General features: G+C 71.4%; 103 protein-coding genes and 2 pseudogenes (1 of these 105 cut by a window edge). 56 read left to right on the top strand and 49 right to left on the bottom strand.

Annotation, left to right across the window (positions count from 1 at the left end; translation table 11 throughout):
• Together ACFPIH_RS00525 and ACFPIH_RS00520 are read right to left on the bottom strand one after the other, a co-directional pair.
• A protein-coding gene (locus tag ACFPIH_RS00525; RefSeq protein WP_381166028.1) for a sugar ABC transporter ATP-binding protein crosses the window boundary here: on the bottom strand, positions 1–1229 show its 5' portion. Its footprint begins 319 nt before the window's first position; the window shows 1229 of its 1548 coding nt (coding positions 1–1229); the start codon lies at positions 1227–1229; its stop codon lies beyond the left edge, outside the window.
• 28 nt (positions 1230–1257) lie between these two features.
• Positions 1258–2307 (bottom strand): sugar ABC transporter substrate-binding protein, encoded by a 1050-nt coding sequence (locus ACFPIH_RS00520; protein ID WP_381166026.1) that lies wholly within the window; start codon positions 2305–2307, stop codon positions 1258–1260.
• A 244-nt stretch (positions 2308–2551) separates the two neighbouring features.
• Here ACFPIH_RS00520 and ACFPIH_RS00515 point away from each other — a divergent pair, with 244 nt between their 5' ends.
• Genes ACFPIH_RS00515 through ACFPIH_RS00495 form a run of 5 tightly spaced genes read left to right on the top strand, consistent with a single transcriptional unit; the run spans position 2552 to position 6861 of the window.
• Positions 2552–3883 (top strand): L-fuconate dehydratase, encoded by a 1332-nt coding sequence (locus ACFPIH_RS00515; protein ID WP_381166024.1) that lies wholly within the window; start codon positions 2552–2554, stop codon positions 3881–3883.
• 23 nt (positions 3884–3906) lie between these two features.
• Positions 3907–4665 carry an SDR family NAD(P)-dependent oxidoreductase gene (locus tag ACFPIH_RS00510; protein ID WP_381166022.1) on the top strand — a complete coding sequence of 253 codons (759 nt, stop codon included), beginning with the start codon at positions 3907–3909 and terminating at the stop codon, positions 4663–4665.
• Positions 4662–5660, top strand: a complete 999-nt coding sequence (locus tag ACFPIH_RS00505) for an aldo/keto reductase (protein ID WP_381166020.1) — start codon at positions 4662–4664, stop codon at positions 5658–5660. Before ACFPIH_RS00510 ends, ACFPIH_RS00505 begins: the two co-directional genes overlap by 4 nt.
• Complete coding sequence (locus ACFPIH_RS00500) at positions 5657–5968, top strand: L-rhamnose mutarotase (protein WP_381166018.1); 312 nt, start codon at positions 5657–5659, stop codon at positions 5966–5968. The genes ACFPIH_RS00505 and ACFPIH_RS00500 overlap by 4 nt, the downstream gene beginning before the upstream one ends.
• Positions 5965–6861 (top strand): amidohydrolase family protein, encoded by an 897-nt coding sequence (locus ACFPIH_RS00495; protein ID WP_381166016.1) that lies wholly within the window; start codon positions 5965–5967, stop codon positions 6859–6861. The genes ACFPIH_RS00500 and ACFPIH_RS00495 overlap by 4 nt, the downstream gene beginning before the upstream one ends.
• Here ACFPIH_RS00495 and ACFPIH_RS00490 read toward each other — a convergent pair.
• On the bottom strand, positions 6849–7235 hold the full coding sequence (locus tag ACFPIH_RS00490; RefSeq protein ID WP_381166014.1) for a guanyl-specific ribonuclease: 387 nt from the start codon (positions 7233–7235) through the stop codon (positions 6849–6851). The genes ACFPIH_RS00495 and ACFPIH_RS00490 overlap by 13 nt on opposite strands.
• A 230-nt stretch (positions 7236–7465) precedes the next feature.
• On the opposite strand from ACFPIH_RS00490, the gene ACFPIH_RS00485 reads away from it, so the two are divergent.
• Positions 7466–8137: a response regulator gene (locus ACFPIH_RS00485; protein ID WP_381166012.1), complete on the top strand. Its 672-nt coding sequence runs from the start codon at positions 7466–7468 to the stop codon at positions 8135–8137.
• Positions 8138–8180: 43 nt separating this feature from the next.
• A complete protein-coding gene (locus ACFPIH_RS00480) occupies positions 8181–9392 on the top strand; it encodes a cytochrome P450 family protein (RefSeq protein WP_381166010.1) in 1212 nt (403 codons plus the stop codon).
• Positions 9393–9410: 18 nt separating this feature from the next.
• Here ACFPIH_RS00480 and ACFPIH_RS00475 read toward each other — a convergent pair whose 3' ends face one another.
• Complete coding sequence (locus ACFPIH_RS00475) at positions 9411–10415, bottom strand: Gfo/Idh/MocA family protein (RefSeq protein WP_381166008.1); 1005 nt, start codon at positions 10413–10415, stop codon at positions 9411–9413.
• A gap of 102 nt (positions 10416–10517) precedes the next feature.
• On the opposite strand from ACFPIH_RS00475, the gene ACFPIH_RS00470 reads away from it, so the two are divergent.
• The 15 genes from ACFPIH_RS00470 (at position 10518) to ACFPIH_RS00400 (ending at position 26575) form a co-directional block, all read left to right on the top strand.
• The gene (locus ACFPIH_RS00470; protein WP_381166006.1) at positions 10518–11282 is read left to right on the top strand and encodes a GntR family transcriptional regulator; all 765 of its coding nucleotides are present in this window, start codon (positions 10518–10520) and stop codon (positions 11280–11282) included.
• Positions 11283–11453: 171 nt separating this feature from the next.
• Positions 11454–12602: an ROK family glucokinase gene (locus tag ACFPIH_RS00465; protein WP_381166004.1), complete on the top strand. Its 1149-nt coding sequence runs from the start codon at positions 11454–11456 to the stop codon at positions 12600–12602.
• 37 nt (positions 12603–12639) lie between these two features.
• Entirely contained in the window at positions 12640–12927 is a 288-nt protein-coding gene (locus ACFPIH_RS00460) for a hypothetical protein (RefSeq protein WP_381166002.1), read from the top strand.
• Positions 12924–13517 (top strand): sugar kinase, encoded by a 594-nt coding sequence (locus ACFPIH_RS00455; RefSeq protein WP_381166000.1) that lies wholly within the window; start codon positions 12924–12926, stop codon positions 13515–13517. The genes ACFPIH_RS00460 and ACFPIH_RS00455 overlap by 4 nt, the downstream gene beginning before the upstream one ends.
• 97 nt (positions 13518–13614) lie before the next feature.
• The gene (locus ACFPIH_RS00450; protein WP_381165998.1) at positions 13615–16470 is read left to right on the top strand and encodes a DEAD/DEAH box helicase; all 2856 of its coding nucleotides are present in this window, start codon (positions 13615–13617) and stop codon (positions 16468–16470) included.
• On the top strand, positions 16467–18863 hold the full coding sequence (locus ACFPIH_RS00445; RefSeq protein ID WP_381165996.1) for an SWIM zinc finger family protein: 2397 nt from the start codon (positions 16467–16469) through the stop codon (positions 18861–18863). Before ACFPIH_RS00450 ends, ACFPIH_RS00445 begins: the two co-directional genes overlap by 4 nt.
• Positions 18864–19120: 257 nt before the next feature.
• Entirely contained in the window at positions 19121–20044 is a 924-nt protein-coding gene (locus tag ACFPIH_RS00440; protein WP_381165994.1) for an amidohydrolase family protein, read from the top strand.
• Positions 20045–20059: 15 nt separating this feature from the next.
• The gene (locus tag ACFPIH_RS00435) at positions 20060–20521 is read left to right on the top strand and encodes a cupin domain-containing protein (RefSeq protein ID WP_381165992.1); all 462 of its coding nucleotides are present in this window, start codon (positions 20060–20062) and stop codon (positions 20519–20521) included.
• 46 nt (positions 20522–20567) lie between these two features.
• Positions 20568–21545: an aldo/keto reductase gene (locus ACFPIH_RS00430; protein WP_381165990.1), complete on the top strand. Its 978-nt coding sequence runs from the start codon at positions 20568–20570 to the stop codon at positions 21543–21545.
• Between the two features lie 91 nt (positions 21546–21636).
• Positions 21637–22587, top strand: a complete 951-nt coding sequence (locus ACFPIH_RS00425; protein ID WP_381165988.1) for an SRPBCC family protein — start codon at positions 21637–21639, stop codon at positions 22585–22587.
• Between the two features lie 70 nt (positions 22588–22657).
• A complete protein-coding gene (locus ACFPIH_RS00420; RefSeq protein ID WP_381165986.1) occupies positions 22658–22954 on the top strand; it encodes an antibiotic biosynthesis monooxygenase family protein in 297 nt (98 codons plus the stop codon).
• The gene (locus ACFPIH_RS00415) at positions 22951–23709 is read left to right on the top strand and encodes an SDR family NAD(P)-dependent oxidoreductase (protein WP_381165985.1); all 759 of its coding nucleotides are present in this window, start codon (positions 22951–22953) and stop codon (positions 23707–23709) included. Before ACFPIH_RS00420 ends, ACFPIH_RS00415 begins: the two co-directional genes overlap by 4 nt.
• Positions 23706–24491, top strand: coding sequence for an SDR family NAD(P)-dependent oxidoreductase (locus ACFPIH_RS00410; protein ID WP_381165983.1), 786 nt, complete (start codon positions 23706–23708; stop codon positions 24489–24491). Before ACFPIH_RS00415 ends, ACFPIH_RS00410 begins: the two co-directional genes overlap by 4 nt.
• A gap of 66 nt (positions 24492–24557) precedes the next feature.
• Positions 24558–25799, top strand: a complete 1242-nt coding sequence (locus ACFPIH_RS00405; protein ID WP_381165981.1) for an FAD-dependent monooxygenase — start codon at positions 24558–24560, stop codon at positions 25797–25799.
• The gene (locus ACFPIH_RS00400) at positions 25796–26575 is read left to right on the top strand and encodes a cyclase family protein (RefSeq protein ID WP_381165979.1); all 780 of its coding nucleotides are present in this window, start codon (positions 25796–25798) and stop codon (positions 26573–26575) included. The genes ACFPIH_RS00405 and ACFPIH_RS00400 overlap by 4 nt, the downstream gene beginning before the upstream one ends.
• Before the next feature lie 68 nt (positions 26576–26643).
• On the opposite strand, the gene ACFPIH_RS00395 is transcribed toward ACFPIH_RS00400, so the two are convergent.
• From ACFPIH_RS00395 to ACFPIH_RS00385, 3 genes are read right to left on the bottom strand one after another with little or no spacing between them, the layout of a single operon-like run.
• Positions 26644–28266 carry a class I adenylate-forming enzyme family protein gene (locus ACFPIH_RS00395; protein WP_381165977.1) on the bottom strand — a complete coding sequence of 541 codons (1623 nt, stop codon included), beginning with the start codon at positions 28264–28266 and terminating at the stop codon, positions 26644–26646.
• Positions 28259–29239 (bottom strand): aromatase/cyclase, encoded by a 981-nt coding sequence (locus tag ACFPIH_RS00390; RefSeq protein ID WP_381165975.1) that lies wholly within the window; start codon positions 29237–29239, stop codon positions 28259–28261. Before ACFPIH_RS00390 ends, ACFPIH_RS00395 begins: the two co-directional genes overlap by 8 nt.
• Positions 29240–29297: 58 nt before the next feature.
• A complete protein-coding gene (locus tag ACFPIH_RS00385; RefSeq protein WP_381165973.1) occupies positions 29298–30080 on the bottom strand; it encodes an SDR family NAD(P)-dependent oxidoreductase in 783 nt (260 codons plus the stop codon).
• A 221-nt stretch (positions 30081–30301) separates the two neighbouring features.
• On the opposite strand from ACFPIH_RS00385, the gene ACFPIH_RS00380 reads away from it, so the two are divergent.
• Positions 30302–30760 (top strand): nuclear transport factor 2 family protein, encoded by a 459-nt coding sequence (locus ACFPIH_RS00380; RefSeq protein ID WP_381165971.1) that lies wholly within the window; start codon positions 30302–30304, stop codon positions 30758–30760.
• Between the two features lie 93 nt (positions 30761–30853).
• Here the strand turns inward: ACFPIH_RS00380 and ACFPIH_RS00375 are convergent, their stop codons facing one another.
• From ACFPIH_RS00375 to ACFPIH_RS00340, 8 genes are all read right to left on the bottom strand, one after another.
• Positions 30854–31114, bottom strand: coding sequence for an acyl carrier protein (locus ACFPIH_RS00375; RefSeq protein ID WP_381165969.1), 261 nt, complete (start codon positions 31112–31114; stop codon positions 30854–30856).
• Positions 31115–31143: 29 nt separating this feature from the next.
• Entirely contained in the window at positions 31144–32397 is a 1254-nt protein-coding gene (locus ACFPIH_RS00370) for a ketosynthase chain-length factor (protein ID WP_381165967.1), read from the bottom strand.
• Positions 32397–33683 (bottom strand): beta-ketoacyl-[acyl-carrier-protein] synthase family protein, encoded by a 1287-nt coding sequence (locus ACFPIH_RS00365; protein ID WP_381165965.1) that lies wholly within the window; start codon positions 33681–33683, stop codon positions 32397–32399. The genes ACFPIH_RS00370 and ACFPIH_RS00365 overlap by 1 nt, the downstream gene beginning before the upstream one ends.
• A 135-nt stretch (positions 33684–33818) precedes the next feature.
• Positions 33819–34658 carry an AfsR/SARP family transcriptional regulator gene (locus tag ACFPIH_RS00360; protein ID WP_381165963.1) on the bottom strand — a complete coding sequence of 280 codons (840 nt, stop codon included), beginning with the start codon at positions 34656–34658 and terminating at the stop codon, positions 33819–33821.
• On the bottom strand, positions 34655–35437 hold the full coding sequence (locus ACFPIH_RS00355) for a thioesterase II family protein (RefSeq protein WP_381165961.1): 783 nt from the start codon (positions 35435–35437) through the stop codon (positions 34655–34657). The genes ACFPIH_RS00360 and ACFPIH_RS00355 overlap by 4 nt, the downstream gene beginning before the upstream one ends.
• A gap of 155 nt (positions 35438–35592) precedes the next feature.
• Positions 35593–36351 carry an AfsR/SARP family transcriptional regulator gene (locus tag ACFPIH_RS00350; RefSeq protein WP_381165959.1) on the bottom strand — a complete coding sequence of 253 codons (759 nt, stop codon included), beginning with the start codon at positions 36349–36351 and terminating at the stop codon, positions 35593–35595.
• 180 nt (positions 36352–36531) lie between these two features.
• On the bottom strand, positions 36532–38244 hold the full coding sequence (locus tag ACFPIH_RS00345; RefSeq protein ID WP_385875904.1) for a fatty acyl-AMP ligase: 1713 nt from the start codon (positions 38242–38244) through the stop codon (positions 36532–36534).
• A gap of 181 nt (positions 38245–38425) precedes the next feature.
• On the bottom strand, positions 38426–39343 hold the full coding sequence (locus ACFPIH_RS00340) for an SDR family oxidoreductase (protein ID WP_381165955.1): 918 nt from the start codon (positions 39341–39343) through the stop codon (positions 38426–38428).
• Between the two features lie 293 nt (positions 39344–39636).
• Here ACFPIH_RS00340 and ACFPIH_RS00335 point away from each other — a divergent pair, with 293 nt between their 5' ends.
• Positions 39637–40734, top strand: coding sequence for a right-handed parallel beta-helix repeat-containing protein (locus ACFPIH_RS00335; protein WP_381165953.1), 1098 nt, complete (start codon positions 39637–39639; stop codon positions 40732–40734).
• A 60-nt stretch (positions 40735–40794) separates the two neighbouring features.
• Here ACFPIH_RS00335 and ACFPIH_RS00330 read toward each other — a convergent pair whose 3' ends face one another.
• From ACFPIH_RS00330 to ACFPIH_RS00310, 5 genes are all read right to left on the bottom strand, one after another.
• A complete protein-coding gene (locus tag ACFPIH_RS00330) occupies positions 40795–42099 on the bottom strand; it encodes a glycosyltransferase (protein ID WP_381165951.1) in 1305 nt (434 codons plus the stop codon).
• An 86-nt stretch (positions 42100–42185) separates the two neighbouring features.
• A complete protein-coding gene (locus tag ACFPIH_RS00325) occupies positions 42186–43112 on the bottom strand; it encodes an LLM class flavin-dependent oxidoreductase (protein ID WP_381165949.1) in 927 nt (308 codons plus the stop codon).
• 89 nt (positions 43113–43201) lie between these two features.
• A complete protein-coding gene (locus ACFPIH_RS00320) occupies positions 43202–44431 on the bottom strand; it encodes a class I SAM-dependent methyltransferase (protein ID WP_381165947.1) in 1230 nt (409 codons plus the stop codon).
• 155 nt (positions 44432–44586) lie between these two features.
• Entirely contained in the window at positions 44587–45570 is a 984-nt protein-coding gene (gene rfbB, locus ACFPIH_RS00315; protein ID WP_381165945.1) for a dTDP-glucose 4,6-dehydratase, read from the bottom strand.
• Positions 45567–46628, bottom strand: coding sequence for a glucose-1-phosphate thymidylyltransferase (locus ACFPIH_RS00310; RefSeq protein WP_381165943.1), 1062 nt, complete (start codon positions 46626–46628; stop codon positions 45567–45569). Before ACFPIH_RS00310 ends, rfbB begins: the two co-directional genes overlap by 4 nt.
• Positions 46629–46836: 208 nt before the next feature.
• On the opposite strand from ACFPIH_RS00310, the gene ACFPIH_RS00305 reads away from it, so the two are divergent.
• Positions 46837–47931, top strand: coding sequence for an alkene reductase (locus tag ACFPIH_RS00305; RefSeq protein WP_381165941.1), 1095 nt, complete (start codon positions 46837–46839; stop codon positions 47929–47931).
• Between the two features lie 25 nt (positions 47932–47956).
• Here the strand turns inward: ACFPIH_RS00305 and ACFPIH_RS00300 are convergent, their stop codons facing one another.
• Together ACFPIH_RS00300 and ACFPIH_RS00295 are read right to left on the bottom strand one after the other, a co-directional pair.
• A complete protein-coding gene (locus tag ACFPIH_RS00300) occupies positions 47957–48727 on the bottom strand; it encodes an AfsR/SARP family transcriptional regulator (RefSeq protein WP_381165939.1) in 771 nt (256 codons plus the stop codon).
• 28 nt (positions 48728–48755) lie between these two features.
• On the bottom strand, positions 48756–49553 hold the full coding sequence (locus ACFPIH_RS00295; protein WP_381165937.1) for a TylF/MycF family methyltransferase: 798 nt from the start codon (positions 49551–49553) through the stop codon (positions 48756–48758).
• A 180-nt stretch (positions 49554–49733) separates the two neighbouring features.
• Here ACFPIH_RS00295 and ACFPIH_RS00290 point away from each other — a divergent pair, with 180 nt between their 5' ends.
• From ACFPIH_RS00290 to ACFPIH_RS00280, 3 genes are all read left to right on the top strand, one after another.
• The gene (locus ACFPIH_RS00290) at positions 49734–50360 is read left to right on the top strand and encodes a dTDP-4-dehydrorhamnose 3,5-epimerase family protein (RefSeq protein WP_381165935.1); all 627 of its coding nucleotides are present in this window, start codon (positions 49734–49736) and stop codon (positions 50358–50360) included.
• A 196-nt stretch (positions 50361–50556) separates the two neighbouring features.
• Positions 50557–51459 carry a helix-turn-helix transcriptional regulator gene (locus tag ACFPIH_RS00285; RefSeq protein ID WP_381165933.1) on the top strand — a complete coding sequence of 301 codons (903 nt, stop codon included), beginning with the start codon at positions 50557–50559 and terminating at the stop codon, positions 51457–51459.
• Between the two features lie 96 nt (positions 51460–51555).
• Complete coding sequence (locus tag ACFPIH_RS00280; protein WP_381165931.1) at positions 51556–51744, top strand: hypothetical protein; 189 nt, start codon at positions 51556–51558, stop codon at positions 51742–51744.
• On the opposite strand, the gene ACFPIH_RS00275 is transcribed toward ACFPIH_RS00280, so the two are convergent.
• The 4 genes from ACFPIH_RS00275 to ACFPIH_RS00260 form a co-directional block, all read right to left on the bottom strand.
• Entirely contained in the window at positions 51741–52352 is a 612-nt protein-coding gene (locus ACFPIH_RS00275; RefSeq protein WP_381165929.1) for a response regulator transcription factor, read from the bottom strand. The genes ACFPIH_RS00280 and ACFPIH_RS00275 overlap by 4 nt on opposite strands.
• Before the next feature lie 91 nt (positions 52353–52443).
• On the bottom strand, positions 52444–53694 hold the full coding sequence (locus tag ACFPIH_RS00270; protein ID WP_381165927.1) for a sensor histidine kinase: 1251 nt from the start codon (positions 53692–53694) through the stop codon (positions 52444–52446).
• A 307-nt stretch (positions 53695–54001) separates the two neighbouring features.
• A complete protein-coding gene (locus tag ACFPIH_RS00265) occupies positions 54002–56293 on the bottom strand; it encodes a TOMM precursor leader peptide-binding protein (RefSeq protein ID WP_381165925.1) in 2292 nt (763 codons plus the stop codon).
• A complete protein-coding gene (locus ACFPIH_RS00260; protein ID WP_381165923.1) occupies positions 56290–56466 on the bottom strand; it encodes a hypothetical protein in 177 nt (58 codons plus the stop codon). The genes ACFPIH_RS00265 and ACFPIH_RS00260 overlap by 4 nt, the downstream gene beginning before the upstream one ends.
• 226 nt (positions 56467–56692) lie before the next feature.
• Here ACFPIH_RS00260 and ACFPIH_RS00255 point away from each other — a divergent pair, with 226 nt between their 5' ends.
• The 5 genes and pseudogenes from ACFPIH_RS00255 to ACFPIH_RS00235 all read left to right on the top strand — a co-directional run.
• The gene (locus ACFPIH_RS00255; RefSeq protein ID WP_381165921.1) at positions 56693–57571 is read left to right on the top strand and encodes an AfsR/SARP family transcriptional regulator; all 879 of its coding nucleotides are present in this window, start codon (positions 56693–56695) and stop codon (positions 57569–57571) included.
• Positions 57572–57682: 111 nt separating this feature from the next.
• Positions 57683–58174, top strand: a complete 492-nt coding sequence (locus ACFPIH_RS00250) for an NEW3 domain-containing protein (protein WP_381165919.1) — start codon at positions 57683–57685, stop codon at positions 58172–58174.
• Between the two features lie 258 nt (positions 58175–58432).
• Positions 58433–58636, top strand: a complete 204-nt coding sequence (locus ACFPIH_RS00245; protein ID WP_023586116.1) for a cold-shock protein — start codon at positions 58433–58435, stop codon at positions 58634–58636.
• A 275-nt stretch (positions 58637–58911) separates the two neighbouring features.
• Positions 58912–60405, top strand: a complete 1494-nt coding sequence (locus ACFPIH_RS00240) for a DEAD/DEAH box helicase (RefSeq protein ID WP_381165917.1) — start codon at positions 58912–58914, stop codon at positions 60403–60405.
• Between the two features lie 53 nt (positions 60406–60458).
• Positions 60459–60536, top strand: a pseudogene (locus ACFPIH_RS00235) (CBS domain-containing protein); the annotation flags it as partial.
• 279 nt (positions 60537–60815) lie between these two features.
• Here the strand turns inward: ACFPIH_RS00235 and ACFPIH_RS00230 are convergent.
• A complete protein-coding gene (locus ACFPIH_RS00230; protein WP_381165915.1) occupies positions 60816–61172 on the bottom strand; it encodes a hypothetical protein in 357 nt (118 codons plus the stop codon).
• Positions 61173–61781: 609 nt separating this feature from the next.
• Between ACFPIH_RS00230 and ACFPIH_RS00225 the strand changes: the two genes are divergently transcribed.
• Together ACFPIH_RS00225 and ACFPIH_RS00220 are read left to right on the top strand one after the other, a co-directional pair.
• Positions 61782–62120 carry a helix-turn-helix domain-containing protein gene (locus tag ACFPIH_RS00225; protein ID WP_381165913.1) on the top strand — a complete coding sequence of 113 codons (339 nt, stop codon included), beginning with the start codon at positions 61782–61784 and terminating at the stop codon, positions 62118–62120.
• A 242-nt stretch (positions 62121–62362) separates the two neighbouring features.
• A complete protein-coding gene (locus tag ACFPIH_RS00220) occupies positions 62363–62566 on the top strand; it encodes a cold-shock protein (RefSeq protein WP_048475199.1) in 204 nt (67 codons plus the stop codon).
• A gap of 602 nt (positions 62567–63168) precedes the next feature.
• Here ACFPIH_RS00220 and ACFPIH_RS00215 read toward each other — a convergent pair.
• The 3 genes from ACFPIH_RS00215 to ACFPIH_RS00205 form a co-directional block, all read right to left on the bottom strand.
• Complete coding sequence (locus tag ACFPIH_RS00215; RefSeq protein WP_381165911.1) at positions 63169–64185, bottom strand: DNA-directed RNA polymerase subunit alpha; 1017 nt, start codon at positions 64183–64185, stop codon at positions 63169–63171.
• A gap of 189 nt (positions 64186–64374) precedes the next feature.
• Positions 64375–65103 (bottom strand): spermidine synthase family protein, encoded by a 729-nt coding sequence (locus ACFPIH_RS00210; protein ID WP_381165909.1) that lies wholly within the window; start codon positions 65101–65103, stop codon positions 64375–64377.
• A gap of 53 nt (positions 65104–65156) precedes the next feature.
• Positions 65157–66842: a ribonuclease J gene (locus ACFPIH_RS00205; protein ID WP_381165907.1), complete on the bottom strand. Its 1686-nt coding sequence runs from the start codon at positions 66840–66842 to the stop codon at positions 65157–65159.
• Between the two features lie 285 nt (positions 66843–67127).
• Between ACFPIH_RS00205 and ACFPIH_RS00200 the strand changes: the two genes are divergently transcribed.
• From ACFPIH_RS00200 to ACFPIH_RS00185, 4 genes are all read left to right on the top strand, one after another.
• Positions 67128–69047 carry an ABC transporter ATP-binding protein gene (locus ACFPIH_RS00200; RefSeq protein ID WP_381165905.1) on the top strand — a complete coding sequence of 640 codons (1920 nt, stop codon included), beginning with the start codon at positions 67128–67130 and terminating at the stop codon, positions 69045–69047.
• Between the two features lie 242 nt (positions 69048–69289).
• The gene (pcaDC, locus tag ACFPIH_RS00195) at positions 69290–70612 is read left to right on the top strand and encodes a bifunctional 3-oxoadipate enol-lactonase/4-carboxymuconolactone decarboxylase PcaDC (RefSeq protein WP_381165903.1); all 1323 of its coding nucleotides are present in this window, start codon (positions 69290–69292) and stop codon (positions 70610–70612) included.
• A 35-nt stretch (positions 70613–70647) separates the two neighbouring features.
• Positions 70648–71301 (top strand): MBL fold metallo-hydrolase, encoded by a 654-nt coding sequence (locus tag ACFPIH_RS00190; RefSeq protein ID WP_381165901.1) that lies wholly within the window; start codon positions 70648–70650, stop codon positions 71299–71301.
• A 30-nt stretch (positions 71302–71331) separates the two neighbouring features.
• On the top strand, positions 71332–72111 hold the full coding sequence (locus ACFPIH_RS00185; protein WP_381165899.1) for an exodeoxyribonuclease III: 780 nt from the start codon (positions 71332–71334) through the stop codon (positions 72109–72111).
• A gap of 3 nt (positions 72112–72114) precedes the next feature.
• Here the strand turns inward: ACFPIH_RS00185 and ACFPIH_RS00180 are convergent, their stop codons facing one another.
• Complete coding sequence (locus ACFPIH_RS00180) at positions 72115–73845, bottom strand: SGNH/GDSL hydrolase family protein (protein WP_381165897.1); 1731 nt, start codon at positions 73843–73845, stop codon at positions 72115–72117.
• A 232-nt stretch (positions 73846–74077) separates the two neighbouring features.
• Between ACFPIH_RS00180 and ACFPIH_RS00175 the strand changes: the two genes are divergently transcribed.
• Positions 74078–74497 (top strand): DUF6278 family protein, encoded by a 420-nt coding sequence (locus ACFPIH_RS00175; protein WP_381165895.1) that lies wholly within the window; start codon positions 74078–74080, stop codon positions 74495–74497.
• 331 nt (positions 74498–74828) lie between these two features.
• On the opposite strand, the pseudogene ACFPIH_RS00170 reads toward ACFPIH_RS00175, so the two are convergent.
• A pseudogene (locus ACFPIH_RS00170) lies at positions 74829–75011 on the bottom strand (acyl esterase); the annotation flags it as partial.
• Positions 75012–75038: 27 nt separating this feature from the next.
• A complete protein-coding gene (locus ACFPIH_RS00165; protein ID WP_381165893.1) occupies positions 75039–75785 on the bottom strand; it encodes a hypothetical protein in 747 nt (248 codons plus the stop codon).
• A gap of 143 nt (positions 75786–75928) precedes the next feature.
• Here ACFPIH_RS00165 and ggt point away from each other — a divergent pair, with 143 nt between their 5' ends.
• Positions 75929–77728, top strand: a complete 1800-nt coding sequence (gene ggt / locus ACFPIH_RS00160; RefSeq protein ID WP_381165891.1) for a gamma-glutamyltransferase — start codon at positions 75929–75931, stop codon at positions 77726–77728.
• Between the two features lie 19 nt (positions 77729–77747).
• Here the strand turns inward: ggt and ACFPIH_RS00155 are convergent, their stop codons facing one another.
• Positions 77748–80291 carry an ATP-dependent Clp protease ATP-binding subunit gene (locus ACFPIH_RS00155; protein WP_381165889.1) on the bottom strand — a complete coding sequence of 848 codons (2544 nt, stop codon included), beginning with the start codon at positions 80289–80291 and terminating at the stop codon, positions 77748–77750.
• Positions 80292–80433: 142 nt separating this feature from the next.
• Complete coding sequence (map, locus tag ACFPIH_RS00150) at positions 80434–81201, bottom strand: type I methionyl aminopeptidase (protein WP_381165887.1); 768 nt, start codon at positions 81199–81201, stop codon at positions 80434–80436.
• A 58-nt stretch (positions 81202–81259) separates the two neighbouring features.
• Here map and ACFPIH_RS00145 point away from each other — a divergent pair, with 58 nt between their 5' ends.
• From ACFPIH_RS00145 to ACFPIH_RS00105, 9 genes are all read left to right on the top strand, one after another.
• Positions 81260–81511: a helix-turn-helix domain-containing protein gene (locus tag ACFPIH_RS00145; protein WP_381165885.1), complete on the top strand. Its 252-nt coding sequence runs from the start codon at positions 81260–81262 to the stop codon at positions 81509–81511.
• A 128-nt stretch (positions 81512–81639) separates the two neighbouring features.
• A complete protein-coding gene (locus ACFPIH_RS00140) occupies positions 81640–83082 on the top strand; it encodes a hypothetical protein (RefSeq protein ID WP_381165883.1) in 1443 nt (480 codons plus the stop codon).
• 181 nt (positions 83083–83263) lie between these two features.
• Positions 83264–84106 carry a nitrilase-related carbon-nitrogen hydrolase gene (locus ACFPIH_RS00135; RefSeq protein WP_381165881.1) on the top strand — a complete coding sequence of 281 codons (843 nt, stop codon included), beginning with the start codon at positions 83264–83266 and terminating at the stop codon, positions 84104–84106.
• Positions 84103–85386 carry an aspartate aminotransferase family protein gene (locus ACFPIH_RS00130; protein ID WP_381165879.1) on the top strand — a complete coding sequence of 428 codons (1284 nt, stop codon included), beginning with the start codon at positions 84103–84105 and terminating at the stop codon, positions 85384–85386. The genes ACFPIH_RS00135 and ACFPIH_RS00130 overlap by 4 nt, the downstream gene beginning before the upstream one ends.
• 43 nt (positions 85387–85429) lie before the next feature.
• A complete protein-coding gene (locus ACFPIH_RS00125; RefSeq protein WP_381165877.1) occupies positions 85430–87016 on the top strand; it encodes a PucR family transcriptional regulator in 1587 nt (528 codons plus the stop codon).
• Positions 87017–87171: 155 nt separating this feature from the next.
• Entirely contained in the window at positions 87172–88014 is an 843-nt protein-coding gene (locus tag ACFPIH_RS00120) for a nitrilase-related carbon-nitrogen hydrolase (protein ID WP_381165875.1), read from the top strand.
• Between the two features lie 130 nt (positions 88015–88144).
• Positions 88145–89548 carry a dihydropyrimidinase gene (hydA, locus tag ACFPIH_RS00115; protein WP_381165873.1) on the top strand — a complete coding sequence of 468 codons (1404 nt, stop codon included), beginning with the start codon at positions 88145–88147 and terminating at the stop codon, positions 89546–89548.
• 11 nt (positions 89549–89559) lie between these two features.
• Complete coding sequence (locus ACFPIH_RS00110; RefSeq protein WP_381165871.1) at positions 89560–90579, top strand: TIGR03842 family LLM class F420-dependent oxidoreductase; 1020 nt, start codon at positions 89560–89562, stop codon at positions 90577–90579.
• Positions 90580–90703: 124 nt separating this feature from the next.
• Positions 90704–92233, top strand: coding sequence for an NCS1 family nucleobase:cation symporter-1 (locus ACFPIH_RS00105; RefSeq protein WP_381165869.1), 1530 nt, complete (start codon positions 90704–90706; stop codon positions 92231–92233).
• Positions 92234–92291: 58 nt separating this feature from the next.
• Here the strand turns inward: ACFPIH_RS00105 and ACFPIH_RS00100 are convergent, their stop codons facing one another.
• Together ACFPIH_RS00100 and ACFPIH_RS00095 are read right to left on the bottom strand one after the other, a co-directional pair.
• On the bottom strand, positions 92292–92975 hold the full coding sequence (locus tag ACFPIH_RS00100; RefSeq protein WP_381165867.1) for a hypothetical protein: 684 nt from the start codon (positions 92973–92975) through the stop codon (positions 92292–92294).
• Positions 92976–93200: 225 nt separating this feature from the next.
• Positions 93201–93767, bottom strand: coding sequence for a histidine phosphatase family protein (locus ACFPIH_RS00095; RefSeq protein WP_381165865.1), 567 nt, complete (start codon positions 93765–93767; stop codon positions 93201–93203).
• A 166-nt stretch (positions 93768–93933) separates the two neighbouring features.
• On the opposite strand from ACFPIH_RS00095, the gene ACFPIH_RS00090 reads away from it, so the two are divergent.
• From ACFPIH_RS00090 to ACFPIH_RS00070, 5 genes are all read left to right on the top strand, one after another.
• Positions 93934–95787, top strand: coding sequence for a gamma-glutamyltransferase family protein (locus tag ACFPIH_RS00090; RefSeq protein ID WP_381165863.1), 1854 nt, complete (start codon positions 93934–93936; stop codon positions 95785–95787).
• A gap of 87 nt (positions 95788–95874) precedes the next feature.
• Positions 95875–96777 (top strand): inositol monophosphatase family protein, encoded by a 903-nt coding sequence (locus ACFPIH_RS00085; RefSeq protein ID WP_381165861.1) that lies wholly within the window; start codon positions 95875–95877, stop codon positions 96775–96777.
• A gap of 161 nt (positions 96778–96938) precedes the next feature.
• On the top strand, positions 96939–98354 hold the full coding sequence (locus ACFPIH_RS00080) for a phytoene desaturase family protein (RefSeq protein ID WP_381165859.1): 1416 nt from the start codon (positions 96939–96941) through the stop codon (positions 98352–98354).
• Between the two features lie 175 nt (positions 98355–98529).
• On the top strand, positions 98530–99111 hold the full coding sequence (locus ACFPIH_RS00075) for an EboA domain-containing protein (protein WP_381165857.1): 582 nt from the start codon (positions 98530–98532) through the stop codon (positions 99109–99111).
• 90 nt (positions 99112–99201) lie between these two features.
• On the top strand, positions 99202–99717 hold the full coding sequence (locus tag ACFPIH_RS00070; RefSeq protein ID WP_381165855.1) for an O-acetyl-ADP-ribose deacetylase: 516 nt from the start codon (positions 99202–99204) through the stop codon (positions 99715–99717).
• Between the two features lie 97 nt (positions 99718–99814).
• Here ACFPIH_RS00070 and ACFPIH_RS00065 read toward each other — a convergent pair whose 3' ends face one another.
• The 8 genes from ACFPIH_RS00065 to ACFPIH_RS00030 form a co-directional block, all read right to left on the bottom strand.
• A complete protein-coding gene (locus ACFPIH_RS00065) occupies positions 99815–100612 on the bottom strand; it encodes an SDR family NAD(P)-dependent oxidoreductase (RefSeq protein ID WP_381165853.1) in 798 nt (265 codons plus the stop codon).
• Positions 100609–101511, bottom strand: a complete 903-nt coding sequence (locus tag ACFPIH_RS00060) for a helix-turn-helix transcriptional regulator (RefSeq protein ID WP_381165851.1) — start codon at positions 101509–101511, stop codon at positions 100609–100611. The genes ACFPIH_RS00065 and ACFPIH_RS00060 overlap by 4 nt, the downstream gene beginning before the upstream one ends.
• 445 nt (positions 101512–101956) lie before the next feature.
• A complete protein-coding gene (locus ACFPIH_RS00055) occupies positions 101957–102748 on the bottom strand; it encodes an SDR family NAD(P)-dependent oxidoreductase (protein ID WP_381165849.1) in 792 nt (263 codons plus the stop codon).
• A gap of 24 nt (positions 102749–102772) precedes the next feature.
• A complete protein-coding gene (locus ACFPIH_RS00050) occupies positions 102773–103771 on the bottom strand; it encodes a helix-turn-helix transcriptional regulator (protein WP_381165847.1) in 999 nt (332 codons plus the stop codon).
• A gap of 379 nt (positions 103772–104150) precedes the next feature.
• The gene (locus ACFPIH_RS00045) at positions 104151–104969 is read right to left on the bottom strand and encodes an SDR family NAD(P)-dependent oxidoreductase (protein WP_381165845.1); all 819 of its coding nucleotides are present in this window, start codon (positions 104967–104969) and stop codon (positions 104151–104153) included.
• 157 nt (positions 104970–105126) lie between these two features.
• Entirely contained in the window at positions 105127–105288 is a 162-nt protein-coding gene (locus tag ACFPIH_RS00040; protein ID WP_381165843.1) for a hypothetical protein, read from the bottom strand.
• Positions 105261–105926, bottom strand: a complete 666-nt coding sequence (locus ACFPIH_RS00035; protein WP_381165841.1) for an SDR family NAD(P)-dependent oxidoreductase — start codon at positions 105924–105926, stop codon at positions 105261–105263. The genes ACFPIH_RS00040 and ACFPIH_RS00035 overlap by 28 nt, the downstream gene beginning before the upstream one ends.
• A gap of 26 nt (positions 105927–105952) precedes the next feature.
• Positions 105953–106810: an SDR family oxidoreductase gene (locus ACFPIH_RS00030; protein ID WP_381165839.1), complete on the bottom strand. Its 858-nt coding sequence runs from the start codon at positions 106808–106810 to the stop codon at positions 105953–105955.
• 92 nt (positions 106811–106902) lie between these two features.
• Here ACFPIH_RS00030 and ACFPIH_RS00025 point away from each other — a divergent pair, with 92 nt between their 5' ends.
• Positions 106903–107310 (top strand): winged helix-turn-helix transcriptional regulator, encoded by a 408-nt coding sequence (locus tag ACFPIH_RS00025; RefSeq protein ID WP_381165837.1) that lies wholly within the window; start codon positions 106903–106905, stop codon positions 107308–107310.
• Positions 107311–107358: 48 nt separating this feature from the next.
• Here ACFPIH_RS00025 and ACFPIH_RS00020 read toward each other — a convergent pair whose 3' ends face one another.
• From ACFPIH_RS00020 to ACFPIH_RS00005, 4 genes are all read right to left on the bottom strand, one after another.
• Positions 107359–108018, bottom strand: a complete 660-nt coding sequence (locus ACFPIH_RS00020; protein WP_381165835.1) for a response regulator — start codon at positions 108016–108018, stop codon at positions 107359–107361.
• Entirely contained in the window at positions 108015–109331 is a 1317-nt protein-coding gene (locus ACFPIH_RS00015) for a sensor histidine kinase (RefSeq protein ID WP_381165833.1), read from the bottom strand. Before ACFPIH_RS00015 ends, ACFPIH_RS00020 begins: the two co-directional genes overlap by 4 nt.
• Positions 109332–109472: 141 nt before the next feature.
• Positions 109473–111716 (bottom strand): MMPL family transporter, encoded by a 2244-nt coding sequence (locus tag ACFPIH_RS00010; protein ID WP_381165831.1) that lies wholly within the window; start codon positions 111714–111716, stop codon positions 109473–109475.
• Positions 111717–111902: 186 nt separating this feature from the next.
• Positions 111903–112276 (bottom strand): class II fructose-bisphosphate aldolase (locus tag ACFPIH_RS00005; protein WP_385875864.1); only part of this gene is annotated, 374 nt, incomplete at its 5' end.

The following is a 112276-nucleotide window of genomic DNA, read 5'->3' as shown; positions in this document are numbered from 1 at the left end:
TGGTTGCCGCCCGAGAGCGCCGACACGGAGGTGGCCGCGCCCGGCGTCTTGATGTCGAGGTCGCGGATCATCCGGGCGGCGAACGCGCGCGTACGGCCCGGCAGGACCGTGCCGTACGGGCCCAGCTGGTCGGTGACGGTCAGGGTGGCGTTCTCCGCCACACTGCGGCCGTGCACCAGGCCCTGGAGGTGCCGGTCCTCGGGCACCAGGCCGACCCCGGCCGCGAGCGCGGACGACACGCTGCCGGTACGGACGCCCCGGCCGCCGACCGAGATCGTGCCCGCCTCGGCCCGGTGCAGCCCGGCGACCGCCTCGCCGACCTGCACGTTCCCGCTCGCCGTCGCCCCGGCGAGCCCGACGACCTCACCCGCGCCGACCGACAGCGACAGGTCCCGGCACACGTCCTTCAGGGTCAGACCGTCGACCTCCAGCAGTGTCCCGGAGCGGGTCCGGGGCGCGCTGAGAGGGGCCGTGGCGTCCGAACCGGTGGTCGTCTCGCCCGTCATCGCCTCCACCAGGGCCTGGTGGCTCAGTTCCGCCACGGGCGCGGTGAGGATGTGCGCGGCGTCGCGGTAGACGGTGACGGTGGTGCAGAGGTCGTACACCTCCTGCAGATGGTGCGAGATGAACAGGAAGGCGACGCCCTGGCGCTGGAGGTCGCGCAGCTTGTCGAAGAGCCGGGTGATGCCCCGGGCGTCGAGCTTGGCGGTCGGCTCGTCCAGGACGATGAAGCGCGCGCCGAACGACAGCGCCCGCGCGATCTCGACGAACTGCCGCTGCTCGACGGAGAGTTCCCCGGCCCGCGCGGTGGGGTCGACGTCCACGCCGTACTCGCCGAGGAGTTCCCCGGCCCGGCGCCGCAGCTCCTTCCAGCGGATGGGCCGCAGCGCGCCGTCGCTCTGCCGGTTGAGGAAGAGGTTCTCGGCGACGGTGAGGCCCGGCAGGATGGTGGACCGCTGGTAGACGCAGGCCACCCGGGAGCGCCAGGCGTCGATGTCGCCGAAGGCGGGGGCTGGGCGGCCGGAGAAACGCAGGGTGCCGGTGTCGGGCTGCTGGAGCCCCGTCAGGATGGACACGAGCGTCGACTTGCCGGCGCCGTTGCGGCCGACCAGCGCGTGCGACTCGCCCGCGGTGACAGTGATGCGCGCGTCCCGCAGGGCGACGGTGGCGCCGAACCGCTTGCTGATGCCGGCGGCCTCGGCCACCGGAACGGGAGACCCGTTCGCCATGGTGGATACCGTCCTTCGTTCGGGCGGACTACTTGCTGACGGTGTTGCCCCACAGGGTCTTGTCGTCCACGTTGTCCTTGGTCACCAGGGGCGCCGGCAGCTGGTCCTCCAGGCCGTTGGGGATCTCGATGATGGTCGAGTCGTGGTCGGTGGCCCCGGGCTTGAAGGTCTTGCCGTCCGCCGCGGCCTGCGCGTAGTACAGCGCGTACTTCGCGTACAGGTCGGCGGGCTGGGAGACGGTCGCGTCGATCTGGCCCTTGCGGATGGCGTCGAACTCCTGCGGGATGCCGTCGTTGGAGATGATCGAGATGTGGCCCTTCTGCCCGGCCGGCTTGAGCAGGCCCTTCTGCTGGAGCAGGGCCAGGGTCGGCTGCAGGAAGACACCGCCGGCCTGCATGTAGATGCCGTTCAGGTCGGGGTGCTGGGCGAGCAGGCTCTGCAGCTTGGCCGAGGCCACGTCGCCCTTCCAGTCGGTGGGCAGCTCGAACACCTTGATGTCCGGGAACTTCTCCTTCATACAGGCGGCGAACGCCTCGGAGCGGTCCCGCCCGTTGATGGAGTCCAGGGCGCCCTGGAACTCGGCGACCTTGCCCTTGCCGCCGAGCTGCTTGCCGAGGAACTCGCAGGCCTTGGTGCCGTACGCCTTGTTGTCGGCGCGCACCACCATGTAGACGTCGCCCTTGTCGGGGCGGGTGTCGACGCTGACCACCGGGATCTTCTTCGACGCCAGGGTCTCGAGCGTGGACGCGACGGCGCCGGTGTCCTGCGGGGCCATGATGATCGCCTTGGCGCCGGTGTTCTCGAACACCTGGACGTTGGCGACCAGCTTGGTGACGTCGTTCTGCGAGTTGCTCAGGGGCAGCGCGTTGATCCCGTCGCCCTTGATGTCCTTCTTCAGGTACTGCGCGTAGGAGTTCCAGAAGTCGGAGTCGGAACGCGGCAGGTCGATGCCGATGGCGGGCTTGTCGCCGGCCGAGCCCGAGCTGTTGCCGTCCCGGTTGCAGGCGGTGACGAGGGCCAGTGCCGTGAGTACGGCACCGGCGGCTGCGGCGGTGGAACGGATGCGCGCGAGCTTCATGACCTTGTTCTCTCCTTGAGCCGCGGAGATTCCTCCGATGTATCTCGGACGCGGAGGACGTTACGGCGGGGTTGCCGAGGCTGACAAGATGTCGTGTGCCCTTGTTTTGTGCGGAGCCTGTCGCGCAGGGGTCGGACAGGCTCCGGAGGCAAATACATCCGAGGAATCCGTTGCCAGGTGCACGTTGTGCGCTCTAGAGTCGCGGTGCTGTCATACCTCCGATGAATTTGTGAAAGGCATCCATGTGACTGCCCCCTCCGCCCGGATCACCGCGGTCGACACCTTCGACGTCCGTTTCCCCACCTCGCGGGAACTGGACGGCTCGGACGCGATGAACCCGGACCCCGACTACTCGGCCGCCTACCTGGTGCTGCGCACCGACGCGGGGGACGGTCTCGAGGGCCACGGCTTCAGCTTCACCATCGGACGCGGCAACGACGTACAGGTCGCCGCCATCGCCGCCCTGCGCCCGCACCTGGTGGGCCGGTCCGTCGACGAGCTGTGCGCCGACCCGGGGTCGCTCAGCCGGGACCTGGTCGGGGACAGCCAACTGCGCTGGCTGGGCCCGGAGAAGGGCGTGATGCACATGGCGATCGGCGCCGTCGTCAACGCCGTCTGGGACCTGGCCGCCAAGCGGGCCGGACAGCCCCTGTGGCGGCTCCTGGCGCACGCCGACCCCGAGTGGCTGGTCTCCCAGGTCGACTTCCGCTACATCGCCGACGCCCTCACCCCCGAGGAGGCGCTCGCCCTGCTGCGCGCGGGCCGCGCCGGGCTCGCCGAGCGCGAGGCCGCCCTGCTGGAGCGCGGCTACCCCGGCTACACCACCTCACCGGGCTGGCTCGGCTACTCCGACGAGAAACTCACCCGGCTCGCCAAGCAGGCCGTCGCCGACGGGTTCACCCAGATCAAACTGAAGGTCGGCGCCGACCTGGACGACGACGTACGACGGCTGCGCACCGCGCGGGCCGCCGTCGGAGACGGCGTGCGCATCGCCATCGACGCAAATCAGCGCTGGAACGTCGACGAGGCGATCGCCTGGACCAACGCCCTCGCCGCCTTCGAGCCCTACTGGGTCGAGGAGCCGACCAGTCCCGACGACGTCCTCGGCCATGCCACGATCCGCGAGGCGATCGCCCCGGTCAAGGTCGCCACCGGGGAGCACGTCCAGAACCGCATCGTCTTCAAGCAGCTGCTCCAGGCCGGTGCCCTCGACGTGCTCCAGATCGACGCCGCCCGGGTCGGCGGCGTCAACGAGAACCTGGCGATCCTGCTGCTCGCCGCGAAGTTCGGCGTACCGGTGTGCCCGCACGCCGGCGGGGTCGGCCTGTGCGAGCTGGTGCAGCATCTGTCGATGTTCGACTTCCTGGCGCTCTCGGGAACGACCGAGAACCGGGTCATCGAGTACGTCGACCACCTCCACGAGCACTTCGACGCGCCGGTCGTCGTCCGCGAGGGCCACTACCGCGCGCCGCTCACGCCCGGTTTCTCCGCCACGATGCATCCCTCGTCCATCGCGGAATACCGTTACCCGGACGGCGCTTTCTGGGTCGCCGACCTCGCAGGACAGTCGTCGTGACAGTCGTGACAGGAGGAGGACGTATGAGCGGGCTGGAAGGCCTGAGGGCGATCGTCACCGGCGGAGCCTCCGGCATCGGGCTGGCCACCGCCCGGCTGCTCGCCGAGCGCGGCGCAGCGGTGGCGGTGCTCGACCTCGACCCCTCCGGGGTGCCCGCGCCGCTGCTCGCGCTGAAGGCCGACGTCTGCGACGACGCGTCGGTGCGCGCCGCCGTCGACGACGCGGCCGACCGGCTGGGCGGCCTGGACATCGTCGTCAACAACGCCGGCATCGGCGCGCAGGGCACCGTCGAGGACAACCCCGACGACGAGTGGCGGCGGGTCCTGGACGTCAACGTCCTCGGTATGGTCCGCACCGCCCGCGCCGCGCTTCCGCACCTGCGGCGCTCGGCGCACGCGGCGATCGTCAACACCTGCTCCATCGCGGCCACCGCGGGGCTGCCGCAGCGCGCCCTGTACTCCGCCAGCAAGGGCGCGGTCCTCTCGCTGACCCTGGCCATGGCCGCGGACCACGTCCGTGAGGGCGTCCGCGTCAACTGCGTCAATCCCGGCACCGCCGACACCCCGTGGGTGGGCCGGCTGCTGGACGCCGCCGACGACCCCGAGGCCGAGCGCGCCGCCCTCAACGCCCGCCAGCCCATGGGACGCCTGGTCACCGCGGACGAGGTCGCGGAGGCGGTCGTCTATCTGGCGAGCCCCGCCGCCGCGTCCGTCACCGGCACCGCCCTCGCCGTCGACGGCGGTATGCAGGGGCTCCGGCTGCGCCCGGCGGCCGGCTCATGAGAACCACGCGCCTGGGGAACACCGCCGTCCCGGTCACCCGGCTCGGCTTCGGGGCGGCCGCCATCGGCAGTCTCTTCCGGCCCGTCTCCGACGAGGACGCCGCCGGAGCGCTTCAGGCCGCCTGGGACGCGGGCATCCGCACCTTCGACACGGCACCCCACTACGGGATCGGCCTGTCCGAACGGCGCCTGGGAGCCGCCCTGCGCGGACGCCCCCGCGACACGTACACCGTCTCCACCAAGGTCGGCCGCCTGCTGGTGCCCAACGACGGTGTCGAGGGCGACGACCTGGCGAACGGCTTCGCGGTCCCGGCGACCCACCGCCGCGTCTGGGACTTCACCGCCGACGGCGTCCTGCGCTCCCTGGAGGCCAGCCTGGAGCGGCTCGGCCTGGACCGGGTGGACGTCGTCCTGCTGCACGACCCCGACGACCACGTCGACCAGGCGCTGCGCGAGGCCTACCCGGCGCTGGAACGCCTACGGGACGAGGGTGTCGTCGGCGCGATCGGGGTCGGCATGAACCAGTGCGCGGTACCCGCCCGTTTCCTGCGCGAGACCGACATCGACGTGGTCCTGCTGGCCGGCCGCTACACCCTCCTCGAACAGGAGGGCCTGGAGGAACTGCTTCCCGAGGCCGCCGCCCGGGGGCGCAGCGTCCTGATCGGCGGCGCCTTCAACTCGGGTCTGCTCATCGACCCGAAACCGGGCGTCACCTACAACTACGCGCCCGTCCCGGAGCCCGTCCTCGACCGCGCCCTGCGGCTGAAGGCCGTCACCGAACGCCACGGTGTGCCGCTGCGCGCCGCCGCCCTGGCCTTCCCCTCCGGCCACCCCGCCGTCGCGGGCGTGCTGACCGGCGTGCGCTCCGCCGAGGAGGTGCGCGACGCGGTCGACCAGATCGGCCGCCCGATCCCGGCCGCCCTCTGGGACGACCTGCGCGCGGAGGGCCTGCTGGACCCGGACACCCCCGTCCCGCAGCCGGAGGAGACGCCATGAGGGTCGCCCTGCACACGAGGGTCCGCGCCGACCGCGTGGCGGAGTACGAGGCCGCCCATCGCGAGGTCCCCGCGGAACTGACCGCCGCCATCCGCGCCGCCGGGGTCGGCAGCTGGACCATCTGGCGCAGCGGCACCGACCTCTTCCACCTCCTGGAGGTCGAGGACTACCCGGCGATGATCGCCGAACTGGAGAAGCTGCCGGTCAACATCGCCTGGCAGGCGAGGATGGCCGACCTCCTCGACGTCGTCCACGACTACTCCGCCGGGGGAGCCGACGCCTCGCTGCCCGTGGTGTGGGAGCTGTGAGCGCCGAACCGGGGTCCGTGGACGCCCACCACCATGTGTGGGACCTCTCGGTCCGCGACCAGGACTGGATCACCGGACCCGAACTCGCGCCGCTGCGCCGCGACTTCGCCCTCGCCGACCTCGAACCCGAGGCCCGCGCGGCGGGTGTGGTCGCGACCGTGCTCGTGCAGACGGTCACCGTCGCGGAGGAGACCCCGGAGTTCCTGGCCCTCGCGGCCGGGAGCGACCTGGTCGCCGGGGTCGTCGGCTGGACCGACCTGACCGCGCCCGACGTCGCCGACCGCCTCGCCGCGCTGCGCGAACTCCCGGGCGGACAGCATCTGGTGGGCATCCGCCACCAGGTGCAGGGCGAGCCCGATCCGCGCTGGCTGCTGCGCCCCGACGTGCTGCGCGGACTCTCCGCCGTCGCCGACGCGGGACTCGTCTACGACCTGCTGGTCACACCCCGTCAACTCCCTGCCGCGATCGAGGCCGCGCGCCGTCTGCCGGAACTCGCCCTCGTCCTGGACCACTTGGCCAAGCCGCCCATCTCCACCGGCGTTCTCGAACCCTGGGCGGGGGAGATCGGCCGGCTCGCCGCGCTGCCCAACACCGTGTGCAAGCTCTCCGGCATGGTCACCGAGGCCGACTGGACCTCCTGGACCACCGCCGGCCTCCGGCCGTACGCCGACACGGTCCTGGACGCCTTCGGTCCCGGGCGGCTGATGTTCGGCTCCGACTGGCCGGTGTGCCGCCTCGCCGCCACCGGCTACGCCCAGGTCATGGACACCGCACGCGAGTTGACCTCCGGCCTCACCGCGGCGGAACGGCACGAGATCTTCAGGGGTACGGCCGTCCGGACGTACGGCCTGGAGGGCGTACGTCCGGACGGGGCCGGGCTTCAGCAGCCGTAGTTGACCAGGTTGAACGTGACGTAGTGGTCCGCGGTGTAGTAGTCCTCGTCGGTCTTCTTACCGGTCACGATGCGGCGCGCGCCGCGCGTCGACGAGCCGGGGGTCTTCACGGTGTACTCGTGGTAGTAGCCGGAGGTCTGGCTGGGCAGGACGCCTTCCCGGTTCTGGAAGACGGCCCCGTCCTGCGAGTACGGGAACGGCCCGCCCTGGTCGATCAGTTCGAGCGTGTCGTACGCCTGCGAGGGCAGCCTGGTGTAGCAGATGCTGCCGACCGCGGCGTCGGCCGTCGTGGCCGAGACGGTACCGCCGATGAGCAGGGCGGACAGGACAGCGGCGGAGGTACCGATGCGAGTGATGCGTGGGGGGATCCTCATGCCGTTCATGATGACGCGCGTAGAAGGTGTCATGTCAACGACAAGTGCAGAGAGTTTGCCGTCGGCGCCGAGGAGTTTTCGCGGCGTTAACCGAGCCCTTCGGTCAGTCCGCCCTACGGCTCTCGGCCGCCGCGAACAGCGCGCCCGGCTCCGGACAGGGTCTGATCGGCCTGACCGAGCGCGCGACGGTCCGCAACTCGCCCGCCGCCAACCGTGATTACGTAAGGGCCATGACTGCGATCAGACTCCTCCTCGTCGACGACGATCCTCTGGTGCGGGCGGGTCTGTCCTTCATGATGGGCGGTGCCGACGACATCGAGATCGTCGGCGAGGCCGCCGACGGCACCGAGGTCGAGGCGCTCGTCGACCGCACCCGGCCCGATGTCGTCCTCATGGACCTCCGGATGCCCGCGATGGATGGTCTCACCGCCACCGAGCGGCTGCGCGGCCGGGAGGACGCCCCGCAGGTCGTGGTCCTCACCACCTTCCACGCCGACGAACAGGTGCTGCGGGCCCTGCGCGCGGGTGCCGCCGGATTCGTCCTGAAGGACACCCCGCCCGCCGAGATCCTCGCCGCCGTCCGCCGGGTCGCGGCCGGCGACCCCGTGCTCTCGCCCACCGTCACCCGGCAGCTGATGGACCACGCGGCCGGCTCGGCCGCCGACACCCGCCGCGCACACGCGCGTGAACGGCTCGCAGCCCTGGGGGAGCGGGAACGCGAGGTCGCCGTCGCGGTCGGCCGGGGCCTGTCCAACGCCGAGATCGCCGCCACGCTCTTCATGAGCGTCGCCACCGTCAAGGCCCACGTCTCCCGCGCCCTGGCCCGGCTGGGCCTCAACAACCGGGTCCAGATCGCGCTGCTCGCGTACGACGCGGGACTTCTGGAGGAGGACGGGCACTAGACGCCGTTCCCGCGCGTTGTCGCGGTACGGGGAGGGGATCGGCATGACGACAGTGATCGACCTGGGGGAGTGGGGCGACGGATTCCGGCGGGATCCGCACCCGTTCTACGCGCGGCTGCGTGAACGCGGCCCGGTGCACCGGGTGCGGGTGCCACCGCCCGACGGGCACGAGACCTGGCTCGTCGTGGGGTACGAGGAGGCGCGCGCGGCGCTCGCCGACCCGCGGCTGTCCAAGGACGCCACCCGGATCGGGGTCACGTTCCTCGACGAACAGCTGATCGGCAAGTACCTGCTGGTCGCCGACCCGCCGGTGCACACCCGCCTGCGCGCGCTGGTCTCCCGCGCCTTCACCATGCGCCGGGTGGAGGAGCTGCGGCCCAGGATCCAGGGGATCACCGACGAACTGCTCGACGCGATGCTGCCGCTCGGCCGCGCCGACCTCGTCGAGTCGCTCGCCTACCCGCTGCCCATCACGGTCATCTGCGAGCTGCTCGGCGTCCCCGAGCTGGACCGCGCGGAGTTCCGCAAGCTGTCCAACGAGGCGGTGGCACCCACCAGCGCGGAGAGCGAGTACGACGCGTTCGCGCGGCTCGCCGAGTACCTCACCGAGCTGATCGAGGACAAGCGGTGCTCGGGCCCGAGCGAGGACCTGCTGAGCGACCTGATCCGCACCACCGCGGAGGACGGCGACCGCCTGTCGCCCGGCGAACTGCGCGGCATGGCGTTCATCCTCCTGATCGCCGGCCACGAGACCACCGTCAACCTCATCACCAACGCCGTCCACGCCCTGCTCACCCATCCCGACCAGCTCGCCGCCCTGCGCGCCGACCCGGCCCTCCTCGACGGCGCGGTCGAGGAGGCCCTGCGCTACGAGGGCCCGGTGGAGAACGCCACGTTCCGCTTCGCGGCCGAGCCGCTGGAGATCGCCGGCACCCACATCGCGGCGGGCGAGGCGGTGATGATCGGACTCACCGCAGCCGACCGGGACGCGGCCCGCTTCCCGGCCCCCGACCGCTTCGACATCCGCCGCGACACCCGGGGGCACCTCGCCTTCGGCCACGGCATCCACTACTGCCTGGGCGCCCCACTGGCCCGTCTGGAAGCCCGTACGGCTCTGCGCTCCCTCCTGGACCGCGCCCCCGCCCTCGCCCTGGACGGCCCACCCGGCGACTGGCTCCCCGGCATGCTGATACGCGGCACCCGCACCTTGCCGGTGCGATGGGGACAACGCGGCGGCCTGCGCCTGGTCCGGTGACGGCACCTTCGGCTTCGCTCACGCCCCCGCGATCTCCGTCAGGGCCACGGCTCTGCGCTCATGCCGGGAGACGTCGCACGCCTCCGCGATCCGGAAGGCCTGGAGGGCCTCACGGCCGTCGCAGGGGTTGACGAGCTCGCCGCGCACGACGCCCACGAAGGCGATCAGCTCGGCCTCGTACGCGGGCTCGAAGCGTTCCAGGAAGCCGGTCCAGGGCTTGTCGGCAGCCGGGGGTCCGGTGGGCTCGGTGGAGGCGATCGGGGTGCGGTCGTCCAGCCCGACCACGATCTGGTCGAGCTCCCCGGCCAGCTCCATGCGGACGTCGTAGCCCGCGCCGTTCAGCCGGGTCGCGGTGGCCGTCGCGAGGGTGCCGTCGTCCAGGGTGAGGACGGCCGCCGCGGTGTCGACGTCCCCCGCCGCGCGGAACATCGCAGGACCCGCGTCGGACCCGGCGGCGTACACGTCGGACACCTCCCGCCCGGTGACCCAGCGCAGACAGTCGAAGTCGTGGATGAGGGCGTCCCGGTAGATCCCGCCGGACACCGGCAGCCACTCGGCCGTCGGCGGCGCCTGGTCGGACGTCAGCGCCCGTACGGTGTGCAGCCGCCCCAGCCGACCGGACCGTACGGCCTCCCGCGCCCCCGCGTAGCCCGCGTCGAAGCGGCGCTGGAACCCCATCTGCAGGATCGTTCCCGCGCTCTCCACCTCCCCGATGGCCTGTAAGGTCCCGGCCAGATCCAGGGCGATGGGCTTCTCGCAGAACACCGGAAGCCCGGAACGCGCCGCCCGGCCGATCAGCTCGGCGTGGGCCGCGGTCGCCGTCGTGATCACCACGGCGTCCACGCCCCACCGGAAGATCTCGTCCACCCCGGGCGCGGCCGTCTCGCCCAGCCGCAGCGCGAGCTCCGCCGCCCGCGAAGGGTCCGCGTCCGTGAGGATCAGGGAGCCGACCTCGCGGTGACGGCTGAGTGTGTTCGCATGAATGGTGCCTATGCGGCCCGTCCCGATGACCCCGATGCGCATGAAAACAAAGTGACCTCGTAGCCCGTGCGATGTCAATCCGTTTGTCCGGACAATCGAACTACACAACTTCCCGTCAACAGCGCACACGGCTACGCTCGGCGGGTGCCGAAACCAGAAACGGACCCGACCACGCAGCTCGACCTCCGGGTGGACCGCAGTTCCCCGGTGCCCCTGTACTTCCAGCTGTCCCAGCAACTGGAGGCCGCGATCGAGCACGGATCGCTCACCCCCGGCAGCCTCCTGGGCAACGAGATCGAGCTCGCCGCCCGGCTCGGCCTGTCCCGCCCCACCGTGCGCCAGGCGATCCAGTCGCTCGTCGACAAGGGCCTGCTGGTGCGCCGCAGAGGCGTCGGCACGCAGGTCGTGCACAGCCAGGTCAAGCGTCCGCTGGAGCTCAGCAGCCTCTTCGACGACCTGGAGGCGGCCGGACAGCGCCCCGCCACGACCGTCCTGCTCAACACGGTCGTCGCCGCGTCCGCCGAGATCGCCGCCGCGCTCGCGGTGGCCGAGGGCAGCGAGGTGCACCGGGTGGAACGGCTGCGGCTGGCGCACGGCGAGCCGATGGCGTACCTGTGCAACCACCTCCCGAGCGGGCTGCTCGACCTGGACACCGGACAGCTGGAGGCCACCGGCCTGTACCGGCTGATGCGGGCCGCCGGGATCACCCTGCACAGCGCCCGCCAGTCCATCGGGGCCCGCGCCGCCGTCCCCGCCGAGGCCGAACGCCTGGCCGAGGAGGAGGGCGCCCCCCTGCTCACCATGCAGCGCACCACCTTCGACGACACGGGCCGAGCGGTCGAGTTCGGCGACCACATCTACCGCCCGACCCGCTACTCCTTCGAGTTCCAGCTGCTGGTCCGCCCCTGAAGGACGCCCCGCAGGGGCAGTCCTTTCAGGGGCGCGGGTCTGTGTCGATCTGCGGCTCCGCCGCGTGGGCGCGACCAGCCACAAATCCACCCGCACCCGGCGACGCTCCCGGACCACCCCGCCGCTCCCCGGCTCGGCACCCACCGGCAGGGTGAGGCAGAATCGGCCACGATGAGCACCTACGGCAACTTCAGCGCCCCCATCGGCTCCAGGCGCGCCCCCGCACTGCGCACCGTGGGCACCAGAGAGCGCCGCTCGCACCTGACCGCACCCCGCGTGCCGACGGTCGGCATCGACATCGGCGGCACCAAGGTGATGGCGGGCGTCGTCGACGCCGACGGCAACATCCTGGAGAAGGTCCGCACGGAGACCCCGGACAAGTCCAAGAGCCCGAAGGTCGTGGAGGACACGATCGTCGAGCTGGTCCTGGACCTGTCCGACCGCCACGACGTGCACGCCGTCGGCGTCGGCGCGGCCGGCTGGGTCGACGCCGACCGCAACCGCGTCCTGTTCGCGCCCCACCTGTCCTGGCGCAACGAGCCCCTCAGGGACCGTCTCTCCGGCCGTCTGGCGGTTCCCGTACTCGTCGACAACGACGCCAACACCGCCGCCTGGGCGGAGTGGCGCTTCGGCGCGGGCCGCGGCGAGGACCACCTGGTCATGATCACGCTCGGCACCGGCATCGGCGGCGCGATCCTCGAGGACGGCCAGGTCAAGCGCGGCAAGTACGGCGTCGCGGGCGAGTTCGGCCATATGCAGGTCGTGCCCGGCGGCCACCGCTGCCCGTGCGGCAACCGCGGCTGCTGGGAGCAGTACAGCTCCGGGAACGCCCTGGTCAGGGAGGCCAAGGAGATGGCCGCCGCCGACTCGCCGGTGGCGTACGGGATCATCGAGCACGTCAAGGGGCAGATCGGTGACATCACCGGCCCGATGATCACCGAGCTGGCCCGCGACGGCGACGCGATGTGCATCGAGCTGCTCCAGGACATCGGCCAGTGGCTCGGGGTCGGCATCGCCAACCTCGCCGCCGCCCTCGACCCGTCCTGCTTCGTCATCGGCGGCGGTGTCTCGGCCGCCGACGAGCTGCTGATCGCCCCCGCGCGGGACGCGTTCAAGCGCCAGCTCACCGGGCGCGGCTACCGCCCCGAGGCCAGGATCGTCCGCGCCCAGCTCGGCCCCGAGGCCGGCATGGTCGGCGCCGCCGACCTCGCCCGGCTGGTCGCCCGCCGCTTCCGGCGCGCCAAGCGGCGCCGCGTGGAACGCTACGAGCGCTTCGAACGTTTCACGGAGGCGGCCCGCCGCACCCGGGACACGGCATGACCGTAGGCCCCCGCCCCCGCCGCCCCGGGGAGCCGGCATGACGCCCGCCGTACCGCCCCCGTCGGCCCGGGGAGCCGGCATGACGCCCGTACCGCCCCCGTCGGCCCGGGGATACGGCGTGACGCCCGTACCGCCCCCGTCGGCCCGGGGATACGGCGTGACGCCCGCCGTACCGCCCCGGCCGTCCCAGGGAGCCGGCATGATGCCCGCCGTACCGCTCCGGCCGGCCCGGGGATACGGTGTGACGCCCGCCGTACCGCCCCGTACGACCCAGGACACCGGCATGACGCCCGTACCGCTCCGCACCGCCCGGGACACCGTATGACGGCCTCGCTGCCGCGCCAGGCCGTGCCCCCCGACGAGCCGCCCCGCCCGCCGGAGGACCGGCGTCATGTGATCCGCCGCCGGGCGCTCACCCTGCTGATCATCGTGCTGCTCATCGGAGTCCCGGCCGGCTATCTGGCGATCTCCGCCAGCCAGAGCCGGGACAGCGGCAAGGACAAGGAGGCGAAGTACTCGGCGACCGGCCTCACCGCGGCCTGGCCGTCGAAGGTCCAGCGCAGGCTGTACCACGTGCCGATCCCGCACCCGTCCAACAAGGTCGCCTACTACGAGACGAACAACTGGAAGACCAGCCGGCTCTACGTGCAGTTCCAGACCACCCACGCCGGACTGGAGGAATTCCTCGCCGGCATCGGGCTCGGCCAGGGCGACCTGAAGAAGGGCGAGATCACCATCGGCTCCCGCGACCAGGAGGTCACGGGCTGGCGGTTCGCAGGCCCGGGCGCCCGCACCGGCGACAACTTCGGACTCGTCCGCGACCGCAAGAACCCGACGCCGACGCTCCACGTCGTCGTGAACACCCAGAACCCGCTCTACCCCATGGTGTACGTCGTCTCGCGCACGACGCCCTGACCGGCCGCCGCGACCGCCGCCGGGGCCGATTGTCAGACCCCGCCCGTAGAGTCGAAGACGACTGATCGGAAACACGGGCGGGAGGTGGACAGAGCGCATGGACGAGAAGGTGTCGACGAGTTCAGCGGGGCCGCTGGTCCCGGCGGACGCGGGGACCGTCCCCGTGCGGCTCGCCGCCGTCTTCCTGCCCGCGCCCCTCCCGCGCGAGGGCCGCGTCGCCTTCTGGGACCCGCGGGACGGCGGCCCGCTGCCCGCACCGCCGTCCGCCGAGCCCACCGAGCTGACCGTCGTACGACGACACGGCGCCTCCGTCCGCCGCAGGCAGGCCCCGGCCCTCACGCTGCCGCTCGACCGGGCGCTCCCGCTGCTCGTGCGGGCCCGGCGCGACCCCGCCGCCCACCCCGCGACCGCCTGCTGGGGCGCCGCCGCGCTGCACGCGCTGCGGCTGACCGCCCGCGGCCGGCTGCTGCCCGGCCTCACCCGCACCGGACACGACGCCTGGCGGGCCGGGCCCCTGGACCCCGAGGACATCGCACATCTGCGCGCGGTCGCCGCCGCGCTGCCCCACGAGGGCCACGCCGTCCCGCTCCCCGGCCCCGGCCCGCTCCGGCTGCCGCAGCCGGAGGCCCTGGTGCGCGCCTTCCTGGACGCCGTGGCGGACAGCATGCCCCGCACCCCCGCCGCGCCCCACGCCTCCGGGAAACCCTTCGCCGACCGCGCGCCCCAGCGACTGTCCGGCGCCCACGACTGGGCGGCGGAGGTCGCCGCCGGCATGGACGCGGGCGTGCGGATCTCGCTCCGCCTCGACCTGGCGGCGTCCGACCTGTTCGACGACGCCGGCCGGGCACGCAGCGCGGGCGCCGCGATCGTCCAGGTGCACAGCCTCGCCGACCCCACCCTGGTCACCGACGCGGCGTCCCTGTGGGCCGGCGGGGCCGACGCCGCCTTCGGACCCCGCGCGCGCGTGGACGCGGCCCTCGCCGTCCGGCGCGCCGCGCGCGTGTGGCCGCCGCTCGCCCGGCTCGCCGAACAGGACGCGCCGGACGTGCTGTCGCTGTCGGAGGACGAGCTGAGCGACCTGCTCGGGGTGGCCGCGACCCGCCTCGCGGCGGCCGGGGTCGCCGTCCACTGGCCGCGCGACCTCGCCCAGGACCTGAGCGCCGCCGCCGTCGTACGACCCGCCCCGGGCTCGGCGACCGACGGCACCGGCTTCTTCGAGAGCGAACAACTGCTCCAGTTCCGCTGGCAGTTGGCGCTCGGCGGCGACCCGCTCAGCGAGGCCGAGATGGACGCCCTCGCCGAGGCCCACCGGCCCGTCGTCCGCCTGCGCGACCAGTGGGTCCTCGTCGACCCGGCCCTGGTCCGCAAGGCCCGCCGACGCGAACTGGGCCTGCTGGACCCGGTCGACGCCCTGTCCGCCGCCCTCACCGGCACCGCCGAGGTCGACGGCGAGCCGGTCGAGGCGGTCCCCGTCGGGGCGCTGGCCGCCCTGCGCGACCGGCTCACGGCCGGCGTGCACCCCGCCGAACCGCCCCCGGGGCTGCGCGCCACCCTGCGCGACTACCAACTCCGCGGCCTCGCCTGGCTGGACCTCATGACCTCCCTCGGCCTCGGCGGCTGTCTCGCCGACGACATGGGCCTCGGCAAGACGATCACCGTGATCGCCCTCCACCTGAAGCGGGCCCGCACCGAACCGACCCTGGTGGTCTGCCCGGCCTCCCTCCTCGGCAACTGGCAGCGCGAGATCAACCGGTTCGCCCCCGGCGTCCCCGTCCGCCGCTTCCACGGCCCCGAGCGCAGCCTCGCCGGCCTGACCGACGGCTTCGTCCTCACCACGTACGGCACGATGCGCTCCGCCGCCGCCACGCTGGCCGAGCAGCCCTGGGGCATGGTCGTGGCCGACGAGGCGCAGCACGTGAAGAACCCGTACTCGGCGACGGCGAGGGCCCTGCGCACGATTCCGTCGCCCGCGCGGGTGGCCGTCACCGGCACACCCGTCGAGAACAACCTCTCCGAGCTCTGGGCCCTCCTCGACTGGACGACCCCCGGCCTCCTCGGCCCCCTGAAGTCCTTCCGCGCCCGCCACGCGCGTGCCGTGGAGAACGGCGAGAACGGGGCAGCGGTGGAGCGCCTCGCCCGACTCGTCCGCCCCTTCCTCCTGCGCCGCAAGAAGTCCGACCCCGGGATCGTCCCCGAGCTGCCGCCCAAGACGGAGACCGACCACCCCGTCCCGCTCACCCGCGAACAGGCCGCCCTGTACGAGGCGGTGGTGCGCGAGTCGATGCTCGCCATCGAGACGGTGGACGGCATCGCCCGCCGGGGGCTGGTACTGAAACTGCTGGGCGCGCTCAAGCAGATCTGCGACCACCCCGCGCTGTACCTCAAGGAGGACAACACCCCCGTGGGTGACGCCCTCGCCGCCCGCTCCGGCAAACTCGCCCTGCTGGACGAGCTGTTGGACACCCTGCTCGCCGAGGACGACTCGGCCCTCGTCTTCACCCAGTACGTCGGCATGGCCCGTCTGATCGCCGCCCACCTCACCGCCCGCGCGATCCCCGTCGACCTCCTCCACGGCGGCACGCCCGTTCCGGAGCGGGAACACATGGTGGACCGCTTCCAGAGCGGCGCGACGCCGGTGCTGGTGCTGTCGTTGAAGGCGGCCGGCACCGGCCTCAACCTCACCCGCGCGGGCCATGTCGTCCACTTCGACCGCTGGTGGAACCCGGCCGTGGAGGAACAGGCCACCGACCGCGCCTACCGCATCGGCCAGACGCAGCCCGTCCAGGTCCACCGCCTCATCACCGAGGGCACGGTGGAGGACCGCATCGCCGAGATGCTCGCCTCCAAGCGGGCACTGGCCGACGCGATCCTCGGTTCCGGCGAGTCGTCCCTCACCGAACTGACGAACCGCGAACTGACCGACCTGGTCCGCTTGCGGAGGGAACCGCAATGACCGACCCGAACGACCACCCGCCGGCCGACCCAACCGAGCCGCCGGAAGCCTCGACCGAGGTGGGGGATGCCTCGACCGAGCCGGGGGAGCGCCCGGCCGACGCTGCCCGACGCGCCCTGCGCGCCTCCCGGGCCACCGAAGCCGTACGCCGCCCCGACGGTGCCGCTCCGGTCGGGGGCGAGGCGGCCGGTGCCCCGGTGCCGGGCGGGGGTGCGGGCGCCGGTGTGTCTGGTGGAGGTGCCGCGCGGGTTGGTGGTGCGGGTTCTCGGGCCGGTGCGGACGTCATGGTCCCCGGGCCCGGTGGGGCCGCCTCCCGCTCCGGCGACGCCGCCGCTGCCGAGGGGGCCGGGGGTGCCGTGCGCCCGCCCGGTGAGGGCGCTGGTGCCTCCGAGCCCGGTCGGGCCGCGCCCCGGCCCGGTGATGCCGCTCGCGCTGCCCTACGGCGTGCGGTTGGTGGGGTGGCTTCCGCCGCCGAGCCGGTGAAGCCCGACACGCCCGCTCCGGCTCCGCCGGCGCCCACCGTGCCGAAGCCGTCCGCAACGGGCGCGCGCCCGGCCGACGTTGCCCGGGAGGCGCTCAGGGCGGCCCGGGCCGCAGCGCGGCGCGCCGAGGAGGCGAGGGAGGCGGCCGAGAGCGAGGCACGCCGGCTGCGTGAAGAGCGAACCCGCGCCGCCGGCCGACCTTCCCCCACCTCCAGCGACCGGACGTTCCCCGCCTCGGCCGACTCGGCTTCCCTCAGCGGTGCCGACCCGGGTTCCCTTGACGGTGCGTCCCCCGCGTCCCCCGCGTCCCCCGGATCCCCCGCGTCCGTCGACCCGGCCGCCCCCAGCTCCGCCGACTCTGCCTTCCTCACCGGTGCCGTCCCGGCCTTCCCCGCCTCCGGCGACCCAGGGTTCCGCACCGGTGCTGACCGGGTCGCCCCCGCCCGCCCCCGGAGCCGTACATCGGACCCGGTCGCCCCCGCCCCCGCCCCCGGCGCCCGCGCGCGTGACGTGCAGGGGCTGCTCGCCGGTGCCTTCCGGATGCCGTCGGACGAAGCGGAGGAAACGGAGGAGGAGGGCCAGAGGGAGGGACCCGCCCCCGCCCCGGGCCGAGCTCCCCGCTCCATGGCCGCTCCCTCCCGGGACGGGGACCATCGCCGTACCTTTCCCGCCTTTCCGTCTCTCGCCACCGACGGCGACGGCGACGTCCCTTTCGCCGAGACCTGGTGGGGCAACGCCTGGGTCACCGCGTTGGAGGAGGGTGCCCTGGACGGGAAGCGGCTCGCCCGGGGGCGGGTGTACGCCCAGCAGGGGCACGTGGACGCCATCACGGTCACCCCGGGGCTCGTGCTCGCGTACGTGCAGGGCAGCCGCCCCCGGCCCTACCGCGTACAGGTGCGCCTGCGCACGCTGGACGGCGAGGACTGGGAGCGGTTCCTGGACGCCGCCGTCGCGAGCCCCGCGCACATCGCCGCGCTGCTCGACAAGGAGCTGCCGGAGTCCCTCGCCGAGTGCGGGGTGCCGCTGCTCCCCGGTCCCGGCGACCTCGAACCGCAGTGCAGCTGCCCCGACCGCGGTCACCCCTGCAAGCACGCCGCCGCCCTCTGCTACCAGACCGCCAGGCTGCTGGACGCCGACCCGTTCGTGCTGCTCCTGCTGCGCGGCCGGGGCGAACGCGAGCTGCTGGACACGCTGTCCCGCCGCAACGCCGTCCGCGCGGCCCGCGCCGCACAGGAGCAGGAGACGGGGACCGAACTCCTGCCGGGCGTACGGGCCACCGAGGCCCTCGCCCGCGCCGAGCGCCCGCTCCCGCCGCTCCCCGCCCCGCTGCTGGTGCCGCCGCACCCCGAGCAGCCCCCGGCCTACCCGTCCGCCCCGAACGGCCCGGACTCCTTCGCGCTGGACCAGCTCGCCACCGACGCCGCCGCCCGCGCCCACGCCCTGCTGGCCACCGGTCACGACGACATCGGCGAACTGACACTGTGGCAGGACGCCGTACGGCTCGCCGCGGCCCGCCCCGGTTCCGGACTCACCGCCGCCACCCGCTCCCTCTACGCCTCGCTCGCGGCAGCCGCCGGCCGCACCCCCTCCGACCTGGCGCGCGCGGTGGCCGCCTGGCGCCAGGGCGGGCCGGACGGGCTCACCGTCCTGGAGGAGTCCTGGGATCCCCCGGCGGGGCGTTTCGACCGGGCCCGCCCGCTCCTCCTCGCCGCCGACCTCCCCGCGTTCCGCCCCCGGCGCAACCACCTCACCCACCCCCGCGGCCACCTCCAGCTCCGCTTCGGCCGCGACGGCCTGTGGTACCCGTACGAGTCGGAGCCCGGCCGCGAGGACTGGTGGCCGCGCGGCACCCCCGACCCCGACCCGGTGGGCGCCCTCACCGGCCTGGGCGGCGGCCCCGGCGAGCAGTGAACCGCCGTCGCCGCACCGGATCCCGCCCGGCACACACGTCTGAGAGCGCGTAGGACGACCAAGCCTCACTGGAACGCTCCGGCGGAGCTTCTCCGCGCGGCGGGCTTCCGGGTGCCTCCGGATCCACCTGGACGTGCGGCTACGCCTCGTCCCACCCATCCTCCAGGCTGCTGCTAGTCCTCGTTGTCAATCTCCCTTCGGCTTGCTGCCGCGGGCCAGAGAGTCACTGTCTCCGTCACCGAAGCGAGGTAGAAGCGATGCCTGAAGGCCGCGTCGACACCCACCACCACGTGCTGCCGCCCGCCTACCGGAACTGGCTGATCGAGAAGGGTCTGTACAAGGCGCGGCCCGTGCCGTGGAGCGTGCCCCGCACCGTTCGGATGCTGGACGACCACGGCATCCGGACGGCGATCGTCTCGACGGCCCCGATCGGGCTCAGGCTGGACGCGGAGGATCTCGCCCCCAAGGCGCGTGAGGTCAACGAGTTCACCGCCGAGATGGCCAAGGACTACCCGGACCGGTTCGGATTCTTCGCCACCCTGCCGCTGCCCGATGTGGACGCGGCACTCGAGGAGATCCGCGTCGCCTACGACGAGTTCGGCGCCGACGGTGTCCTGCTGCCGACCAACGTGCACGGACGCTACCTCGGCGACCCCGACTTCGAGCCCGTCTTCGAGGAGCTGGACCGGCGCAACGCCGTGCTGTTCACCCATCCCACGGGCGTCGGCGGGACCCCGGCGCCAGGCATCCCGTCGTACGTCGCGGACTACCTCCTGGACACGGTGCGCACGGCGATCGACCTGGTGCGGACGGGACGCACGGTGAAGTACCCGAACGTGCGCGTCATCCTGTCGCACGGCGGAGGCTTCGTGCCGTTCGCGGCCCACCGCATGGCCACCGCGCCCGCCACCTGGGGTGACCTCAGCACGGCCGAGGTCGTGGAGCAGATGCGTTCCTTCTACTTCGACACGGCTCTCACGGCCAGCCCCTCCAGCCTGCCCAGCCTGCTCGCGTTCGCCAAGCCCGGACACGTCCTGTACGGCAGCGACTGGCCGTTCGCGGAGGAGGAGATCCCCTACTACAACGACTTCCTCGACACGCACGACATGACGACCGAGCAGCGGGACGGCATCAACCACGCCAACGCGCAGGCGTTGTTTCCCGGGCGGATCAAGGACTGACCGGGGGACGGGTCGATGACGACGTTTCATTCCGCGGCCGGCCGGAAGTACGTCCTGCTGCCGCCAGGCGCCGGAGAGCAGATGAGCATCTTCGGCAACGACTTCTCGATGAAGCTGAGCGGTGACGACACGGACGGCTCCCTCGCCATGATCGAGGCCGTCTTCCCGCCGGGCGGCCACGCCCCGCCCCACCTGCACCGCACCCACACCGAGGCGTTCTACGTGGTCAGCGGGCGCTTCGAGGTACTGACCGGCGACGAACTGATCGAAGCAGGGCCCGGCGCGTTCTGCTACGCGCCACGGGGTGTGCCGCACGCCTTCCGGAACATCGGCGACACCCCGGGCACGCTCCTCAGCGTCATCAACCCGGCCGGATACGAGAACCACTTCCGGGAGATCGACGCCATTGCGCCCGGACAGGCCGATCCCGAGGTGCTCAAGGAGATCTTCGACCGCTACGACCAGGAACCGGCCTGATCGCCGTACTGGTCCGGCACCGACAGCAATCTGGACAGGAGGCTCCATGGACAACCGGCAACTGGGCCGTGGCGGACTGAAGGTGTCCGCACTCGGCCTGGGCACCATGGGCATGGGCGGTTCGTACGGGCCGGCCGACGAGGCCGAGGCGGAGGCCACGATACGGCGGGCCCTCGAACTGGGCGTGACCCTCATCGACACCGCGGACTTCTACGGCCCTGACGGGGCCGGCGAGAAAACGGTGGGCAGGGCCCTCGCCGGCCGGCGGGACGAGGCGGTCATCGCTTCCAAGACGGGGATGGTGGCCGTCCCCGGTGGCCCCCCGCGCGTCAACGGGCGGCCGGAGTTCATCAAGGAGCGGATCGACGCGTCGCTGACCCGGCTCGGTACCGGCCACATCGATCTGTACTACCTCGCCCGTGTCGATCCCGACGTACCCGTGGAGGAGTCGATCGGGGCGCTCGGCGAGCTGGTGGCGGCCGGCAAGGTCGGGCACATAGGCATCTGTGAGGCCTCCGCCGCCACGGTGCGCAGGGCCCACGCCGTCCATCCGGTCACCGCGGTACAGACCGAGTACTCGCTCTGGGAGCGCCATGTCGAGGGCGAGATCCTCCCCACGCTGCGGGAGCTGGAGGTGTCCCTGGTCGCCTACCGGCCGCTGGGCAGCGGGTTCCTGACCGGTGACCTGACCATGGACCGGCTGGCCATGGCGGACTTCCGGCGCAACGACCCCCGGCTGCAGGGGGAGAACCTCTACCGGAACATGATGCTGCTTCCGGTCCTGTACGAACTGGCCGAGAACAAGGGCGTCACACCCGCGCAGCTCGCTCTCGCCTGGATCCTCGCCCAGGGGGCGGACGTCGTTCCGATTCCGGGCACCAAGCGACGCTCCTATCTGGAGCAGAACGCGGCCTCGGTGGACGTCGAGTTGACCCCGGACGAGATACAGGGGCTCGCGGCCGCGATCCCCGCAGCCCGGGGCGAGCGCTACCCGGCACCACTGCTCAGGACGATCGACGGCTGACGCCGCCGGCGCGAGTCGACCGGCCCGGCCCTGTTCCGCGCGGAGCGGTCCGTCCCGCGCTCGTTCCCCACGGTCCGAAAGGAATGCTGCGATGAAGGTCAAACACACCACCGTTGTCCGGGCGCCCGTCGCCGAGGTGCGGGATCTGGTGGCTGATGTCCGGTGGTGGCCGCTGCTCTTCGAGAACATCGTGCTCGTCGAGGTGCTGGAGCAGTCCGACGACTCGGACCGGTTGCGGCTGTGGGCCGTGGACATCGACGCGGCCTTCGACGCGGCCTCGTCCGCCGGCGGCGCCGCCGAGGCCGCTCCCGGCGTCCTGCGCAGCTGGACGGCGCGCCGCACGTTCCGGCGGACCGGCGCGCCCACGATCTCCTTCCGGCAGGAGGCGCCGCACCCGCCGCTGCTGTCCATGGGCGGAACCTGGGAGTTCCGAGCGGTACCGGGCACGGACAGCTGCGAGGTGACGCTGGCCCACGAGGTGGAGGCCGACGGCGGCACGGACCGGCACCCCTGGATCGGCCCCATGGTCGAAGCCGCCACGAACTCACAGCTCGCGGGTCTGAGGACGGTGGCCCAGCTGCCGCGCGGGGCCGCCCTCTCCGTGGCCGACCTCAGCGGTGCCGTGGGCGTTCCCGGGGGAGACGCCGGTCCCCTCGACGTCCTCGCGAACCTGCCCGCGCTGCCGGCTCTCGCGGACGCGGTGCGCATTCCGCTGACCTCCGACGCCTTTCTGGCCGCCGAGCCCGGCCGGCGGGGGCACCGGCTGACGATCTGCCTCGGCCTGCCCGGCGGCCGGGTCGTCACCAAGCGGCTCAGGCCGCCGGCCGCCCTGCTGGCGCTCACCGACGAGTGGACGGTGAACCCCGGCACCGGCTCCGCCGACGGACCACGGCTCGGCGTCCACCGCAGGGCGCTGCTGTCCGAACCGCGGCACGGACAGCGGGAACACGGCCGCGTGCACGAGCGGGTGCGCTCCTGCCTGGCGGCGGACCTCCGCGACCGCCTCCGGCAACTGACCGCCCTGAGCACGGTCGCGGCGTGAACGGCCGGCCCGGCGCCGCGGCTGAGTCCGACATCCCACAGAGCCCGTACCCACGTCGAGAGGAATGACCATGGTCACGCTGATCAACACGTTCACCGTCAAGGGAGACTTCGACGCATTCGAGCGGATCTGGGCTCAGAGCGCGGAGTTCATGCGCACGCAGAAGGGCTTCATCGGCTTCAAGCTGCACCGCTCGCTGAGCAGGCCCGACGTCTACGTCAACGTGGCACTGTGGCAGTCACGGGCCGACCACCAGCGGGTCCTGGCAAGCCGCGAGTTCGGTGAGCACATCAAGGAACTCGCGGCCGTGTCGGTTCCCGACCCCGACCTGTACACCGTGGTGCTCGAAGGTGTCCCCGTCCAGTGAGCCGTCGCCTGCTCATCGCCGGTGCGACCGGTCTTGTGGGGACTGCCGTGTCGGAGGCCGCCGCGGCCCGGGGGACGGGTCTTGTGCTCCTGGGCCGCTCGGCCGGCCGGCTGAACCCGCTGGCCGCGCGGCTGGAAGCCGAACACGGTGTTCCCGTCCTGCCCCTCGAAGCCGACGTCACGGACCCGGCGTCGCTGGACTCTGCCGTGCGCCGGGCCAGGGCGGCCGGGGTTGACCGGCTTGACGGCGTGATCAGCCTTGTCACCGGGTACGGCGGGCGTCCCGTGCCCGCCGGTGACCTGTCGCCCGAGGAGTTCCGCCAGGTCCTGGAGACCGATGTCACCGGCAGCTTCCTGCTCGTGCGGGCCTGTCTGGCGCTGCTGCGCGCAGCGCCGGCCGGGCGCGTCGTGCTGGTCTCCTCGGTGGCCGGACTGCGCGGGCGGCCGATGGCGGCCCACCTGTGCGCGGCCAAGGCAGGAGTACACGGTCTGGCCCTGGGGCTGTCGGCCGAACTCGCCGCCGAGGGCATCGGCGTGCGCTGTGTCGCCCCCGGCCCCGTCGCCCGGCCCGGTGCCGGGCATCCGCCCTCGCCGATTCCCCCGACCAGCCCCGAACGCGTGGCCGACGCCGTGCTCCGGCTCACCGGCGCCGACGCGGAGCTGCGCGGCGAACCCACTGTCGTCACCGGTGACGACGGTCCGCAGGACCCAACGCCTGCCGGTCAGCCGTTCCCCTTCCTGGAGGTGAGGCCATGAGCGCCTACGACGACACGCTCGGCGGAGAACCGGCCCGGCTCGACCTCGACGGCCGGGTGGCGCTGGTCACCGGGGGCGCCCGCGGTCTGGGCCGCGCCACGGCCCACCAACTGTGTGCGGCCGGATGCGACGTGTACGTGAACTACCACCGTGACGAGGAGAGCGCCCGGCGCACCGTCGAGGAACTGGCCGGACTCAAGGGCACGGCGGTGGCGGCCCGCGCCGATGTCCGGGACGAAGCCGAGTTCCAGAGTCTGCTCGACCGGGTGGCGGCGGAACGCGGCGGCCTGGACGTGTTCGTGCACAACGCCGCCACCTTCCGGCACAACACCGCCGTCGGCCCGGATCTGGACGCCTTCCGCGCCGAACTCGACCTCGCGCTGAACCCCCTGCTGTCGGGCGGCCCACGGCTCGCGGAGCTGATGGCGGGCAGACCGGGGCGCATCATCGTGGTCTCCAGCAACGGGGCGCGATCGGTGATCCCCGGCTATGTGAACGTCGGTGTCGCCAAGGCCGCCATGGAGAACCTGGTGCGCTATCTCGCCGTCGAACTGGCCGGGCAGGGCATCGCCGTCAACGCGGTGGCCACCGCTCTCCTGGACAAGGGAGAACTCACCGCGAACCGGAGCATCGCCGAGTTCCTCGGCCGGCGTACTCCGGCCGGGCGGCTGACCACCCCGCAGGACGTGGCCGAGTTCATCACGCTCCTGGCCACGGACCGGGCGGCCTGGCTGCACGGACAGGTGATCACGGTGGACGGCGGGCTCGGCCTGCTGGCCTGAGCGCCCTGCCCGCCCCCGGCTCCTCTCTCCTGCCCTCTTCGCCCGCGAGTCCCGCTAGGAGCACCGATGGAACACATGGAAACCGACTTCTGTGTCGTGGGCGGCGGCCCCGCGGGGCTGGCCCTGGCCCTGCTGCTGTTGCGCTCGGGAGCACGGGTCACCGTCGTCGAACGGGCCCGGTCCTTCGAGCGGGAGTTCCGCGGCGAGATCCTTCAGCCCGGCGGAATGCTGCTCCTGGACCAGCTCGGCGTCCTGGACCGGGCACGGCAGCGCGGCGGCTATCCGCTCCGCCGTTTCCAACTGGTCGAACACGACAAGGTGTTGATGGACATCGACTACCGCCAGCTGCCCGCACCGCACGACTTCCTGCTGAGCATTCCCCAGCGGCACCTTCTCGAGGAACTGCTCACCGCCTGCCGGGAGTACCCGGACTTCGTCTGTGTCGAGGGCCGGTCCGTCTCCGAGCTGCACCATGAGGGCCGCCGGGTCGCCGGGGCCGTCGTGGGGCGGGGCGAGCAGCGTCTGCGGATCGACGCACACCTCACCGTGGGAGCCGACGGACGGTATTCGAAGGTGCGCAGGCTCGCCGGACTCGGCTACACCAGGGTCGAGGCGTTCAAGCACGACATCCTGTGGTTCAAGGTCCCGTCGGACGGCCGCACCACCCACGACATCAGGGTCTACCGGTCCGGGAAGAACCCCGTCCTCATCTACGACTCCTACCCCGACAGCATCCAGATCGGCTGGACCCTGCCGCACGGCGGATACAAGGAGCTGTCGGCCGAGGGGTTTCCCGCCCTGGTCCGCAGAATCGAGGAGGCGGTGCCGATCTACGCCGACCTGGTCCGGGCCACCCTCACCGGTCCCGGCGACCTGAGCCTGCTGGACGTGTTCGCGGGCAGCGCCGACACCTGGGTGACCGACGGTCTCGTGCTGATCGGGGACGCCGCCCACACCCACGGACCGATCGGCGCCCAGGGCATCAACCTCGCCCTCCAGGACGCCGCGGTGCTGCATCCCGTACTCGTCGCGTCGTGGCAGGCCAAGGACGCCGGGCGGGATCGCCTTCTCGCCTATGAGACGGCCCGGCGCCCGGACATCGACGCGGTCTTCTCCCTGCAGGCCAGGCAGAGCGCGGCGATGCTCACGCACGGCGGGCTGAGCGACCGCGTCAGGCCGCTGGTGGCCCGTCTCCTCGCCCACACGCCGGTCTACCGGAAGGTTCTTCAGCAGATCGCCTTCGGGCGAACCCCCGTGCGCGTTCGCGCAGACCTCTTCACCGAGCAGACAGGGAGCCAGGCAGCGTGAGGATCGTCGATCTCTCGTCCCCCATCGACGCGGCGGGCTGGGAGCCCGACCCGCTCCGGCACCGTGTGATGTCGCCCGCCGAGGGGGCCCGGCACTGCGCGGCGGAGATGCACGAACACTTCGGCATGCGGATCTCCCAGGACGACTTCCCCGACGGCGAGTTCCTCAACAACGACTTCCTCGAACTGTCCGCCCACACCGGCACCCATGTCGACGCCCCCTCGCACTACGGCTCCCGCACGGTCTACGGCAGTGGCCGGCCCCGGAACATCGACGAACTGCCGCTGGACTGGTTCCACCGGCCGGGCGTCGTGCTGGACCTCACCCGCCGCCCGGCGGGCACGGTCGATGCCGAGGTCATCGGCGGGGAACTCGCGCGGATCGGCTACCGGCCGAATCCCCTGGACATCGTCCTGCTGCACACCGGTGCCGACCAACGGGCCGGCACGATGGAGTACTTCACCGACTTCGTGGGCCTCGACGGATCGGCGACCGACTTTCTGCTCGACCTCGGGGTGCGAGTGATCGGAACGGACGCCTTCAGCCTCGACGCCCCCTTCACCCATGTCGTCGACACCTACCGCCGCACCGGCGACCGGAGTGTGCTGTGGCCCGCCCACATGGCGGGCCGCCGCAGGGAGTTCTGCCAGATAGAGCGACTGTCCGGCCTGGCGGCGCTGCCGGAGCCGTTCGGCTTCACCGTCAGCGCGCTGCCGGTGAAGATCAAGGGCGCGGGGGCGGGCTGGACGCGGGCGGTCGCACTTCTGCCCGACTGACGGCGAAGACGCGAACATGACGATGGGCTTGGGCCTCCCCGGACGGGGAGGCCCAAGCCCATCGTCACTCACTCCACGAGTGCTCCGGCAGGGGTGCCGAGCCGCCGGTCGCGCAGCTCCCGGCGCCGCACCTTGCCGTTGGGCGAGCGGGGAATCGAATCCACCGCCTCGGCGTACCGCACCTGCTGGAAGTACGGGAGCCGGGCGTTCACCAGACGGCACACCTCGGCCAGAGCACCGGAGACGGCGGCCTCGTCCACGCGGTCACCGGTACGGAGCACCACCAGGGCGTGCGCCACCGCGCCGGCGGCGCCCTCGGGGTGGTCGAAGACGACACAGTCGGAGACCAGCGGGTGACCGCGCAGGGCGCGTTCCGTCTCCGACGGCGAGACAAGCCAGTTGTGGTACTTGAACACGTCCTTGAGCCGGTCGACGAGGAACAGCCGGCCGTCCTGTTCGATACGGCCCACGTCCCCGGTCGAGAACCAGCCGTCCGGCTCCACCCCGTCCGCGTCCCGGGCACCGAGATAGCCGCGCATCACCTGCGGCCCCCGCACCTGGACCTCACCGGCCTCGCCGCCCGGCAGGACCCGCCGGGACTCCACGTCCACCACCCTGCACTCCGTCCCCGCGACCGGGCGGCCGACCGATCCCGGTACCGGCTGCCGCGGATCGTCGGAGTGCGTGAGTGGGGACGTCTCGGCCAGCCCGTATCCCTGGAAGACCGCGACCCCGAAGTGCGCGGACAGCCGGGACGCGGACTCCGGGGACAGCGCGGAACCGCCCGACGCCACGTACGCGACCGTGTCGAGCCGCAGGCCGGGCAGCCGCTCGTGCTGTGCCAGGAGGGCCAGCCGGAACGGCAGGCTGTACAGGTGCGTCGCGCGGTGCCGGTTGGCGGTGAGCACCGGCGCCGTGGGGTCGGGCCGGGTGCACAGCACCTGGGTCGCCAGCGCGTGGATGGCCGAGTTCTGGTGCATGGGGTGGTAGGTGGGCAGGTGATTGACCGTGACCGAGTCACCGTCCAGCGCGTGTGCGAGCGCGATCTGATGGGCGTTCACCACGAGGTTGCGGTGGGTCAGCCGGACTGCCTTCGGGCGCCCGGTCGTGCCGCTGGTGAAGTGGAGGCAGACCACGTCGTCGGGGCTCGGGGCGGCCGGAAGCGCCGCCGGGCCGGGCGGCGCCTCGGCGAGCAGCTCCGCCAGATGCCGGGCGGGCGCGGGGGTCTCGGCCGGACCCAGCACGAAGACGTGCTCCAGCGCGGGAAGGCGGTCCCGCACCGCGGTGAGACGCGTGTACAGGCCGCTGTCGACGAAGGCCGCACGCGCTCCCGACAGACCGAGCACATGGACCAGGTCGTCCTCGCGCAGCAGCGGGTTGACGACTGCGGCCACGTGTCCGCTGCGCGCCACCCCGAAGTACGCCACGGTGAAGTCCACATCGAGGAGGGCCGCGACCGCCACCACCTGGCCACGCCCCGGGAGCACCGTGCGCAGCACGCCGGCGAGCGTGCTCGCCGAGCCGTCCAACTCGGCGAAGGTCGCGATCCGGTCCGCGGTGACGACGGCCCGGTGCCCGGGACGCGCGACGGCGGCCCGGGACAGCAGACCGTCGAGGGAACCGGGCAGCCGGGATGCGTCCAGGGGCACGAACCCGGGAGCGGAGGGCAGCTCGGACGACGGCTCAGCCACGGCGTGCCTCGGCGTATGCCCTGGCGTGGTGCAGCGTGGTCGTGCTGTTCGTGCTCAGGGCCTTGCGCACGAACGCTCGGGCGTCCGCCACCGTGGCGCTCTCCCCGAGGACCGTGGGGACGGCGTCAGGCCGGATCGTCACGCTGTGCCGCGAGGTCACCAGGACTCCCTCACCGGCCGGTGCCAGAGACCACTCTCCGGTGTGGGCCGTCATCAGGGCGGGGGTCTCCGTCTGCTTGTACAGGATCCGCTCCCGGCCGAGTGCGACACGGATGGAACGCGTGGTGTGTACGGAGCCGTCCGCGGTCCGGGTGTCCATGCTCATCACCTGGATGCCGGGCACGTTCTCCTCGAGCTCCAGGCGGTCGACGTGCGGCAGGCGGGACGGCCATTCCCGCGCCTGGTAGAGAAAGTCGAACACGTCATCGGCCGAGCCGTCGACGTGCACCGTGTCCTCGAACGTGAGTTCCAGCTCGCCGAGTTGGGCGTACTGCTCGGCCAGCGCACGGACGGCGTCGAGCTCGGCGGCGCTGTTGCGGTCGGTGGCCCGGGCGATCCACTCGACGCCGACGGGGTCGTCGTCCACGGCCCGGAAGTCGTGGGTGAGCTCCAGACGCGAGGTACCGTCCGCCGTCGACGTGATGATCCACTCGCCCCGCATGGAGGCGACCGGAGGCGAGGACACCTCCTGACGGAACGTCACCCTACGGTTCTCCGGGTCCAGTTCACGACGCGAGACCCAGGTGCGGACCTCGCCGTTGGCGGTGGCCCAGATCTGGATGCGCTCGGTGGTGGCGGTACGCTCCAGGTGCTCGACATGAACATTGGGGGCGAATCGAAGCGGCCATCGCGCGACGTCCGAGACGATCGCGTAGACCGCCTCGGGCGGTGCCTGCACCTCGATGGTGTGCGCGGTGTGGTGGACGGCGGGCTCGGCCGTGGGCGCGAGCTGCCGCTGGTCGGTCTGGGCCATCTGTGTCCTCCCGAAGGTCGGTGCGGTGCGGGGCGGGGCGGGTGTGAGGGACGCGGGATCAGTAATTGCCCAGGCCACCGCAGACGTTGATGGCCTGCGCGGTGATCGAGGCCGCGCTGTCGGAGACCAGATAGCCGACCATGCCGGCCACCTCGTCCGGCGTGGAGTAACGGCCGAGCGGGATCTTGCTCTGGAAACGCTCGAGGATGTCGTCCGTCGTGGTGCCGTAGGCGGCCGCGTACCCCTCACGCACCCGCTGGGCCATCGGCGTCTCGACATAGCCGGGGCAGACCGCGTTCACCGTGACGCCCGTCTTCGCCAGTTCCAGACCGAGCGCCTTGGTGAAGCCGACCACGGCGTGCTTGGAGGCCGAGTAGGGGGCGCCCAGCACAACCCCCTGCTTGCCCCCGGTCGAGGCGATGTTGATGATCCGCCCCCACCCGCGCGCGGCGAGACCGCCCTGCCGGAGCGTCTCCCGCGTCAGGAGGAAGACGCTGTGGAGATTGGTGTCGATCACGTCGTACCAGAGCTCGTCGCTGATGTCGGCGGTGACGCCTCCGCCACTGCGCCCGGCGTTGTTGACGAGGACGTCCACCGGACCGAAGCGGGCGGCGGCAGCCGACACCAGGCCGCGCACATCGTCCGGGCGGCGTACGTCGGCGGTGGTGCCGTCCGCCTCCAGGCCCTCGTCGGTCAGTGTCTTGACGGTGCGGGCCACGTCGTCGGCGCCGCGCGCGCACAGGAACACCTGGCAGCCCGCCCTGCCGAGCTGCCGGGCCACGGCGAGACCGATTCCGCTGGTGCCACCGGTCACCAGAGCCACTCTTCGCTGCTCGCTCACGCTGTCCTCCGCTTGTCGGTCCGGATGACGCCCGGTACGTCCGGGCGTGGTGGAGCGTCGTCGGCGAGGTTGACCGAACCGGCTCGCAAACACCTGGAGAGGGGATCCATCCCCGGCGGGCCGCCCCACCCGCCCTCGACACCGTCGCGAGCCGGGTCGTCGAGCGTGGCGGCGGTGCCGTGCCACCCGCGGCCCCGTGGACCCAAGCGAAGGGATGCCCCATGACAGTGACGGAACAGCCTCCGGCCGGTGTCGGCGCCGCCTACCACGAGATCCAGCAGTTCTACGCCCGGCAGATGCAACTGCTCGACGACGGCCGGGTCGACGAATGGGCCGCCACCTTCGCTCCCCAGGGAGTGTTCGCCGCCAACGCCCACCCCGAGCCCACGAAGGGCCGGGAGGCCATAGCGGCGGCGGCCGGCGCGGCGCACGGGCAACTCGCCGCAGCCGGCATCCGGCGCCGCCACTGGCTCGGCATGGTCGCGGTGGACGGCCAGGACGGCCAGGACGGCCAGGACGGCACGAAGGCACGCGCGCGCTGCTACGCGCTGGTCTTCGAGATCCCGCGCGGCGGCCAGGCGGCCCTGCGCCTGAGCACCCTGTGCGAGGACGAACTCGAACGGGGTCCGCAGGGCTGGCTGGTCACCCATCGCGCGGTCACCCGGGACGACCTCGTCTGATCACGCCGACCCGGCGCGCCGGCCGGACACGGCCGAAGGCCCACCCTCCTCACGGACGGTGGGCCTTCGCACGGGTGACCGACGTGCGGGGCGTCAGGCGGCGGCCTGCCCCTTCACGGTGCTCACGACCTCCAGGAGGGCACGGGGCGTCTGCGCCTCGGAGACCGTCTCGTCGGCGAGCCGGATGCCCCGCTCGCGCTCGATCAGGCCGATCAACTGGAGCACGGCGACCGAGTCGTATCCGAGGTCGGAGAAGGAGACGTCGAGGACGTCGCCGTCCAGAAGCCCCGGTTCTTCCTCCCCGGCGCTCTCGCGCAGGAGCCGGACGAGGTCGGAGCGGGAGAAGGCGGACATGCGGTTTCCTCTCTTCGGCTGACAGATGGTCAGTGCGGTGCGCGGACGACCGTTGCCGCGTTGAACCCGCCGTGACCGCGGGCGAGCACGAGCGCGGCACGGATCCGGCCGGGGCGTGGGGTGTCACAGACGAGGTCGAGCCGTGGGTCGTGCGATCCGTCCCCCACATGGACGGTGGGCGGGACGACGGAGTGCCTCAGGGACATCAGGGCGGCGGCGAGATCGAGCGCCGCACCGCCGGCCTGCAGACGTCCGGTCATCGTCTTCGGGGCGGTCACGGCCACCCCACGCGCCCCGAACAGCTCGGTGATGGCTTCGGCCTCCGCGCGGTCGGCGTCGGGCAGTCCCGCCGCGTCGGCGAACACGACGTCCACGTCCGAAGGCTCCAGTTGCGCCTGCCGCAGGGCGGTCCGGGCCGCTCGCAACAGCCCCGACGCACCGGCTTCCGGATCGAACGTGGCCGCGCAGCCCGCCACTTCACCGTAGACGTGGGCGCCCCGGGCGCGGGCCGACGCCTCGTCCTCCAGCACGAGGATGGCTCCTCCCTCACCGACGATCTCGCCGTCGGCGTCGGGGTGGAACGGACGGTAGGCCCGCTCCGGATCCGCCACCGTGCTCATACGGCCACCCGCCAGGTGAGCGGCCCAGCCCCAGGGGCACAGCGAACCGTCCACGCCGCCGGTGACCACCGCCTGAACACCCTTGCGCAGGTGCCGACGGGCCTGGGCGACGGCGTCCAGGCCGCCGGCCTGGTCGGTCACGACCACGCCGCTGGGCCCCCGCAGCCCATGGCGGATCGAGATCTGGCCCGTGTTCACCGCGTAGAACCAGGCGAAGGACTGGTACGCGCTGACATGCGCGCCGCCCTTGCTCCACAGGGCCTGCAACTCCCGCTGTCCGAACTCGAATCCCCCCGCGGAACTCGCCGTGACCACCCCCACCGCGTACTCGGGCAGCGCGTCGGGATCGAGACCGGACTCCTCGGCCGCTTCCGCGGCGGCGGCCAGGGCCAGCCGTGTCATGTGGTCCGTCTGGGGCAGCAGCCGGCTCGGGATGTGCTCCGCGGGGTCGAACCCGGGAACCTCGCCCGCCAGTTGCACGGGATACCGCGACGGGTCGAAGCGGGTGATGCGCGCGATTCCGTTGCTGCCCCGGAGCGTGGCCGCCCACCAGGCGTCGCGCCCGAACCCGTTCGGCGCGGCCACCCCGATGCCGGTGACCACGGCGGCACCCGTGGGGGCCGCGGCTCCGGCGGTCAGCGGGGAGGTGCCGAACGCCCGCATCAGGCAGCCGCCTTCAGCCGCGGACGGGTGAGCACCATGGCGCTCTGGAACCCCCCGAAGCCGCTGCCGACGCTGAGCACCGTGTCGTACCGCCCCTCCCGCGCCGTGAGCGGCGTGTAGTCCAGGTCGCACTCCGGATCCGGCTCGTGGAGGTTGGCGGTGGGCGGGATGACACCGCCGGCGACGGCGAGGGCGCTGGCGGCCACCTCCAGGGAGCCGATGGCGCCGAGTGAGTGACCGATCATCGACTTGATCGAACTGATGGGCGTCCGGCGGGCGTGTTCCCCGAGACTGCGCTTGAACGCCGCCGTCTCGTGCCGGTCGTTCTGCTTGGTGCCCGAGCCGTGCGCGTTGACGTAGTCCACCGCGTGGCCCGGCAGCCGCGCCTCGGCCAGGGCCACCCGGATGGCCTCGGCCATCTCCTTGCCGTCGGAGCGAAGCCCCGTCATGTGGTACGCGTTGCAGCGGGAGGCGTACCCCGAGATCTCCGCGTACGCCGTGGCGCCCCGGCGCCTGGCGTGCTCCAGCTCCTCCAGGACCAGGACCGCGGCGCCCTCACCGAGGACGAAGCCGTTGCGCGTGCGGTCGAACGGCCGTGACGCGTGCGCGGGGTCGTCGTTGCGCGGTGTCGTCGCCTTGATCGCGTCGAAACACGCCAGGGTGATCGGGGAGATGGGGGCCTCCGCCGCCCCCGCGATCATCACGTCGGCCGAGCCCTCCCGGATCAGCTCCACGGCGTGCCCCAGCGAGTCGAGCCCCGAGGTGCAGCCGGTGGAGATCACCGCGGCCGGGCCCCGGGCCCCGGAGTCCCTGGCGACCTCGGCCGCGAGGGAACTGGGCACCAGGTACTCGTACAGGTGCGGGACCGCGTTGGTGTGGTCGACCAGCCAGTCCCTGCCGCCGCTGCTGACCACGCCGTACTCCGCGTCCAGGCTCGTCGTGCAACCGACGGCGCTGCCGATGGAGACGCCGGTGCGCGTGGGGTCGAGGGCACCGGCGAGCCCGCTGTCGGCGACCGCCTCACGGGCGCTGACGAGAGCGAACTGCGTGGCCCGGTCCAGGCGCCCGGCCTCCTGCGGGGTCAGGCCGTGTACGACCGGGTCGAAGTCCACCTCGGCGGCCACCCTGGAACGGAAGGCCGATGCGTCGAACAGGGTCACCGTGCGTGTGGCGGTACGTCCTTCGGTGATCAGGGACCAGAAGTTCTTGGTTCCGACTCCGCCGGGGGCGACCACGCCGATGCCGGTGACGACGACCCGCCGCGTCACCGCTGCAGTGTGTGCCATGACCTTCCCTCTCTGTCAGCTCTCTCTGCCGGCGCCAGCGCCTGCGTCGTCCGGTCTCCGGTGCGGCGCGCCGTTGCGGACCGAAGATGACAACCGGGTCTCGACGAGCGCTCGAATACCGACTGACCAGACCGGTCAGCCCGCGATGCGCAGGGCCGACTCGTGCAGGGGTTGTTCGGAGAAATCCAGCCCGGCGTCGCCGGTGAGAATGGCCTGCTGCAACTGGCGCAGGCCCGGGGACGGATCCATCGCCAGTTCCTCACGGATGCGGCTGCGCAGCCGCTGGAAGGTCTGCAGGGCGTCGCTGCGGCGACCGGCGCGGCACAGGGCCAGCATGTACTGGGCCTGGAACCCCTCGTTCAGCGGGTACTGGGAGCACAGACTGGCCAGGTCGCTCAGCAGCTCGTGATGCCTGCCGAGCTGGAGATCCGCCTCGACCCGCCGGCTCAGCACACTCAGCCGCTGCTCCTCCAGGTGGCGTATCGCCGTGCCGAGCAGCGGCCCCGCCTGCACATCCACCAGCGCCTCGTCCCGCCACAGCGCGAGGGCACGCCGGAAGGAGTCGCTGGCCGCCCGGTGGTCGGCCTCGGCCATCGACCGGTGCCCCGCCGCGGCGAACCGCTCGAATTCCTGGATGTCGGTACGGCCGCCGTGGGTGCCCAGGAGATAGCCGTTGCCCCAGGTGGCCAGTACCTCTCTGGACGGCGGACGCGAGGTCGCGCCGACGCCCGGCCGGAAGTGCTCTGCCTCGTCGATGAGGTGCCTCAGCCGCAGGATGTACGTCTGCAGCGTCGTCAGGGCGCTGCGTGGCGGGCGGTGCTCCCACAGTTCCTCGAGAAAGGCCGACACCGACACCGTCTGGTCCGGGCGCAGTGCGAGGAGAGCGAGCACTTTGCGGGGCTTGGCCGCCGTGGGCACGATCGAACGGCCCGCGTGGGTCACCGTCAGCGATCCGAGCACGCTGATGTCCGTCATTGCGCCTCCCTGTGGTCCATGGATGATTCCGGGAACGCGCGCGGGGAGCCGGTGAGCAGCCGCGCGAGGTGAGTGCGGAGGAGAGCGGGGAAGTCCGGGTCGGTGTGGAAGAAATGACCCGCCGGTACGTCATGACAGTGGAACGGGCCGGTGGTGTACCGGGACCACCCGAGCATGGTGGAGCGGTCGGCCACGGGGTCCCGGTCGCCCGCGAAGGCGAGCAGGGGAACGGCCACCTGCTCGTGGCACGCCGCGCGCAGGCTCTTCGCCAGCCGCAGGTCGTCGCGGATCAACTCCAGCTTCCGGCGCAGCACCCCGGTGCGGTTCAGCACCTCCGCGGGCATGCCGCCCAGCCGGCTCAGGGCGGCCAGGAGCCGCTGGTCGTCCGTGTCTCCCATCAGCGCGAGCGTCGGCTGCACATGAGGAGGAGGACTGGCACCGACCAGCAGGGCCAGCGGTGGGTTCCCGAGCCGGGTCTGTCGTTGCGCGAACGCGTACGCCACCAGTCCGCCCAGGCTGTGCCCGTAGAGAACGTAGGGCGAATCGAGCAGCCGCGCGAGATCGTGGTCCAGCTGGTCCAGCAGGGCGTCGTGCCGGGTGATGCGGGTCTCGTGCAGCCGGGTCTCCCGGCCGGGCAGCCGTACACCCAGTGGTTCCCAGCCCGGGCCCAGGGCCCGTGACCATGAGGCGAAGGCGGAAGCCCCACCGCCCGCGTGGTGGAAGCACAGCACGCGGACCGGGAGGCCGGTAGGGAATGGGGCGACGACAGTGGGAATCATGACAGGCCCCCGACCGAGAATCCGATGATCCGATGGCCCGCTCCGTCAGTGTGCCCCTGGTACGGATCGGGCGTGTGGTCAAACGGTCACCGCGGGGGCTGGACGGGGACTCGACGCCTGCTGGAGCCCACGGGTCCGGTGAGGGCGCCGCTGCGTCAGCCGGTGAGCACGGCCTCCGCCAGCACGCCGCCCTGGGCGATGGGCGCCGTGTCCGGGGAGAGCATCGCCTGGTGCAACTGCTGGATGTTCCGAGCCGGCTCCAGGCCCAGCTCATGGATGAGCGTGCGGCGCAGCCGGTGGAAGGCCTCCAGGGCGTCCGCGGTACGGCCGGCGCGGTGCAGAGCCAGCATCAGCTGACCGTGCAGGCGCTCATGCAGCGGATAGGCCCCGGCCAGCGCCGTCAGCTCACCGAGCAGCGCGAGGTGACCGCCCAGCCGCAACTCGGCGGAGATCCGCAGTTCCCGGGCGCTGAGATGGTCCGCCTCGAGGCGCACCGACTCGATCTCCAGGGTGCGGCCGTGCCGGGCGTCGGCCACGACGGGACCTCGCCACAGAGAGAGCGCCTGGCGCAGCAGTTGTGCCGCGGCGACGCAGTCGCCTGCCCGGAAGGCCCGCTGACCGCGGACGAAGAAGTCGTCGAACCGGCCCACTTCCGTGTCCGTGCGGTCGATCGTCAGAAGGTATCCGCCCTTTGACGTCACGAGTACGTCCTTGGCCGGGGGACCGCCGAGCGGAAGGACCTCCGACAGCTTGCGGCGCAGATGCAGCACATAGGTCTGGAGCGTCGTCAGCACGCTGCGCGGAGGTGCGGCTCCCCACAGCTCCTCGATCAGGACCTCCGTCTGCACCACGCGTCGCGGGTGCAGGGACAGCAGGGCGAGGACCTGACGGGGCTTGCTGGCACTGGGCAACATGGATCGTCCGTCAACGGTGGCCGACATCGGACCGAGCAAACCGATCTCCATGTCCACGGTGGGCGTCTCCCTCGGCGACTCGTGCAGGGCAGGGGCGAAGCGACGCGCACAGTTTCGCAGCGGGTGATCGAAGCGGACAGTGAGATATTCACGTGTTCGACCTTGCGGTGTCCTCGCAGTTCACGGGCGGGCGACACAGAGCAGCTCCCGCACCTCGGCCGCGAGATCCGTGTGCAGGGGATCCAGTGAGCCGCTCAGGAACAGCTCTCGCATCCGCGAGCGCCGCACCTTGCCGCTGGTGGTCCGGCGGACGGTGCCCGGACGTACCAGGACGATGCTGGCGGAGGTCACCGAGAAGTCGCTGGCGAGCCGGCTCCGAAGGGTCTCGCCGAGCCGGCCGAGATCCTGGTCGGCACCGTGTCCCAGGGCCACTTCCTGGATCACGACGACGTGTTCGTGTTCCGCCGCCACGCTGAACACCGTGGCGGCGCCGCACAGGGGGCTCGCGCTCTGCACGGACTGTTCGAGGTCGTGCGGGTGGAGGTGCCGCCCCTCCGTGATCATCACGTCCTTCAGACGTCCGGTGACGAACAGTTCACCCCCGTCCAGGACACCGAGGTCTCCGGTCCGCAGGAACCCGGTCTCGCCGTCGCCGGTAGGCGCGTCGAAGACCCTTCGGGTGTCCGGCGACCGCCCCCAGTAGCCGGACGCCACGCCGTCGCCGCGAACCCAGATCTCGCCGATCTCCCCTTCAGGCAGGACGGCCCGGCTCTCCGGATCCACGATCCGCAGCTGCGCGCCCACCGGACGCCCGCAGCTCACCAGCGTGCGCGGCCGGCCGCCGTGGCCGACGGGTTCCAGTCGTCCTTCCTCCATCGCCCCGGCGTCCACCGCGAGCTCCCGGATCCCGGAATCACGGTCGGTGGCGGTGACCAGCAGGGTCGCCTCCGCGAGTCCGTAGGCGGGACGCAGGGCGCCGCGCCGCAAACCCGCCACGGCGAACCGTTCGGTGAAGGCCCGCAGGGTTTCGGCGCGCACCGGTTCGGCACCGACCACGGCCGTTTCCAGGCCGGAGAGGTCGAGTTCGCCGATCCGCTCCTGAGGCACCCCTCGTACACACAGGTCGTAGGCGAAGCCCGGCGCGGCGGTAGCGGTCACGCCGTGCTCGCCGATCATCCGCAGCCAGCGCAGGGGCTCGTGGGCGAAGATCCAGGGCGCCATCACGACGCCGCTCGTGCCGAGCCACAGCGGATGCAGCAACTGCCCGATGAGCCCCATGTCGTGGTGGAGGGGCAGCCAGCCGCCGACCACCGTCGTGTCGCCGGTGCCGAAGGCGCGGCTGATCGCCTGCTGGTTGGCCATCAGATTCCGGTGGGAGACCAGCACGCCCTTCGGCTCCCCCGAGGTGCCCGACGTGTACTGGATCAGCGCCGCCTCGGCTGTCGCGTGACCAGGCCGCCGCCAGTCGCCCGGGTCCGTCGGCACGGTGCCGTCCACCGCCAGGCACGGGACCCGCTCCTGGCCCGCCCAGGCCAGCTGCCGCGAGAGCTCCGAGGCGCCGGATCTGTCGGACAGGACGGCGTCGACGCGGGCGTCCTTGAGGATCTTCCGCAGCCGATCCGTATGGTGCCGCCCGCCGCCCGGCGACACCGGGATCGCCACCGCCCCCGCATACCAGCAGGCGAGGAGGCTCTCCGCGACGTGCCGGGCGTGTGCCTGTGCCACGAGGACGCGTGCGGGACGCACCGGCAGTTGCTGCAGGGTGGCCGCGAGAGAGCGGGCGGCGCGGTCGAGCATCCGATAGGTCACCGGCTCCGGGTCCGCCGCGCCGCCGTCCACCGGCAGACTGAGGTACGCGGTCCGGTCGCCGAGGGAATCCGTACGCTCCCACATAAGTTCCGCCAAGCTCCGGTAGTCGGCCACTCCAGTCCCCTTCGCTCGGGTTCGGAAAACGACTCGAGTCTTCGCCCCTCCCCTCGAACGTGTCTCGAACCCCACTGGTGCACCGGTGACTACGGGCTCGGCCCCGCCTCGAGAACGGGCGGACCGTACGGCGGCCGACGCGTCGGAACGGTCAGGTCCGGGCGCGGGGCCGTTGCGCCGACGGCGCCGCGGGGTGCGGTGTCCGCCCTTCGGGCGCGGGCCAGTACTCCCGGAGGTACTCGGCGAGGGCCTCCTGCCACGGACGCTGGTGTTCGGCGGCCCGGCCCGGGAGGACCCCGGTCAGCGGAGTGCGGGTCGGGCGCCCCGCCGACACATGCGTCTGCTCCTGCTGGCGTGCCACGGGGACCTGCCGGCCCGACAGCCGGACCGCGGCCGCCGCCACCTCGTACCAGGAGGCGGCACCCAGGTTGACGGCGTGGTAGATGCCCGGAGCGGCGTCGCCGAGCAGCATGGCGAACGTCATGCGGGCCAGATCGATGGTGTAGGTGGGAGACATCACCACCGAATCGACGACCCCTATCGGCTCACCTTCGTCGGCCTTGCGCAGGATCCGGTCCACGAAGCACGGCCGGGCGCGGGAGCCGGTCGGCGGTGGCCCGAACAGGCCCGCCGTGCGCAGCACGAGGTGACGTGGTGTGCCCAGACAGGTCTCCGACTCGCCCGCCCGCTTCGTGACCCCGTACGTGAGCACAGGGCGGGTCGGGGAGTCGGGCGCGTAGCCGTCCCCGCTCGTCCCGTCGAAGACGAAGTCGGTGCTGACGTAGGCCGAGACCGCTCCGATCCGGTCACAGGTCCGGCTCACCCAACGCGCGCCGAGCGCGTGGATCTCGTAGGCGGTGCGGGGATGGGTTTCGCACAGGTCCGCCGGGAGCAGCGCGGCGGCGTTCACGACGCCGTCCGGGCTGTTGCCGACCAGGTACTTCTCGACCGAGAGCCGGTCCGCCACGTCGAGTTCACGCCTGCCGGGCAACAGGACGTCGACATCCGGAAGTTCGCCGGCCACCCGGCGGAACGCGGTGCCGAGCAGTCCGCCGGCGCCGATCACCACGACTCGCACACCCTCACCCCATCTACTCGCAAGGCCGGGCCTCGAACGCCCGGAGCAGCACGGATTCAAAGGCTTCGCGCTCGCGCCGGGGTGGACGGCCGTTGGAGCCGGACGCAACCGAACCGCCGGACTGCCAGAAGGAGTTGAGTACGCCTTTGTACTGATGTTGTCGGGCGTCGGTCGCCGTATCGTCGGTGGCCGACCGCCATCCGTGGTGGCTGGATCCGACCCGCGCCCCCTCCCGCCCGGAGGCGAGTGCGCCGAGTCGATGTCATCTTCTTCGAGGAGCATCCATGAGTAAGACGTTCTTGTCCGTGGCCACAGCCATCGTGGTCGCCGCGGGGGCGGTGGCGACGGCGGGTACGGCGCACGCGGCGACCGTGCGGACCGTCGGCCCCGGAGAGAGCATCCAGGCTGCCGTGGACGCCGCCCAGCCGGGCGACACGATCCAGCTGGCCGCCGCCACCTACCAGGAGAGCGTGCAGGTCGAGAAGGACAACATCACGATCAAGGGCGCGGGATCGGGCACCGGCGGCACGGTCCTGAAGCCGCCGGCCACGTTCCCCACCAACCACTGCGGTGCGCACCAGGCCGCCATCTGCTTCCGCGGCACGGTCGACGGCACCGACGGTCCCACCTCGCACGCCACAGGGTTCGTCACCGGCGGCCGGGTCACAGGAGTGCGGATCGACGGCTTCCAGGTCGGCATCTCGCTCTCCGCGACCGACGGTACCGAGGCCTACGGCAACACCATTCTCAACAGCACGTCGTACGGCGTGACCGACACCGTCTCGAAGAACAGCACGATCAGCGCGAACGTGATCAGCGACGTGGCGCGCGCGGGCGTCTACGTCGGCAACTACAACATCCCGGCCTCCCACACCGTCGTCACGGGCAACAAGGTGACCCGCTCCGCCTACGGCATCTCCTCCTACGACAGCTCCGGTGTCGACGTGACCCGCAACGCGGTGACCGGAAGCTGCTCGGGCTTCTTCTCCTTCTCCGACAGCTACCGTGTCCCCGGCGGCGAGCTGCTCGACGTGGCGGACAACGCGTTCTCCGCCAACAACGCCGACTGCCCCGGCCAGTACGGCTTCCCCCAGGCCGTTCAGGGGTCCGGGGTCATCCTGGTCGGCGCGACCCACGCGACCGTCCGGCGGAACGCCATCTCGGACAACGTCGGCCCCGACCCGCTCTCCGGCGGCATCGTCGTGGTCAGCAGCCACTCCTTCGACCCGACGGACGCGACCGAGGAAGGGAACATCAGCGTCACGTCGAACGCGCTGCGGGACAACGGGCCGGACGACATCGTGTGGGACGGCGCCGGTAGCGGAATCGCCTTCTCGCGCAACGCGTGCGGCACGTCGTCGCCCAGCGGTCTGTGCTCCTGACGCCCGGCTCCGGCGGAGGCCGGCATCGGATGCCGGCCTCCGCCGCTCGGTCCCCGGCCGTCAGGCCCCACCGGTGAGGGGGCGCGAGGCGGCCGCCTCCACGACGGCGGCCGCCGCCCGGCCGGTCCCGGTCCGCGACGCGTAGGCGCGCTGCAGCGCCTGGGCCCGGGACCGGTAGGACGGGTCGCGCAGTACGGTGCGGACCGCGCGCCGCAGCCGCGCCGACGAAGGGGTGTCGGTCCTGAGGGAGATGCCCACCCCGGCCCACACCACACGGGCGTTGGTCTCCATGCGGTCCTCGCTCGTCCCGGACACGACGAGCGGAACACCGTGGGTCAGGGCATGCTGGACCCCGCCGTAGCCGCCATTGGTGACGAGGACGTCGGTCAGCGGCAGGATCGCGCCGTACGGGACGAACGGCGCGAGGAGCACATGGGCGGGCCGGCGCTCCGCGGGCAGCACCGTGTCGGGATCCTGCCCGCTCGTCGTGGCCACCACCAGGACGTCCTCCTCGGCCAGCGCCTCGATCGCGGGCAGGACGAGCCGGGCCAGACCGGTCGCTATCGTGCCCTGGGTGACGAAGACCACCGGCCGGCCGGCGGCGCGGGCCCGCAGGACCTGCGGCCACCACGGCGGCCGGGGAGCGGTGTCGTCCTCCTCCGGCTGGGTCGGGCCGATGAACTCCACCGACACGGGCAGGTCGCTGCGGGGGTACTCGAATTCGGGAACACCCGTCTGGAGATACCGGTCGCAGGTGCGCGCCACCCAGTCGATGCTGTATCCGCCAAGGGACGGCAGCCCCATGTCCGCGCGCACTCCTCCCAGCACCCGCTGGCGCTCCCGGTAGGCGACGCCGTACATCAGCCAGGCCGTGAAACGGTTGCGCAGCCGCCCCAGGGCCGACGACGACGGCTGCCAGCCGAGGCCGAAGGGCGCTGTGTCCACGCTCGACAGGTTCAGCGGACCCGCCGAGAACGCCACCCGGGGGATGCCCCGCTGCTCCGCCACCAGCAGCCCGGCGCGGAAACTGTGGTCCGAGACGACCACGTCGGGGCGAAGGTCGTCGAAGACGGCCGTGAGGTCCTTCGCATGGGCCGGAATGGGCTTCAGGAACAGTTCCAGCACCAGCCTGTTGAGCCCGGAGAACCCGCGTCCCTTTCCCCCCGTGCGGTGCAGGAGGTCCTTGGTGTCCACCCCGGCCCGGGCCGGGACGAACCGGGCTCCGGTGCCGGTGACGATGTCCTCGAATTCCGGCTCGGTGTACCAGGCGACCTGGTGGCCGCCGCTCACCAGTGCCTTGACCAGGGGCACGGCCGGTCGGACATGGGCGGCCATCGCGGCGGTCGTGAACAGTACACGTGTCATGGTTGCCTGGCCCTTCACATGGTCCCGTTACGGAAAAAGGGGCCCGGCCTGCTGAAGCAGGCCGGGCCCGGAGCGACGAAGTGGCGCTATACGCCCGGGAGTTCCGCCCGCACCGGCTTGATGATCTCGTCCGTCAGCCATTGGGCCACGCCCTGCGGGTAGCCGCGCGGCAGGCTCAGGACGATGTGGTCGAGACCGGCGTGGACCAGCTCGAGCACGGTCCGGCGGGAGGCCTCGATGTTGTCGTAGGAGATGACGACCTGGACGGACCTGCTGATCTCGGACGGGTCCCGGCCGATGGCGGCGCAGTGCTCGTCGAGGACACGGGAGCGTTCGGTGATGTAGTCGAGCTGGTTGTGCGGAGGGCCGGGGATGTTCCAGATGTCGGCGTGCTCCGCCACGAGCCGCAGTGTCCGGTTGCCCCAGCCGCCGATGAGCAGGGGCGGCCCCGAAGGCTGAACGGGCTTGGGCTCGTTGCGATTGCCCTTCAGCGTGTAGTAGCGGCCCTCGAAGTCGAACTCCTTCTCGGTCCACATGCGCTTGAGGATCCTGACGGTCTCCTCCAGCCGCCCGATGCCCTCACCGGGAGGCACCAGGGTGAGGCCGTAGGCGTCGTACTCGGCGACGGCCGGGTTGTCGCCGAGGATTCCGCCGGCACCCGCGGGCTGGTGCGTACCACCCACGCCGAGGCCCATCACCAGCCGGCCCCGGGACACCACGTCGACGGTAGTGGCGATCTTGCCGAGAACCGCCGGCTGGCGTATGCGGTTGCTGGTGACCAGGAGTCCGAGCCGCAGGCGCCGCGTCTGCGCGGCCAGCGCGGCCAGGAGCGTCCAGCCCTCGTAGATCTTCCCGTCCTTCGGGCCGGCCAGGGGAAGCATGTGATCCCACAGCCAGGCATGCTCGATCTCAGAAATCTCGTCCGCCTCGAGCCACACCCGCAGAATGTCGTCGTAGTCGACATGCATGGGGGTGGTCTTGAGGCCGAAGGTCACTCGTTTGGGCTCACTCATCTGAACGTGCGTCTTTCGTATCAGGGAGGGGGTGTCGTAACTGTCATGCGGTGTACCACAGTTACGAGATGTCCTGGTTGCCCGACCGGCTACTTCCGGCCGGGGTGAATCCATTGGTCCGCGCGCTGCTGGACCCAGGCGGGAATGCCCCGCTCGTGGGCGATCCCCTTTCTGAGGACAGCCAGATTGTGGTAGATCGAGATGTCGGACGGATGGTTTCCGGCGGGCCGTTCGTCGTCCTCGGCGAGTTCACAGCGGTGTAGGTCGTCGATGAGGTCCTTGAGCAGCCCGGTCGTGGTCGCCGACGACCCGGGCGGCAGTTCGCCGCCGAACTCGGGCCAGTACGCCGTGTGCAGGTCCTCGATGACGTAGAAGCCGCCGGGCCGCACATGGGGGAACAGCGTCTCGTAGCTGGTTCGGACATGCTCGTTCACATGGCTGCCGTCGTCCACCACGATGTCGAACGGGCCGGCCGTCTCGGCGAGTTCGCGCAGGAACGCCGGGTCGTTCTGATCGCCGACCACGGTCCGGATGCGGGGGCCGGTGACACCGGGCTTGGCGAAGATGTCCAGCCCGTAGACCAGGCCGCGGGGGAAGAACCGCTGCCACATGTAGAGGGACTCGCCGCCCAGCGTCTCCGAGTCGTATCCGCCGATGCCGATCTCCAGGATGCGGATGGGCTCGTACCGCATCGGACCGAAATGCCGCGCGTAGTGGGGGGTGTAGAAGTGCAGGGCACCCCACTTGTCCGAGCCGTAGCACGCCGCCAGTTCGTCGAGGCTCACCGGTCCGTCGGAAGCGGCCGCGATCACGGCCTGCACGGCCCGGAACAGGATGGTCATCCGCGCCATGCCGAGTGCTGCCCGCTGCTCCTGGGAAAGGGCGGCGCGCTGGATGACCTTGTCCGGCCACAAGGGGCTGAACTCGTTGTTCCGCCCTGTCCAGGGCCAGGTGACCACATGGACATCGCGGCTGTGTGACTGGATGCCCTCGCGCGGCGGGTACAACAGACGGACGAGATCGGACAGTTCATAGCGGACGTCGGCCAGAACCCCCTCGGAGCTGCCGGGCTCCACCGACATCCGGCCCTCCTTGAAGGAGACCAGGTGGCGGAAGAGACTGCCACGGAACTCCATGGTCAGATTGAGATGCACATCGGTGACGTCGTCGGGTGCCGCCGCCCTGATCCGTATCTCGGCGGCCAGCAGTTCCGCGACGCGGTCCGGACCCGCCTCTTCGATCGCCTGCTCCAACTGGTCCTGACGGCCGCCGGCCGCGACGACCAGTCGGTCCACCGTGCCCCATGGCGTGATGTCCACCACCGTGAATCCCTCGCTTCCCTGTCGGGTGAGATCGGATGTGACGTGCTGTGGATGGAGGTGCCGCGCACCGTGCGCACAGGGTCCGGCGAACCGGTCACCGGACACAGACTGGCAACCCCACCTCGAACGGCGCTTGAGCCGGGCGGACCGGCTCAGCCGAGCGCCGCCCGGACGGGCATGGTGTGCGGCCACCGCTCGGTGTGCCGCCGGTACCAGGAGACGGTGTCGGCCAGACCGCGCTCGAACGGCACACGCGGGGCGTATCCCAGCTCTCGGCGGATCTTGCCGTCGTCGAGCGCGTACCGCAGATCGTGGCCCTTGCGGTCGGCCACCCGCCGGATCAGGGAGACATCGGCGCCGCACAGCCCGGCGAGGCGCTCGGCGAGCTCCAGGTTCGTGTGGGCGTCGCCGCTGCCGACGTTGTAGATCCCTCCCGCGCGCCCGCGCTCCAGTACGAGCTGGATCGCCCTGCAGTGATCGTCGACGTGAAGCCACTCCCGTACGTTCGAGCCGTCCCCGTACAGCGGCACGGGCAGGCCCGCGAGCAGCCGGGTGGTGAACAACGGGATCAGCTTCTCCACGTGCTGGAAGGGCCCGAAGTTGTTCGAACAGCGGGTGATACGGACATCGAGCCCATGCGTCCGCCAGTACGAGCGGGCCGCCAGATCCGATCCCGCCTTGGACGCCGCGTAGGGCGAGTTGGGCGCCAGCGGCCAATCCTCCGTCGAGGATCCCCGCTCGACGGAGCCGTACACCTCATCGGTGGAGACGTGCACCACGCGACCCACCCCGGACACCAGCGCCGCCTCCAGCACGGTCTGGGTGCCCACGACGTTGCTGCGGAAGAAGGCGGCCGCATCCCCCAGCGAGCGGTCCACGTGCGACTCCGCGGCGAAGTGCACCACCGCGTCGTGCCCCGGCAGCAGCGAGAGCAGCAGCGGCAGATCGCACACATCACCCCGGACGAAACGCAGTCCGGGGTGCCCGGAGGGCAGATTGGCACGGTCGCCCGCGTAGGTCAGCGCGTCCAGGACCGTGACCCGGGCCGATTCGTAGCCGGGGTAGCCGCCTTCCAGCATGGTCCGGACGTAGTGGGAGCCGATGAAGCCGGCGCCGCCTGTCACCAGGATCCTCACGCCGCCACCACCACGGTGGAGTGGTCGCCGACGATCAGCCGCTGCTGGGAGCCGGAGACACAGGTCACTGTGGCGTCCCTGCCGATGACCGACCCGGTGACGCCGGTGACGCCGGTGACGCGCGCCCCGTCCAGGGCGATCGAGTAGCCGAGGCCGGCGTCCTGGATGACGCAGTTACGGCCGATGGAGGTGTGCGGCCCGATCCGGCTGTCGCACACCGTACTGCGTGCCCCGATGATCGCGGGGCCCTCGATGTACGAGCGGGACACACGGGCACCGGCCTCCACCACGACCTGGCCCGTCAGCCGGCTGTGGCCGTCGACCTCGCCCGTGATCCGGCCGGCCAGACCGTCGAGCACGTGCCGGTTGCAGTCCAGGACGTCCTCGAGGCGCCCGGTGTCGCTCCAGTGCCCCGAGTACTCGGTGGCGCACACCGCCTCCCCGCGCTCGATCAGCCACTGGACGGCGTGGGTGATCTCCAGCTCCCCACGTCCGCTGGGACTGATCGCGGCGACCGCCTCGTGGATGGCGGGAGTGAAGAAGTACACCCCGACCACGGCCAGGTCGGAGCGGGGAGCCGCGGGCTTCTCCACCAGACGCACCACCGTGCCGTCCGGTTCGACCTCGGCGACGCCGAACTGCCGCGGATCGGCGACCTTGTGCACGACGAGCTGGGCGGCGGGCCGGCGGACACGGAAGTCCTCCGCGATCGCGGTCACACCGTGGCTCAGCATGTTGTCGCCGAGGAACATCAAGAAATCGTCGTCCTCCAGGAAGTCCTGTGCGACGGCGACACAGTGGGCGAGACCCAGCGGCCTCTCCTGGGGGATGTAGGTGATCCGTGCCCCGAACCGAGAGGAATCGCCCAGAGCGTCCGCGATCTCCCGGCCGCGGTTGCCGACCACGATGCCGATCTCCGTGACACCCAGTTCGACCACACGGGTCAGGACGTGTTCGAGGACCGGCCGGTTGGCGATGGGCATCAGTTGCTTGGGCATGGAGTGGCTGAACGGCCGCAGGCGGGTGCCCGAACCGCCCGACAGAACCAGGGCCTTCATGCGTTCTCCTCACTATCGGGAAGCACGGCGTGGACGCGCGGAGGATGTGGACGCGCAGAGGATGTGGCCCACCGGTCGTAAATCCCTGGAGCACGGTCCCTGGGGCGGCCCTCGACCGTGGTGCGAGGCAGGCCGCCGACGCTGATGCCGGCCGCGCGACGAACGCGCGCACGCGCCCCCCGCCACCGCACACGACCAGGAGCCGGCCATGGCAGATCTGTTCGACGAAGTGAAACTCGGTGCCCTCACCCTGCCGAACCGCGTGGTGATGGCACCCCTGACGCGCAACAGGGCCGACCGTCGCGGAGTGCCTTCACCCCTGGCCGCGACGTACTACGCGCAGCGCGCCTCGGCCGGACTGATCATCAGTGAGGGCATCCAGCCGAGCGTGGCCGGGCAGGGCTTCTTCGCCACTCCCGGACTGCACACCGAGGAGCAGACCGCCGCCTGGCGCCACGTCACGGACGAGGTGCACGCCGCGGGCGGCCGGATCTACGCCCAGCTCATGCACGCGGGTCGCATCAGCCACCCCGACCTGTTGCGGGGCCTGCCCGGCGCGCCACGGGACGGCATCCCGCTGGCACCGTCGCCGGTACGGCCCACCGGTACGGCCAAGACCTACGACGGGCCGAGGCAGTTCGTCACCCCGCGCGCCATGACAACCGCGGACCTGGCCGAAACGGTACGGGACTTCGCCGCCGCGGCCCGCAACGCGCTGCGGGCCGGGTTCGACGGGGTGGAGCTGCACGGCGGCAGCGGCATGCTGCTGCACCAGTTCCTGGCGGCCAACAGCAACGTGCGTACCGATGCCCACGGCGGCTCCTTGTCCGGCCGGATCCGGCTCGTCGTCGAGGTGACCGAGGCCGTGGCCGATGCCGTAGGGGCCGACCGGGTGGGGTTGCGCATCTCCCCGCACAACGCCTTCAACGACATCGACGAGCGCGACAGCGAAGAGCTGTATCCCGCGCTGGTCGACGCCGTCGCAGCCGTGGGCATGGCCTTCCTGCACGTGTACGAGACGCTCGACAGGATCGGCACACAGCGGCTGCGTGACCGCTGGCCAGCCACCTTCATCCTCAATCCGCACGCCTCGGACCGCAGAACCCCGGTGGCGCTGGGAAGCGCGCGTGCCGTTCTCCGCCAGGACGCCGGCGACCTGGTCTCCTTCGGCCGTCTGTTCATCTCCAATCCCGACCTGCCGCAGCGCCTGCGTGACGGGCTCCCGCTCACGGACCCCGACCCCGCCACGTTCTACGGCGGGGACGCCCACGGCTACGTCGACTACCCCGCGTACCCGGGATAGCCGAACGCAGCACCGCCGCCGCGGTTCATGGGGCCGGGGCGTCCTCCTTGAGGATGTCCTGGTGGATCCTCCGGAGGTCTCCCGACGGCTGGATCCCCAACTGGTCGTTCAAAAGCCGCCGTACGTCGTGGAAGGCGGCCAGTGCCTCGGCACGCCGCCCCGAACGCTGCAGGGCGATCATGAGCTGGGCGTGCAACCACTCGTCACAGGGGTTCGCCATCACCAGCGACTTGAGCTCGGCCACCAGCTCGCGGTGGCGGCCCAGACGCATGTCCGCCGTCAGGCTCAGCTCCTGCGCCAGGTTGCGCTTCTCCTCCAGGCGCGCGGCATGACGCCGCAGCACCGGCCCCTGACAGACATCGGCCAGAACGGGCCCCGTCCACATCGACCTCGCCCGGGCCAGCAACGGGGCGGCCCGGTCGACACAGCCCTCGTCCAGCAGCGCGTGCGCCCGGTCCACACACTGCTCGAACTCCCAGGAGTCGAGCTGCCCCGGCCCGACCCGGAAGCCGTAGCCGGGCGGCACGGTGCGGACGGTCTGGTCGTCGTGCGCCGTGCCGCCACCGGCCCGGACCAGGAGCCGGCGGATCTGGTAGATGTACGTCTGCGTCGTCGTGACCGCGCTGCGCGGAGGGTGGTCCCCCCACAGCTCCTCGATGATCGAGTCCAGGCTGACGACGCGGTCCGCGCGGAGCAGCATCAGTGCCAGGACCTGGCGCACCTTGGCCGCACTGGGTGTGTGCGCCTTGTCGTCGACGGTGACGGAGAACGGGCCGAGCACTCGGTACCGCATCATGGTGCGACATCCTTCCGAAGAGCGGCTCTCACACGGCTGCGGGCCGCGCCGACCGCCGCCAGTACGCCCCGAACCTGTCGATGCGCGTGATCTCGTCCGTGATGCCGTGGGCGGCGCGGTAGTCGTGGATCGCGGAAGCGCACGTGGGCAGCCCGAAGTCGTCGACGATGACGAAGCCCCCGGGGGAGAGCTTCGGATACAGATGTGTCAGGGCGTCCATGGTGGAGTCGTACAGATCCCCGTCCAGCCGCAGCACGGCCACCTTCTCGATCGGAGCGGCGGGGAGGGTGTCCTTGAACCAGCCGGGCAGGAAGCCCACCTGGTCGTCCAGCAGGCCGTAGCTGCGGAAGTTCTCCCGAACCTCCTTCAGAGACACGCCCAACACCTCGTTGTACTTGTGCAGTTGCATCTGGAAGTCCCGGCCGCCGCTCGTCTCGTCGGCTACGGGCATGCCTTCGAACGAGTCGGCCGCCCACACGAGCCGGTCGGTGACGCCGTACGCCTTCAGGACGGCCCGGAGCAGGATGCACGCGCCCCCGCGCCAGACACCGGTCTCGACGAAGTCGCCGGGAACGCCGTCGGCGAGGACCCGCTCCGCACACTCCTGGAGGTTGTCCAGACGCTTGACACCGATCATGGTGTGGGCCGTGGTGGGCCAGTCCTCGCCGCCTTCCCGCCGCTCGGCCAGGAAGACCCCGGGAGGCGGGGTGGACTCGCCGGGCAGGGAGGGGGTGGCCTCGTCCGGTGGGTCGTTGTAGAGGACACCCGACAGGGCCTTCTTCATCAGGTCCAGATACAGGGTCCGCACAGATGCCTCGGTGCTCATGTGGGTCCTTCCAGCGCCGGTGTCGAAGTGGCCGACACGCTAGGAAGTCCCGCTCGAGGAGTTCTACAAGAGTGCTCAGGTCGTGCTCGAGGCGGTGTCGACCTGCGGATGGGACGCTGCCGGCACCGCGGCCGGACCCGGGCGCGGTATCGCCGGGCACTGTAGGGGGAGGACTCTTCCGTGCGGGAGCTGGGGATCGAAGGCGCGTGGCTGTACACGCCGCGCATCCATCACGACGAACGCGGCAGCGCGCTGGAGTGGTTCAGCGGCCGCGAGTTCGCCCGGGACGTGGGGCACCACCTTCCGGTGGCCCAGGCCAACTGCCCGGTGACGCGCCGCGGAGGCGTGCGCGGCATCCACTACGCGGACGTCCCCCCGGGACAGGCGAAGTACCTCACCTGCGTGAGCGGGGCCCTCCTCGATGTGATCGTGGACGTACGGGTCGGCTCGCCGTCCTACGGCCGGTGGGTGGCGGTCCGCCTGGACGACCACGAGCGGCAGGCCGTGTACCTGGCCGAGGGCCTCGGCCACGCCTTCATGGCACTTACCGAGGAGGCCACGGCCGTGTACCTGTGCTCCACGCCGTACACGCCCGATCGGGAGCACGGCATCCACCCGCTCGACCCGGACATCGGCATCCGGTGGCCCGAGGACGTGACGCCCGTCCTGTCCGCGCGGGACGCCGCCGCCCCCTCACTGGCCGAGGCGGAGCGGCTCGGCCGGCTGCCCTCCTACGCGGCCTGCCGCTCGTATGCCGAGCGTCTGCGCGGCAGCGCGCATCCGGCCGGGGATCCCGCCGTACGTTGACGCCCGGTGCCGGGAGGGCACGGCGAGCCGCTTCGTCCACGCTCGCTCCAGCCGTACTCGAACGGCGCTCGAATGGCTGGTCCTGCCACCGGGCCGTCTGTGGCCGGGCAGGGCGAACCGTGTCAGGATGCGGCGCGGAGGCGGGCTCGGACAACGGCCGCGTCGCCTCACGCATCGCGTCGTCCGGGGGGAGTTCATGCACAGCGGCATCCATGTTCCGGTAGCGCGCGCGTACCGGTCGCCCGGTCCGGGCCCGACCGGTGAGAACTTCGAGTTCTGGCAGTTGTGGGACGCTCCCGGGCCGGAGCGGGTGCACGCGGCGTTCCGCGGCCAACTCGGCCAGCTGCTACGGCAGTCCGAGCAGGCGGTACGCCGTCTCGCCGCCGCCGGTGACCTCGGGGCGGGTCTGCGCGCACGGGTCAACGCGGGCCTGTCCCGGCTCCACCTGGGCGACTGCCCCGGTGCGTCGGCCGCGCTCACCGTGGCGTTCTCCGCCGCACGGGAACAGGACGCCTGCTGGGAGGAGGGGTATGCCTGCTACGCACTGGGGGCCGTGCACCGGGCCGCGGGGGAGCCCGGCGTGGCCACGGCGCGACTGGCCGCCGCGGAGCGACTGTTCAGGGACTGCGGGGATGTCCGTGCGGGCGGCCACGTCCGGCTGGCTCTCGCGGTCGTGGACGCCGAAGCGGGGGAAACCGGCGCGAGGGAACATCTGCTGGCGGCCGTGGACGCCTTCCGTGTCGTGGGCGCGCGCGGCAGTGCGCTCACCGCCTTGTGGATGCTTTCCGCTCTGGAACCCGGCAGGGGATCCGGCGTGGCCCGGGGAGTCCGCGCGGGATCGGCGCCGACCGGGGGCCGTGTTCCCGCCGGGTGGCACGACCAGGAGCCGGGCCGGCTCCCGGCCAGCCTGCAGGGTCTGACCCGGCGTGAACGAGAGGTCGCCTGGCTGGTCGCCTCGGGTCTGACCAACCGGCAGATCGCCGAGCGCATGAGCATCGCCGAACGCACGGTGGACACCCATGTCCAGCGCATTCTGACCAAGTCGAACTGTGCCACGCGTGTGCACGTCGCCGTGCTGGTCGCGGCCGGCTGCGCCTAGCGCGGCCCCGAGCACCGCTCCAAGGAACCTCCAGCCGCGAGGCGGATCCTCGCCACGGGCCGCGCGTCGGCGCGGCATCGGCACGGAGGTGATCCCGTGGCTTGCCACGAACCCTGGCACGACCGGCTGTGGCGGTTTCTGCAGTCACCCCTCGGCCGCGGAATGACGGCCCTCGGCATGCTGTTCGGGCCGATGGACGTCGGCATGTCGACCAACCCGTGGGCCGAGGCTCCGGCAGCGGAGGGGACGGTGTCCGCACGGGAGGTGAGCCCGGACAGCCCCTAAGGGATCCAGCCCGCTTCCGTGGCGAGCCGTATCGCGTCGATGCGATTGCGCGCGCCCAGCTTCATCACGATCGACGCCAGGTAGTTGCGTACGGTGCCGACCGACAGGTTCAGGGTGAGGGCGATCTCGGACGGGACGGCGCCCGACGCCGCGTGGCGGAGGACTTCCACCTCACGTGGGGTGAGCGGCGCGTCGAGGGCATGCCAGGCGGCGAGGGCCAGATCGGAATCGATGACACGCTGGCCCGCCGCCACGCGTCTCACGGCGGAGGCGAGCTCGGAGGGCGGCGCGTCCTTCAGGAGGTAGCCGCCGACATTGGTGGCCAGGGCGCGCCGCAGGGTGCCGGGGCGGTCGAGGCTGGTCAGGATGAGTGTGCGACAGGACGGCAGCTGCTCGTGCAGTCGGGCCGCCGCCGTGAGTCCGTCGAAGCCCGGCAGGTCGATGTCGATGACGGCCACGTCAGGTCGGACGCGTAAGGCCACCGGAACGATCTCGGAGCCGTTCGACACATCCGCGACCACGGTCATGTCGTGCTCCAGTTCGATGAGGGCGACCAGGGCGCCGCGGACCATCTGCACATCCTCGGCAAGCAAGATGCGGAGTTCCATTTCCCCGTTCCCTCTCAACGGCTTCCCGCACGGGAAGATGGATCCTCGGGTTGGATGCGGTGGAGCGCACTACTGGGCAGGGGGCCGCCTCTCAGGCCATCGGGGTGCCCTGTGACGTCGCGGTCCACTCGCGAACGGCGCGGTGGTCGGCGTGGGACGGAACCTCGACGACCAGCTCGAAATCGTCGTCGTCCGTGATGCCTGACGTCAGGGTGCCGTTCATCGCGGAGAGCCTGTCGGTCAGGCTGGCCAGGCCGGTGCCGCCGACGGCGCGCGGCGCAACGGGTGTGGAAAGACGCGCAGTCGCACCGTTGTTGCGGACCGAGAGCCGGATACGGTCCGTCACATTGCTGATGACCGTCGTCGTGATCCGGCACCGAGTCGCCTTGCTGTGCCGCAGCACGTTGGCCCCCGCCTCTCGCAGGACTATGGCCAGTACGGTGTCGGCCTGCGGGGGCAGGGGGCCGTGACGGAAGTCGATCTCGGTGTTGATCCGTGCCGCGGTCAGCGTCGCCTGGACGTGGTGCGCCTCGGTGGCCACGGAAAGCCGGCGGTAGCCGCGGGCCACGCCCCTGACATCGGTGAGCGCTCGCCGGGAGATGTCGAGGATCTCCGAGATCTCGGTGCGGGCGCGTTCCGGCTGAGCGGCGACGAGACGGTGGGCGAGTTCGCTCTTGAGCGTGATGGCCGAGAGATTGAACCCCAGGAGATCGTGCATGTCGCGGGCGAAGCGCAGCCGCTCACGCACGACCGCCAGCCGCGTCAGATCCTCGCGGGCGGCGATCAGTTCGGTCACCAGAACGGAGAGCCGTGACAGGCCGTAGACGATCAGACCGATCACTGCGGTCGACACGCTCAGGTAGACGATGTCGAGCGTGTCCAGGCCCAGCAGAATCCCGGGCACGAGGATGCTCAGCACCACGGCGGCGAACAGGACCCACGACAGGGCACCGGGAACCAGCAGCAGGACGGACCCGGCCAGAAATCCCGCCATGCCGCCCCACTCCTGCTTGATCACCAGCAGCGGGAGATAGGTGACGAGTGCGTGCAGACCGAGCGAGATCGCACGGCGGGACGGACTCCAGCGCGTTGCCTCAGGAGACGAATGCCGCATCTGCAACACGACTGCCGCCACCAGGCCGGCCGCACACCACGGCACCGCGTACGCGGACGGATGCTCGGCGAGCACATCGAGGAAGATGACGACGGTGAAGCAGGCCAGGACGACGAGCAGAATGCTACGTGCCAGTCGTGGAGCCGGAATGTCGAGATGGCTCGGGAACGGCGGACTCCCGCTGCCAGCGGACTCGGAAAGGGCTAAATCCACTGGGTCATACGACACGTCAGAACTCCCTCCCCCGTTTCCGTTACAAAATAGCACCTCCGATGCGGCTGGAATCGATCGCTGCGTGTGTGCACCAACTCTCCGCAGGCCACGGTGACTTGCGGAGTCGACCTCGCCAGGGCCGGGGCTGACACGGCGGGGCCGGATGAGAATTCGGTAAGCCTTGCAGAAGCGACGAACGCCTCGTGACGGTAAGCGGATCAGCTACCGAGCAGGCGATTCTCCGCTCCTGCGGATCGCGAAGGCGGCTCACCGCCTGTCGGTTCGGGCAGCCGGACAGCGGGACGCCGGCCGGCGGGGACGGTCAGACGAACATCGGGATCGGGTTGAGGTTGTCGTACGGGGTGGGACGCTCCTGAAGGCCCAGCCGGACCGGTACGTCGAAGAGCCGACCGGGTGCGAAACGGGCCCAGAAGTGGCGCAGTCCCGGAGCCAGTACGCGCACCACGGGCAGACCGATGTCGGGCCGGGTCTGGTCGAGGACCAGCAGATCGTGCCCGGCGCCCCGCATCAGTTCCACCATGGCGTCGATGTCGTGCGCCAGGTCCCGCCGCGGCGTGTAGCCATAACGGGACGGGGACATGGGCGCGTGCCCGGGATCCGGCCACAGGTAGGGCTGACCGGCCGTCGTCGCCCCGGACCACCAGGCCACGGCCGCCGGGTCGTCCACCGCGTATCCCGTCCCGTCCTCCCGCGCGCCGAGCACCGCGGGGAGCAGCTGCCCCATCTCGCCGAGCGCCCTGCGGAGCGCCACCCGGGGGTCGTAGTGCGCCCCGAACCCGAACACGATGTCCTCACGCGGGCCGTCCGTGCGCCGGGACAGGGCGGCCATGCACGGGATACCGAGGTCCGACGTGAGGTCGAGGGCCCAGACGTCCCGGCGCAGGGCGGACAGCCCCGTGCGAAGCCGGGCGATCCAGGGATCGTCGAAGGCGTCCAGATCGACGGCGGGCCGACGGAGCCGGTTGTACCACCACACGGCGACGGCGTCGCGCTCCACCAGCTCCAGAAAGCCCTGGAGAACGGCGTCCTCCAGCGAGCTGCCCGCGGCGCAGCCGTTGGAGTCGGCCCTGAGGCGGTCGGCGTCGCCCGGCCCGGTGCCGCCGGAGAAATAGAGCAGTCCGGTCGGCAGGAGCTTGTGGCAGCCGTCGACCAGGGACCACACAGGGGTCCAGGCCGTCTCGGCATCCTCGTCGAAGGGCGTCGGCACATGATGGAAGTGCGAGGCCCGCGCGTTCCAGCGGACGCGGTCCCGGAACTGCCTGGTGTGGATGAGCTGGCAGTCGTTCGGATGGACCGCGCGGTCGCCCAGGGCCCTGAAGCTGTCCAGGACGACCGCCTCGTCACCCTGCCGGGTGCCGCAGTGGCGTTCCACGGCCTCGCCCAGTGCGCTCATTCTCGCCTGGGCGTCGGTGACGCCCTTGCCGCCGCTCAGAGCGCGCAGGTTCGAGGTGAGCGACGCCAGGTTCTCCGCGGGGACGGCCAGGTTCTGCCCGGCGAGGTAGCAGTTCAGGAACTCCGGTGCCCGGGCGTCCCGCCGCAGCTCGGGGACGATTCCGGTGACCGGGCCGACGAGATCCCCGTACTCCGTCAGCATCCGCTCCGCGGAAGCGGTCCGGTGCCCGGTGCCCCCGGTCGTGGTCTTCGGCCGGGACTCGACGCGTACCGGCCGTCCGTTCTGTGTCGCGACGAGGCCGGGGTCCCCGCAGTCGGGGCACTGGGGCCGCCGCCGGACGGGGTGGTGCCGTGACTCGAGGGTGAGGGTGTCCAGGACGTGGACGGCCCGCTGCCCCGGATGGCGAAGCCCCGCCAGCCACTTGTGCGCTTCGAGCAGGGCGAGCTGCATCCCCGCCCCCCGGCTCGCGGCCACCGAAGCCCGCGGCACCGCGACCGGACCGGTGAGACCCAGCGCGTTGCGGATCGGCAGCTCACCTCGCCGGTGTGCCTGGAGCCGGTGGGCGAGACACGAGTGGCAGGGGCCGCCGTCGATCCCGAAGAACGGCCCGGTCCAGAGGTCCGGGCCGTCGAGGGAGGCGAGGAGCCAGGGCCGTCCGGCCGAGCGCTGCCGGGCCTGTACGTCGCTCAGCGCCGGGTCGAGGTAGTCGTCGCAGACGACCAGGCCGAGCACGGCCTCCGGCTCCGCCGCGGCGACGGTCAGACCCGCCGCCCGGCACTGCGCCCGGATCTCCTCGGCGTCGGCGTTGCCGCACACCGTCACGGCCACCGGCCCGCAGGACGAAAGCCCGTGGCCCACGGTGGTGCCGGAGACTCCCGCCAGGTCCCAGTAGGCGTGCTCCGCAGGGCCCGGCCGCGGCGCGCCGGGCACGGACGCACTGAGCAGCCCGGCCCGGTCCAGGTGTTCCAGGCTGCGTCGGGTCTGCGCGGGACCGAGTGCGGGACGTGCCTCGGTGACCACCTCCGCCACGGTCCGCGTGCCGTCCAGGAGCGGAGCCAGCGTTTCGGCTCCGGTGCCGCGCACCGCGAGGACATCGCGGGAGGACGAGAGATACACGGCCTGGCCGGGCAGCACATCGACCCGCAGATGGCTCCCGAAGCCGACGAGCGGGTCGGCGGCGGTCGGCTCCTCGGTGGTCACGTGCCGGCCGGGCACTCGTCACGCAGGCAGATCGTGAACAGGGCGGTCGCTTCCGGGGACGGATGCCGCAGGCTCACGATGGTCAGTTCCTCGAAGCCGGGCGGAGCGGGTGCCGGGGCGGCGGCGAGGCGGGCGGCTGCGGGCAGGGGCGATGCGGGGCACAGGGCGTCCACGTTTCCTCCGGTGGGGCGGGCCTACGGTTCTCGAACCGCGTCGGGGTCCGACGCGAGGGATTGTTGCTCCGCAGGGCGAGCACCCGACAGTGCGTTCGTCACCCGGACACCATGCGTTTTTCACGGGGTGCCGTGTGAAGAGCGCACTGGGCGCGATGACGGCCCGGTGCAAGCCTCCTGTGGATGCGGGTTGTTGCACGGCGCGCGCAGATCAAAGGGGGAGTTCATGCAGATGGACATCGCACTACTCGGACCTCTACAAGCCCAGGCCGGCGGAGGCACCTTCGTGCCCACAGCGGCCAAGCCCCGTCAGATCCTCGCCCTGCTCGCTCTCGGAGCCGGACGTATGGTGACCGTCTCCACCCTGATGACGGAACTGTGGGAGGACGCCCCGCCACCGAGCGCCACCACCACCGTGCAGACGTACGTGCTCCAGATCCGCAAGGGCCTGGACGCGGCTCTCGGCGAACCGGGCGCAGGCAAGAGCGTGCTCGCCACCCGCTACGGCGGGTACTCGCTCGACGTGCCCCTGGAACAGGTGGACGTGCACGCTTTCGAGCAGTTCGCGGAAGAGGGGCGCGCCGCCGCCGGCCGCGGCGACACCGAGGCCGCCTCCCGCGCGCTCGCGCGCGCACTCGGGCTGTGGCGCGGGGCACCTCTGACGGATGTGCGGAGGGGTCCCGTCCTGCAGCGGGAGGTGGTTCGTCTGAACGAGGTGCGGCTCTCCCTCCTGGACGCCCGGATCGAGGCCGACCTGGAACGGGGACTGCACAGCGACCTGCTCGGTGAACTGACGGCTCTCACCGCGGCCCACCCGCTCAACGAGAACTTCTGGGCGCATCTCATGACGGCGCTGTACCGCACCGGCCAGCGCTGGCGCGCACTCGAGGCATACCGGCGCCTGAGGGACACCCTGGTGGAGGAGCTGGGGCTGGAACCCTCCTCCCGGCTGCGCAGACTGCATCAGGCGATCCTGTCCGCCGACGGCCCCGACCACACACGGCCGGCGCCCGCGGCGCGCAGGGGCAAGCCCGCGGCGCGGGACGCCCTGCAATGGCCCACGGCCGCGCTGCTGGCTCCGCCCGGCCCGCTGCCCACCCGCTGACTGCGATACCGCTGTGACGGGCCCGAAGAGGCTCCCGTACTCCTGGGTCCGTCACCGGGTACCACCCGGCACAGGTCGTGACGACCGTCCAGCGCGAGCGTGTGACACGCCGTGGCCACCGCGGTCAAGGCCACGTGCGCCAACGGCGGCTCGACCGCCCTGCGCGACGCGGCGGTGGAGCTCACCACACCCGAGGGCTGGACCGCACGGGCCACCACACCCACCCGGTTCGACCGCATCGCACCGGGCGCGACGGCCGAGGTCACCTGGAAGGTCACGGTCCCCACGGACGGCAGCCCCGGTCCCTACGACCTGTCCGTACGAGCCGTCCACCGCGGTGCCAAGACGGACGACAGCGCGAGGCTGCGGGTCTCGGTGCCCTGCGCCACGCCGAGCGACGCCCGCGACAACACCGGCCGACCCGGGGGAGCGGACTGGTCGCCGGCCCGGGGTACCTCAGCACCCGAAATGGCCGGACGGTCCGCAAGGCCGGCGTGTACGGTCGCGATCGCCCTCGGTCGACACCGCCGGGCAGGGCGTCGGCCAGCCGGCTGTCGCGAACGTTGCACTCCGAGTGGATCAATATCTGTGACCGCGAAGTGAGAGTTTTACGGACCATGTCGTGAGAGTTTTTGCCGCGATGAGCAGAGTGGAATTATGTAACGTGCACAGGCCGTTCCAGCGTGCTACTGTCCATCTAAGTTGCAGTTGTGGTTCCCGAAACTTCAAGTGCCCCCACCAGGCTTCTGCCGGTTGGGAGCGCTTTTGTATTTCCGGTCATTTCCGGGCGGGGTAATCATCGCGGCGACACGGCGTTCGCGCAGTGCGGATTCCGATGTACTGCCCCAAAGGAGATATGACATGGCTGCTGGTACCGTGAAGTGGTTCAACGCGGAAAAGGGCTTCGGCTTCATCGAGCAGGACGGTGGCGGCGCCGACGTTTTCGCCCACTACTCGAACATTGCCGCGCAGGGCTTCCGTGAGCTGCTCGAAGGGCAGAAGGTGACCTTCGACATCGCGCAGGGCCAGAAGGGCCCGACGGCCGAGAACATCGTTCCGGCCTGACGCTGACGCACAATCTGTAGCTGGGGCCCGCATCCTTCGGGGTGCGGGCCCCAGCTGCGCGCATTTCCCGCAGCGGGCGCATCCTGAAGGGATGCACCGCAGCCGACGCCCGGATTTTACGTCCCCAGCGCGTCACTCATTTCAGCACCTGTGCCCCCGGAGATTTCCGCCGGCCAGATCTGCTTTCTCTTTCCATCGGTCCGTACTTGTAATTCTCCATGCCGATCATCGCTGCGGGAATTCCTTGGTATGTGCCACATCGAGGAAGGTTCCGCATGAACCGCACACGCACGAACGACCGCTTCGACCGCGCCCGTAATGGCAGTGCCGACGCCGGAAAGGGCGGCAGCCGCTTCGGCTCGCAGGCACCGCGCCGTTCCGCCGGGCCGGCCCGTTCCGGCGGTTACGGCCGTCGGCCCGCCGCAGTGCAAGGCGAGTTCGCGCTGCCCAGGACGATCACCCCCGCGCTGCCCGCCGTCGAGGGCTTCGCCGATCTCGACATGCCCGAGCAACTGCTGGCCGAACTCGGCAGGCAGGGCGTGACGGCACCGTTCCCGATCCAGGGAGCGACGCTGCCGAACTCCCTGGCGGGCCGTGACGTCCTGGGCCGCGGGCGCACCGGTTCCGGCAAGACCCTCGCTTTCGGCCTCGCCCTGCTGGCCCGCACCGCTGGACAGCGTGCCGAGCCCCGCCAGCCGCTGGGGCTGATCCTCGTACCGACGCGTGAGCTGGCGCAGCAGGTGACCGACGCGCTCACGCCGTACGCCCGCTCCGTCAGGCTGCGGCTGGCCACGGTGGTGGGCGGGATGCCGATCGGCAGGCAGGCCGGCGCACTGCGCGGCGGGGCCGAGGTCGTCGTCGCGACCCCGGGCCGGCTCAAGGACCTCATCGACCGTGGCGACTGCCGGCTGAACCACGTGGGCGTCACGGTGCTGGACGAGGCCGACCAGATGGCCGACATGGGCTTCATGCCGCAGGTCACCGCGTTGCTCGACCAGGTGCGTCCGGAGGGGCAGCGGATGCTGTTCTCCGCCACCTTGGACCGTAACGTCGACCTGCTGGTGCGCCGCTATCTGACCGACCCCGTCGTCCATTCGGTCGACCCGTCGGCCGGTGCGGTCACGACGATGGAGCACCACGTCCTGCACGTCCACGGCGCCGACAAGCACGCCGCCACGACCGAGATCGCCGCCCGCGACGGCCGCGTGATCATGTTCCTGGACACCAAGCACGCTGTCGACCGGCTGACCCAGGACCTGCTCAACAGCGGGGTACGCGCCGCCGCGCTGCACGGCGGCAAGTCGCAGCCGCAGCGCACCCGCACGCTGGCGCAGTTCAAGACGGGGCACGTCACCGTGCTGGTGGCGACCAATGTCGCGGCGCGCGGCATCCACGTCGACAACCTCGACCTGGTCGTCAACGTCGATCCGCCGACCGACCACAAGGACTACCTCCACCGTGGCGGCCGTACCGCCCGTGCCGGCGAGTCCGGCAGCGTCGTCACGCTCGTCACACCGAGTCAGCGCCGGGGCATGGTCCGCCTCATGGCGGACGCCGGAATCCGGCCGCAGACCACCCAGATCCGCGCGGGCGACGAGGCCCTGAGCCGGATCACCGGCGCTCAGGCCCCGTCCGGCATCCCGGTCGTCATCACCGCACCGGTGGCCGAACGCCCCAGGCGCAGCGCCTCCTCCCGAGGCCGCCGCCGCCCCTCCTCGGCGACCCGGCGCGCCCCCGTACGCCAGTCCGTCTTCGACGCGGTGGCCTAGAACCTTCGTGATCAGGAAGTTGACCCGTCTCGCACAGGACGGCGGTGGAGGTCATGGACGCGGCCGGACCGCGGGTCTGGGACGACATGAGCGTCGAGGTGGCGCCGGCCGTCATGGCCGCCGCACGCACGACCACGGATCGTTCCCCTCACCCGTGACCACGACGGGCGAAGCCGAACACCCGACGTGCCCCCGTCGGCTCGGTGCCCTGCGGGTCGTCGACGAGCAGGGCAGCGCCCCGGGCATCCTCGCCGTCTCCCGCTGAGACGCCTCACCCCTGGGCGGACCGTTCGCCAGCTCGCTGCAGCAAGCCTCCGCGATGCTCGGCACGTGAACAGCAGTGTGGGCCTGACCGGCGAGCGCCGGTCAGGCCCACACTGCGTGCAACCGGTTCCCGTCGCAGTGCTCGCTCAGTGGTCGGAATAGCTGAAGTCGCCCACGGTCCAGGCGCTGACGTCCTCGATCGCAACCCGGTACATCCCGCCTGTCTCCGGGATCCCCACCGTGCCCTGCAGGATCCGGGCGACATGGAAGTGCAGATGCGTGGGCGGCCGGTTCGTCGCGGGGGTGCCGAAGACGGCGGAGAACTCGCCCAAGCGGTCCGAATCCGTCAGTACCTCCGACACCCTCCGCCTCCACACCGCTTCGGAAGCCAGCCGACCGGTGATGACAGCACCCCCGGTGACCACGGTCAGGGACATCTGGTTGCTCTGCCCGGACTCCACCAGGGCGGCGACATCAACGAGCAGCTCGTCAGGCTTCGACACGAGGCAGATTATAGGCGCCGGCGATCCGGCTGCTCGAGCGGTGGCGCTACCGGGCAAGACAGGCGCTCACGGTCTTGCCGCCCAAGGCCCGGGGGTTGACCGTCGTGGCGCGGGCGAGGCGGTCGCTGCTCCGACCGTCAATGGACCGGTCGATGCGGGTTACCTCACGTTCGAGCGTGCGGAAATCTATGCTCGCCAGAGTAGACATGGTGCGGTGCTGTGGTTATGGTTTCTCTCGTAGCCGAGATCGAGCAAGGCCCGGCAGACACGAACTGCCGGGCAGCAGCAAGCAGTTCGCAGTATCAGCAGTGCCAGCAGTACGCAGTACCCGCTTGGTAAGTGATCGGTTCAGAGGGAAGAACGGAGGACTTGAGCGCCATCAGGATCGCCCGGGTGGAAGCCTTGAACCCGGGTACCGCAGGACATCGATAGTGAGGTGGTCTCCGGTCAAGCAACCGCGATCCCCGCGCCCCCGGCAGCATCTCGGTCGGGTCAGCGGACACAGAAGGCCGGTGCAGCACTAGCGCCGGCAGATGGTGTAGCAGTTCCTTCGGGGCCTTGGTGCCGTACGGCACCAGGGCCCCTCTACGCGTTCCACAGAGAGGTGAGATGACAGCAGACGACGCCTTCGGCCGTCTCGACGACGACGACTACCCCGCCTACACCATGGGCCGGGCTGCCGAGATGCTCGGCACCACTCCCCACTTCCTCCGTGCCATCGGTGAGGCCCGGCTGATCACCCCGCTCCGCTCGGAGGGCGGACACCGCCGCTACTCCCGTTACCAGCTGCGTATCGCGGCCCGCGCCCGGGAACTCGTCGACAACGGCACCCCCATCGAGGCCGCCTGCCGCATCGTCATCCTCGAAGACCAGCTCGAAGAGGCACAGCGCATCAACGCCGAACACCGCCGCGCCGCCGGACCACCCAACCCGCCGGCCGCGGTATGAGATGAGCGTGCCCGCCGGTATCAGCGGGCACCGCACGCACAGTCCCGGTGTGTGGCGTGATCATTCCTGTGGTGACGTGGTGTGCGGGCGTGTAGCGTCTGCGTCAGCTGTCGTGGTTCGGAATTTCCCTTTGCCCACGCCTTGGCGTGGGCGTTTTGCTGTGCTGTGCCGCAGGAACCAGGGCGATCACCTCCCGCCTTCCACATGGAGTGAGAGGCATTCATCGACTGGAAGGCATGACCATGGCCACGGGAACTGTGAAGTGGTTCAACGCGGAGAAGGGTTTCGGCTTCATCGCCCAGGACGGGGGCGGCCCGGACGTCTTCGCGCACTACTCCGCCATCAACTCCTCAGGCTTTCGTGAGCTCCAGGAGGGCCAGACCGTGACGTTCGACGTCACCCAGGGGCAGAAGGGCCCGCAGGCCGAGAACATCACGCCGGCCTGACCTCGCAGTCCTTTCGGCCGAGCAAGGGGGTCCGCTCCTGTGCCGGGCGTCGACAGGACCCGTGGTGCACAGGATCAGGGCCGCGCAGCATGGCTGCGCGGCCCTGATCCGCTCGCAAGGTGCAGCAGCACCGAGCCGGAGGAGCAGGGATACCAGGCCGGTCGCGCGCCACGTGCCGGCTCGGGCGCCGCATGCCCTGCGGGGCTGCCGGGATCGCAATCCGACACGTCCAGCGCCACCGCCCACAGCCTGTCGTCATGGCCGGCCGGCACCCGTCGCGCAGCGCAACATCGCAGTCGGCCCGATCACGCCCCCCGTGTCCAGGCCGAGAGCGGGCAGCCCCCGGGCGTTCGTCCCGCCCGGCCTGGCGGCCGGCCGTGCGAGGCCAGGCGCCTGACGTACGCCCAGGTGGCGACCGTCGGCCGGCCGAGCAGAGGGTTGTGCGTGAAGCGCCGGAGGTGCGCCGCTTGCCGCCGACTGCCTTCGCCAGGGTTTGTGCGCGGGCGCGGGGCCCGGCCTAGGTCGCCCACCGGCAGGGAACAGCGTGGAGGTTCTCCTGGCCCCGCACGCGAAGTGTCTCCTTGACCGGCGCAGCGCAGCGCTCAGTACTGCTCGGTCTCCACGAAACCCGTGTCCGCGTCGTCGTCCGCACCGAAGGCGGCGGCGGTCGGGTCGAATCCGGGCGGGCTGTCCTTGAGGCCCAGACCCATGCCGGCCAGCTTCGCCTTGACCTCGTCGATCGACTTCGCCCCGAAGTTGCGAATGTCCAGCAGGTCGGCCTCGGAGCGGGCGACGAGCTCACCCACGGAGTGGACGCCCTCACGCTTGAGGCAGTTGTACGAACGGACGGTGAGGTCGAGGTTCTCGATCGGCAGTACCAGGTCGGCGGTAAGGGCGGCATCCGTCGGGGACGGACCCATGTCGATGCCCTCGGCGTCGATGTTGAGCTCACGGGCGAGGCCGAACAGCTCGACCAGGGTCTTACCGGCGGACGCCATGGCGTCACGCGGACGCATCGCCTGCTTGGTCTCGACGTCGACGATCAGCTTGTCGAAGTCGGTGCGCTGCTCGACACGGGTCGCCTCGACCTTGTACGTGACCTTGAGAACCGGCGAGTAGATCGAGTCGACCGGGATGCGCCCGATCTCCTGACCGACCTGCTTGTTCTGCACGGCGGAGACGTAACCGCGACCGCGCTCGACGGTCAGCTCCATCTCCAGCTTGCCCTTGCCGTTGAGCGTGGCGAGGACGAGGTCGGGGTTGTGCACCTCGACACCGGCCGGCGGTGCGATGTCGGCGGCGGTGACCAGACCCGGACCCTGCTTGCGCAGGTACATCACGACCGGCTCGTCCTGCTCCGAGGAGACGACCAGCTGCTTGATGTTGAGGATCAGGTCGGTGATGTCCTCCTTGACGCCCGGCACGGTGGTGAACTCGTGCAGAACGCCGTCGACGCGGATGGACGTGACCGCCGCACCGGGGATCGAGGAGAGGAGCGTGCGACGCAGGGAGTTGCCGAGGGTGTAACCGAAGCCCGGCTCCAGCGGCTCGATCACGAACCGGGAACGGAACTCGTCGACGACCTCTTCGGTCAGGGACGGACGCTGAGCAATCAGCACGGGGTGTTGCCTCCAGTGGTTTGGCGCCCGCTATGTGACGCCGTAGACACCACGAAGGGTACGGCGCTACGAACGATACGGTCTCCCGTGGCCGCGCCGCACTTCGTGGTCGGCCAGGGCCCGCGGTGCTCGTCTTCGGTGCGTCGACCGGACCGGCCCGGGGCTGCGGTCGCCACGCAGACGGTCGGCCTACGGCGGGCTTGGTTCTGTCCTGGCCACGTAGACGGTGTTGGCCGAGGTGCCCCCTTGCAGGGGATTGTCGAAGTCGACGACATGGACCGCCGACTGCGGGAAGACCTCTGTGAGTGCGGAGGTGAACTGTTTGTCCGGCGGGTCGTTCGACCACAGGGCGAAGACCCCGTCGGGGTGGAGGTGTCCGGTGAGAGCGCGGAGCCCGGCAGGCTGGTAGAGCGCCGCGTGGCGCGGGTGGAGCACATGGCGCGGCGAATGGTCGACATCCAGCAGAATGGCGTGGAAGCGGCGGCCGGGCTCCGCCGGGTCCAGGCCGCACGAATCGGCCGCCATCGTGAAGAAGTCGCCTTGAACCAGACGGCAGCGGGTGTCCGAAGTCAGCCGGGCGCCGAGAGGGACCAGGCCCCGCTGATGCCAGTCGATGACTTCGGCGAGCGTTTCGATCACGGTCAGCGAGCGCACTCGGGGGTCGTCCAGCACAGCCTCGGCGGTGTACCCGAGCCCGAGTCCGCCGACGGCGATGTCCAGTTCGGTGCCGGGCAGATTCGCCAGTCCGAGTTCCGCGAGCGCGATCTCGCCGGTTGTGAAGAGGCTGGACATCAGGAACTCGTCGCCGAGCTTCACCTCGTACACATCGGTGTCCGACGCGGGGACGCGTCGGCGCCGCAGGCTGATGTCGCCCATCGCTGTCGGGCGCCAGTCGATCTCCTCGAAACGCGCGCTCATCCGTTTACCTTTCCGCTGCCGGCAGGGCAGGAGAGGGGAAGGGGGGCCGACGGTCAGGCGTCGATGATGACGGGGATGATGAGGGGCCTGCGGCGGTGGGTACGGAAGGCCCAGTTCGCCACGGCACGGGCGATGAGCTGTTCCAGCTGGTGTGCGTCGCCGACGCCTTCCTGGGCCGCGGTCGCCAGAGTCTTCTCGATGACGGGGATGACCGGTTCGAAGGTGGTGTCGTCGTGGACGAACCCGCGGGCCAGGAAGTCGGGAGTCTCGGCAAGGGCGCCCGTGTCGGCGTCGACGATCGCCACCACGGTGACCACGCCTTCCTCCGCGAGGGTGACGCGGTCCTTCAGGGACGCCTCGGTGGCGCCGCCGACCTCCATGCCGTCCACGTAGACGTTGCCCGCGGGCACCTTGCCGGTGATCGACGCACGCCCGTCCACGAGGTCGACGACGACGCCGTCCTCGGCGATGACCACCCGCTCGGGATCGACCCCCGTACGGATGGCCAGGTCGGCGTTGGCCCGCAGGTGGCGCCACTCGCCGTGCACGGGCATGACATTGCGGGGCTTGACGATGTTGTAGCAGTACACGAGTTCACCGGCGCTGGCGTGCCCGGAGACGTGCACCTTGGCGTTGCCCTTGTGGACGACATGGGCGCCCCACCGGGTCAGCCCGTTGATCACCCGGTAGATGGCGTTCTCGTTGCCGGGGATCAGGGAACTGGCGAGCAGGACGGTGTCGCCCTTGCCGATGCGGATCACATGGTCGCGATTGGCCATCCGGGACAGAGCCGCCATCGGCTCGCCCTGGGACCCGGTGCACACCAGGGTGATCTTGTGGTCGGGGAGCTTCTCCAGTTCCTTGGTACTGACGACCAGGCCGCTGGGAACCTTCAGGTAACCGAGGTCGCGGGCGATGCCCATGTTGCGGACCATGGAGCGGCCCACGAAGGCGACCTTCCGGCCGTGCTGGTGCGCGGCGTCCAGGACCTGCTGGATGCGGTGCACATGGCTGGCGAAACTGGAGACGATCACCCGGCGCGGGGCGGTACGCATCACCTGCTCGATCGCCGGGTTCAGGTCGCGCTCGGAGGTGGTGAAGCCAGGGACCTCGGCGTTGGTGGAGTCGGTGAGGAAGAGGTCGACGCCTTCCTCGCCGAGGCGGGCGAAGGCGCGCAGGTCGGTGATGCGGTCGTCCAGCGGGAACTGGTCCATCTTGAAGTCACCCGTGTGCAGCACCATTCCGGCCCCGGTGCGGATCGCGACGGCGAGACTGTCCGGGATGGAGTGGTTGACCGCGACGAACTCGCAGTCGAAGGGTCCGAAGCCGCGCCGTTCGCCCTCACGTACCCGCACCGTGCGCGGCCGGATTCCGTGCTCTTTGAGCTTGGCCTCCAGGAACGCCAGGGTCAGCTTCGAGCCCACGACAGGGATGTCGGAGCGCTCTCGCAGCAGATACGGCACGCCACCGATGTGGTCCTCGTGGCCGTGGGTGAGCACCACGGCCACGATGTCGTCCAGGCGATCACGGATCGAGGTGAAATCCGGCAGGATCACGTCCACGCCGGGCTGGGTCTCTTCGGGGAACAGCACGCCGCAGTCGACGATGAGCAGCTTGCCGGCATGCTCGAAGACGGTCATGTTGCGGCCGATCTCCCCCAGACCGCCCAGGGCGACGACCCTCAGGCCTCCTTCAGGCAGGGGAGGGGCGGCTTTCAGTTCGGGATGCGGATGGCTCATATTCCGACGTTACCGGAGAGTCTGCCGAGGTGATCCACTGGCTGCCCGACCAGCCGGTTCAGCACGGCGCGCCCGCGCCCGCGCCGGCTGCGTCGACGTGGTGCAGTTCCCCCCGCCGTTGACGGCCGACGACGGCTGCACCAACTACCGCAGGCTCACCACTGGATACGTCCGTTGCGTACGCCGAACGCAGCGGTGTCCGGTTCTCGCCGGTCCGCGGTAAATGCCTGGACTGAGAACCTCCCCCGACGGGACACTTCCGACTTCCGAACCTCCGGGAGTGTGATGGGGACAACAGACACGCGAGGGCCGACGCCGGGCAGGAGCGCGGTCGTTCTGGCACTGCGCCGCTACGGCCGGGAACTGCTGCGACTACGACGGCTGGCCCTGCCCGCGCTGCTGCTGCCGGCCGTGGGCAACATCGGCACCCGCTACGTCGCCCCCCTGCTGATCGCCAAACTGGCAGGACAGGCCGCCGACGACGGCGGTCTCACCCTCGGCTCGGCGCTGCCGTACGTGCTGGGCTTCGGCGTGACACTGCTCCTCGCCGAGGCCGTGTGGCGGGTCGGGCAGCACTGCCTGAACCGCGTGGACGCCCTCGGCATGGAACACCTGTACGTGAGCGGTATGGATGAACTCCTCGCCAAGGACGCGGCGTTCTTCCACGACAACTTCGCCGGCTCCCTGACCAAACGGGTGCTGAGCTTCGGCAAGCGCTTCGAGGACTTCGTCGACACGGTGACGTACCGGATCGTGGGCAGCCTCGTCCCCCTGGTGTTCGGTGCCGTGGTGCTGTGGAGCTACGAACCGATGCTCGTCGCCGGCCTTCTGGTGATGATCGCGCTGACCGTGGCAGCCGCGACACCTCTGATCCGTCGCCGGCAGAGACTCGTCAACGACCGTGAGGCGGCGATCGCCAGGGTCTCCGGCCACGTCGCCGACAGCCTCATGAACATGGAGACCATCCGTGCGTTCGCGGCCGAGCGGCGGGAGGCCGACGAACACCGCGGCCGTGTCGCGGACTCCCGGCGCCTGACGCTGAGGTCGTGGGACTACGGCAATCTGCGCGTCGACACCCTGATCGCCCCCCTGTCCGTGCTGACCAACGTGCTGGGCCTGTTGGTCGCCATCGCCTTCGGTGGCCCGGGCCAGGGAGTGGAAGAGGTCGTCGTCGCCTTCACCTACTACTCCAACGCGACCCAGATCATGTTCGAGTTCAACCAGATCTACCGGCGTCTGGAAACCTCGATGACCGAGGCCGCGCAGTTCACCGAGCTGCTGCTGGATCCGCCCACCGTGCTCGACCCGGCGGAACCCGAACCGCTCGCACCGCGGGACACCGGCATCCGCTTCGAGGCGGTGACCTTCGCCCACGCGGGCGCGAAGCCGATTTTCCGGGAACTCGGCCTGGACGTGCCCGCAGGCGCACGGATCGGTCTGGTCGGCAGGTCCGGCGGCGGCAAGACCACACTCACCCGGCTCCTGCTGCGGATGTCGGACATCGACGACGGACGCATCCTGATCGGTGGTCAGGACATCAGCCGGCTGTGCCAGACCGACCTGCGCTCACTGATCGCCTACGTCCCGCAGGAACCCGCCATGTTCCACCGCAGCCTGCGGGACAACATCGCCTTCGCCCGGCCCGGCGCCACCGACGAGGAGATCCACGCCGCGGCCGCGGCCGCGCACGTCACGGAGTTCGCCGACCAACTCCCCGACGGCTTCGGCACTCTGGTGGGGGAGCGGGGAGTGAAACTCTCGGGCGGCCAGCGCCAGCGCGTCGCCCTCGCCAGGGCCATCCTGCGCGACGCCCCGATCCTGCTGCTCGACGAGGCGACCAGCGCGCTGGACTCGGAGAGCGAGCTCCTCGTCCAGGACGCCCTGTGGCGGTTGATGGACGGACGTACGGCCCTCGTGGTCGCCCACCGTCTGAGCACCGTCGCCGGCATGGACCGGCTCGTCGTCCTCGACCGCGGAAGCGTCGTCGAGCAGGGCACCCACGAGGAGCTGCTCGTGGCGAACGGTGCCTACGCCAAGCTGTGGCAGCACCAGTCGGGCGGCTTCCTCGGCGAGAGCACCGGGTCGGCCCCCGGACGCCCGGTCCCAGGAGCCGGTTCCAGCGGGCTGCCCGGACCGGCCGACCCGGCGCCGGACGGGGACCGCAGGACGTCGTCGCATGTGCGTACGATCACCGGGTCCACGTGACCGAATCGGTTTCCGGACATCCTCGACCGCACCGGGCAGTGGCCCGGTGCCTGGTCGCCGCGAACGTTGCCCAAGAGGTCACGATCCCTCGGAAGGTACGCAAGGCCAAGGCGGTGGCGCAGCCCTGGTGCGCTGACGAAGCGCCGGTAGGTGAAGCCGGATGTGGAGGATCTTCGTCCGGCGGCGGACGCATGGGGAGGTCTGGCGAGCGTCCCCGACCCCGCTCCCGAAGAGAATGTGAGATGTGGGAGCGTGAGGGAGTGAGTGAGAAGAACGTCGAAACCCTGCAGTACCGCTTTGACGGGCCGGAACAGGCTCCGGTCCTGGTCATGGGAACGTCCCTCGGTGCTACATGGCACATGTGGGACCGCCAGGTCCCCGAGCTGGCCCAGCAGTGGCGGATCTTCCGTTACGACCTGCCTGGCCACGGCGGCGCCCCGGCCTACCCGGTCGGCTCGGTCGCCGACCTCGCCGAACGCCTGCTCGCCACACTCGACGCGCTCGGCGTGCAGCGATTCGGCTACGCGGGCTGCGCGCTCGGCGGGGCGGTCGGCGTGGAGCTGGCCCTGCGCCACCCCGAGCGGGTCGCCTCGCTCGCACTGATCGCGGCCTCGCCGCGGTTCGGCACGGCGGACGAGTTCCGCCAGCGCGGGGTGATCGTGCGGACCAACGGCCTCGACCCCATCGCCCGCACCTCGCCCGACCGCTGGTTCACCACCGGCTTCGCCGCCGCGCAGCCCGCGATCACCGAGTGGGCGGTGCAGATGGTGCGCACCACCGACCCCGGCTGCTACATAGCGGCCTGCGAGGCGCTCGCCGCGTTCGACGTCCGTGCCGAGCTGGGGCTCATCGGCGTCCCGACCCTGGTCCTGGTCGGCTCGGACGACCAGGTCACCGGCCCCGCCGAGGCACGCACCCTGGTCGCCGGCATCCCGGACGCCCGTCTCGCCGTCGTACCCGGCGCCTCCCACCTGGCCCCGGTCGAGCAGCCCGCGGCCGTCACCGATCTCCTCGTACGGCACTTCTCCACCGCCTGGCAGCCCGCCTACGACCACGGCACCGGTCAGACGGCCGTCCCCGGGATCCCGGTCAGGGCGATCCCGGTGGTCGCTCCGCAGCCGGTGGCCATCGCCGCGATCGCCCCCGCGCCCGTCACCGAGCCGCCGCACGTCCTGGGCGGCCGTCCCGACCCCTACGACGCCGGACTGAAGGTGCGCCGCGAGGTCCTCGGCGACGCGCACGTGGACCGGGCGCTGTCCCAGGCCGACGACTTCTCCGGGGACTTCCAGGAGTTCATCACCCGCTACGCCTGGGGCGAGGTCTGGGACCGCCCCGGCCTCGACCGGCGCTCCCGCTCCTGCGTCACCCTCACCGCGCTGGTCGCCGGCGGCCACCTGGACGAGCTCGCCTTCCACACCCGCGCCGCCCTGCGCAACGGCCTCACCCCGGACGAGATCAAGGAGGTGCTGCTCCAGGCGGCGGTCTACTGCGGCGTACCGGCGGCGAACAGCGCCTTCCGGGTGGCGCAGCAGGTCATCCGGGAGGAGACCACGCCGACCGAGTGAGCGCCGGGGCCGGCCGCAGAGGCAGGATGGACTCCATGACGACGATCACGAGCACGAAGCTCACGAAGAAGTCGCACGCGTGCGTCCGTCTCGAGAAGGACGGGCGCACGCTCGTCCTGGACCCCGGCGGTTTCAGCGAGGAGGACGCGGCCGTCGGCGCCGACGCGATCCTGGTCACGCACGAGCACCCCGACCACTTCAGCGAGGAGCGCCTGCGCGCGGCCATGGACGCCGACCCGGCCGCCGAGATCTGGACGCTCAGGTCGGTCGCGGAGAAGCTCGCCGCCGCCTTCCCCGGCCGCGTCCACACCGTCGGCCACGGCGACACGTTCACCGCCGCGGGCTTCGACGTCCAGGTCCACGGCGAGCTGCACGCCGTCATCCACCCGGACATCCCGCGCATCACCAATGTCGGCTACCTGATCGACGGCGGCCGGGTCTTCCACCCCGGCGACGCCCTCACCGTCCCCGACCACGCCGTCGAGACGCTGATGCTCCCCGTCATGGCCCCCTGGAGCAAGATCTCCGAGGTCATCGACTACGTCCGCGAGGTGCGGCCGGAGCGCGCCTACGACATCCACGACGCCCTCCTCACCGACCTCGCCCGCCCGATCTACGACAACCAGATCGGCGCCCTCGGCGGCGCCCGGCACCTGCGGCTGGCGCCCGGCGAGAGCACGGCACTGTGAGTGTCAGTGGCGCCCGGTAGGTTGTGGGACATGCGCATCGCGACCTGGAACGTCAACTCGATCACCGCCCGCCTGCCGCGGTTGCTGGCCTGGCTGGAGAGCAGCGGCACGGACGTGCTGTGCCTCCAGGAGGCCAAGGTCGCCGAGGCGCAGTTCCCGCTCGACCAGCTGCGTGAGCTGGGCTACGAGGCCGCGGTCCACGCCACCGGCAGGTGGAACGGCGTGGCGGTGATCTCCCGCGTCGGCATCGAGGACGTCGTCAAGGGCCTGCCCGGCGACCCCGGCTACGACGGCGCCCCGGAACCCCGCGCGATCTCGGCGACGTGCGGCCCGGTCCGCGTCTGGTCGGTGTACGTGCCGAACGGCCGGGAGGTGGACCACCCGCACTACGCCTACAAGCTCCAGTGGTTCGAGGCCCTGAAGGCGGCCGTCGCGGGCGACGCGGGCGGCAGCCGCCCGTTCGCGGTGATGGGCGACTACAACGTGGCGCCGACGGACGACGACGTCTTCGACACGGCCGCGTTCGAGGGCCTCACCCATGTCACCCCGGCCGAGCGCGCCGCCCTGGCGTCCCTGCGCGAGGCCGGCCTGTCCGACGTGGTCCCGCGCCCCCTCAAGTACGACCACCCGTACACGTACTGGGACTACCGTCAGCTCGCCTTCCCCAAGAACCGGGGCATGCGCATCGACCTGGTCTACGGCAACGAGCCCTTCGCCAAGGCCGTCAAGGACTCCTACGTCGACCGCGAGGAGCGCAAGGGCAAGGGTGCCTCGGACCACGCACCGGTCGTCGTCGACCTGGAGGTCTAGGACTCAGAGCAGGGTGAGCTGCACGGCCTCCGCGAGCGCCGCGTACCCCGCGTCCCCGGGATGCAGACGGTCGCCGCTGTCGTACGCGGGCAGCAGCCGCCCGGGGGAGGCGGGGTCGCGCAGCGCGCGCTCGAAGTCGAGGACGCCGTCGAAGACGCCGGAGTGCCGGATCCACGCGTTCACCGCGGCGCGCTCGGCCTCCATGGCCGCCGTGTAGTCCGAGGAGCCCCCGCACGGCAGCAGCGTGGCGGCGAGCACCCGTACCCCGTGCGCCCGCGCCCGTTCCGCGATCTCCCGCAGCCCGGCGGTCACCTCGACCGCCGTGATCCCGCTGCGGACGTCGTTGATGCCCTCGAACACGACCAGCGTCCGTACCGAGGTCTGCGCGAGGACGTCCAGGTCGAGCCGGTGCACCGCGCTCACCCCGCCGCCGACCGGGGAGAACCCCTCCCCGGAGTAGCGGTCGCTCACCACCCGGTTCGACGAGATCCCGGCGTTGAGGACGCCGTAGCGCGGCACCGCGTCCTGCCGGCGCAGCCGGGCGGCCAGGGCGTCCGGCCAGCGCCGGTTGGCGTCCGGCGTCGACCCGTCGCCGTCGGTGATCGAGTCCCCGAGCAGCACCACCGAGCCGGGCCCGCCGCCGACGTCCACCCCGGTCAGCAGCGGCCAGGTGCGGATCGTGCCGGTGTACGCGGCCGGGTCCGTGTCCGCCGTGTGGTCACCGGGCTCGCTCACGTACGACCGCTGCATCGCGCGCCCGTGCCAGGGCACCGAGGTCACCGTGCCGGGGAGGTGGAAGCTCACCAGCAGATCCGCGTCCTCCGGCACCGCGAAGGCGAGTGGATCGCTGATCGCCTGCGCCCCCGCGGGCACCTCGACGCCCCGCGCGCCCCTGAAGGACAGCGGTACCGGCGCCGTGCGGGCCGCCGCCCCCTCCGCGCGCACCGCCACCGTCGCCGCCGCGATCCGCACCGGAGCCGGGCCGAAGGTGTTGGCGAAGCGGAGCCGCACCCGGGGGCCGCCCGTCGAGGTGTGCACCACCAGCCGCAGGGTGCGGTCGGTCCACGGCCCCGCCACCGGCAGGGCGGAGGTCGCGGTGGCCCAGCTCCCGGTCCAGCCGGCCGAACCGTTCCGTACCGCCAGCGCGAACACATGCAGCCGCGGGGCGACGGGCAGCCGTACCGAGGCCACCTCGAGCCCGCGCACCAGCGGCACCGTCACGGCGTACAGCCGGGCCCGCTCGGCGAGCAGCAGCCCGGCGGGCGTGGCGACGTGCGGCAACGAGAGTGCCTTGGTGGCGAGCGGGCCGGTGCGCCAGTCGGGGACGGTCAGCCGGTAGGAGGAGCGCGAGCCGTCGGCGTACATGACACTGCCCGTGCCGCCCGCCTCGGTGCCGCCCGTGGCCGTGGCCAGGAAGACCAGGGCGTCGCCGGGACCGGTGAGGCGTACGGTCTGCCCGTCGGCGCGGACGTTGTCGGGGGTGCCCGGCGGCCGGCGCGGCCAGGTCAGCCGAGCGCCCCGCACGGTCAGTTCACGGCCCGGTGCCCAGCCCGCGGCGGCCAGGTCGGCCGCCGGCAGCGCGGCTCCCGTACCGTCGAGGTCGGCGGTGGAGGCGTTGTCGTACAGCGCCTCCAGGGGCAGTGCGGGGGACACCGCCCCGACCGGGGGTACCGGAGCGAGCAGCAGCCCGGACAGGACGAGAACGACGGGGAGCCCGCGGACACTTCGCAGCACGTACCGATTCCTTCGCACACCGAGCAGCACACCGAGCCGGACACCGAGCAGCAGCCGAGCCGGACATCGAGCCGGACACCTGGTGGACCGGCAGCGGGTCGCGACGCTAAGGAGCGGGTGCGGGGCGGTCAACGCGCCATGCGCGCCGGGCCCGGGAATTCGACCGTACGCACGCAGACCTGTGCCTGCGCGCCTGTGGTGCGTACGCCGGTGCGAATGACACGCTGGACGTATGAACATCCCTTTCCTGGGCAACAGGCGCAAGAAGCACGGTCACGCGCTCCTCGCCGCGGACCCCGAGGGGGTAGCGGAACTCCTCTCCGAATGCGAGCTGCTGCGTTCCCATGCGGCCCGGGCGGGGATCGGACTCGACGACACCGCCGAGTCGTTGGAGGCGCTGGACCAGCTGCTGCCGCGCTGGCGGGACGACGAGGACATCCTGCCGTGGCTCGGCAACGACGCCGGGCTCTATCTGGGCACCGTCATCGTCCGCACCGTGCCCGGCGCGGCGTGGGACTTCTGGCCGGACGGGCAGCCCGTCGTCCGGCTGGCGTCCGGGCGGGAGTTCGACGTGGTGACGGCCGGACAGGAATGGGCGTCGAACGGCGTCCCCGAACTGTCCCAGCTGTACGGCGAGATGGCCGAGGCCTGAGCCGGGGTGAATGAGCGGTAATACGGCTAATGCACGAAAGGTGCGTGTCGTGTTCGGGGGCCGGGCCGGGCTGGATAGTTTGCGGCGACCACGACCCGGCAGAGAGTGAGTAGGGCAGCGGATGGCCGCCGATCCACTGATCGAACTGCGAGACGTCGACATCGCCGAGGGGGCGACTAGGATGGGACGTTCATCCCCCAGGACCGGGGTCGCGACCGCCGCCGCGGCAGAACCGGGGACGCTGCTGCCAGGTGGTGGGGGACCTCCGAAGGCCACCCGGCCCTAGGGGGCGGCAGTCACAGAGCCCTGCCCGCCCGGCGGCGGCCGGAGATCACTGCTCGCGCAGTGGGACCGACACGTACGACGGGTCGTTCGCCTGCGAGGAGAAGGTCAGCTGCGCGCCGGACGGGTTGTGCTCACGTAGAGCGGGTCGACAGACCGGCTTGCCGAGGCCGAGCGGCCCCACGTCGTATCGGCGTACGACGAGGGAGCCGCTCTCCTTGGTCCCGGCGACGTCCGAGCGGCGTCCGGGAGACGGTCGCTACGCCGGGGTGACGATCGCCCCGTCCGGCAGCGGGGTCTGCGCCGCCCTCGTCACGTCCTCCACCTTGTCGACGACGTCGGGGCCGTACGCCTGCGAGTTGATCACCTTCAGGAGCAGCACGAACGAGTTCGAACCGTGCTTGCGGGCCAGCCGCTCGTGGTTGCGGGCGAGATAGCGGGTGGCGGCCTGGTTGGTGATCGCGCGCTGCCCGCAGAAGAGGAACACCGGCCGCGCGTCCCGCCGCTGGGGCGGGGTGAGCCGGGCCAGCAGCACGTACTCGGTGATGCCCGGGTCCAGCCGGTAGCGTTCGCCGCCGATCTGGAACGCGCCCCGGTCCGGGCCCGGCTCGGGGTCCACGTTGACCCGCACGCCCGGCAGCAGCGCCGACATGTGCGCCGTCATACGGCGGTTGGAGGCGGGTCCGCCCAGACAGAACTCGGTGCGCTCGCCGAAGCCCTGCTGGGTCGTGTCCTGCGTGACCACCTGGACGTTGGCCCCGCACTCCTTGATCAGCGAGGCGAGTTCGAGGAGCGCGAACACGTCGAAGCGGTGCACCGCCGGTTCCGAGCTCGCCGGGTCGCGGTTGACGACGAGCAGCGACTCGGAGTTCTCGGGCAGCCCGAAGAACGTCTGCTTGCGCCGGAGTTTCCGGCGCCAGAGATAGTTCCGGGCCGCCCAGCCCAGCGCGGCGCTGATGCCCGCCGCGACGACACCCAGGACGATGTTGCGCACGTCGTCGTTCATGGGCGCGCATGGTAGCGGTCGAGCGTGACGTCCACGTACCCGTGTTCGAGGTGTGGCAGTCGTATGACAGTGCCCGGAAGGTGCCTGTCGAGGCCCCCTGAATGCGGTTACGCTGCGCGGACGTTCCTGGACTGGAGGTACGGATGCGTCGCCGTGTCGCGCGGAAACTGTCGGTCCTGGCGGCCCTGGCCGCCGTGGTCTCGGTGGGGGCGGCGGCGCCGCCCGCCGCCCGGGGGCCGGCGGTCGAGAAGGTCCCCGTCGCCGTCGGCTACGGCGGCGCCGTGGCCAGCGTCGACGCCGACGCCTCGGCGGCCGGCATCGAGGTGCTGCGCAAAGGCGGCAACGCCGTCGACGCGGCCGTCGCCACCGCCGCCGCCCTCGGGGTCACCGAGCCCTACTCCTCCGGCATCGGCGGAGGCGGCTACTTCGTCTACTACGACGCCAAGTCCCGTACGGTGCACACCATCGACGGCCGCGAGACCGCCCCGCTGACCGCCGACTCCGGCCTCTTCCTGGAGAACGGCGCCCCGCTCGCCTTCGCGGACGCCGTCAGCAGCGGCCTCGGTGTCGGCACCCCGGGCACGCCCGCGACCTGGTCGACCGCGCTGTCCAGGTGGGGCAGCGAGAAGCTCGGCACGGTCCTGAAGCCCGCCGAGCGCATCGCCCGCGACGGCTTCACCGTCGACGACACCTTCCGCTCCCAGACCGCCGCCAACGAGACCCGCTTCCGCTACTTTCCGGCCACCGCGAAGCTGTTCCTGCCCGGCGGACAACTCCCCGTGACGGGCTCGACGTTCAAGAACCCGGACCTGGCGCGGACCTACGCCGAGCTGGGGCGCAAGGGCGTCTCCGCCATCTACAAGGGCGACTTGGGCGAGGACATCGTCGACACGGTCAACAACCCGCCCGTGGACCCGGGTTCGGGTTGGAAGGCACGTCCCGGCAAGCTGTCCGCCGCCGACCTCGCCGCCTACCGCGCCAAGCTCCAGGCGCCCACGAGGACGTCGTACCGCGGCCTGGGCGTGTACTCCATCGCGCCCTCCTCCTCCGGCGGCACCACGGTCGGCGAGGCCCTCAACATCCTGGAGAGGACGGACCTCTCGAAGGCGAGCGAGGTCCAGTACCTGCACCGCTACATCGAGGCCAGCCGGATCGCGTTCGCCGACCGCGGGCGCTGGGTCGGCGACCCCGCCTTCGAGGACGTACCGACGAAGGAACTCCTCTCGCAGAAGTACGCCGACTCGCGGGCCTGCCTGATCAAGGACGACGCCGTCCTCACCAGCCCGGTGGCGCCCGGCGACCCGAGGCATCCGGCCGCCTGCGACACCGGTGGCACGGCGGCCCCGACCACGTACGAGGGCGAGAACACCACGCACCTCACGGCGGCCGACAAGTGGGGGAACGTCGTCTCCTACACGCTCACCATCGAGCAGACCGGCGGCAGCGCCATCACCGTCCCCGGCCGCGGCTTCCTCCTCAACAACGAGCTGACCGACTTCTCCTTCGCCCCGGCCAACCCGGCCGTGCACGACCCGAACCTGCCCGGCCCCGGCAAGCGGCCGCGCTCGTCCATCTCGCCCACGATCGTCCTCGACGGGCACAACAAGCCCGTGGTGGCACTCGGTTCGCCCGGCGGCGCGACCATCATCACCACCGTGCTGCAGACCCTCACCGAGTTCGTCGACCGGGGCCTGCCGCTCGTCGACGCGATCGCCGCACCGCGCGCCAGCCAGCGCAACGCCGCCCAGACCGAACTCGAACCCGGCCTCTACAACAGCGACTTGAGGACCCGGCTGGAGAAGATCGGGCACTCCTTCAGGCTGAACCCCGAGATCGGCGCGGCCACCGGTGTGCAGCGGCTGCCGGGCGGCAAGTGGCTGGCCGCCGCCGAGACCGTACGGCGTGGCGGCGGTTCGGCACAGGTGGTGTACCCCGCCTCATAGCCAGGTGGTGCACTCCGTCTCATAGTTCGGCCGTGGGGACGGACGGCTGCGTGCGGAACGCGAGCTGTCCGTCCCCGACCTCCACCCGCACCAGGTCGCCGTCCTTCACCCGGCCGTCGAGCAGCAGCCGGGACAGCCGGTTGTCGACCTCCCGTTGGATGGTCCGGCGCAACGGGCGGGCACCGTACTCGGGTTGGTGGCCGCGCTCGGCCAGCCAGTCGACGGCCGCGTCGGTGAACTCGACGCCGATGCCCTGCGCGTGCAGCAGCCGCCGGGTCCTCTCCAGCAACAGGCCGGTGATCCGCCGCAGTTGTTCGCCGGTGAGCCGGTGGAAGACGACGATCTCGTCGATGCGGTTGAGGAACTCCGGCCGGAAGTGCTCGCGCAGCGGGCGCAGGATCTGTTCCCGGCGCGCCTCCTCGTCGGCCTCGGCACCGCCCGGGCCGAAGCCGATGCCGGGCCCGCGCCGGGAGATCGCCTCCGAACCCAGGTTGCTGGTCATCACGATCACCGCGTTGGCGAAGTCGACCGTGCGCCCCTGCGCGTCGGTCAGCCGGCCGTCGTCCAGGACCTGGAGCAGGATGTTGAAGACGTCCGGGTGCGCCTTCTCCACCTCGTCGAGCAGGAGGAGGGAGTACGGGTGGCGCCGGACGACCTCCGTCAGCTGACCGGCCTCCTCGTGACCGACGTACCCGGGCGGCGCGCCCACCAGCCGGCTCACGGTGTGCCGCTCCTGGTACTCGCTCATGTCGAGCCGGACCATGCGCTCCTCGCTGCCGAACAGGGCCTCCGCGAGCACGCGGGCCAGCTCCGTCTTGCCGACGCCGGTCGGTCCGAGGAACAGGAAGCTGCCGATCGGCCGGTCCGGGCTCGCCAGCCCGGCGCGCGAGCGCAGCACCGCGTCCGAGACGACCCGTACCGCCTCCTCCTGGCCGACCACCCGCTCGTGCAGATGCTCCGCCAGGCCCAGCAGCCGGTCCTTCTCCTCCTGGGTGAGGCGCGCGACCGGGATGCCGGTCTGCCGCGACACCACCTCGGCGACGGCCTGCGCGGTGACCTCCAGGTGCTGTCCCTCGTCGGCGGTGTCCTCGCCCGAGGCGTCCGTGATGCGCTGCCTCAGCTCCGCGATGCGGTCGCGCAGCCGGGTGGCCTGCTCGTACTGCTCGTCCGCCGCGGCCTGGTCCTTGTCGTGGGCGAGCTGCTCCACCTCGCGCTCCATGGCCCGTACGTCCGTGCCCTTCGTACGGGCGCCGAGCCGCACCCGGGCACCGGCCTGGTCGATCAGGCCGATCGCCTTGTCGGGCAGCCGCCGGTCGGTGAGATAGCGGTCCGACAGCTCCACGGCCGCGACCAGCGCCTCGTCGGTGTAGCGGACCTGGTGGTGGGCCTCGTAGCGGTCGCGCAGCCCGCGCAGGATCTCGATCGCGTCCGCGACGGACGGTTCGGGCACGAGGACCGGCTGGAAGCGGCGGGCGAGCGCCGCGTCCTTCTCGATCCGCCGGAACTCCTCCAGCGTCGTCGCGCCCACGATGTGCAGCTCGCCCCGGGCCAGCGCCGGCTTGAGGATGTTGGCCGCGTCCATCGAGCCGCTCTCGCCGCCCCCGCCCGCGCCGACCACCGTGTGCAGCTCGTCCATGAACACGATCAGCTGGTCGGAGTGGGCGCTGATCTCGCCCACGATCGCGTTCAGCCGCTCCTCGAAGTCGCCGCGGTAGCGGGTGCCCGCGACCACGGCGGCCAGGTCCAGGGCGACCACCCGGCGGCCGTCGAGCACCTCCGGCACGTCGCCGTCCACGATGCGCTGCGCCAGCCCCTCCACGATCGCCGTCTTGCCGACGCCCGCGTCGCCGATCAGCACCGGGTTGTTCTTGCCGCGCCGGGAGAGCACCTCGATCGTCTGCTCGATCTCGTCGTCCCGGCCGATCACCGGGTCGATACGGCCCTGGCGCGCGAGGTCTGTGAGATCGCGGCCGTACTTGTCCAGGGTGGGCGTGCCGGTGGGCCGCTGCCGTTCAGGGTGGGCCTGCGTGCTCTCCGGGGCCTCGGGCGGCAGGCCGTTCGGTGCGAACCGGGCCGCGTTGAGGATGTGCCCGGCCGCCGAGTCCGGGTTCGAGGCGAGGGCGCCGAGCACGTGCTCCGGGCCGATGAAGCCGGCGCCGCGCGACCTGGCCAGGTCGTGGGCGTCCAGGAGGGCGCGTTTGGCGGCCGGGGTGAGGGACAGCGAGGTCGGCGGCGGCACCTCTCCCGGCGGGTGCTGGACCGGGCCGGCGCGGTTGTCGATCTCCGTCGCCAGGGAGTCGGGGTCGGCGCCGGCCCGGGTGAGCAGACCGCGGGTCGGCTCCGCCGCGAGGGCCGCGCGCAGCAGGTGCTCGGTGTCGAGGTCGCGGCTGCCGTGTTCGGCGGCGTATCTCGCAGCGCCGCGTACCAGCTCCCGTGCCGGGCGGCTGAGGAGCTGGCCGATGTTGATCTGGCGGGGGCCGGGGCGGGGGCCGCCGAAGAAGCGGGCGAGGAAGTCGCCGAAGGGGTCTCCGTCGCCGTCCGGGCTGGGATTGCCGCTGGTCATTAGTTCAGGGTGGCATGGGTGGGGAGGCGCGGCATGTCCTGCGGGGCGCGGTCGTACGGCGGGTGCGGGTTGTGTGTGGTTGCTCGCGCCCACGCGGCGGAGCCGCACATCGATACAGCCCCGCGCCCCTGGGTGGGTACGGCTAGCGTTCCGTCAAAATGCGCGGGCCCGCTTCCGTGATCGCCACCGTGTGTTCCGCGTGGGCCGCTCTCGAGCGGTCGTTCGTTTTGAGGGTCCAGCCGTCGGGGGCTTCGTGGTAGCCGTCGTTGCCGCTCGCGATGAGCATGGGTTCGATCGCCAGGACCATGCCGTGGCGCAGGCGCAAGCCCCTGCCGGGGCGGCCCTCGTTGGGGACCGGGGGGTCCTCGTGCATACGGCGGCCGATGCCGTGGCCGCCGAAGCCCTGTGGGATGCCGTAGCCCGCGGCGCGGGCCACCGAGCCGATCGCGTGGGCGATGTCGCCGATGCGGTTGCCGACCACCGCCGCCTCGATACCGGCCGCCAGGGCGCGCTCCGCCGTCTCGACCAGGCGGACGTCCGCGGCGCGGGCCGTGCCGACGGTGAAGCTGAGCGCCGAGTCGCCGGCCCAGCCGTTCAGCTCCGCGCCGAAGTCCGCCGAGAGCAGGTCGCCGTCGCGCAGCCGGTAGCCGGTCGGGATGCCGTGCACGATCGCGTCGTTCACCGAGGCGCAGAGCACCGCCGGGAAGGGCACCGGTGCGAAGGAGGGGCGGTAGCCGAGGAAGGGGGAGGTCGCGCCCGCCCTGCGCAGTACATCGTGCGCCAGCTCGTCCAGTTCCAGCAGGGAGACGCCCACGTCGGCGGCCTCGCGTACCGCTGTCAGGGCTTGTGCGACGACCTGGCCGGCCTCGTACATGGCGTCGATCGATGTGTCCGTCTTCAGTTCCACCATGCCAATTACTTTACCGCAATTACTATACCGGTTTCTACGCCGGTATTAGAATGGCGGCATGGTACGCAACCCGTTGACCCCAGAAGAACGCGAACGCGGCGAGCGGCTCGGGCGGCTGCTCCGCGAGGCCCGCGGCGGCCGGAGCATGACCGAGGTCGCGGCGAGCGCGGGCATCTCCGCCGAGACCCTCCGCAAGATCGAGACCGGCCGGGCCCCGACCCCCGCCTTCTTCACCGTCGCCGCCCTCGCCGGCGCGCTCGGGCTGTCCATGGACGACCTCGCCGGGCGGTGTGTCCTTGCCGGGGTCTGAGGGACGGAACGGGTCAAGAGCGGGTAAGGGCTTACGTCGCGTCCGCATGGAAAGCTCGTTGTAGCCCCGCTGTAACACGACTGGTGTTTTCTACGGTCCGGAGTGTTCCGTCGAGCGGGAGTTGAGCAATGGCTGTGGATCAACTCCCGGGACAGGTGAAGGAGTTCGCGAACTACCTGAGCGAGCTGCTGGCGCGCCTCGACCACGGCGCGGGCTGGTGCGCGGTGTTCTGGCAGCGGGACCCCGACGGCATGCAGGCCTGCCTCGACGGGCGTGAGGTGCCGCCCTGGGACGTGGTGCAGGCACTTCTCCAGGACCTCGCCGCCGGGTACGGGACCCCCGCAGCCGTACAGGAGGCGGACCGCGCCCGCCGGCTCCACTCCGCCGCGTTCGTCGCGTACGACGGGCGTCCCGGCGGCCGGGAGGTCCTCGGCGACCGCCTCGACGTCATGCTTCGCGAGCAGCGCTACGCCGCCGAACGGCAGGCCGAGCTGGGCCGCATGCTGGCCGGCGCGGCCACCCGCGAGGACGCCGACGCCCTCCGCCTCGACCTCGCCTGGGCCCACGACGACCACGAACGCGCCGTCGCGCGCTGCGCCGAACTGCGCTACCGGATGTCCGAGCTGGACCGCAGGACGGGCAGCGGGCAGTTCCGGGGCGCGGAATCGCTGCACGGGGGCGACTCCGCGCACAGCGAGCAGGCGCACCACACCGGTGCGGAGTACGGCACCGAGGCCCCGGCAGGGCCCACGGTTTCTGCATACGACAGTGAGCCGGCCGCCGTCGCCGAGGCCGCCGTACCGGAACAGGACGCACCGGCCCCGCTCGCCAAGCAGCGCAAGCGTCGCCGTGGCGGTGCGCGGTTCGCGGGGATGGTGGAGGAGGGGGACGCCTCCGTCGCCGTACCGCAGGCCGCCGGGCCCGAGCCGGTGCCCGCCGCGCCCGCGGCCTCCGGGCGGCGTACGCCCCGGGGCGCGCGGTTCGCCGGGGCCGGCGAGCGGGCGGAGCGCAAGGCCGAGCCGCAGCGGGAGGCGCTGGACGCCGAGGCGCGGGAGGAGACCGTGCGGGTGGTGGAGCGGCTGGTGGGGCTGCGCCGGGAGGGCCGCAGCGGCGAGGCGCACGCGCTGCTCGTCGAGCTGGCGTACTGGCCCGCCGCGCGGATCCCGCTGCTCGCGGCCGAGCTGCGGCGCGCCGGGCTCGACGCCGACTGGACCACGCTGCTGTGGGAGGCCGCCTCGCTGCCCGCCGACCGGCTGGTGGCCGCCGCCGACGCGCTGGCCGCCGTGGGGCGGACGGCCGACGGCGAGCAGATCCTGCGGCAGGGCGTCGCCCGCCCCGCCGGCGAGATCGGACAGGCCGTGCTGGACCTGGCCCGCGCGGGCCGCCGGCGCGAGGCCCGCGCCCTGCTCGACGCCTACGTCCGCGTCCGCACCCCCGAGGAGGCCGCCCGCAGCGCCGCCCCCGAGCCCCGGACCCTGATCCCGCTGCTGCTGGAGTCCGCCCGGGCCGTCTCGGAACAGTGCCGCTGGGACCTGGTCCACGCCCTGCGAGTGGCCGGCTTCACCGCGTAGCGCCGGTCCGGCCGGATACGCCGTACGCACCGCGGCTCGCCCGCGTGAGTGTGAAACGCGATCGACTCGGCGGGTTAACGACGATGGTCTTGGCAAGCCCCTCCCGGAGGCTTACGTTCGTCCCTCTACGACCTTCGTCTACGGGCGTAGAGGCTCTGACGTCCTGTCGAAGGAGCAGCTCATGCCGAACGTCGTACGTGCCGCACTGGTCCAGGCCACCTGGACCGGCGACACCGGGTCCATGGTGGCGAAACACGAGGAGCACGCCCGCGAGGCGGCCCGGCAGGGCGCGAAGGTCATCGGGTTCCAGGAGGTCTTCAACGCCCCCTACTTCTGCCAGGTGCAGGAGCCGGAGCACTACCGCTGGGCCGAGCCGGTCCCGGACGGGCCGACCGTGCGCCGTATGCAGGATCTCGCGCGCGAGACGGGCATGGTGATCGTCGTCCCGGTCTTCGAGGTCGAGCAGTCCGGCTTCTACTACAACACCGCGGCCGTGATCGACGCGGACGGCAGCTACCTCGGCAAGTACCGCAAACACCACATCCCGCAGGTGAAGGGTTTCTGGGAGAAGTACTACTTCAAGCCGGGCAACGCGGGCTGGCCCGTCTTCGACACCGCCGTCGGCAGGATCGGCGTCTACATCTGCTACGACCGCCACTTCCCGGAGGGCTGGCGGCAGCTCGGCCTCAACGGCGCCCAGCTGGTCTACAACCCCTCCGCCACCCACCGGGGCCTGTCCAGCTACCTCTGGCGCCTCGAGCAGCCGGCCGCCGCCGTCGCCAACGAGTACTTCATCGCCGCGATCAACCGTGTGGGAATCGAGGAGTACGGGGACAACGACTTCTACGGGACGTCGTACTTCGTCGACCCGCGAGGGCAGTTCGTGGGCGAGATCGCGAGCGACAGGAGCGAGCAACTCGTCGTCCGCGACCTGAACTTCGACCTGATCGAAGAGGTGCGGCAGCAGTGGGCCTTCTACCGCGACCGCCGCCCCGACGCCTACGAAGGGCTGGTGCAGCCGTGAGCGACCTGTACGCGCGTCACCGGAGCGTCCTGCCGGACTGGCTTGCGCTCTACTACGAGGAGCCCCTGGAGATCACCCACGGGGAGGGCCGGCACGTCTGGGACGTCGCAGGCAACCGCTATCTCGACTTCTTCGGCGGCATCCTCACCACCATGACCGCGCACGCGCTGCCCGAGGTCACCAAGGCGGTGAGCGAGCAGGCCGGGCGCATCGTCCACTCCTCCACCCTGTACCTCAACCGGCCCATGGTCGAACTCGCCGAGCGGGTCGCCAAGTTGAGCGGCATCCCGGACGCGCGCGTGTTCTTCACGACCTCCGGCACCGAGGCCAACGACACCGCCCTGATGCTCGCCACCACCTACCGGCGCAGCAACACGATCCTCGCGATGCGCAACAGCTACCACGGCCGTTCCTTCAGCGCGGTCGGCATCACCGGCAACCGCGGCTGGTCCCCGACCTCGCTGTCCCCGCTGCAGACCCTCTACGTGCACGGCGGGGTGCGCGGACGCGGCCCCTTCGCCGCCTTGAGCGACGACGAGTTCATCGCGGCCTGCGTAGCCGACCTGAAGGACCTGCTCGGGCACACCCGCCCGCCCGCCGCCCTCATCGCCGAGCCGGTCCAGGGCGTCGGCGGCTTCACCTCGCCCCCGGACGGCCTGTACGCGGCCTTCCGCGAGGTCCTGCACGAGCGGGGCATCCTGTGGATCGCCGACGAGGTGCAGACCGGCTGGGGACGCACCGGCGACCACTTCTGGGGCTGGCAGGCGCACGGCAGCAGCGGCCCGCCGGACATCGTCACCTTCGCCAAGGGCATCGGCAACGGCTCCTCCATCGGCGGTGTAGTCGCCCGCGCCGAGATCATGAACTGCCTGGACGCCAACAGCATCTCCACCTTCGGCGGCACCCAGCTCACCATGGCGGCCGGCCTCGCCAACCTCACCTACCTCCTCGAACACGACCTCCAGGGCAACGCCCGGCGGGTCGGCGGCCTGCTCATCGAACGGCTGCGGGCCGCCACCGCCCAGGACCCGGGCGTCCGCGAGGTACGCGGGCGCGGGCTGATGATCGGCGTCGAGCTGACCAAGCCGGGCACCGACCGCGCCGACCCGGACCGGGCCTCAGCCGTCCTGGAGGCGGCCCGCGCGGGCGGCCTGCTGATCGGCAAGGGCGGCGGGCACGACACCAGTGCCCTGCGGATCGCGCCGCCGCTGTCCCTGACCGTCGCGGAGGCCGAGGAGGGCGCCGCGATCCTGGAGAGCGCGCTGCGGAGCACGCAATAGCACCGGCGTGAGCCACGCGCCGGTCGAGCAAGGGAACACCGCCATGACCACCATCCTGGAGACCTGGGGGCCCGTCGAGCCCCTGGAACCCGCTCTGTCGGTCCGTCAGGTCCTGTCCCTGGAACGGGTCCTGGCCGGGGAACCCGAGGTGGTGGCCGGAGCGGCCCAGCTCGACCGGCCGGTGCGCTGGGTGCACGTCGCCGAGGCCGCCGACGTCGGCGTGATGCTCAGCGGCGGCGAGATGGTCCTCACCACCGGCGTGCTGCTCGCCGGTGACCAGGCCGCGCAGGCCGAGTACATCCGCTCGCTGCACCGGGCCGAGGCCGCCGCCGTGGTCCTCGGCCTGGGGCGCGCCTTCCCCGCCCCGCCGGACGTGATGCGGCGCGCCGCGGACCGGTGCGGACTGCCCATGGTCGTCCTGCACCGGCCGTTCCCCTTCGCCGAACTGACCGAGGAGGTCCAGTCGCGGCTCGTACGGCGGAAGTTCGCCGCCGTCAGCCTCTCCGAGGCCGTAAGGACCGCACTGACCGGGCTGATCACCGCCGGAGCGCCGCTGCAACGGCTGCTCGACCAGATCGCCCACCACACCGGCTGTCCCGTCGTCGTCACCAACCTCGCCCACCGGGTACTCGCCACGGCGGGGGAGCGGTCGGCCGTCGACGACGTCCTGCGGGACTGGGAGCGCATCGCCCGGCAGGCCGGCGGCAGCGAGGGCGACGGCTGGATCCGCGCCGAACTCGGCGGGCGCGGCGAGCGATGGGGCCAGATCATGCTCTGCGGCTACCGCGGCGACACCGCCGGCGGACGGCTGCTCGCCGACCGGGCCGCCGAGGCCCTCGTCCTGCACCGCATGCTCGCCGGAAGCTCCGCCCACACCTGGGAGGAGCAGTCCGCGGAGAGCCTGCTCACCGACCTGGTCTCCGGGGTCGTACCGGCCCGGCAGCTGCTGCCGCGCGCCCGGGCGGCCGGACTGCCCGTCAACCGGCGCACCTTCGTGCCGCTCGTCGTGCGCGACGGTGACCCCGCCCAACTGGAGCGGATGCTACGGCTGTTGGGACTGCCCGGACTGGTCGCGGAGCTGGCCGACGGGGCGACCGCCGTACTGCTCAGCCTCGCCCGCGACCAGGATGCCGAGGCACTCGCCGCACACTTCGCGGCCCGGCTGCGCACCGAGTCGGGGGAGACCCGCACGGTCGTCGCGGCGGCCGACCCGCGCACCGTCTGGGACGACGTCCCGGCCGGGCTGCGCGAGGCCCAGCATGTCGCGGACGCCGTCACCGACTCCGCCGCCGCCCTCGATCTGCCGGCCGTCGTACGGCTCCGGGACGTCCATCTGCGCGGTCTGATACGGCTGTTGCGGGACGACCCGCATGTGCAGTCCTTCGCGGAGCGGGAGCTGGACGGGCTGCTGTGCGGCGCGGCGGGCGACGACCTGCTCGCCGTACTGCGCACCTACCTCGCCACCGGCCGCAACAAGTCGCGCACCGCGCAACTCCACCATGTCTCCCGGCCCGCGCTGTACCGCCGTCTGGAGGCGATACAGGGGCGGCTCGGCGTGGACCTCGATGACTTCGAACAGGCCGCCTCGGTGCACATCGCCCTGCTCGCGCACGACGTGCAACAGGCCTGAAATATGTGACGACCTGGGAAAACGGCGGTGAAACATGAGCCCAAGCAGACGTGACACGGTGGCACGCCGGGCTCCCGCAGACGTGACACGGTGCAACTCAAATGGGTCTTCCGGCCTTCCTAAGCTCCTCGCACACCGAGTGACCGGAGGTCCCGATGAGCAGAGTGATCCGCGCCGCCGTCTTCCAGACTGCCTGGACCGGCGACAAGGAATCGATGATCCAGGTACACGAACAGGCGGTCCGCGACGCGGCGGCTCAGGGCGCTCAGGTTCTGTGCTTCCAGGAACTGTTCTACGGGCCGTACTTCTGCCAGGTACAGGACCCGGCGTTCTACGAGTACGCCGAGCAGATCCCGGACGGACCCATAGTCCAGCGCTTCCAGGCACTCGCCCGCGAGCACGGCATCGTCCTCGTGCTGCCGATGTACGAGGAGGAGCAGCCCGGCGTCCTCTACAACACGGCCGCCGTGATCGACGCCGACGGCTCCTACCTCGGCAAGTACCGCAAGCACCACATCCCCCAGGTCAACGGGTTCTGGGAGAAGTTCTACTTCCGTCCCGGGAACGTGGGCTGGCCCGTCTTCGACACCGCCGTCGGGAAGATCGGCGTCTACATCTGCTACGACCGCCACTTCCCCGAGGGCTGGCGCGCGCTGGGGCTGGAGGGCGCCGAGATCGTCTTCAACCCCTCGGCCACCTCGCGCGGACTGTCCGCCTACCTGTGGCAGCTGGAGCAGCCGGCGGCGGCCGTCGCCAACGAGTACTTCGTCGGCGCGATCAACCGGGTCGGCATCGAGGAACTCGGCGACAACGACTTCTACGGGACCTCCTACTTCGTGGACCCGGAGGCCCAGTTCGTCGGCGAGGTGGCCAGCGACAAGGAGAGCGAACTCGTCGTCCGCGACCTGGACCTGGCCAAGCTCCGCGAGGTCCGCGACCGCTGGCAGTTCTACCGCGACCGCCGCCCGGAGGCCTACGGTCCGCTGACAGCGCCGTGACCTCGCAGTTCCCCGCACTCCAGGTCTTTTTCCTGGGGGCGGGGGGCTGCAACCCATGCGGCTCCGCCGCGTGAGCGCGATCAACCACCATCGACCCGCACCCGACCAACTACCTCTCCGGAGCCGGAACATGAGCAGCCGTAAAATCATCCGCGGCGGACTCGTCATCACCGCGTCCGACGAGATCCACGCCGACGTCCTGATCGAGGACGGCCGTATCGCCGCCCTCGCCGCCTCCGGCACCCCGGCCGCCGAGGCCTGGACCGCCGAGCAGGTCATCGACGCCACCGGGAAGTACGTGATCCCGGGCGGGGTCGACGCCCACACCCACATGGAGCTGCCGTTCGGCGGCACCTTCGCCTCCGACACCTTCGAGACCGGCACCAGGGCCGCCGCCTGGGGCGGTACGACCACGATCGTCGACTTCGCGGTGCAGAGCGTCGGCCACACCCTGCGCGAGGGCCTCGACGCCTGGCACGCCAAGGCGGAGGGCAACTGCGCGATCGACTACGGCTTCCACATGATCGTCTCCGATGTGAACCAGGAGACGCTCAAGGAGATGGACCTGCTGGTCGAGGAGGGGGTGACCTCCTTCAAGCAGTTCATGGCCTACCCGGGCGTCTTCTACTCCGACGACGGCCAGATCCTGCGCGCCATGCAGCGCTCCGCCGAGAACGGCGGGCTGATCATGATGCACGCGGAGAACGGCATCGCCATCGACGTCCTGGTCGAGCAGGCGCTGGCGCGCGGCGAGACCGACCCGCGGTACCACGGCGAGGTCCGCAAGGCGCTCCTGGAGGCCGAGGCCACCCACCGGGCCATCAAGCTGGCGCAGGTCGCCGGGGCCCCGCTCTACGTCGTGCACGTCTCGGCGGCGGAGGCGGTCGCCGAGCTGGCGCGCGCCCGCGACGAGGGCCTCAACGTCTTCGGCGAGACCTGCCCGCAGTACCTGTTCCTGTCCACGGACAACCTCGCCGAGCCCGACTTCGAGGGCGCCAAGTACGTGTGCAGCACGCCCCTGCGGCCCAAGGAGCACCAGGCGAAGCTCTGGCAGGGCCTCAGGACGAACGACCTCCAGGTGGTGTCCACGGACCACTGCCCCTTCTGCTTCGTGGGCCAGAAGGAGCTCGGCCGGGGCGACTTCTCGAAGATCCCCAACGGCCTTCCCGGCGTCGAGAACCGGATGGACCTGCTCCACCAGGCCGTGGTCGACGGTCACATCAGCCGCCGGCGCTGGATCGAGATCGCCTGCGCCACCCCGGCCCGGATGTTCGGCATGTACCCGAAGAAGGGCACCATCGCCCCGGGCGCCGACGCCGACGTCGTCATCTACGACCCGCACGCCGAGCAGACCGTCTCCGCCGAGACCCACCACATGAACGTCGACTACTCGGCGTACGAGGGCAAGCGCCTCACCGGCCGCGTCGAGACGGTCCTCTCGCGGGGCGAACTCGTCATCACCGAGCGGGAGTACACCGGACACGCCGGTCACGGCGTCTACACCCCGCGCTCCACCTGTCAGTACCTCAACTAGGAAGGGCGCACATGGACTTCGGACTCGTTCTGCAGACCGACCCGCCGGCCTCGAAGGTCGTCGAGCTGATGCAGCGTGCCGAGCGGAGCGGCTTCACGTACGGCTGGACCTTCGACTCCGCCGTGCTCTGGCAGGAGCCGTTCGTGATCTACAGTCAGATCCTGGCCAACACCAGCACGTTGACGGTCGGCCCGATGGTGACGAACCCGGGTACCCGCACCTGGGAGGTCACCGCCTCCACCTTCGCCACCCTCAACGACATGTTCGGCAACCGCACGGTCTGCGGCATCGGCCGCGGCGACTCCGCGATGCGCGTCGCCGGCCGCACCCCGAACACGCTCGCCCGGATCAGTGGCGCCATGAAGGTGATCAGGGCGCTCGGCTCGGGCCAGGAGGCGGACCTCGGCGGCACGGTCGTCAGGTTCCCCTGGATCAAGGAGGGCGCCGAACTCCCCGTCTGGATGGCCGCGTACGGTCCGAAGGCGCTGAAGATGACCGGCGAGGAGGCCGACGGCTTCATCCTCCAGCTCGCCGACCTCTATCTCACCGAGTACATGGTGAAGGCCGTCAAGGACGCCGCCGTCGCCGCCGGACGCGACCCGTCCGAGGTGAGGATCTGCGTCGCCGCCCCGGCCTATGTCACCGACGACGACTCGCCCGAGGCGCTCGCCCACGCCCGGGACCAGTGCCGCTGGTTCGGCGGCATGGTCGGCAACCACGTCGCCGACCTGGTGTCGAAGTACGGCGAGCACTCCTCCCAGGTCCCCGAGGAACTCACCGACTACATCAAGGCCCGCGAAGGGTACGACTACTCCCACCACGGGCGCAGCGACAACCCCGACACCCAGTTCGTGCCCGACGAGATCGTCGACCGGTTCTGCCTGATCGGACCGGTCGAGAAGCATATCGAGAAGCTGAACGCCCTGCGCGCGCTGGGCGTCGACCAGTTCGCCGTCTACGACATGCACGACGCGCAGGAGAAGGTCATCGACGTGTACGGCACGACGGTGATCCCCGCCGTCAACGGCTGAGCCTCACCCAGAACCGACTCCCCGTCCCCCCACTCCAGTTCTCCCCTCCCCGCTGTTCCCGGGGAGGGGGCCGGAGACCCCGCACGGCCTTTCCGGATCCGCCCCTCGTTTGATTGGCCTGCCCATGACCGACACCGCTCCCACGGCCATACCGCCCGCCTCCCAAGTCACCCTCGCCGACGGCCGGGTGGAGATCGCCCCTGGTTCGCCGCAGCCCAGCGGCCCCTTCGCCAACGAGGACCTGCTCCCGGTTCCCGTCGAGAAGCGCACCTGGACGACGTACAACTTCTCCGCGCTGTGGGTCGGCATGGCCCACAACACGGCGTCCTGGACGCTGGCCTCCGGTCTCATCGCCGTCGGCATGGACTGGAAACAAGCGGTGTTCACCATCGCGCTGGCCAATGTGATCGTGCTGGTCCCGATGCTGCTCACCGGGCACGCGGGACCGAAGTACGGTATCCCCTTCCCGGTGTTCGCCCGGGCCTCCTTCGGCGTCCGCGGCGCCAACCTGCCAGCCGTCGTACGGGCGTTGGTGGCGTGCGGCTGGTTCGGCATCCAGACCTGGATCGGCGGCGAGGCGATCTACTTCCTCGCCGGGAAGCTGATCGGCAACGGCTGGAGCGACGCCGGGAAGATCGGCGGCTACGCCTGGACCATGTGGCTGTCGTTCGCGATCTTCTGGGCGATCCAGGTCGCGATCATCTACCGGGGCATGGAGACGATCCGCCGCTTCGAGAACTGGGCGGCGCCCTTCGTCCTCGTCGGCGCGATCGTGATGCTGATCTGGATGAGCAACAAGGCAGGCGGTTTCGGTCCGTTGCTCGACCAGCCCTCCAAGCTCGGCTGGGGCGGCGACTTCTGGAAGCTGTTCTGGCCGTCCCTGATGGGCATGATCGGCTTCTGGTCCACGCTGTCGCTGAACATCCCGGACTTCACCCGCTACGGCAAGTCGCAGAAGGCGCAGACCTGGGGGCAGGCGCTCGGCCTGCCGACCACGATGACGCTGTTCGCGCTGCTGTCGGTGCTGGTGACCTCCGGCTCGCAGGCCGTGTACGGCGAGACGATCTGGGACCCGGTACAGCTGGCCGCCAAGACGGACAACGTGGTCGGACTGCTGTTCGCGCTGGTCACCGTGCTGGTGGCGACCCTGTCCGTGAACATCGCGGCCAACCTGGTGTCCCCGGCGTTCGACTTCTCCAACATCGCGCCGAGGAAGATCAGTTTCCGCGCCGGTGCGCTCGTCACCTGTGTGCTCGGCGTGGTGATCATGCCGTGGAAGCTGTACTCCGACCCGCAGGGCTACATCTTCACCTGGCTCGGCCTCGTCGGCGGTCTCCTCGGCACGGTCGCCGGCATCCTCATCGCCGACTACTGGATCCTGCGCCGCGGAAAGCTCGACCTGACCGACCTGTACCGCTCGGGCGGCCGCTACTGGTACGAGAGCGGCTGGAACTGGCGGGCCGTGGCGGCCTTCGTGACCGGCGGGGTGCTCGCCGTCGGCGGCGCCAGCTTCAAGCCGCTGATCGACGGCCGGCCCATCCCGGCCCTTGAGCCGCTCGCCGACTACGGCTGGGCGGTCGGCCTGGGCACCTCGACCGTGGTGTACCTGGGCCTGATGCTGCTGCGCGGACGGCGGGAGGAAGAACTCGTCTGACGCGTGACGACGAACGAACGGCCGGAGGAGTCCCCAGCCCCTCCGGCCGTTGCCGTGTTCAGCCGGCGGCGTTCTGGCCGTCCGCCTTCTGGAGGGTGGCCGCCGCTTCCTTCGCCGCCTTGATCGCGCCCTTGTTGATCACGTCGGTGCTGGGTGCCTTCTTCGACTCGAAGTCGCTGCCGTTGTAGGTGACGACCACCAGCGCGTTGGACATCCGGGCGATGACCACGCCCTCGCGGGTCTGCTGCTTGTCCTCCGTGGTCAGGTTCACCACCGAGTACGCCTCGTCCCCGAGCCCCGGGACCGCGCCGCCGCCGCTCTTCTCCTTCAGCCGGTCGTCGTACGACGACTTGGCCGCGCTGTCCGAGTCCAGGATCTCGAAGGAGATGTCGAGCCAGCGGTAGTCGAACCCCTTGAGGGCGTTCCAGGAGCAGGTGCGGCGCAGCTTGGTGTCCGTCGACGGTATCTCCTTGCCGGCCGTCTTCGCGGCGGGCACCAGCGAGCTGATCGTCTTGGTGGCCACGCTGGTGCAGGGCGCCGGCGCGGCGGAGTACGTCCTGGTCGCCGCCGTGGCGGACGGAGCGGCCGACTTCTCCGTCTGGGTCTGCCGCGAGTCCTTGGCCGAGGAGTCCTGCGGTTCGGTGGCCGCGGGGCCGGCCGACAGCGCCCAGCCGGCGCAGGCCAGCACGATCACCGGGGAAAGCCGGGCGGAGAGGGCGAGCGGCAGTGGGAGAGAGCGCACGACGCACTTTCGTGGGGGACGGTGCGGACGGAGTCCGCAGTGCGGACAAGGACGCCAGTGTCACATGACTCCCTGTGCGGTGGAAGCGAAAACTCGCTCCGTGGCGGGGCGGTGACGGTCAAGTGCGGACCGTAGGGCGAAGTGGGTATTTTTCCCCTGCCAGTTGAGCCTAATGCCCGAAATGAGGTGACAAATGGGGGTGAGGGGGGCGGCCCCGCGCGCGGCTCAGTCCAAGGGGTGTCCCAGGAGCAGGTTCCAGCGGCCGGAGCGCCCGCTGAGTTCCGTCGCCGTCAGCGGGCGGACGTCCAGACGCCAGAAGGCCGCGGCGGGCAGGCCCAGTGCGTGGACGACGGCCGCCCGCACGACCTCCGGCTCGACGACGGCGAGTGTCCGGCCGTCGTGGCGCGCCGCCGCGTCCAGCCAGGTGCCGACCCGCGCGCACACGTCCTGGACCGACTCCCCGCCGTGCGGCGCGGAGGCCGGGTCGGTGAGCCAGCGGGCCACCGCCTCCGGCTCGGCGGCACCGACCTCGTCGAGCGTGCGGCCCCGCCAGCGGCCCACGTCCAGGCCCGCAGGCGCCGACGCGTCCTCGACGGGGAGACCGAGCGCGATGGCCGTCTCGCGGCACCGCACACCGGGCGAGATGACGGCACGGGCGGCCCGGGGCAGCGATCCGGCCACCGCCCGGGCCCGGGCCGCCCCGGCGTCGTCGATCGGACCGCCGTCGTCGAAGCGGGCCTGCCGCAGCGCCGGGCTCGTCGCGGGCGAGATGAGGACGACACGACTGGTCACGCGACCGCGCCTCCCCTGACATCGGGCCGCAGACAGCACGGCACCCGCGAAAATAGCATCCGCGGCGGTCGCGAACCGGACTGCGGCGCCCTGCCACCCGAGCCGCCTGTCGATAGCCTCTCGGGGAGCGCAACCGATGTCGGGAAACAGTGAGGTGAGAGACCGTATGTTCACCACCCGTCCCACCCTCCGGGGCACCTTCGGCATGGTGTCCTCCACGCACTGGCTGGCCTCCCAGTCGGCGATGGCGGTCCTGGAGGACGGCGGAAACGCCTACGACGCCGCCGTCGCCGGCGCCTTCGTGCTGCACGTCGTCGAGCCGCACCTCAACGGGCCCGCCGGAGAGGTGCCGATCCTGCTCGCCCCGGCCGGCGGGGAGGTGCGGGTGCTGTGCGGACAGGGCGTGGCACCGGCCGGCGCGACGGTCGCGCACTACCGGGGCCTGGGCCTGGACCTCGTGCCCGGCACCGGACCGCTGGCCGCCGCCGTCCCCGGCGCGTTCGACGCCTGGCTGCTCCTGCTGCGCGACCACGGCACCAAGTCCCTCGACGACGTCCTCAAGTACGCCGTCGGGTACGCGGAGCACGGCCACGCGCCCGTGGAGAACATCGGCGCGACCGTCGAGAGCGTACGGCGGCTGTTCGAGACGGAGTGGACGTCCTCGGCGGACCTCTATCTGCCGGGCGGCCGGTCGCCCCGCCCCGGTGAACTGCTGCGCAACCCCGCCCTGGCCGCCACCTGGCGACGGCTGCTCGCCGAGACCGCCGGCGCCGGGGACCGGGAGGCGCGGATCGACGCCGCGCGCGAGGTGTGGCGGTCCGGCTTCGTCGCCGAGGCGCTGGTGCGGCAGGCCGCCCGGCCCACCCTGGACAGCAGCGGCGAACACCACACCGGCACCCTCACCGCCGCCGACCTCGCCGCCTGGTCCGCGACGTACGAGGCGCCGGCGACGTACGACTGGAACGGCTGGACCGTGTGCAAGGCGGGCCCCTGGAGCCAGGGTCCGGCCTTCCTCCAGCAGTTGGCCCTGCTCCCGCCCGAACTGCCCGTGTACGGCTCCGCCGAGTACGTCCATCTGCTCGTCGAGGGCTGCAAGCTCGCGATGGCCGACCGGGAGGCCTGGTACGGGGACGCGGCGCCCGTCCCGCTGGACGAGCTGCTCTCCGGCTCCTACAACGCCGGGCGGCGGGCACTCGTCGGCGACAAGGCGTCGTACGAACTGCGACCCGGCGGCCCCGGCGGGCGCGAGCCCCGGCTGAGCGCGCACGCGCGCGTGGTGGCCGACGACGATCCGTCCGGACGGGGCTTCGATCCCCTGGGAACGGGCGAACCGACCGTCGCCGGGCCGGCGGGCGTCGGCGAACCGACCGTCGCCGGGCTGTCCGGCGAGCCCGTGGTCGGCGCCGACGGCTCCACCCGGGGCGACACCTGCCACCTCGACGTCGTCGACCGCTGGGGCAACATGGTCGCGGCCACCCCCAGCGGCGGCTGGCTCCAGTCCAACCCGGTCGTGCCGGAGCTGGGGTTCCCGCTCGGCACCCGGCTCCAGATGACCTGGCTGGAGGAGGGCCTGCCGAACTCCCTCACCCCCGGCCGCCGCCCCCGCACCACCCTCACCCCCTCCATGGCCCTGCGCGACGGAGTGCCCGTGCTCGCCTTCGGAACGCCCGGCGGCGACCAGCAGGACCAGTGGCAGCTGCACTTCTTCCTCGCCGTCGCCCTCCACGCGCGCGTGCGCGGCGGACTCGACCTCCAGGGCGCCATCGACGCCCCGAACTGGCACAACGACTCCTTCCCCGGCTCCTTCTACCCGCGCGGCATGCGGCCGGGCAGCGTGACCGTCGAGTCGCGCATGCCGGCGGAGGTGGTGGAGGGGCTGCGGCGGCGCGGCCACGACGTGACCGTCGGCGACCCGTGGTCCGAGGGCCGGCTGTGCGCGGTCGCCCGCGATCCGGCGACCGGGATCCTGTCGGCCGCCGCCAACCCGCGCGGCATGCAGGGGTACGCCGTGGGCCGCTGACCTCGGCGCACCTGTTCTTCATCCCGATTCCGCCCGGAGTGCACCGGCGGGGTGGGGATTGTCAGTGCGGCGTGCTCTCATGGAGGCATGATCGAAGCCAAGGAAACCATCGAAGAGTTTCTCGCCCGACACTCGGCCGACGTGGAAGACGCGATCCGGCAGGCCGCCGCCACCGAGATCATGCCGCGCTTCCGGCAGCTCGCGGCGCACGAGATAGACCAGAAGAACGGGCCGCACGACCTGGTGACCGACGCCGACCGCCGCGCCGAGCGGTACCTGACCGAGGTGCTCGGCGCCCTGCTGCCCGGCTCGGTCGTCGTCGGCGAGGAGGCCGTCCACGCCGACCCGGCGACCTACGGGGCGATACGGGGCGACGCGCCGGTGTGGATCGTCGACCCCGTGGACGGCACCCGGCAGTTCGTCCACGGCGACGAGGGCTTCTGCACCCTGGTCGCGCTGGCCCACCGCGGCGTGCTCCGCGCGTCCTGGACCTTCGCGCCGGCGCGTGACCAGCTCGCCACCGCCGTGCGGGGCGGCGGCGCCTTCCTCGACGGCGAGCGGCTGTTCGCCGGTCCGCCGGCGCCCGGCCGTGACCTCGTGGTGGCCACCTCGCACCCCGACTACACCACCGACGAGGAGAAGCACGCGCTGCTGGCGCTGCGCACGGAGGGCGTCGCGCCGCGGCCCTGCGGATCGGCCGGCCTGGAGTATCTCGCCATCGCCCGGGGCGAGTCGGACGCCACGGCGTTCTCCTGGGAAGCGGCCTGGGACCACGCGGCCGGCCTGCTGCTGGTCGAGGAGGCGGGCGGCGCCCACCTCACCCTCACCGGAGAACCGTTCCGCATCACCGGCGGCAACTCCCTGCCCTTCACCGCGGCCCGCGACACGGCGACCGCCCGCAGGGTGGCCGGCCTCCTGGCGGGCGGCCGGGGTGCAGCGGGCCTCCCGCCGACGGGCATACCGGCGGCGAGCCTCCCCGCGTCGGGCTGAGGGACGACAGGGCGTCGGCTCCCTGCCGTTGCGGCCCGCTCGTCGCGACCCGCGCCGTCGCGGCCCCGCGCCGAAGGGTCGACGTACCACCGGCATATCCTGAGGGCGGAGGCCGCCGGTTGCGGAGGTCACCGGCTGACGAAGGGGTCGAAGTGCCGTCGATGCTCGATGCGGTCGTGGTGGGGGCGGGGCCCAACGGGCTGACCGCAGCGGTGGAGCTGGCCAGGCGTGGTTTCTCCGTGGCGCTCTTCGAGGCGCGGGACACCGTCGGCGGGGGATCCCGCACCGAGGAACTCACCCTGCCCGGCTTCCGTCACGACCCGTGCGCCGCCGCCCACCCCCTCGGCATCAACTCGCCCGCGTTCCGCGCCCTGCCCCTCGAGCGGTACGGCCTGGAGTGGCTGCACGCCGAACTCCCGATGGCGCACCCCTTCCTCGACGGCAGCGCCGCCGTCCTGTCGAGATCCGTCGCCGAGACCGCGGCCTCCTTCGGCCCGCGCGACGCGGGCGCCTACCGCCGGCTCGTCGAGCCCTTCCTGCCCAGGTGGGACACGCTCGTCCGCGACTTCATGTCGCTGCCGCTCACCGCGCTCCCGCGCGATCCGCTCACCCTGGCCCGGTTCGGCCTCGCCGGACTGCCGCCGGCCAGCCTGCTGAGCCGCCGCTTCCGCGACGAACCGGCCAGAACCCTCTTCGCCGGACTCGTCGGCCATGTCATGGCCCCGCTCGGCGGCCTCGCCACCGGCGCCGTCGGCCTGGTCTTCGCCCTCGCCGCACACGCCCGGGGCTGGCCGGTGGCCCGCGGCGGCTCCCAGGCCATCGCCGACGCCCTCGCCGCCTACCTGAAGGACCTCGGCGGCAGCGTCCACACCGACTACGAGGTCAAGCGGCTCGACGACCTGCCCCCGGCCCGCGCCTACGTCTTCGACACCTCACCCACCGCTCTCGCCCGCATCGCCGGCTTCGGCACGCACTACCAGGGCTACCGGTACGGCGCCGCCGCCTTCAAGGTCGACTACGCCCTCGACGGCCCGGTGCCCTGGACCGCCGAGGAGGCGCGCGTCGCCGGCACCGTGCAGATCGGCGCGAACAGCGCGGAGATCGGCGCCGCTCTGCGCGCCGCGGCCAAGGAGGGCCGCGCACCCGACCGCCCCTTCATGATCACCGTGCAGCCCGGTGTCGTGGACCCCACCCGGGCCCCGGCGGGCAAGCAGGTCTTCTGGGCCTACGGACACGTGCCCAACGGCTGGACCGGCGACCTCACGGACGCCCTCGAACGCCAACTGGAGCGGTTCGCGCCGGGGTTCCGCGACCGCGTCCTCGCCCGGGCCATCGCGGGCCCCGCCGAACTCGCCGCCCGCAACGCCAACTACGTCGGCGGCGACATCGCCACCGGCGCGGCCTCCGGACTCCAACTCCTGCTGCGTCCCAGGCTGTCGCTCTCCCCGTACGCCACCCCGCACCCGGCCGTCTTCATCTGCTCGGCGGCCACCCCGCCGGGGCCGGGCGTGCACGGCATGTCGGGCCACAACGCGGCGAAGGCCGTGTGGAGGAGGCTGCGCGCGCAGGCGAGTTGAGCGCATACCTCTACACCGCGCGGGCCGGTTTCCGGAAGTTCTCCCTGTGTTGCCTTTACCACGTCGGCAGCCGGGCCATGGTCCATGTGAATGTGTAAATAGGGTGAGTAAAGTGCGGTGTTGAACGATCGGAAAGCGGGCTTCCGCCCCACTCCGTAAGAGGAGGCCGACCCGCGTGACAACCCCTGGCCAGCCCCGGCCGACGCCCACCGACCCCCTCGCCGTTCTCGACTCCGACGCGCTCCCCGGGCCGGCCCGGACCTGGTTGCGGGAGGCCGCAGCGAGTGTCGCCGTACGGCCGAACGCGCTGCGGGTGCTCTTCCCCGCGGCGCGCCGGCGCTGCGGGCAGGAGCGGCTGGACGCGTACTGGACGGTGGACGAGGCGGCGCGCGCGGTGCTGCTGGCCGCCCTCCCCTACCGTGGCCGCGCCCTCGCCGACCAGGTGACCGCCCTCTACCACCACGGCGGCCCGGCCGAACAGCGGGCCGTACTCAAGGCGTTGCCCTGCCTCGGTGAACGCGGGGCCGAGGGTGAGGCGGTCGAGGGCGACGGGCGTGGCGAGCGGGAGGCGTTCACCGCTCCCGCCCTCGATCTCGTCCGGGAGGCGCTGCGGGGCGACGACACGAGCGTGGTCCAGGCCGCCCTCGGTCCCTTCGCCGCCGCGCACCTGCCGGACGACGAGTACCGGCAGGCCGTCCTCATGTGCGTCCGCAGCGGGATCCCGCTCGCCCGCGTGGCCTTCCCGGAAGAGGCCTGACTTCTTGGAGGCGACGCTCCCGCCGGGCCGGCGGGAGCCGTCCCCGCAAAGGGAGGTGCGGTCCCGGACGGTGGCCTGGTAGACACGGGTATGACCACCATCACGCTTGTGCGGGGAGACATCACCGACCAGTCGGTGGACGCCATCGTCAACGCGGCGAACTCCTCCCTTCTCGGCGGCGGTGGCGTCGACGGCGCCATCCACCGCCGGGGCGGCCCCGAGATCCTCGAAGACTGCCGCCGTCTGCGCGCCTCGCACTACGGCAAGGGTCTGCCCACCGGCCGGGCGGTCGCGACGACGGCCGGCGCACTGGACGCCCGCTGGGTGATCCACACCGTCGGTCCGGTGTTCGCCGAGGAGGAGGACCGGTCGGAGCTGCTGGCCTCCTGCTATCGGGAGTCGCTGCGGGTGGCGGACGAGCTGGACGCCCGTACGGTCGCCTTTCCGGCGGTCTCCGCGGGCATCTACGGATGGCCGATGGACGACGCGGCGCGGATCGCGGTGGAGACGGTGAGCGCGGCGAGGACGTCGGTCGAGGAGGTCAGGTTCGTCCTCTTCGACGAGCAGGCGTACGACGCGTTCACCCGGCAGGTCCGCTCACGATGATCGTGGCCCGTCCACCCAACTCGCCTGAGTCCCCTGTACAGCTGTGCCGAACGTGCCGGTGCAGGTCGGGAGCCCGGGGGCGTCGGTGCGAGGCGGATCAGTCCCGGGGTTTGGCCATGCGGGCGTGTCGGGACGCCTTGAGTGTTTCTGGCATGAAGCGGTGCTTGAGGGCGGTGCGCCGGGTGGCGGCGTCGCCTCCGACGACTTCGGCCCGTCCGTCCATCATGGCCAGGAAGCCCTGGCGTGCGACGTCCTTGCGGCTGTTCTTCTTCATGCCGGTGCCGAAGGCGGTGTTGTTCATGCCGGCGCGGGCGTGGAAGTCGCTGTCGGTGGCGCCGGGCATGAGGGTGGTGACGCTGACGCCGTGTTCCTTGAGTTCTTCGCGCAGGCCGAGGGCGAACATGCGGGTGAAGGCGCGTGAGGGTCCGTAGACGGTCTCGTAGGGGGTGGGCAGGGTGGCGGAGAGGGACGACGTGATGAGGATGCGGCCGCGCCGGTTGGCGGCCATATGACGGGCGACGTGCTTGGCCAGGTGGACCACGGAGGTGACGTTGAGGCCGATCAGGCCGAGTTCGTCGTCGAGGTCGGTGTCGAGGAAGGCGCCGCCGATGCTGCGTCCGGCGTTCAGGACCGCCGCGTCGAGGGGGCGGCCGGTCTTTTCCACCGCCTGCCATACGGTCTCCACGCCGTCGGCCTGGGTGAGGTCGGCGCGTACGGCGGTGACCTCGACGCCGTGCCGGGCGAGGTCGGCGGCTGCCTGATCGGTCTTCTCGCTGCGGCCGGTGGTCACCAGGTCGAAGCCGTTGATGGCGAACAGCAGGGCGAGTTCGTAGCCGATGCCCGAGGAGGCTCCGGTCACCAGCGCCAGCGGACGCTCGGTGGGGGTCCCGTTCATGACGTGCTCCTTGGTGTGGGGGACGGGTCGGGGTGGGCGGGCTGTGGCCGTGCGGTGGCGCGGTCGGCGTTCCAGCTGGCCAGCAGCCGCCATGCTTCCTGCGAGGTCCGGTCCGGGGCGGGCATGTAGAGGAACAGGGTCTGGTCGTCCTCGCCCGGCATGGTGAACGCCTGGTAGTCGATGGTCAGCGGTCCGACCAGGGGGTGGCGGAAGCGTTTCTGGCCGAAGATGCGGTTGAGGACCTTGTGGTCGTCCCACCAGTGGCGGAACAGCTCGCTCTTCATGGTGAGTTCGCCGACCAGCTCGGCGGTCCGGGTGTCGTCGGGATGCCGCCCGGCGTCCAGCCGCAGGATCGCCGTCATCTCCGCCGCGATCTTCTCCCAGTCCGCGTACAGGTCCCGTGCCTCGGGGGCCAGGACGATCCAGCGAGTGAGGTTGCGTTCCCGGTAGGGCATGGCGTCGAAGTCGGCCAGCAGTGCCCGGCACAGATGGTTGGTCGCGAGCACGTCGCCGCGTCGGCCGAGGACGAATCCGGCGTGGTCGTCGAAAGAGTCCAGGAACCTCAGCAAGCCGGTCCGGGCCTTCTGCACGGCGGGGGCGCGGCGGCGGGTCTTGCTGGGTCTGGGTCTGGCCAGGTCGAAGAGGTGGGCGCGTTCGGCGTCGTCCAGGCGCAGGGCCTCGCCGATGGCGTCCAGCACACTGTCCGACGGCGTGATGTTCCGTCCTTGCTCCAGCCGTGTGTAGTAGTCCGTGCTGACGCCGGCCAGCTGCGCGACTTCCTCACGCCGCAGGCCCGGCACGCGCCGGTAGGCCCCGCGTTCCGGCAGGCCCACCGACTCGGGAGCGATACGGGCACGGCAGCGGCGCAGGAACTGGCTGAGATCGACGTTGCTTGCCATGTCCTCCATGCTCCCCGCTCTCGGCCGGCAGCGCGGCGGGGAAGGTGGGTCGCCTGTTCCTAGGAAGACATGTCCGGGGGAAGAAGCGCCCCCCCCGCACCGCGGTCTGAACAGCCCGTGCACGGTGTTTTGCTGAATGAGGGACCCGGTTGCCGGCGGGGCGCGCGGCAGAGCACGGCAGGCGTGCAGCGAATGACTCCGCTACGCCGGCCCTCCGGTGGGCCACGAGCCCGCCCGATCCGATCCGGTGCCCCTCGACCGCGGGCCCACGCACCAGTCACCGTGGCGGACAGGACGTGGCAGCGAACACCGCACCGCGCGGTCGGTCGGTCTGCTGACCTGCTGAGGTGAATGGCCCGTACGCCGTGGTCGTCTCGCGGCCGTATCGGGCCTGCCCGAGCAACCGGGCCTCTGGGCTCGTGTTTCGGACGGGCGCCTGCCCGGGCTACGGCCTTGCGATGGCTCCCTGGCGGCGCGCCTTGAAGGATTCGGGGAGGAACCGGTTGAGGAATGCCGTGCGCCTGGTGGCGCGGTCGCCGCCGACGACGTGGTCCTTGCCGGCGAGGAGCGCGTCGACGCCTTGCCCGGCGACGAGGCGCTTGTCGTTCTTCCGACCCTTGCCGATGGCGGTGGTGCCCATCCCGGCGCGCTGGTGGAAGTCGCTGTCCGTGGCGCCGGGCAGGAGCGCTGTGACCGTGACGCCGGTACCGCGGAGTTCTTCGCGCAGGGATTCGGCGAAGGAGTAGCCGAATGCCTTGGAGGGTCCGTAGACGGTCTCGTACGGCGTGGGCGTGGTGGCGGAGATGGAGGAGGTGATGAGGATACGGCCGGTGCCGCGGGCCAGCATGCCGGGGGCGACGCGCTTGGCGAGGTGGACGACGGCGTTGATGTTGAGGGCGATGAGTTCGAGTTCGTCGTCGAGGTCGGTGTCGGTGGCGAAGGAGCCGCCGATGCTGATTCCGGCGTTGAGGACGGCGATGTCGAGGGGTTTGCCGATCTCCTGGACCTGCTTCCAGAGGTTTTCCACGCCGTCGTAGGTGCTCAGGTCGGCGTGCAGCGGGTAGACGGTGGCGCCCAGGGCCCGCAGCCGTTCGGCGACGCTGTCGACGGAGGCACTGCGACCGGTGCCGATGATGTCGAAGCCGCGGGTGGCGAGCTCGCGGGCTATCTCGGTGCCGATGCCGTTGGAAGCGCCGGTGACGAACGCGAGCGGCCGGTTGGTGGATGTGGTGGGCATGGTGGTTCCTCACGTGGGGGTCGTTCAGCGGCATACGGCATCGCCTGGCGGCCAGGGCGGTGGTGCGCGGTGCTGGTGGTTGGTGTTGCGTCGTCCTTGCGTGTGCGCTTCGGGTGACCGCCAGTGCGTGTCGCCGCTGGCCGGCGTGCCCGCACGGCCTCCGGTCGGGACCGGCTGGGTGTGCTGGGTGTGCTGGGTGTTCCAGCTGGCGAGGATGCGGAGCTTGTCGAGGTCGGTCTCGGTCTTGCCGGTGAAAACGGGCAGGACTTGGTCGGGGTCGCTCGGGAGGGTGAGGACTTCGTAGGTGATGTCGAGGCGTCCGACGACGGGGTGGTCGAACCGCATGGTGCCCCAGGTCTGTGGGATGACGGTGTGCTCGGCCCACCAGGTGCGGAACTCGGGGCTTGCCGTGGTGAGTTCGTCGACCAACGCGGCAGTCCGGGCATCGTGCGGATTGCGGGCGACCTCGACACGCAGGGCTCCCACGACCTGGAAGGTGATCTCTGTCCAGTCGAGGAAGAGCTCGCGGGCGGCGGGATCGAGCAGCATCCACCGCAGCAGGTTGCGGTCCTCGGCATCACGCCGGTTGAACGGGGTCAGGAGTGCGTCGAGGAGGGCGTTGGAGGCCAGGACCTCGTGACGGGTGTCGAGGATGTAGGCGGGCTGGCAGTGCATGCCGTCGAGAAGACGCAGCAGTTCGGGACGTGCCTGCCGGCGCGGCGCGGGTCCCCTGGCGCGCTGGGGCCGAGGCCGGAGCAGGTCGCGCAGGTACTGGGTCTCGGCCTGGGGCAGCTGGAGTGCTTCGGCGATGGACAGGATGACGCGTTCGGAGGCGCTGGTGAGGCGTCCCTGTTCGAGGCGGGTGTAGTAGTCCACGCTGACGCCGGCCAGCATGGCGACCTCCTCGCGGCGCAGGCCCGGGACGCGTCGGCCCGGATAGTTCGTCAGTCCGGCCTGGGAGGGGCGGAGCGCATCGCGTCGTGTCCGCAGAAACTCTTTGATCTCCTCGGCATTGTTCGCCATGTGTCCCGTGTTCCCCGGTTCGGGCGGGGATCCCCGGTGAAGGGGGGCAGGTCTTTCCCAGGCACAAGCGACCTCCTTTGCGGGGTGGCCCGGGGCTTGGGCGCGTGTGTGAATGGAGGGGCGGCCACGGCATCCAGGTCACCACCATCAGCCCCGGGAGTCATCGACACCGGGGCTGATGGGCCGAGAAGGTCACCAACGACGAGGCCAGGCAGACGGCCCAGAACCTCAACGAGGGCGCCATCAGCCCCGAGCGCGTCGCCGACGCCGTCGTCTACGCCCTCGACCAGCCCGCGGACGTCACCGTCAACGACATCGTCGTCCACCCCACCCGCCAGGACTGGTGACCCGACGGGAGGGGGGAACCACGCAGCCGTCCTCAAGCGCCTGTGATGTCCCGGGAGATGCCCATGACGCGGTGCGTGGTCGATTCGTCGAGGGTGATCGGTGTGCGCCGCTCGAAGTTTCCGGGTTTCGGCCAGTACGTCGCCGCGGGCCAGTCCGTGCCCAGGCCGGCTTCGACGACGTTGTGGGCGCTCGTGTCGACGGAATCGAAGAAGAGCGGGCCCGTGACCTTGGCCGCCGCCCTCATGTACCACGGCGACATCCGCAGGATGTCCGTCTTCGCGGCCCCCGCGTTCACCACGCCGGCGAGGATCGCCGGTTCGGTGCGGGCGAGATGGGCGGCGTAGTGGTGGTTGGCGAGCTGGATCGCCTCCCTGTCGTGGCGGAAACTGAACGGCGCGAACGTGGGGAACCGCTGGTAATCGGCCTGTGTGGAAGGGGGGATGCTCGCGGTCATCATGACGACGCGGGCGCGTTCGGCGCGGCGCAGTGCGGGCAGCAGGAGTTGCGTGAGGTGGTAGCGGCTCAGGTAGTTGACGGAGAAGAACGGATGGAGTCCGTCCGCCGTGCGCAGCTCCTTGAAGGTGAGGAGGCCGGTCGAGTGCAGGAGCGCGTCGAAACGGTCGTGTTCTGCGAGGACGTGCCGGGCGGCGTCCCGGACGCCGTCGTGGGTCGACAGGTCGACGGAGAGGAACGACGCCCGGTCGGCCGTGTCGCCGAAGGACGCGATCGCGTCCTCGCCCTTGCGCCGGTCGCGGCCGAGGAGGACGACGCGGTGGCCGCGCGCGAGGAACTCCCGCGCCGCCCGCAGGCCGATTCCGCTGTTGCCCCCGCTGACGAGGATGGTGTGCATGCAGCTCCTTGTGTGGCGGAACAACGGTCCTGTTGCAACGGGCGCTGTCCGTCGTCGACTTGGGTGACCCGAACTGGTGGCCCTGCCTGGCGTGTGGGATCGCAGCCTGCGGTGAGCACACCGCCGCGCGCCCGCTTACCCGTCTCCGCGGGTCTCGTTACCGCACGGCCAGGCTCTGGAGGGAGATCTCCCACAGGCGGGCGGCGTCGGCGGAGTCCCGTGCATGGGCGGCGACGCCACCGTGCGGTGTGTCCGGGCGGATGGGCTCGTCTTCGGGGCTGACGTGTCGCATCAGGTTGGTGAGGACCACGCCGGGCATGACGGCGTTGATGGTGACGCCGTCATGGCCCATCGCTTGGCGGCCTCGACTGCGAACAGCGCGTTGGCCGTCTTCGACTGCCCGTAGGCGGTCTGCGGGTCGTAGGGGCGATGCTCGAAGTGGACGTCCTCGAACACGACCGGTGAGAGCCGGTGTTGTGAGGAGCTGACCGACACCACCCGGGCCCCGTCGGCTGCGGCGAGTGCCGGGTGCAGTCCGGTGGCCGGGGCGAAATGGCCCAGGTGGTTGGTGGCGAAGTGCAGCTCCCAGCCCTCCGGGGTGCGCGTCAGCGCCGGCCCCATCACTCCGGCGTTGTCGACCAGGATGTGCAGCGGGCCGGTCCAGCCGGTGACGAATGCCGTGACCGAGTCCTGGTCGGCGAGGTCCAGCGGTGTGACGAGGACCTGCTCGTTGCCGGCGATGGTCATGATGTCCCGTGCCACGCGCTGCCCGGCGGCGAGGTCGCGCACGGCCAGGGTCACTTCCGCGCCGGCATCGGCCAGTGCGCGGGCGGTCTCGACACCGATGCCGGACGATCCGCCGGTGACGATGGCCCGGCGACCGGTCAGGCGGACGCCGGCCATGACGTCGGCGGCCGTGGATTCGGCCGTGAAGGGTGTGGTGATGCGCGTGGTCACAGCGAACGATCCCTCACTGCCTCAGGTCAGCTCTGCTGGAGCGCGGCCGTGATGGTGTCGGCGATCGGCGTGGTCGGGCGCCCGATCAGCCGGGACAGGTCGCCGCTCGTCCCGGCCAGCTCGCCCTTGGCGAAGGACGCCTCCGCGCCCGCGAGGATCTCGGCGTACAGCCCGGGCATCCCCGCGCCGGTCATCAGGTCGATGTAGGCCTCGACGCCGACCGGTGTGTAGACGATCTCCTTGCCGGTCTGCCTGCCCAGCTCGGCGGCGAACTCGGCGAAGTTCCAGGCGTGGTCTCCGCTCAGCTCGTACGTCTTGTTCTCATGGCCCTCCCCGGTGAGTACCGCTACAGCACCGGCCGCGAAGTCGGCGCGGGTCGCGGACGCGATACGGCCCTCTCCGGCGGCCCGGACGATCACACCGCGTTCGATCACCCTCTCCAGCCCGTCGACGAACATCTCGCTGTACCAGTTGTTGCGCAGCAGGACATACGGCAGCCCGGACTCCACCAGCACCTTCTCCGTCCCACGGTGCGCTGCGGCGAGCGGAGCGTCGTGGGTGCCGGTGGCGCTGGTACAGGCGAGCAGCGCGACCCCGGAAGCCCGGGCGGCATCAATGACGACCTTGTGCTGGGCCACGCGGTCCCGGTCCATCTCGCTGCTGGATATCAGGAGCACCTTGTCACCCGCCGAGAAGAGGCCGTCGAAGGTCCCGGGAGCGTTGTAGTCGGCGATCGCGATCCGCACGCCACGGGCCTCGAAGTCGGCGCCCTTCTCCTTGCTCCGCACGACAGCGGTGATCTCGTCGGCGGGGGCCTTCTCCAGCAGGCCCTGGACAACGAAACGGCCGAGATTCCCGGTGGCTCCGGTCACGACAATGCTCATGTTTCAGACAACTCCTCGTGAATGGCTCTGGCGCCAACCCTAGGAGTTGTAGTCACTCTGCGTGAGTACGTACTTTGAAGTACGGTACGGATATGGCTGTTAGTACCGCAGCGGACGGCATGGTGGCTGGCGGCGTCGGCGCCAAGGTCCTGTGTCCTCAGCGTCTGACCATGGAGCACGTCACCAGCCGCTGGGGCGTCCTCGTGCTGATCCGGCTGCTGGAGCGCCCGCACCGCTTCGCCGAACTGCGCCGCTCCATCACCCCCGTCGGCCCGGTCAGCGAGAAAATGCTCGGGCAGACCCTGCAGAGCCTGGAGCGGGACGGCCTGGTCGACCGCGACGTCAAGCCGGTCATCCCACCCCACGTCGACTACTCCCTGACGGACCTCGGCCGAGAGGCGGCCGAACAGGTCCGCGCCCTGGCGCTGTGGACGAACGAGCGCATGGACCAGGTGGCGCAGGCGCGAGAGAACTACGACACGGCGAAGGGGCGCGCCTGAGCGACTGCTGCCGACCACGGCGCTCACCTTCGACATGGACTCCCGCTCTCATGTCGGCCGGACCAATCCGGCGTCATAGGCGAAGATCACGGCTTGGACGCGGTCCCGGGCGCCGATCTTCATGAGGACGCGGCCTACGTGGGACTTGACGGTGGATTCGGCGAGGTGGAGGTTCTCCGCGATCTCGGTGTTGGTCCAGCCGGTCGCGATGGCGACGAGGACCTCACGTTCGCGCTCGGTGAGCTGGGCGAGTTGGCGTTCCTGCGCGGCGCCGCGGCCGCCGAGGGCGTGTTGCGTGTAGGCGTCGATGAGTTTGCGGGTGAGGCCGGGCGAGATGACGGAGTCGCCGGCGGCGACGGCCCGGATGCCTACGACGAGTTCGTCGGGGCGGGCGTCCTTGAGGAAGAAGCCGCTGGCTCCGGCACGCAGCGCTTCGTAGGCGTACTCGTCGAGGTTGAAGGTGGTCAGGACGAGGACGCGGGAGCGGCCGCCGGACTCGGCGATGCGGCGGGTGGCCTCGATGCCGTCCATGCCGGGCATCCGGACGTCCATCAGGACGACGTCGGGACGGAGTTCGGCGGTCAGACGGACGGCTTCGCTGCCGTTGGCGGCTTCGCCCACGACGGTCATGTCGTTCTGGGCCTGCAGGAGCATGCGGAAGCCGAGGCGTTGCAGGGCCTGGTCGTCGACGACGAGGACGGTGGTCATGCGGGGTGACCCTCCGGAGGGGCGCTGGGAGTGGTGGGAACGAGACGGGCGTGGACGGTCCAGCCGCCGCGGGAGTTGGCGCCGCAGGTGACCGCGCCCTGGTAGAGGGCGGCGCGTTCGCGCATGCCCAGCAGCCCCTTGCCGCTGCTTCGGCCGCCGGCCCCCTTGGCGCGTGGGGGCCCGGTGTCCTCGACGGTGACGCGCACCGCGTCGGGGGCGGCGGCCAGCTCGACGGTGACCGAGGTGTCGGGGGCTGCGTGTTTGAGCGTGTTGGTCAGGGCCTCCTGGACGATGCGGTAGACGACGAGTTGCAGCCCCTGGCCGAGTCCGCTCAGGTCGCCCTCGGTGTGCAGTGCGGCGGTGGGGCCGGCGGCCCGGAACCTCTCCAGCAGGGAGTCGAGGTCCGCAAGACCCGGTTGTGGGGCGAGTGGGGCAGCCTCGCGTGGGGTGCCCTCGTCGCCGATGACGGCGAGCAGGCGGCGTAGTTCGCCGAGGGCGTCACGACCGCTGTCCGCGATGATCCCCAGGGTCTCGGCGCCGCGCTCGGGGCGCTGCGGGGCAAGGGCCGCGGCACCGTCGGCGAGGCCCACGATGACGGCGAGGGTGTGGCCCAGGATGTCGTGCATCTCCCGGGAGACGCGGGCGCGCTCCTGGGCGGCCGCCAGCCGGGCCTGCTGGTCACGCTCGTTCTCCAGGGCGGCGATGACGACGTTCACCAGCCGCCCGGCCAGGCCGAGACCGGCGAACGCCGTCACCGCGGCCATTGCCAGCGCCGTCACGACCTCGGGGCGGGTGGCTTGCTCCAGTTGTCCGCCGGTCCAGTAGACCGCGGCCCAGGCGACGAGTTGCGCAAGGGTGACGCCGAGGGCGACGACCAGTTGGCGGGGGGTGCCGCGGCGGCCGACGTTGTACAGGGCGACGGCCCGGGCGGCGTCGGCGCCGCTGAAGGCTCCGAAGGGAAGAGCCACCAACGACACCGCGGTGGTGAGGGCGAACACCAGCACCGGGCGTTGCTCCCGCCACAGCAGCGGAACGACGAAGGCGAGGGTCACCGCCAGCTGGACCGGCAGGCCCGCATGGTCGGCGGAGTCGACCAGGGCGTGGACGCCGAGGGCGGCGCACAGGGCGGGCACACCCCAGCGCCGGACCTGGGGATGGGCCTGGTCCGCCACTCTCCAGGCGGCCAGCCGGGAGATGATCGAGACGATCACGCGCTGCTCCGGATCGCTCGTCAGCGATGTCAGCGACTCGGGGAGCCGGCCCGGAAGCCGCGCGGAGTGGCCCGCCGGCGTCGGTGGGTTCGGTGCGGTCACAGGGGGGCGCCCTTCACGGTGCAGGCGGGCCGTCCGCCGGTCCCGGGGGAGAGGACCGGCGGACGGGGCTTTTCGGGGACGGCGGGCCGGGATCCGCCGCCGGGGTGGGGATCGTACGGCCCGGTCGGGGGCCGTTTCCGGTCACCCCTGCCGTGTCGGCGTGGCCGGTGCCGGAACCTCGGAGCCGTCGCCTGCGGCGGTGGTGGTCGCCTGCTGCCGGGCGGCGAGGACGTGCCGCAGCTTCTCTCCTTCGACGTCGACGTCGGGCAGGATCCGGTCGAGCCACTGCGGCAGGGCCCAGGCGCGGCGGCCGACCAGGGCCATGACGGCCGGGACGATGGTCATGCGGACCACGAACGCGTCGAAGAGGACGGCCGAGGCCAGACCCAGGCCGATGGACTTCACCAGTGCGACGTCGTCCAGGAGGAACCCGGCGAACACGGAGATCATGATGACGGCCGCCGCGGTGACCACCCGGGCGCCGTGCCGGAAGCCCGCGACGATCGCCTCGGTGGGCCCGGCGCCGTGGACGTACTCCTCCCGCATCCGGGTGACGAGGAAGACCTCGTAGTCCATGGCGAGTCCGAAGACGACCCCGATCAGCAGGATCGGCAGAACGCTGACGATCGGCGCGGTCTGGTCGATGCCGAAGAGGTCCTTCAGCCAGCCCCACTGGAAGACCGCGACCAGCACACCGAGCGTGGACACCACACTGAGCAGGAAGCCGAGCGCCGCCTTCAGCGGGACCAGGATCGAACGGAACACCAGCAGGAGCAGGATCAGGGCCAGGCCGACCACGATCGCCAGATAGGGCACCATCGCCTGGCCGAGCTTGCTGGAGACGTCGATGTTGACCGCGGTGGTGCCGGTGACCATCAGGTCGGCGCCGGTGTCCTGGTGCAGGGCCGCGCTGTGGTCGCGGATGGCGGAGACCAGGTCCTTGGTCGCCTGGCTGTTGGGTGAGCTCTTCGGGATGGCGCCGATCAGGGCCACGTCACCGGCGGCGTTGAAGGCGGCGGGCCGTACGGCGGCGACGTCGTCCAGCTTGCCGATCACCGTGTACGCGTCCTGGGCTGCGGCTTTCGGGGCATCGCTGTCACGAGCGTCCACGACGACCGTCAGCGGGCCGTTGAAACCGGGCCCGAAGCCCTTGCTCAACGTGTCGTAGGCGACGCGCTGGGTGCTGCCCGGGGCGGCCGTGCTGTCGTCGGGCAGGGTCAGCCGCAGCGACAGCGCCGGAATGGCCAGCACACCGAGGCCGACGACCGACACGAGAAGCATCCTGACCGGGTGACGGGTGACGAAGCGGCCCCACCGCACGCCCATCGTCTCGCCCTCGCCGCGCTCCTGTGCCCGCAGCCGCTTGGTGGTGAGCCTGCCCTTCATGATCCGCATCCCGGCGAAGCCGAGGACGGCGGGCAGCAGGGTGAGCGCGATGACCACGGCGACGGCGACCGCGAAGGCGGCGGCCAGGCCCATGGAGGTGAGCATCTTGATGCCGATGACGCTCAGTCCGGCCAGCGCGATGATCACGGTGAGACCGGCGAAGACGACAGCGGATCCCGCGGTGCCGAGAGCGCGCCCGGCGGCCTCCTCCGGCTCGTGGCCGTCCCGGATCTCACTGCGGTAGCGGGAAACGATGAACAACGCGTAGTCGATGGCCACCGCCAGGCCGAGCATCAGCGCCAGCGTCGAGGACGAGGAGGACATGTCCACGAAGGACGTGGCGACGGTGATGCACATGATCGCCAACCCCACGCCGAAGATCGCGGTCAACAGCGGCAGTCCGGCGGCGATCATCGAACCGAAGGTGATCACCAGGACAAGGGCGGCGACCACGAGTCCGATCAGTTCGGCGGCACTGCTCCCCGCCTTGTCCTGGACGGCGTTGCCGCCCAGGCTCACCGTCAGGCCGGCCTTCTCCCCCTGGTCGGCCACGGTGTGCAGGGCGTCGGAGGCGGCGGTGGTGATGTCCGCCTTGGGGACCTTGTAGGTGACCTGGGTACAGGCGATCGTGCCGTCCTCGCTGACCAGGCCATTGGTGAACGGCTCGGAGACGCTCGCCACCTGCGGCGCCCGCTTCAGCTCGGCGACCAGAGCGCCGATCTCGGACTTGCTCGCCGCGGACGTCAGCTTCTGCCCGGCGGGCGCCTCGAAGACGACCCGCGCGGTCGCGCCGGCGGCAGAGGCTTGCGGGAACTCCTTCTCCAGCAGGTCGATGGCCGTCTGGGACTGGGTGCCGGGCAGGGTGAAGTCGTCGGTCGTCTTGCCGGAGACGCCGGCGGCGCCTATGCCGACGGCGGCCAGGACGACGATCCACGCAATGAGGAAGAGTCGTCGTCGCCGGAATGCCAGCCGGCCCAGGCGGTAGAGAAAGGTGGCCACGGAAGTACTCCCACCAGGAGAGGAAGATCGGTACGAGAGGAGGGGCCCGATCGGGCCGTCCTCAACGTAGGTGCGGATTTCCGTGCCACCCCGGCACCGCAGGACCGATTCCACCGGAGAACCAGTACCGCAGTACTAGTGCCGCTCCTCCTCAGGGACCCCAACCGCGTGGGGCACGGGAAGGTCTCATGCGTTCTGGGAGACCGAGAGCCTGCCCAGCAGGCGCGTGACCTCGGCCGTGACCGCGTCGCGGCCCGCGCCGAGATACTTGCGCGGGTCGACGGTGGTGGGGTGGGCGGGGAGGTAGTCGCGTACGGCTGTGGTGAACGCGTTGTTGAGGTGCGTCGATATGTTGATCTTGGTCATGCCGTGGCGGACCGCCTCGAGCAGATCCGCGTCGGACACCCCTGAGGAGCCGTGCAGGACGAGGGGGACGGGCACTGCCGTGCGCAGGGCGGCGATGAGCTCGTAGTCGAGCTCGGCGTTTCGGGTGAGCATGGCGTGGGAGGTTCCGACGGCGACGGCCAGTGCGTCCACGCCGGTGGCGGCGACGAAGGCGG

This window comes from Streptomyces vulcanius (assembly GCF_042653945.1).
GTDB classification, from domain to species: Bacteria; Actinomycetota; Actinomycetes; order Streptomycetales; family Streptomycetaceae; genus Streptomyces; species Streptomyces mangrovi.
The sequence above is the reverse complement of the archived record's forward strand: the minus strand, read 5'-3'. Positions and strand labels throughout refer to the sequence as shown.

Bases quoted from the DNA above. Each gene is read 5' to 3' on its own strand.
- ACFPIH_RS00520 (WP_381166026.1), bottom strand. From the start codon at position 2,307: ATGAAGCTCGCGCGCATCCGTTCCACCGCCGCAGCCGCCGGTGCCGTA.
- ACFPIH_RS00510 (WP_381166022.1), top strand. From the start codon at position 3,907: ATGAGCGGGCTGGAAGGCCTGAGGGCGATCGTCACCGGCGGAGCCTCC.
- ACFPIH_RS00505 (WP_381166020.1), top strand. From the start codon at position 4,662: ATGAGAACCACGCGCCTGGGGAACACCGCCGTCCCGGTCACCCGGCTC.
- ACFPIH_RS00500 (WP_381166018.1), top strand. From the start codon at position 5,657: ATGAGGGTCGCCCTGCACACGAGGGTCCGCGCCGACCGCGTGGCGGAG.
- ACFPIH_RS00490 (WP_381166014.1), bottom strand. From the start codon at position 7,235: ATGAGGATCCCCCCACGCATCACTCGCATCGGTACCTCCGCCGCTGTC.
- ACFPIH_RS00485 (WP_381166012.1), top strand. From the start codon at position 7,466: ATGACTGCGATCAGACTCCTCCTCGTCGACGACGATCCTCTGGTGCGG.
- ACFPIH_RS00480 (WP_381166010.1), top strand. From the start codon at position 8,181: ATGACGACAGTGATCGACCTGGGGGAGTGGGGCGACGGATTCCGGCGG.
- ACFPIH_RS00475 (WP_381166008.1), bottom strand. From the start codon at position 10,415: ATGCGCATCGGGGTCATCGGGACGGGCCGCATAGGCACCATTCATGCG.
- ACFPIH_RS00465 (WP_381166004.1), top strand. From the start codon at position 11,454: ATGAGCACCTACGGCAACTTCAGCGCCCCCATCGGCTCCAGGCGCGCC.
- ACFPIH_RS00460 (WP_381166002.1), top strand. From the start codon at position 12,640: ATGACGCCCGCCGTACCGCCCCCGTCGGCCCGGGGAGCCGGCATGACG.
- ACFPIH_RS00455 (WP_381166000.1), top strand. From the start codon at position 12,924: ATGACGGCCTCGCTGCCGCGCCAGGCCGTGCCCCCCGACGAGCCGCCC.
- ACFPIH_RS00450 (WP_381165998.1), top strand. From the start codon at position 13,615: ATGGACGAGAAGGTGTCGACGAGTTCAGCGGGGCCGCTGGTCCCGGCG.
- ACFPIH_RS00445 (WP_381165996.1), top strand. From the start codon at position 16,467: ATGACCGACCCGAACGACCACCCGCCGGCCGACCCAACCGAGCCGCCG.
- ACFPIH_RS00440 (WP_381165994.1), top strand. From the start codon at position 19,121: ATGCCTGAAGGCCGCGTCGACACCCACCACCACGTGCTGCCGCCCGCC.
- ACFPIH_RS00435 (WP_381165992.1), top strand. From the start codon at position 20,060: ATGACGACGTTTCATTCCGCGGCCGGCCGGAAGTACGTCCTGCTGCCG.
- ACFPIH_RS00430 (WP_381165990.1), top strand. From the start codon at position 20,568: ATGGACAACCGGCAACTGGGCCGTGGCGGACTGAAGGTGTCCGCACTC.
- ACFPIH_RS00425 (WP_381165988.1), top strand. From the start codon at position 21,637: ATGAAGGTCAAACACACCACCGTTGTCCGGGCGCCCGTCGCCGAGGTG.
- ACFPIH_RS00420 (WP_381165986.1), top strand. From the start codon at position 22,658: ATGGTCACGCTGATCAACACGTTCACCGTCAAGGGAGACTTCGACGCA.
- ACFPIH_RS00410 (WP_381165983.1), top strand. From the start codon at position 23,706: ATGAGCGCCTACGACGACACGCTCGGCGGAGAACCGGCCCGGCTCGAC.
- ACFPIH_RS00405 (WP_381165981.1), top strand. From the start codon at position 24,558: ATGGAACACATGGAAACCGACTTCTGTGTCGTGGGCGGCGGCCCCGCG.
- ACFPIH_RS00390 (WP_381165975.1), bottom strand. From the start codon at position 29,239: ATGGCCCAGACCGACCAGCGGCAGCTCGCGCCCACGGCCGAGCCCGCC.
- ACFPIH_RS00380 (WP_381165971.1), top strand. From the start codon at position 30,302: ATGACAGTGACGGAACAGCCTCCGGCCGGTGTCGGCGCCGCCTACCAC.
- ACFPIH_RS00375 (WP_381165969.1), bottom strand. From the start codon at position 31,114: ATGTCCGCCTTCTCCCGCTCCGACCTCGTCCGGCTCCTGCGCGAGAGC.
- ACFPIH_RS00370 (WP_381165967.1), bottom strand. From the start codon at position 32,397: ATGCGGGCGTTCGGCACCTCCCCGCTGACCGCCGGAGCCGCGGCCCCC.
- ACFPIH_RS00365 (WP_381165965.1), bottom strand. From the start codon at position 33,683: ATGGCACACACTGCAGCGGTGACGCGGCGGGTCGTCGTCACCGGCATC.
- ACFPIH_RS00360 (WP_381165963.1), bottom strand. From the start codon at position 34,658: ATGACGGACATCAGCGTGCTCGGATCGCTGACGGTGACCCACGCGGGC.
- ACFPIH_RS00355 (WP_381165961.1), bottom strand. From the start codon at position 35,437: ATGATTCCCACTGTCGTCGCCCCATTCCCTACCGGCCTCCCGGTCCGC.
- ACFPIH_RS00350 (WP_381165959.1), bottom strand. From the start codon at position 36,351: ATGTTGCCCAGTGCCAGCAAGCCCCGTCAGGTCCTCGCCCTGCTGTCC.
- ACFPIH_RS00345 (WP_385875904.1), bottom strand. From the start codon at position 38,244: ATGTGGGAGCGTACGGATTCCCTCGGCGACCGGACCGCGTACCTCAGT.
- ACFPIH_RS00335 (WP_381165953.1), top strand. From the start codon at position 39,637: ATGAGTAAGACGTTCTTGTCCGTGGCCACAGCCATCGTGGTCGCCGCG.
- ACFPIH_RS00330 (WP_381165951.1), bottom strand. From the start codon at position 42,099: ATGACACGTGTACTGTTCACGACCGCCGCGATGGCCGCCCATGTCCGA.
- ACFPIH_RS00325 (WP_381165949.1), bottom strand. From the start codon at position 43,112: ATGAGTGAGCCCAAACGAGTGACCTTCGGCCTCAAGACCACCCCCATG.
- ACFPIH_RS00310 (WP_381165943.1), bottom strand. From the start codon at position 46,628: ATGAAGGCCCTGGTTCTGTCGGGCGGTTCGGGCACCCGCCTGCGGCCG.
- ACFPIH_RS00305 (WP_381165941.1), top strand. From the start codon at position 46,837: ATGGCAGATCTGTTCGACGAAGTGAAACTCGGTGCCCTCACCCTGCCG.
- ACFPIH_RS00300 (WP_381165939.1), bottom strand. From the start codon at position 48,727: ATGATGCGGTACCGAGTGCTCGGCCCGTTCTCCGTCACCGTCGACGAC.
- ACFPIH_RS00295 (WP_381165937.1), bottom strand. From the start codon at position 49,553: ATGAGCACCGAGGCATCTGTGCGGACCCTGTATCTGGACCTGATGAAG.
- ACFPIH_RS00285 (WP_381165933.1), top strand. From the start codon at position 50,557: ATGCACAGCGGCATCCATGTTCCGGTAGCGCGCGCGTACCGGTCGCCC.
- ACFPIH_RS00275 (WP_381165929.1), bottom strand. From the start codon at position 52,352: ATGGAACTCCGCATCTTGCTTGCCGAGGATGTGCAGATGGTCCGCGGC.
- ACFPIH_RS00255 (WP_381165921.1), top strand. From the start codon at position 56,693: ATGCAGATGGACATCGCACTACTCGGACCTCTACAAGCCCAGGCCGGC.
- ACFPIH_RS00245 (WP_023586116.1), top strand. From the start codon at position 58,433: ATGGCTGCTGGTACCGTGAAGTGGTTCAACGCGGAAAAGGGCTTCGGC.
- ACFPIH_RS00240 (WP_381165917.1), top strand. From the start codon at position 58,912: ATGAACCGCACACGCACGAACGACCGCTTCGACCGCGCCCGTAATGGC.
- ACFPIH_RS00225 (WP_381165913.1), top strand. From the start codon at position 61,782: ATGACAGCAGACGACGCCTTCGGCCGTCTCGACGACGACGACTACCCC.
- ACFPIH_RS00220 (WP_048475199.1), top strand. From the start codon at position 62,363: ATGGCCACGGGAACTGTGAAGTGGTTCAACGCGGAGAAGGGTTTCGGC.
- ACFPIH_RS00210 (WP_381165909.1), bottom strand. From the start codon at position 65,103: ATGAGCGCGCGTTTCGAGGAGATCGACTGGCGCCCGACAGCGATGGGC.
- ACFPIH_RS00205 (WP_381165907.1), bottom strand. From the start codon at position 66,842: ATGAGCCATCCGCATCCCGAACTGAAAGCCGCCCCTCCCCTGCCTGAA.
- ACFPIH_RS00200 (WP_381165905.1), top strand. From the start codon at position 67,128: ATGGGGACAACAGACACGCGAGGGCCGACGCCGGGCAGGAGCGCGGTC.
- pcaDC (WP_381165903.1), top strand. From the start codon at position 69,290: ATGTGGGAGCGTGAGGGAGTGAGTGAGAAGAACGTCGAAACCCTGCAG.
- ACFPIH_RS00190 (WP_381165901.1), top strand. From the start codon at position 70,648: ATGACGACGATCACGAGCACGAAGCTCACGAAGAAGTCGCACGCGTGC.
- ACFPIH_RS00185 (WP_381165899.1), top strand. From the start codon at position 71,332: ATGCGCATCGCGACCTGGAACGTCAACTCGATCACCGCCCGCCTGCCG.
- ACFPIH_RS00175 (WP_381165895.1), top strand. From the start codon at position 74,078: ATGAACATCCCTTTCCTGGGCAACAGGCGCAAGAAGCACGGTCACGCG.
- ACFPIH_RS00165 (WP_381165893.1), bottom strand. From the start codon at position 75,785: ATGAACGACGACGTGCGCAACATCGTCCTGGGTGTCGTCGCGGCGGGC.
- ggt (WP_381165891.1), top strand. From the start codon at position 75,929: ATGCGTCGCCGTGTCGCGCGGAAACTGTCGGTCCTGGCGGCCCTGGCC.
- ACFPIH_RS00155 (WP_381165889.1), bottom strand. From the start codon at position 80,291: ATGACCAGCGGCAATCCCAGCCCGGACGGCGACGGAGACCCCTTCGGC.
- map (WP_381165887.1), bottom strand. From the start codon at position 81,201: ATGGTGGAACTGAAGACGGACACATCGATCGACGCCATGTACGAGGCC.
- ACFPIH_RS00145 (WP_381165885.1), top strand. From the start codon at position 81,260: ATGGTACGCAACCCGTTGACCCCAGAAGAACGCGAACGCGGCGAGCGG.
- ACFPIH_RS00140 (WP_381165883.1), top strand. From the start codon at position 81,640: ATGGCTGTGGATCAACTCCCGGGACAGGTGAAGGAGTTCGCGAACTAC.
- ACFPIH_RS00135 (WP_381165881.1), top strand. From the start codon at position 83,264: ATGCCGAACGTCGTACGTGCCGCACTGGTCCAGGCCACCTGGACCGGC.
- ACFPIH_RS00125 (WP_381165877.1), top strand. From the start codon at position 85,430: ATGACCACCATCCTGGAGACCTGGGGGCCCGTCGAGCCCCTGGAACCC.
- ACFPIH_RS00120 (WP_381165875.1), top strand. From the start codon at position 87,172: ATGAGCAGAGTGATCCGCGCCGCCGTCTTCCAGACTGCCTGGACCGGC.
- hydA (WP_381165873.1), top strand. From the start codon at position 88,145: ATGAGCAGCCGTAAAATCATCCGCGGCGGACTCGTCATCACCGCGTCC.
- ACFPIH_RS00110 (WP_381165871.1), top strand. From the start codon at position 89,560: ATGGACTTCGGACTCGTTCTGCAGACCGACCCGCCGGCCTCGAAGGTC.
- ACFPIH_RS00105 (WP_381165869.1), top strand. From the start codon at position 90,704: ATGACCGACACCGCTCCCACGGCCATACCGCCCGCCTCCCAAGTCACC.
- ACFPIH_RS00090 (WP_381165863.1), top strand. From the start codon at position 93,934: ATGTTCACCACCCGTCCCACCCTCCGGGGCACCTTCGGCATGGTGTCC.
- ACFPIH_RS00085 (WP_381165861.1), top strand. From the start codon at position 95,875: ATGATCGAAGCCAAGGAAACCATCGAAGAGTTTCTCGCCCGACACTCG.
- ACFPIH_RS00080 (WP_381165859.1), top strand. From the start codon at position 96,939: ATGCTCGATGCGGTCGTGGTGGGGGCGGGGCCCAACGGGCTGACCGCA.
- ACFPIH_RS00070 (WP_381165855.1), top strand. From the start codon at position 99,202: ATGACCACCATCACGCTTGTGCGGGGAGACATCACCGACCAGTCGGTG.
- ACFPIH_RS00065 (WP_381165853.1), bottom strand. From the start codon at position 100,612: ATGAACGGGACCCCCACCGAGCGTCCGCTGGCGCTGGTGACCGGAGCC.
- ACFPIH_RS00060 (WP_381165851.1), bottom strand. From the start codon at position 101,511: ATGGCAAGCAACGTCGATCTCAGCCAGTTCCTGCGCCGCTGCCGTGCC.
- ACFPIH_RS00055 (WP_381165849.1), bottom strand. From the start codon at position 102,748: ATGCCCACCACATCCACCAACCGGCCGCTCGCGTTCGTCACCGGCGCT.
- ACFPIH_RS00050 (WP_381165847.1), bottom strand. From the start codon at position 103,771: ATGGCGAACAATGCCGAGGAGATCAAAGAGTTTCTGCGGACACGACGC.
- ACFPIH_RS00045 (WP_381165845.1), bottom strand. From the start codon at position 104,969: ATGCACACCATCCTCGTCAGCGGGGGCAACAGCGGAATCGGCCTGCGG.
- ACFPIH_RS00040 (WP_381165843.1), bottom strand. From the start codon at position 105,288: ATGCCCGGCGTGGTCCTCACCAACCTGATGCGACACGTCAGCCCCGAA.
- ACFPIH_RS00030 (WP_381165839.1), bottom strand. From the start codon at position 106,810: ATGAGCATTGTCGTGACCGGAGCCACCGGGAATCTCGGCCGTTTCGTT.
- ACFPIH_RS00025 (WP_381165837.1), top strand. From the start codon at position 106,903: ATGGCTGTTAGTACCGCAGCGGACGGCATGGTGGCTGGCGGCGTCGGC.
- ACFPIH_RS00020 (WP_381165835.1), bottom strand. From the start codon at position 108,018: ATGACCACCGTCCTCGTCGTCGACGACCAGGCCCTGCAACGCCTCGGC.